This window comes from Polyangiaceae bacterium, from assembly GCA_016715885.1.
GTDB lineage: Bacteria > Myxococcota_A > Polyangia > Polyangiales > Polyangiaceae > Polyangium.
This window is the reverse complement of the sequence record JADJXL010000002.1, coordinates 288356-403698: the sequence shown is the minus strand read 5'-3', so window position 1 is coordinate 403698 and position 115343 is coordinate 288356. Positions and strand designations below refer to the sequence as shown.

General features: G+C 60.1%; 109 protein-coding genes (2 of these 109 running past the window's edge). 46 read left to right on the top strand and 63 right to left on the bottom strand.

Annotated features, from left to right (window positions below):
* Positions 1-1842, top strand: partial view of a bifunctional salicylyl-CoA 5-hydroxylase/oxidoreductase gene (locus IPM54_05195; protein ID MBK9259213.1) — the 3' portion only. The gene continues 393 nt to the left of window position 1, outside the view; the window shows 1842 of its 2235 coding nt (coding positions 394-2235); its start codon lies beyond the left edge, outside the window; its stop codon occupies positions 1840-1842.
* 177 nt (positions 1843-2019) lie between these two features.
* Here IPM54_05195 and IPM54_05190 read toward each other — a convergent pair whose 3' ends face one another.
* Positions 2020-2553 carry a peptidyl-prolyl cis-trans isomerase gene (locus tag IPM54_05190; GenBank protein MBK9259212.1) on the bottom strand — a complete coding sequence of 178 codons (534 nt, stop codon included), beginning with the start codon at positions 2551-2553 and terminating at the stop codon, positions 2020-2022.
* Positions 2554-2681: 128 nt separating this feature from the next.
* Between IPM54_05190 and IPM54_05185 the strand changes: the two genes are divergently transcribed.
* The gene (locus IPM54_05185) at positions 2682-3632 is read left to right on the top strand and encodes an aldo/keto reductase (protein ID MBK9259211.1); all 951 of its coding nucleotides are present in this window, start codon (positions 2682-2684) and stop codon (positions 3630-3632) included.
* A 4-nt stretch (positions 3633-3636) separates the two neighbouring features.
* Here IPM54_05185 and IPM54_05180 read toward each other — a convergent pair whose 3' ends face one another.
* From IPM54_05180 to IPM54_05135, 10 genes are all read right to left on the bottom strand, one after another.
* The gene (locus IPM54_05180) at positions 3637-4956 is read right to left on the bottom strand and encodes a DUF58 domain-containing protein (GenBank protein ID MBK9259210.1); all 1320 of its coding nucleotides are present in this window, start codon (positions 4954-4956) and stop codon (positions 3637-3639) included.
* A gap of 8 nt (positions 4957-4964) precedes the next feature.
* Complete coding sequence (locus tag IPM54_05175; GenBank protein MBK9259209.1) at positions 4965-5930, bottom strand: MoxR family ATPase; 966 nt, start codon at positions 5928-5930, stop codon at positions 4965-4967.
* A complete protein-coding gene (locus IPM54_05170; GenBank protein MBK9259208.1) occupies positions 5927-8173 on the bottom strand; it encodes a DUF4129 domain-containing protein in 2247 nt (748 codons plus the stop codon). The genes IPM54_05175 and IPM54_05170 overlap by 4 nt, the downstream gene beginning before the upstream one ends.
* A complete protein-coding gene (locus IPM54_05165; GenBank protein MBK9259207.1) occupies positions 8170-8970 on the bottom strand; it encodes a hypothetical protein in 801 nt (266 codons plus the stop codon). Before IPM54_05165 ends, IPM54_05170 begins: the two co-directional genes overlap by 4 nt.
* Positions 8967-9935, bottom strand: coding sequence for a stage II sporulation protein M (locus tag IPM54_05160; GenBank protein MBK9259206.1), 969 nt, complete (start codon positions 9933-9935; stop codon positions 8967-8969). The genes IPM54_05165 and IPM54_05160 overlap by 4 nt, the downstream gene beginning before the upstream one ends.
* Positions 9932-10708 (bottom strand): RDD family protein, encoded by a 777-nt coding sequence (locus tag IPM54_05155; protein MBK9259205.1) that lies wholly within the window; start codon positions 10706-10708, stop codon positions 9932-9934. Before IPM54_05155 ends, IPM54_05160 begins: the two co-directional genes overlap by 4 nt.
* Positions 10709-10771: 63 nt before the next feature.
* Positions 10772-12223: an aldehyde dehydrogenase family protein gene (locus tag IPM54_05150; GenBank protein MBK9259204.1), complete on the bottom strand. Its 1452-nt coding sequence runs from the start codon at positions 12221-12223 to the stop codon at positions 10772-10774.
* A 99-nt stretch (positions 12224-12322) separates the two neighbouring features.
* Entirely contained in the window at positions 12323-12580 is a 258-nt protein-coding gene (locus IPM54_05145) for a hypothetical protein (GenBank protein MBK9259203.1), read from the bottom strand.
* Positions 12577-17088, bottom strand: coding sequence for a sigma 54-interacting transcriptional regulator (locus IPM54_05140; GenBank protein ID MBK9259202.1), 4512 nt, complete (start codon positions 17086-17088; stop codon positions 12577-12579). The genes IPM54_05145 and IPM54_05140 overlap by 4 nt, the downstream gene beginning before the upstream one ends.
* A 22-nt stretch (positions 17089-17110) precedes the next feature.
* Positions 17111-17971: a hypothetical protein gene (locus IPM54_05135; GenBank protein MBK9259201.1), complete on the bottom strand. Its 861-nt coding sequence runs from the start codon at positions 17969-17971 to the stop codon at positions 17111-17113.
* A gap of 165 nt (positions 17972-18136) precedes the next feature.
* On the opposite strand from IPM54_05135, the gene IPM54_05130 reads away from it, so the two are divergent.
* A complete protein-coding gene (locus tag IPM54_05130; GenBank protein ID MBK9259200.1) occupies positions 18137-18412 on the top strand; it encodes a hypothetical protein in 276 nt (91 codons plus the stop codon).
* 200 nt (positions 18413-18612) lie between these two features.
* Here the strand turns inward: IPM54_05130 and IPM54_05125 are convergent, their stop codons facing one another.
* The 8 genes from IPM54_05125 to dnaB form a co-directional block, all read right to left on the bottom strand.
* Positions 18613-19020, bottom strand: a complete 408-nt coding sequence (locus IPM54_05125; protein MBK9259199.1) for a hypothetical protein — start codon at positions 19018-19020, stop codon at positions 18613-18615.
* Between the two features lie 281 nt (positions 19021-19301).
* Positions 19302-21356 carry a serine protein kinase gene (locus IPM54_05120; protein MBK9259198.1) on the bottom strand — a complete coding sequence of 685 codons (2055 nt, stop codon included), beginning with the start codon at positions 21354-21356 and terminating at the stop codon, positions 19302-19304.
* 67 nt (positions 21357-21423) lie between these two features.
* Positions 21424-22611 (bottom strand): hypothetical protein, encoded by a 1188-nt coding sequence (locus IPM54_05115; GenBank protein ID MBK9259197.1) that lies wholly within the window; start codon positions 22609-22611, stop codon positions 21424-21426.
* A 36-nt stretch (positions 22612-22647) separates the two neighbouring features.
* Entirely contained in the window at positions 22648-23880 is a 1233-nt protein-coding gene (locus IPM54_05110) for a DUF882 domain-containing protein (protein ID MBK9259196.1), read from the bottom strand.
* Positions 23881-23923: 43 nt separating this feature from the next.
* Positions 23924-24913, bottom strand: coding sequence for a threonylcarbamoyl-AMP synthase (locus IPM54_05105; protein ID MBK9259195.1), 990 nt, complete (start codon positions 24911-24913; stop codon positions 23924-23926).
* A gap of 47 nt (positions 24914-24960) precedes the next feature.
* Positions 24961-25146 carry an addiction module protein gene (locus tag IPM54_05100; protein ID MBK9259194.1) on the bottom strand — a complete coding sequence of 62 codons (186 nt, stop codon included), beginning with the start codon at positions 25144-25146 and terminating at the stop codon, positions 24961-24963.
* Positions 25147-25226: 80 nt separating this feature from the next.
* Positions 25227-26423, bottom strand: coding sequence for a hypothetical protein (locus IPM54_05095; protein ID MBK9259193.1), 1197 nt, complete (start codon positions 26421-26423; stop codon positions 25227-25229).
* 44 nt (positions 26424-26467) lie between these two features.
* Complete coding sequence (gene dnaB, locus IPM54_05090) at positions 26468-27967, bottom strand: replicative DNA helicase (protein MBK9259192.1); 1500 nt, start codon at positions 27965-27967, stop codon at positions 26468-26470.
* A 62-nt stretch (positions 27968-28029) separates the two neighbouring features.
* Here dnaB and IPM54_05085 point away from each other — a divergent pair, with 62 nt between their 5' ends.
* Positions 28030-29037: a hypothetical protein gene (locus tag IPM54_05085; GenBank protein MBK9259191.1), complete on the top strand. Its 1008-nt coding sequence runs from the start codon at positions 28030-28032 to the stop codon at positions 29035-29037.
* Positions 29038-29049: 12 nt separating this feature from the next.
* Here IPM54_05085 and IPM54_05080 read toward each other — a convergent pair whose 3' ends face one another.
* The 6 genes from IPM54_05080 to IPM54_05055 all read right to left on the bottom strand — a co-directional run bounded on the left by IPM54_05080 (position 29050) and on the right by IPM54_05055 (position 33025).
* A complete protein-coding gene (locus IPM54_05080; protein ID MBK9259190.1) occupies positions 29050-29493 on the bottom strand; it encodes a 50S ribosomal protein L9 in 444 nt (147 codons plus the stop codon).
* Positions 29494-29518: 25 nt separating this feature from the next.
* Entirely contained in the window at positions 29519-29836 is a 318-nt protein-coding gene (locus IPM54_05075) for a 30S ribosomal protein S18 (GenBank protein ID MBK9259189.1), read from the bottom strand.
* Between the two features lie 2 nt (positions 29837-29838).
* A complete protein-coding gene (rpsF, locus tag IPM54_05070) occupies positions 29839-30378 on the bottom strand; it encodes a 30S ribosomal protein S6 (protein ID MBK9259188.1) in 540 nt (179 codons plus the stop codon).
* Positions 30379-30499: 121 nt separating this feature from the next.
* The gene (locus IPM54_05065; GenBank protein ID MBK9259187.1) at positions 30500-31180 is read right to left on the bottom strand and encodes an aminoacyl-tRNA hydrolase; all 681 of its coding nucleotides are present in this window, start codon (positions 31178-31180) and stop codon (positions 30500-30502) included.
* A gap of 57 nt (positions 31181-31237) precedes the next feature.
* On the bottom strand, positions 31238-31954 hold the full coding sequence (locus IPM54_05060) for a 50S ribosomal protein L25/general stress protein Ctc (protein MBK9259186.1): 717 nt from the start codon (positions 31952-31954) through the stop codon (positions 31238-31240).
* A gap of 126 nt (positions 31955-32080) precedes the next feature.
* The gene (locus IPM54_05055) at positions 32081-33025 is read right to left on the bottom strand and encodes a ribose-phosphate pyrophosphokinase (protein MBK9259185.1); all 945 of its coding nucleotides are present in this window, start codon (positions 33023-33025) and stop codon (positions 32081-32083) included.
* Between the two features lie 143 nt (positions 33026-33168).
* Here IPM54_05055 and IPM54_05050 point away from each other — a divergent pair, with 143 nt between their 5' ends.
* The 12 genes from IPM54_05050 (at position 33169) to IPM54_04995 (ending at position 45044) form a co-directional block, all read left to right on the top strand.
* Entirely contained in the window at positions 33169-34212 is a 1044-nt protein-coding gene (locus IPM54_05050) for a bifunctional riboflavin kinase/FMN adenylyltransferase (GenBank protein ID MBK9259184.1), read from the top strand.
* Between the two features lie 28 nt (positions 34213-34240).
* Positions 34241-35614 (top strand): 3-phosphoshikimate 1-carboxyvinyltransferase, encoded by a 1374-nt coding sequence (aroA, locus tag IPM54_05045; GenBank protein MBK9259183.1) that lies wholly within the window; start codon positions 34241-34243, stop codon positions 35612-35614.
* A 20-nt stretch (positions 35615-35634) separates the two neighbouring features.
* Positions 35635-36315 (top strand): (d)CMP kinase, encoded by a 681-nt coding sequence (locus IPM54_05040; GenBank protein MBK9259182.1) that lies wholly within the window; start codon positions 35635-35637, stop codon positions 36313-36315.
* On the top strand, positions 36287-37249 hold the full coding sequence (locus IPM54_05035; protein ID MBK9259181.1) for a hypothetical protein: 963 nt from the start codon (positions 36287-36289) through the stop codon (positions 37247-37249). Before IPM54_05040 ends, IPM54_05035 begins: the two co-directional genes overlap by 29 nt.
* 51 nt (positions 37250-37300) lie before the next feature.
* Complete coding sequence (locus tag IPM54_05030; protein MBK9259180.1) at positions 37301-37864, top strand: hypothetical protein; 564 nt, start codon at positions 37301-37303, stop codon at positions 37862-37864.
* A gap of 43 nt (positions 37865-37907) precedes the next feature.
* Positions 37908-39020 (top strand): hypothetical protein, encoded by a 1113-nt coding sequence (locus IPM54_05025; GenBank protein MBK9259179.1) that lies wholly within the window; start codon positions 37908-37910, stop codon positions 39018-39020.
* Between the two features lie 233 nt (positions 39021-39253).
* Positions 39254-41023, top strand: a complete 1770-nt coding sequence (locus IPM54_05020) for a 30S ribosomal protein S1 (protein MBK9259178.1) — start codon at positions 39254-39256, stop codon at positions 41021-41023.
* 103 nt (positions 41024-41126) lie between these two features.
* The gene (locus tag IPM54_05015; protein ID MBK9259177.1) at positions 41127-41516 is read left to right on the top strand and encodes a hypothetical protein; all 390 of its coding nucleotides are present in this window, start codon (positions 41127-41129) and stop codon (positions 41514-41516) included.
* Positions 41517-41555: 39 nt separating this feature from the next.
* Positions 41556-42098 (top strand): HIT domain-containing protein, encoded by a 543-nt coding sequence (locus IPM54_05010; GenBank protein ID MBK9259176.1) that lies wholly within the window; start codon positions 41556-41558, stop codon positions 42096-42098.
* 138 nt (positions 42099-42236) lie between these two features.
* Entirely contained in the window at positions 42237-43502 is a 1266-nt protein-coding gene (locus IPM54_05005; GenBank protein MBK9259175.1) for an AI-2E family transporter, read from the top strand.
* A 42-nt stretch (positions 43503-43544) separates the two neighbouring features.
* Positions 43545-44591, top strand: a complete 1047-nt coding sequence (locus IPM54_05000; GenBank protein ID MBK9259174.1) for a hypothetical protein — start codon at positions 43545-43547, stop codon at positions 44589-44591.
* A 24-nt stretch (positions 44592-44615) separates the two neighbouring features.
* Entirely contained in the window at positions 44616-45044 is a 429-nt protein-coding gene (locus tag IPM54_04995) for an HIT family protein (GenBank protein MBK9259173.1), read from the top strand.
* Positions 45045-45213: 169 nt separating this feature from the next.
* Here the strand turns inward: IPM54_04995 and IPM54_04990 are convergent, their stop codons facing one another.
* The 13 genes from IPM54_04990 to IPM54_04930 form a co-directional block, all read right to left on the bottom strand.
* Complete coding sequence (locus tag IPM54_04990; protein ID MBK9259172.1) at positions 45214-46248, bottom strand: AAA family ATPase; 1035 nt, start codon at positions 46246-46248, stop codon at positions 45214-45216.
* Between the two features lie 174 nt (positions 46249-46422).
* Complete coding sequence (locus IPM54_04985; GenBank protein MBK9259171.1) at positions 46423-47979, bottom strand: hypothetical protein; 1557 nt, start codon at positions 47977-47979, stop codon at positions 46423-46425.
* A complete protein-coding gene (locus IPM54_04980) occupies positions 47973-48119 on the bottom strand; it encodes a hypothetical protein (protein ID MBK9259170.1) in 147 nt (48 codons plus the stop codon). Before IPM54_04980 ends, IPM54_04985 begins: the two co-directional genes overlap by 7 nt.
* A gap of 78 nt (positions 48120-48197) precedes the next feature.
* Complete coding sequence (locus IPM54_04975; GenBank protein ID MBK9259169.1) at positions 48198-48836, bottom strand: Uma2 family endonuclease; 639 nt, start codon at positions 48834-48836, stop codon at positions 48198-48200.
* 89 nt (positions 48837-48925) lie between these two features.
* The gene (asnS, locus tag IPM54_04970) at positions 48926-50317 is read right to left on the bottom strand and encodes an asparagine--tRNA ligase (GenBank protein MBK9259168.1); all 1392 of its coding nucleotides are present in this window, start codon (positions 50315-50317) and stop codon (positions 48926-48928) included.
* 82 nt (positions 50318-50399) lie between these two features.
* A complete protein-coding gene (locus tag IPM54_04965; protein MBK9259167.1) occupies positions 50400-51680 on the bottom strand; it encodes a hypothetical protein in 1281 nt (426 codons plus the stop codon).
* Between the two features lie 7 nt (positions 51681-51687).
* Positions 51688-53430 carry a protein kinase gene (locus tag IPM54_04960; GenBank protein MBK9259166.1) on the bottom strand — a complete coding sequence of 581 codons (1743 nt, stop codon included), beginning with the start codon at positions 53428-53430 and terminating at the stop codon, positions 51688-51690.
* A 54-nt stretch (positions 53431-53484) separates the two neighbouring features.
* Positions 53485-54804 carry a hypothetical protein gene (locus IPM54_04955; protein MBK9259165.1) on the bottom strand — a complete coding sequence of 440 codons (1320 nt, stop codon included), beginning with the start codon at positions 54802-54804 and terminating at the stop codon, positions 53485-53487.
* The gene (locus IPM54_04950; protein ID MBK9259164.1) at positions 54801-56135 is read right to left on the bottom strand and encodes a hypothetical protein; all 1335 of its coding nucleotides are present in this window, start codon (positions 56133-56135) and stop codon (positions 54801-54803) included. Before IPM54_04950 ends, IPM54_04955 begins: the two co-directional genes overlap by 4 nt.
* Positions 56136-56200: 65 nt before the next feature.
* Entirely contained in the window at positions 56201-57853 is a 1653-nt protein-coding gene (locus IPM54_04945) for a DUF2254 domain-containing protein (GenBank protein ID MBK9259163.1), read from the bottom strand.
* A gap of 56 nt (positions 57854-57909) precedes the next feature.
* A complete protein-coding gene (locus IPM54_04940) occupies positions 57910-58764 on the bottom strand; it encodes a hypothetical protein (protein MBK9259162.1) in 855 nt (284 codons plus the stop codon).
* A 103-nt stretch (positions 58765-58867) separates the two neighbouring features.
* The gene (locus tag IPM54_04935) at positions 58868-59215 is read right to left on the bottom strand and encodes a hypothetical protein (GenBank protein MBK9259161.1); all 348 of its coding nucleotides are present in this window, start codon (positions 59213-59215) and stop codon (positions 58868-58870) included.
* Positions 59203-59502 (bottom strand): hypothetical protein, encoded by a 300-nt coding sequence (locus IPM54_04930; GenBank protein MBK9259160.1) that lies wholly within the window; start codon positions 59500-59502, stop codon positions 59203-59205. Before IPM54_04930 ends, IPM54_04935 begins: the two co-directional genes overlap by 13 nt.
* Positions 59503-59884: 382 nt before the next feature.
* Here IPM54_04930 and IPM54_04925 point away from each other — a divergent pair, with 382 nt between their 5' ends.
* From IPM54_04925 to IPM54_04915, 3 genes are all read left to right on the top strand, one after another.
* Positions 59885-60520 (top strand): tetratricopeptide repeat protein, encoded by a 636-nt coding sequence (locus IPM54_04925; GenBank protein ID MBK9259159.1) that lies wholly within the window; start codon positions 59885-59887, stop codon positions 60518-60520.
* A gap of 209 nt (positions 60521-60729) precedes the next feature.
* A complete protein-coding gene (locus tag IPM54_04920; GenBank protein MBK9259158.1) occupies positions 60730-62052 on the top strand; it encodes a thioredoxin family protein in 1323 nt (440 codons plus the stop codon).
* Between the two features lie 85 nt (positions 62053-62137).
* Entirely contained in the window at positions 62138-63067 is a 930-nt protein-coding gene (locus IPM54_04915; GenBank protein ID MBK9259157.1) for a hypothetical protein, read from the top strand.
* On the opposite strand, the gene IPM54_04910 is transcribed toward IPM54_04915, so the two are convergent.
* The 4 genes from IPM54_04910 to IPM54_04895 form a co-directional block, all read right to left on the bottom strand.
* The gene (locus IPM54_04910; GenBank protein ID MBK9259156.1) at positions 63062-64030 is read right to left on the bottom strand and encodes a hypothetical protein; all 969 of its coding nucleotides are present in this window, start codon (positions 64028-64030) and stop codon (positions 63062-63064) included. The two genes, IPM54_04915 and IPM54_04910, sit on opposite strands and share 6 nt — an antisense overlap.
* A 64-nt stretch (positions 64031-64094) precedes the next feature.
* Positions 64095-64736: a DUF4912 domain-containing protein gene (locus IPM54_04905; GenBank protein MBK9259155.1), complete on the bottom strand. Its 642-nt coding sequence runs from the start codon at positions 64734-64736 to the stop codon at positions 64095-64097.
* Positions 64737-64788: 52 nt separating this feature from the next.
* On the bottom strand, positions 64789-65589 hold the full coding sequence (locus tag IPM54_04900) for a tetratricopeptide repeat protein (GenBank protein MBK9259154.1): 801 nt from the start codon (positions 65587-65589) through the stop codon (positions 64789-64791).
* Between the two features lie 113 nt (positions 65590-65702).
* Positions 65703-66725, bottom strand: coding sequence for a D-alanine--D-alanine ligase (locus tag IPM54_04895; GenBank protein ID MBK9259153.1), 1023 nt, complete (start codon positions 66723-66725; stop codon positions 65703-65705).
* Between the two features lie 273 nt (positions 66726-66998).
* Between IPM54_04895 and IPM54_04890 the strand changes: the two genes are divergently transcribed.
* Positions 66999-68138: an FIST C-terminal domain-containing protein gene (locus IPM54_04890; GenBank protein ID MBK9259152.1), complete on the top strand. Its 1140-nt coding sequence runs from the start codon at positions 66999-67001 to the stop codon at positions 68136-68138.
* Here the strand turns inward: IPM54_04890 and IPM54_04885 are convergent.
* Positions 68135-70531 (bottom strand): protein kinase, encoded by a 2397-nt coding sequence (locus IPM54_04885; protein ID MBK9259151.1) that lies wholly within the window; start codon positions 70529-70531, stop codon positions 68135-68137. The two genes, IPM54_04890 and IPM54_04885, sit on opposite strands and share 4 nt — an antisense overlap.
* A gap of 193 nt (positions 70532-70724) precedes the next feature.
* Here IPM54_04885 and IPM54_04880 point away from each other — a divergent pair, with 193 nt between their 5' ends.
* Together IPM54_04880 and IPM54_04875 are read left to right on the top strand one after the other, a co-directional pair.
* Positions 70725-71726, top strand: coding sequence for an ATP-binding cassette domain-containing protein (locus tag IPM54_04880; protein MBK9259150.1), 1002 nt, complete (start codon positions 70725-70727; stop codon positions 71724-71726).
* Positions 71723-72508, top strand: a complete 786-nt coding sequence (locus IPM54_04875) for an ABC-2 family transporter protein (GenBank protein ID MBK9259149.1) — start codon at positions 71723-71725, stop codon at positions 72506-72508. Before IPM54_04880 ends, IPM54_04875 begins: the two co-directional genes overlap by 4 nt.
* A gap of 1 nt (position 72509) precedes the next feature.
* Here IPM54_04875 and IPM54_04870 read toward each other — a convergent pair whose 3' ends face one another.
* Positions 72510-72791 carry a hypothetical protein gene (locus IPM54_04870; GenBank protein MBK9259148.1) on the bottom strand — a complete coding sequence of 94 codons (282 nt, stop codon included), beginning with the start codon at positions 72789-72791 and terminating at the stop codon, positions 72510-72512.
* Here IPM54_04870 and IPM54_04865 point away from each other — a divergent pair.
* Positions 72784-73173 carry a hypothetical protein gene (locus IPM54_04865; protein MBK9259147.1) on the top strand — a complete coding sequence of 130 codons (390 nt, stop codon included), beginning with the start codon at positions 72784-72786 and terminating at the stop codon, positions 73171-73173. The two genes, IPM54_04870 and IPM54_04865, sit on opposite strands and share 8 nt — an antisense overlap.
* A gap of 163 nt (positions 73174-73336) precedes the next feature.
* Here the strand turns inward: IPM54_04865 and IPM54_04860 are convergent, their stop codons facing one another.
* The 5 genes from IPM54_04860 to IPM54_04840 form a co-directional block, all read right to left on the bottom strand.
* Positions 73337-74125, bottom strand: coding sequence for a hypothetical protein (locus tag IPM54_04860; protein ID MBK9259146.1), 789 nt, complete (start codon positions 74123-74125; stop codon positions 73337-73339).
* A 31-nt stretch (positions 74126-74156) separates the two neighbouring features.
* The gene (locus IPM54_04855; GenBank protein MBK9259145.1) at positions 74157-75203 is read right to left on the bottom strand and encodes a nicotinamidase; all 1047 of its coding nucleotides are present in this window, start codon (positions 75201-75203) and stop codon (positions 74157-74159) included.
* Positions 75204-75243: 40 nt separating this feature from the next.
* Entirely contained in the window at positions 75244-77136 is a 1893-nt protein-coding gene (locus IPM54_04850) for a hypothetical protein (GenBank protein MBK9259144.1), read from the bottom strand.
* 64 nt (positions 77137-77200) lie between these two features.
* On the bottom strand, positions 77201-78022 hold the full coding sequence (locus IPM54_04845) for a protein phosphatase 2C domain-containing protein (GenBank protein ID MBK9259143.1): 822 nt from the start codon (positions 78020-78022) through the stop codon (positions 77201-77203).
* A gap of 105 nt (positions 78023-78127) precedes the next feature.
* Positions 78128-78841, bottom strand: coding sequence for an NUDIX hydrolase (locus IPM54_04840; GenBank protein ID MBK9259142.1), 714 nt, complete (start codon positions 78839-78841; stop codon positions 78128-78130).
* 386 nt (positions 78842-79227) lie between these two features.
* On the opposite strand from IPM54_04840, the gene IPM54_04835 reads away from it, so the two are divergent.
* Entirely contained in the window at positions 79228-79794 is a 567-nt protein-coding gene (locus IPM54_04835; protein MBK9259141.1) for a sigma-70 family RNA polymerase sigma factor, read from the top strand.
* Positions 79795-79812: 18 nt separating this feature from the next.
* Here the strand turns inward: IPM54_04835 and IPM54_04830 are convergent, their stop codons facing one another.
* Positions 79813-80163, bottom strand: a complete 351-nt coding sequence (locus tag IPM54_04830) for a hypothetical protein (GenBank protein ID MBK9259140.1) — start codon at positions 80161-80163, stop codon at positions 79813-79815.
* 140 nt (positions 80164-80303) lie between these two features.
* Between IPM54_04830 and IPM54_04825 the strand changes: the two genes are divergently transcribed.
* Positions 80304-81302 (top strand): hypothetical protein, encoded by a 999-nt coding sequence (locus tag IPM54_04825; GenBank protein MBK9259139.1) that lies wholly within the window; start codon positions 80304-80306, stop codon positions 81300-81302.
* A 54-nt stretch (positions 81303-81356) separates the two neighbouring features.
* Here IPM54_04825 and IPM54_04820 read toward each other — a convergent pair whose 3' ends face one another.
* Positions 81357-81647: a hypothetical protein gene (locus IPM54_04820; GenBank protein MBK9259138.1), complete on the bottom strand. Its 291-nt coding sequence runs from the start codon at positions 81645-81647 to the stop codon at positions 81357-81359.
* Positions 81648-81789: 142 nt separating this feature from the next.
* Here IPM54_04820 and IPM54_04815 point away from each other — a divergent pair, with 142 nt between their 5' ends.
* From IPM54_04815 to IPM54_04765, 11 genes are all read left to right on the top strand, one after another.
* The gene (locus IPM54_04815; protein ID MBK9259137.1) at positions 81790-82977 is read left to right on the top strand and encodes a thiolase family protein; all 1188 of its coding nucleotides are present in this window, start codon (positions 81790-81792) and stop codon (positions 82975-82977) included.
* A complete protein-coding gene (locus tag IPM54_04810) occupies positions 82974-83831 on the top strand; it encodes an MBL fold metallo-hydrolase (GenBank protein MBK9259136.1) in 858 nt (285 codons plus the stop codon). The genes IPM54_04815 and IPM54_04810 overlap by 4 nt, the downstream gene beginning before the upstream one ends.
* A complete protein-coding gene (locus IPM54_04805) occupies positions 83828-84274 on the top strand; it encodes a hypothetical protein (GenBank protein MBK9259135.1) in 447 nt (148 codons plus the stop codon). The genes IPM54_04810 and IPM54_04805 overlap by 4 nt, the downstream gene beginning before the upstream one ends.
* Before the next feature lie 88 nt (positions 84275-84362).
* Entirely contained in the window at positions 84363-85817 is a 1455-nt protein-coding gene (locus IPM54_04800) for a YXWGXW repeat-containing protein (GenBank protein MBK9259134.1), read from the top strand.
* Positions 85814-86728 (top strand): hypothetical protein, encoded by a 915-nt coding sequence (locus tag IPM54_04795; protein ID MBK9259133.1) that lies wholly within the window; start codon positions 85814-85816, stop codon positions 86726-86728. The genes IPM54_04800 and IPM54_04795 overlap by 4 nt, the downstream gene beginning before the upstream one ends.
* Positions 86729-86788: 60 nt before the next feature.
* Entirely contained in the window at positions 86789-87967 is a 1179-nt protein-coding gene (locus tag IPM54_04790; GenBank protein MBK9259132.1) for a hypothetical protein, read from the top strand.
* The gene (locus IPM54_04785) at positions 87964-88701 is read left to right on the top strand and encodes a hypothetical protein (GenBank protein ID MBK9259131.1); all 738 of its coding nucleotides are present in this window, start codon (positions 87964-87966) and stop codon (positions 88699-88701) included. Before IPM54_04790 ends, IPM54_04785 begins: the two co-directional genes overlap by 4 nt.
* A gap of 10 nt (positions 88702-88711) precedes the next feature.
* Entirely contained in the window at positions 88712-89851 is a 1140-nt protein-coding gene (locus IPM54_04780; GenBank protein ID MBK9259130.1) for a DUF4185 domain-containing protein, read from the top strand.
* 47 nt (positions 89852-89898) lie between these two features.
* On the top strand, positions 89899-90750 hold the full coding sequence (locus tag IPM54_04775; GenBank protein ID MBK9259129.1) for a peptidyl-prolyl cis-trans isomerase: 852 nt from the start codon (positions 89899-89901) through the stop codon (positions 90748-90750).
* Positions 90750-91754 carry a HupE/UreJ family protein gene (locus IPM54_04770; GenBank protein MBK9259128.1) on the top strand — a complete coding sequence of 335 codons (1005 nt, stop codon included), beginning with the start codon at positions 90750-90752 and terminating at the stop codon, positions 91752-91754. The genes IPM54_04775 and IPM54_04770 overlap by 1 nt, the downstream gene beginning before the upstream one ends.
* Positions 91755-91769: 15 nt before the next feature.
* Positions 91770-93641, top strand: coding sequence for a DUF3604 domain-containing protein (locus tag IPM54_04765; GenBank protein MBK9259127.1), 1872 nt, complete (start codon positions 91770-91772; stop codon positions 93639-93641).
* A gap of 1 nt (position 93642) precedes the next feature.
* Here IPM54_04765 and IPM54_04760 read toward each other — a convergent pair whose 3' ends face one another.
* Positions 93643-94221 carry an SRPBCC family protein gene (locus IPM54_04760; GenBank protein ID MBK9259126.1) on the bottom strand — a complete coding sequence of 193 codons (579 nt, stop codon included), beginning with the start codon at positions 94219-94221 and terminating at the stop codon, positions 93643-93645.
* 139 nt (positions 94222-94360) lie between these two features.
* Between IPM54_04760 and IPM54_04755 the strand changes: the two genes are divergently transcribed.
* Positions 94361-95875 carry a metallophosphoesterase family protein gene (locus IPM54_04755; protein ID MBK9259125.1) on the top strand — a complete coding sequence of 505 codons (1515 nt, stop codon included), beginning with the start codon at positions 94361-94363 and terminating at the stop codon, positions 95873-95875.
* Positions 95876-96988: 1113 nt separating this feature from the next.
* Positions 96989-97249 (top strand): hypothetical protein, encoded by a 261-nt coding sequence (locus IPM54_04750; protein MBK9259124.1) that lies wholly within the window; start codon positions 96989-96991, stop codon positions 97247-97249.
* Positions 97250-97766: 517 nt separating this feature from the next.
* Here the strand turns inward: IPM54_04750 and IPM54_04745 are convergent.
* Both IPM54_04745 and IPM54_04740 read right to left on the bottom strand, forming a co-directional pair.
* On the bottom strand, positions 97767-100355 hold the full coding sequence (locus IPM54_04745; protein ID MBK9259123.1) for a hypothetical protein: 2589 nt from the start codon (positions 100353-100355) through the stop codon (positions 97767-97769).
* Positions 100352-100753 carry a hypothetical protein gene (locus tag IPM54_04740; GenBank protein MBK9259122.1) on the bottom strand — a complete coding sequence of 134 codons (402 nt, stop codon included), beginning with the start codon at positions 100751-100753 and terminating at the stop codon, positions 100352-100354. The genes IPM54_04745 and IPM54_04740 overlap by 4 nt, the downstream gene beginning before the upstream one ends.
* A gap of 216 nt (positions 100754-100969) precedes the next feature.
* Here IPM54_04740 and IPM54_04735 point away from each other — a divergent pair, with 216 nt between their 5' ends.
* Positions 100970-101692 carry a hypothetical protein gene (locus tag IPM54_04735; GenBank protein MBK9259121.1) on the top strand — a complete coding sequence of 241 codons (723 nt, stop codon included), beginning with the start codon at positions 100970-100972 and terminating at the stop codon, positions 101690-101692.
* Positions 101693-102023: 331 nt separating this feature from the next.
* The gene (locus tag IPM54_04730) at positions 102024-102926 is read left to right on the top strand and encodes a hypothetical protein (protein MBK9259120.1); all 903 of its coding nucleotides are present in this window, start codon (positions 102024-102026) and stop codon (positions 102924-102926) included.
* Between the two features lie 12 nt (positions 102927-102938).
* Here the strand turns inward: IPM54_04730 and IPM54_04725 are convergent, their stop codons facing one another.
* Both IPM54_04725 and IPM54_04720 read right to left on the bottom strand, forming a co-directional pair.
* A complete protein-coding gene (locus tag IPM54_04725) occupies positions 102939-103247 on the bottom strand; it encodes a type II toxin-antitoxin system RelE/ParE family toxin (GenBank protein MBK9259119.1) in 309 nt (102 codons plus the stop codon).
* Positions 103248-103251: 4 nt separating this feature from the next.
* Entirely contained in the window at positions 103252-103479 is a 228-nt protein-coding gene (locus IPM54_04720) for a hypothetical protein (protein MBK9259118.1), read from the bottom strand.
* Between the two features lie 271 nt (positions 103480-103750).
* On the opposite strand from IPM54_04720, the gene dnaJ reads away from it, so the two are divergent.
* From dnaJ to IPM54_04695, 5 genes are all read left to right on the top strand, one after another.
* On the top strand, positions 103751-104869 hold the full coding sequence (dnaJ, locus tag IPM54_04715) for a molecular chaperone DnaJ (protein MBK9259117.1): 1119 nt from the start codon (positions 103751-103753) through the stop codon (positions 104867-104869).
* Between the two features lie 60 nt (positions 104870-104929).
* Complete coding sequence (locus tag IPM54_04710; GenBank protein MBK9259116.1) at positions 104930-105757, top strand: kinase/pyrophosphorylase; 828 nt, start codon at positions 104930-104932, stop codon at positions 105755-105757.
* Between the two features lie 253 nt (positions 105758-106010).
* Positions 106011-107681, top strand: a complete 1671-nt coding sequence (locus IPM54_04705) for an IgGFc-binding protein (protein ID MBK9259115.1) — start codon at positions 106011-106013, stop codon at positions 107679-107681.
* 27 nt (positions 107682-107708) lie between these two features.
* Positions 107709-108251: a hypothetical protein gene (locus IPM54_04700; protein ID MBK9259114.1), complete on the top strand. Its 543-nt coding sequence runs from the start codon at positions 107709-107711 to the stop codon at positions 108249-108251.
* Positions 108252-108386: 135 nt separating this feature from the next.
* The gene (locus tag IPM54_04695; protein ID MBK9259113.1) at positions 108387-108779 is read left to right on the top strand and encodes a hypothetical protein; all 393 of its coding nucleotides are present in this window, start codon (positions 108387-108389) and stop codon (positions 108777-108779) included.
* 6 nt (positions 108780-108785) lie between these two features.
* Here IPM54_04695 and IPM54_04690 read toward each other — a convergent pair whose 3' ends face one another.
* From IPM54_04690 to IPM54_04675, 4 genes are read right to left on the bottom strand one after another with little or no spacing between them, the layout of a single operon-like run.
* Positions 108786-110342 carry an FMN-binding glutamate synthase family protein gene (locus IPM54_04690; protein ID MBK9259112.1) on the bottom strand — a complete coding sequence of 519 codons (1557 nt, stop codon included), beginning with the start codon at positions 110340-110342 and terminating at the stop codon, positions 108786-108788.
* A 48-nt stretch (positions 110343-110390) separates the two neighbouring features.
* Positions 110391-110984 (bottom strand): hypothetical protein, encoded by a 594-nt coding sequence (locus IPM54_04685; protein MBK9259111.1) that lies wholly within the window; start codon positions 110982-110984, stop codon positions 110391-110393.
* Positions 110981-111544, bottom strand: a complete 564-nt coding sequence (locus tag IPM54_04680; GenBank protein ID MBK9259110.1) for a hypothetical protein — start codon at positions 111542-111544, stop codon at positions 110981-110983. The genes IPM54_04685 and IPM54_04680 overlap by 4 nt, the downstream gene beginning before the upstream one ends.
* Positions 111545-111575: 31 nt before the next feature.
* Positions 111576-112361 carry an ABC-2 family transporter protein gene (locus IPM54_04675; GenBank protein MBK9259109.1) on the bottom strand — a complete coding sequence of 262 codons (786 nt, stop codon included), beginning with the start codon at positions 112359-112361 and terminating at the stop codon, positions 111576-111578.
* A gap of 209 nt (positions 112362-112570) precedes the next feature.
* Here IPM54_04675 and IPM54_04670 point away from each other — a divergent pair, with 209 nt between their 5' ends.
* Positions 112571-114136, top strand: coding sequence for a hypothetical protein (locus IPM54_04670; protein MBK9259108.1), 1566 nt, complete (start codon positions 112571-112573; stop codon positions 114134-114136).
* A 13-nt stretch (positions 114137-114149) separates the two neighbouring features.
* On the opposite strand, the gene IPM54_04665 is transcribed toward IPM54_04670, so the two are convergent.
* From IPM54_04665 to IPM54_04655, 3 genes are all read right to left on the bottom strand, one after another.
* On the bottom strand, positions 114150-114512 hold the full coding sequence (locus tag IPM54_04665) for an STAS/SEC14 domain-containing protein (GenBank protein MBK9259107.1): 363 nt from the start codon (positions 114510-114512) through the stop codon (positions 114150-114152).
* Entirely contained in the window at positions 114512-115126 is a 615-nt protein-coding gene (locus IPM54_04660) for an STAS domain-containing protein (protein MBK9259106.1), read from the bottom strand. The genes IPM54_04665 and IPM54_04660 overlap by 1 nt, the downstream gene beginning before the upstream one ends.
* A 98-nt stretch (positions 115127-115224) precedes the next feature.
* A protein-coding gene (locus tag IPM54_04655) for a cadherin-like beta sandwich domain-containing protein (GenBank protein ID MBK9259105.1) crosses the window boundary here: on the bottom strand, positions 115225-115343 show its final stretch. The gene runs 2146 nt beyond the window's last position; only the last 119 of its 2265 coding nucleotides appear in the window; the start codon falls outside the window, past its right edge; the stop codon is at positions 115225-115227.

The following is a 115343-nucleotide window of genomic DNA, read 5'->3' as shown; positions in this document are numbered from 1 at the left end:
GATGGAGTGAACAGCACCGTACGCGAACGCTATCAGGAACACTTCGGTCCGCGCATCGATTGGCGTCCCAACCGTTTCGTTTGGCTTGGCACGACGTTTCCTTTCGATGCATTCACGTTTTACTTCGATGCAAACGAGCACGGGCTCTTTCGCGTGCACGCCTATCGCTACCAAGAAGATCGGTCGACGTTCATCGTGGAATGTCGCGAAGATACGTGGCAACGCGCAGGACTCGACAAAGCGACGGAAGACGAAACCGTTGCATATTGCGAGAAATTGTTCGCGCATAGACTCGCAGGGCATCGTCTCTTGAAAAACCGCAGCGTGTGGCGGAGTTTTCCCACGATTCGCTGTGATCACTTCTTTTTCGACAATGTCGTCTTGATGGGAGATGCCGTGCACACGGCTCATTTCTCGATTGGATCGGGAACGAAGCTGGCCATGGAGGACGCCATCAGCCTCGCCGATGCGCTCGACCAGCACCCGCGCATTGCCGACGCGCTCGCTGCGTACGAGGCGGATCGTAGGTCCAAGGTGGAAGCATTGCAGCGCGCCGCGCAAGTGAGCCTCGAATGGTTCGAAAACACCGAGCGGTACATGGACCTCGAACCACTGCAATTCGAATTCAGCATGCTGACGCGCAGTTTGCGCGTCACGCACGAAAACCTCAAATTGCGCGATCCAGCGCTCGCGGAGAGCGTGAATGCGTGGGTCGCTCGAAAGGCGCAAGAGCAAACGGGAATCCCTGTGAATCCGGCGACACCCCCAATGTTCACGCCGTACAAGCTTGGAAATCTGCTGCTCGACAATCGTATCGTGGTATCTCCGATGAGCCAATATTCGTCGGAAGATGGCGCGCCGAACGATTGGCATTTGGTGCACATTGGTAGCCGAGCCATGGGAGGCGCCGGGCTCGTCATTGTAGAAATGACGAATGTGTCGGCAGATGGGCGCATTACGCCGGGATGCGCGGGGCTTTATCGGGAAAGTCACGTGGCGGGATGGCGACGCATCACGGATTTCGTGCATCAGTCATCGACGGCGAAAATAGGGGTTCAGCTCGGACATGCCGGGCGAAAAGGGTCCACGAAGCGACTTTGGGAAGGGATGGATGAGCCGCTCGACGAAGGCGGGTGGCCGCTGGTTTCAGCATCGGCAATTCCCTACTTGCCGCACAGTCCGGTGCCTCGAGAAATGGACCGCAGCGACATGGATCGTGTGAAAGCGGATTTCGTACGCGCCACGAGAATGGCCGACGACGCGGGCTTCGACATGATCGAATTGCATTGCGCGCACGGGTATTTGCTCGCGTCGTTCCTGTCTCCCCTAACGAACCGCCGCAAAGATGAATATGGTGGCACGATTTCAGCCCGCATGCGTTATCCGCTCGAGGTATTCGATGCGGTGCGTGCGGCGTGGCCCAAGGAAAAACCCGTGAGCGTCCGCATTTCGGCTAACGATTGGACACCCGACGGCATAACATTGGAAGACGTGATTGCCATGTCCATCATGTTTCGCGAGCATAGCGCGGATATCATCGACGTTTCGACGGGACAAACAGACCCTACGAGCAAGCCCGTGTATGGTCGCCTCTATCAAACACCTTTCAGCGAGCTCGTGCGCATCGAGGCGAAGGTTCCGACGATGACCGTTGGCAACATCCAAAGTTATGGTGACGTGAACAGCATCATTGCGGCGGGTCGAGCTGACTTGTGTGCGCTCGCGCGAACGCATTTGTACGATCCGTATTGGACGAGGCACGCGGCCGCGGAACAGGGGTATGCGATGCGCTGGCCGAACCAATACGTTTCGGTTACGCGCTTCGTTCCAAGAATGAAGTGATGCCCTACACGTTGGATTGAATGCTCATCGCATCGGGAATTGAGGGCGCAGTTCGAATTTTTCCGGCGCGTGCGGGGGGGCCCCGCTGTTTGAGCCCGCGAAGCGGGCGAGTTCGGGGTCCCGCGCGCGCCGGAAAAAATTCGAACTGCGACCGGGTTTTCGTACCCTCGACTGGGCCTACTCCGTCCGCAGAATGAGGTGGAACCCGAATTCCGTTTCCACGATGTCGCTCATCTGATTCACGGACAATTCAAAGGCCGCGTCCGCAAAAGGTTTGGCCAAGTCCTTTCGTTCGACGCTGCCAATCGAGCCTTCGCGTGACGCCGCTCCTGCTTCCTCGCTGTATTCCTTGACGGCATCCACGAATTCGGCGCCGCCAGCGAGCTTGTTGCGGGCTTCCAGCGCGCGCATGCACGCTTCCTCACGCGTGCGAGTGATCGATTCATCGGCGTTTTTTGCGCCCGCGTACTTGATGAGAATGTGTTTGACGGTTACTTTAGGGGGTTCGCCGCTGAACTTGGCACGTTTGGCGTTGGCCGTCGCGAAACACTGCGCCACCTGGTCCGGATCGAGCCCAGCGGGCTTGGATTCGGCAACGGGAGCGACCTCGGCAGGTTTCTCCGGAGCTTTCTCGACCGGTTTCACGGGAGTTTGGGCGCCACCGCATCCGACGAGCACGGATGCGGCCACGAAAACGGCTGCAGATGCCATGGTCTTGTTCATGCGCGCATGATACACGGGCGCGGGAACGGGTGTCACGCAAAAACACGGCGCCACAAGCCGTTGTCTTGACGCGAGCATCGGACTATAGCACCAGGCAAACGACACAGGAGCGGCTCATGAAGGTACATCGATTCTCGAATGGCGATACCATGGCGATGTTGGGGCTCGGCACGTGGAAATCTGCCCCCGGTGAAGTGTATACGGCCGTAAAAGAAGCCATTCGAATGGGTTATCGACATATCGATTGCGCCGCCATTTACGGCAACGAACACGAGGTCGGCCGAGCGCTCGCGGAATGTATTTCCGACGGCACGGTAAAACGCGAGGAGCTCTGGATCACGTCCAAGTTGTGGAACGACAAACACGCCCAGGAAGACGTCGTTCCCGCCCTGCAGAAAACGCTCTCGGATCTGCGCCTCGATTACTTGGATTTGTATCTCGTACACTGGCCCGTCGCCCTGAAAAAAGGCGTAACCTTTCCGCGTTCGGGTCAAGACTTGTTGTCGCCCGATGCAGCGCCGCTATCAGCCACGTGGAAAGGTATGGAGGATGCAGTGGCGAAAAAATTGTGCCGGCATATTGGTGTATCGAACTTCGGCATACGAAAACTTCTCGACCTGAGCGCAACTGCAAAAATCAAACCGGAAGTAAATCAAATCGAATTGCACCCCTATTTGCCGCAGCGCGATCTCGTCGAAACGTGCGTAGCGCAAGGCGTGCACGTGACGGCGTATTCGCCGCTCGGATCGCCGGACCGTCCCGCAGGCTTGAAAAAAGCCGATGCACCCGTGCTGCTCGAAGACCCGATCATTACGGAAATCGCAAAAGAAAAAGGTATCACCCCGGCACAAGTTCTCTTGGCATGGGCGCTCGCTCGGAATACGTCGGTCATCCCAAAGTCGGTCAATCCGGAACGAATGCGGCAAAACCTCACCGCCGCGAATATCACGCTGACCGATGAAGACCTTTTGCGCATTGCGGGCATCGATCGGAGCGAACGCTACGTCGCAGCAAGCTTCTGGACGATGCCCGGAAGTCCGTATACGGAAGCAGACGTCTGGGGGTGAAACCTCAAAGAAGATGCCTCGCTTTGATCTCCAAGTATCGATTGATGAGCGAAGGCGTCAAGTCAGCCGGAGCCACATCCAGCACGAGCACGCCTTGGCGCTCCAACGATCGCACGAGTTTGTCTCGGAATGACAACATCTCGGCCGCCGCTCCACGCACATAAGGACTCGTCCCCGCAATCAACGCCGTGTCCGGTGACTTGCCCTGCGCCAGCGCATCCACGTCCACGTCTCGCAGCAAAACCAATACGGGCAAGTGCCGAGGAAGCATCGCGCGCATCACGCGCACCAGCTCGCCGGATGCAACCTCGTCGACGACCTGCGTAAAGAGCACCACGAGACACCGCTTCTTGACTCGAACGGACAACGCATCAAATGCCGCAGAATAGTTTGTCGGAGAAAACGTCGGCTCGAGGTGGTAACCCGATTGCACGACTTTCTGCGTCGCTCGCGCGCCACCCGTGAGCGGCGCATACGCCTTCACGTCCTCGGCAAACGCAATCATTCCTACCTTGTCGCCCGCGCGACCCGCCACGTGCGAAAGCATGAGCGTTGCATTGAGTGAATGATCAAATAGCGACAACCCCGCAAATTCCGCTGTCATCAAACGTCCGGTATCGAGCAAAAAGACGATGCTTTGGTCGCTTTCTAGCTGATATTCGCGCGCGATGAGCTTCTTTCGGCGCGCGGTCGCTTTCCAATCGACGCTGCGATATTCATCTTCCCGACGATATTCACGGAGCCTCTCGAATTCGCTCTCGCCACCTCGCCGCCGTGAGCTACGCACGCCCGCAGGATCGCGATCTTGCCGCGCGAGCAGCTCGTATTCACGCACTGCTTCGAGATCCGGGTATACCTTGACGGGCGTTGGTACGGAAATACGAAGCTGCCGGATCCAAAGTCCGAGTGGCGACGAATATCGAATAAAACAATCACCAAGGACATGCGCCCCGCGACGAGACGGAATGACACGCGCCTTGCTAGACGTCGATCCACGCGCGGTCAGGTCCACTTCGAGCGGCAAATCATCGCTCGCGGCCGTGGGAAAAAGGTCATCCTGGAGCCGCACCCGAAGCTTTCGCCGCGCGTAGGAACGAAGATCGTACGTGATGATGTTCGTCCGGCCAATCGATAGAACGCTGGGGGCACGCCGTACGAGCGTCACCAAGGGACGTCGCGCGAGGAGCGCATCGACGAGCGCCAAGAGCAGAATGGCCCCATCCGTGATGAACATCGGAACGAGCAGCGTTCGGTCCACGAGCGTCAAAAACGACAGGACGAGAGGACCGACGAAAAGCAGGACGAGGGCGCGCGAAGGAATCATGATGAACGTCAGGCCGCCGTCTTGGGGACTTTGGCTTCGCGCAAAATGTCTTCCACGCAATCATCGGCGGTCGTGCCTTCGATTTCCGCATCGGCATGCAATATGAGGCGATGGCGCAACACCGCCTGGGCAAACATTTTGACGTCGTCGGGAATGACGAACGAACGACCTTCCGTGGCAGCGCGAGCACGAGCGACCGCGAGCAATCCAATGGATCCGCGCGGCGACGCCCCGAGATAGACGGCTCGATGAGCGCGCGTTCGCCCCACGATTTCCGTGATGTAATCGAGTATTCCGTCATCGACGCGCACGCTTGTTATGGCCGAACGCATGGCGAGGATATCGTCCGCCGAAGCAATACGAGCAATGTTCGCCAAGTCGAGCCGGCCTGCTTGAAAACCGTCGACGTGGTGGCGCAATATTTGTTTTTCGACGGGGGGCGCAGGATGCCGAACGTGAAGTTTGACCAGGAACCTATCGAGCTGCGCCTCGGGGAGCGGATACGTACCTTGTGATTCGACGGGGTTTTGCGTAGCAATGACGAAAAACGGCTGAGGTAACGAGCGCGTGGTCCCGTCGGTCGTGACGGTGAGGTCTTGCATGGCTTCGAGCAGCGCGGATTGCGTCTTTGCGGGAGCACGATTGATTTCGTCCGCGAGGAGCAATTGCGTAAAAATGGGACCCTCGTGAAAAACGAATCGATCCTCCTTTTGATTGAACATGTTCCCGCCCGTCACGTCGCTCGGCATGAGGTCCGGCGTGAATTGAATGCGCCGGAAGCTCGCGCCGAACACATGCGCAAGCGTGCGGACGAGCAGGGTTTTTCCGAGGCCCGGAACGCCTTCGATGAGCACGTGGCCGCCAGCGAGAATGGCAACGAGCGTGCCGTCGATGATGTCGTCCTGCCCCAGAAGAATTTTGGAGGCTTCGCTTCGGATACTCGAAATGGTGTCGCGGAGTTGTTCGAGATTCATGATGATCGCTTCGTTTTCTTACTTTTATCGGATGAACGCGTGGAAGCATTGCGACGCTCGCGCGATGTCAGAGCAAGCCATTGGTCGAGCGCACGGAAAAGTGCAAAGTCTGCGGCAACTTGGTTCTTGTCTTTGCGCGGTGCGCGGGTGGGAGCTACTGCGGAGCGTTGAGACACCGGGCCTGCTTCTTTTTGAGCGTCCGTGATGTCGATGAGCACCGTCATCACTTCGCCCGTGGATTTGCCCATGCGTGTGGCCAAAGCTTCGGCGAGCCCGGACAAACCCCTTCGCCCTTCGCGCGGGAGGCGCTCGCGAAGGCGTTCGATCGCCCATTGCGCGTAGGAGCCGAGCACGTGCCTCGACGCACCCGCACGCGCATATGCGAGCCCGAGCGCGCGTATGTGATCGACGAATGCGCGCCTACGTTCGACCGTGGGATCACGCAGCGTCCCGAATGCGCGTCCTTGCCAAAGGAACGCCAAACCAAGCAGCAGGAAAAGCTGCAATAGAATGGGCCACAAGTTTGCTCGTGCGATGGATTCAATGGGCGTGTCCGCGCCGAGCGAGGTTTGGCCGTCGAGAACGTGAACGTTGCGATGAAGGGCACCGAAGAAGGAAAGGACAAATGCGGCATTGTCGGCGAATGGCAACGCGACGTTCATGAACCACCGATCGTCGGCAAAGACGAAAACGCGACCGTCCCCGACCGCTCGATGCGCCGCATAACAGAGGTCGTCTCGCGTGAGGAACAATTCGCTCTCGGTGCATTTCAACAGCGCGCCTGGAGGCACTTCGATTTCAATTTCACCAAACTCCGATACATAACGAATTGAAGGACGAACCGCGTCACGGCCCGTATGGTCCAACTCAATCGATGCTCCCGTCCAGTCGGGAAAATCTTGCCCACCGGCAAAAACGAGATGCCCACCAGACGTAACCCATTCGCGCAGCCGCCGCTCGCCGATGTCGTCAATGTCGAATCCAGGCAGGAGCACCAATGTCGAAATGCCCGGATCGGGCAGTTTTTCGAGCGGTTGGATGTGCTGGCGCATATCGACGCCCACCGTCTCGACCAAGCTTGCAATGGCGTGAATGCCCGAAGGCGAGCTGTCACCCCGAAAAGCGGTGATACCAAATTCGTCGACATCATCGGCATCGTCGAGCCCAATGCGACCGCAAGAAATGGTCCCAGACACGGCAACGATGAAGAAAACGATACCGAGCGCTTTGGTGACGAGCGGAACGACGCGATCATGAATGCGTGAAAACAGATCGGCCGTGGGCGACTTCGCTCCGAAGTGCACGCTTTCGACATCGGTCAAAATGGCGCGAACGTCGGGCGCGATTTCGGATCGCTCGCGACGCACGTCGCGCAGATAGTCGCCATTGGTGCGCGAAGGTTGAATGTGAATGATGCCATCCCCATCGAGCCGCCGCAAAAGGGCCGCATAAAGATCATCGATGGCTTGGGCAAACGCTCCGCGCTGAGCCGCAGCGCGAGCGCGGGCCAAGAGCCGGTTCACGTCGGTTTCGATGATGCCCCGAGCAGCCTGATTGGCATTCGTTTGCGCGGTGGGCGCGGGTTCGTCCGGAAGAACATCATCGGGTGGCGCATCGGAATCGTCGAGAACGTTCTTGACGATCATACGCACGATGAATGCGACGAATCCGGCAAGCAGCACGAAGAACAAAATGCGCGCAAACCCGCTCGCAGCCGCAGAAACTTCGGGGTCGGGCTTGGGAGGCGGCGGAGGAGGTGACGGTTTGTCGGCGGCGTCCGGCTTCGGCGTTTCCCCGGGCGACATTTTGGATGCATTGTCGTCGTTACCGGCTTTGTTCGAATCTGAAGTCGGTTTGTCCGACTTGCCGGGCGTCGAGCTCTTGTCGTCGCCTTGGCCATCTCCACCGCCTTTGACTTTGCGAACGCTAATACGGTCATCACTGCCGGATCTGCGCCCCGTGGGAGCACGTGCGCCGCGTTCGAGCTTTGTTTCAATGGGCGTCCCACCTTGGCTTTCGATTTCGGTGGGCAGCTTTTGACACGCTTTGGCAAAAGCCGGACAGATGCTCGCTTCATCCGTGGCGAATGCGCAAAAATCTCGTTCACTTTCGATGAGCGGATAATCTTCTTCGTGACAAAAGCGATAACGCGACTCCGCAAGCACGTCTGCCGTGGTTTGCACGTCCTCCGCATCCGCAGGAGTCGCACGGAACGCCGAAAGCAGCAGGAGAACTCGGATCATGCCGCCTTCCTTTCTCCTTCGGCGCGAGCACGAATGGCGTGAAAACGAAGCTGAATGTCCCACCCGTCAGCACGCGTGCGCGTATCGATATAATATAGAAACCTCACCGTTGCCACAAGAGGCACGGCCAGGAAAAACCCGGCGAGCGACGCAGGTGATCCGCCGTCTTGGAACAACCATCCGAATGGACGACCAAGCTGAAGGAGATCCTTGATGATACCGTCACACAAAAATTCTGCAATGATGACGCTGCCCACACGAATGGCACCGAGAAGGATGAGCACGAGAAACGCCGACCCAGCGCCTCGATTTTCAACCAATCGATGACTGCGCTCGTACGCACGATTGCCCGAAAGTCCTTCGAGCAAACACGCTTCATCGAGGAGCAAGAGACGCACGGCGACGAATGGAAGCAAGATCAACAAAGTGATGAGGCCGATGATGCCACCGACGAAACGAATGACGAGCGACCATAATAGCGCCCCAAGTCGTTTCCGCATCAATGCAAATACGGGCCGTGGACCGAGCGTCGGGGAAAACATGAGCTGACTTATCGCAATGCTGTACACAGCCTCGACGAACGGCTCGACGAGAATCGCAACGAGCCACACTTGCGCCCAGGAAAAGTCCCATACGTAATGGAGCGACAAACAGAGGGCGTAGGCAGGCAGCAGCGTAAAAAGCGACAACCGGGCGTACAGGCCGAATGCGAGCGAAAAACAGAGGCGAAACGCAAGATCCGCAACTTCTGAAATGCTACGAGGCCGGAGCACGACCGCAGAATCACCGAGATTCATGCGCGCCTCCGGAAAGCACGTCGACCAGCGAATGCAAGATACGCCGTGACGAGAAGCGAAAACACGACAGACGCAGCCCACTTCACGGGCGCAGGAGCTGCCGATGGCGACCAAAATCCTTCGACGCCCGCTGCAATGAGCAGCATGAAGGCTGCGCCAGCGATGAGACGCACGAGATCAGGGGCGGCATGTCGTAACGACCCAATGCGCGTGCGCCCGTTCGTGACGACGAGAGAATGCCCCATTCGCAAACCCGCCGCACCGGCAATCACAATGGCCGTGAGCTCGAAGGGACCATGCCCGCACATGAACGTGCCGATGTTGTGGCCAAAGCCGCTCGCCGTGACCCATCCGGCCACGACACCGATGTGCAAACCATTGTAAATCAAAAAGAAAACGCTGCCGAGTCCAAACAAAATCCCCGTTGCAAAACAGCGAAAAGCAATACCAACGTTATTGTACACATAAAACCCGGCCATCGAAGCATCGACGCCTTCGTTCCGGCCTGCGTCGAAGCCGCCGGAATACATGTCGGCCATTTGATCGAGCGTGCTGCGAGGGAGGATTTCGGATGCAGCGTGGGGAACGAAGAGCGCGGCGAATACACCGATTGCACACGGAATGAGAAATAGGGCCGATGCTGCGGCGAAAAACCATATATTTTGGCGGAAAGCCACCGGAAAATCGCGTGTGAGCAGTGACAAAAGCGCAGGCGCGCGGAATGGCTCCGCTCCGTACAGGGCACTATGTGCGCGGCTCGCGAGGCTATCGAGATACGCGACGAGGTCGGGTGTGGCGCGGGCTCGGCAAAGAATGAGGTCATTCGACAATGCTCGGTAAAGCGACGCTGCACGAGAAATGGTCGGCCCGTCGAGCTCGCCAAATGATACGCCTCGCGAAAGGATTCCTTCGAGCTCGCGCCAATCGGCGCAACGAGCGGCGACGATTTCGTCTTGGCTTTTCACGTGGGCCTCCGTGACGCCCCACGTGCACGGGCGTAAAGCAACGTCAAAAAGCGACTCGCATCATTGACGCGCAACCCCATCCGGCGAGCAAATACCGGGGCGACCATGCCCGCAAGCTCGTCCTCACGCGCGGCGCCAATCTTGTCCTTGCGCCGCAAGAAATGCTCGAGTGCATCGAGCTCCTCGCCCGAGAGCGGCAATCGCTGCGGCAGGTTTGCAAGTTCTTTTGCGGTCGGCGGCGGTTCGATACGAATGGTGGAAGCCACGGTTCGACGCTCTTCGACGACGACCATGGTGCCCGCGACGAGATCCCCGAGGCGACGAAATCGCGTGTCACGCGCCATCGAAAGCAGGCCGAGCGCATAACCCCACGGGAGGAAATCGGCAGCTCGAAGGAGGTTTCGCAGAAAGCTGTCGCCGACGCGCAATGGATGGCCGTGAACGGATACGACGCGCAAATCGAGCGCGCGTTTGCCCGGCGTCGAACCATTCCAGGCGATTTCCCAAAACGTGTAATAACACCATTCGAGGACGAAAAGAACGACCAGAATGACGCCCGTCGAAACGCCAGAAACCGCATCGCCAATGGCAAGACCTCCGATGGACGCCGTCACGGCAAGCACCAAAAGAATGCCAGCGCGAATGAGCGCGTCGAGCAGGTACGCGACCGCGCGCGCCGTTGGGCCCGCAATGGGAACGTGAAAACAAACATGCTCGGGCGTCTCGATCTCGGCCGTCGTGTCGATAGGAGCAGAACGAATTGTGGGCTCGATGCGGGGCGACACTCGCGTCTCCGGACGGTATGCAATGAGGATGCGTACGTTACGTCAAAGCATTTAGCCGCGAAAGGAAATCACCGTTTTTCGTTCACTGTACTCTTCCATCGCATAACGCAGCCCCTCGCGACCGAGTCCCGAGTCTTTGACACCGCCGTAGGGCGCATGATCGGCGCGATACGTCGGGATTTCGTTGATCAAAATGCCACCGACATCCAGATCCTCGATGACTTGCCGAGAAACTCGAATGCTGTCCGTAAAAACGCCGGCCTGGAGGCCATAACGAGAACGATTGACGGCGGCGATGGCACCTCCGATATCCCGGTAACTGAAAAGATTGAGCACCGGGCCAAACACTTCTTCGCGTACGATATTGGACGATTCAGGCGGGCGAGAAAGGACCGTGGGCGCGATGAGATTGCCTTCACGACGACCGGGAATGACGACTTCCGCACCCCCTTTTTGCGCATCGTCGATCCATGATGCGACGCGATCGGCCGCGCGACCGTCGATGAGAGGTCCGACGATGACGGCCTCGTCGCGGGGATCTCCAACGACGAGCCGCGAAATCTCGCTGGCGAGCAAGGTGCGAAATGCAGACTCGACGCTTTCTTCGACCCATACATTTTGTACCGAAATGCATATTTGCCCTGCGTAAGCAAATGCGCCGAATGCCACGCGAGCGGCGGCGCGCGCAAGGTCCGCGTCGGAATGGACGATGACGGCCGCGTTGCCGCCCAATTCCAGCGCCACTCGTTTCCCGCGAGCGGCCGCTTGGAGTGACCAACCCACGGTCGCGCTGCCCGTGAATGTCAACACGGCAATGCGCAGATCCTTGACGGCACGCGCAGTGACTTCATTCGGCGCCGTGAGCGTTTGGAGCGCTGCCAAAGGAATCGATTCGCGTGAATCAGAGACTTCTTTTGCTGCGGATTCGAATACTTCGGCGAGCAAGCGTGCCGGTCCTGGCGTTTGTGGCGCGGACTTGACGATGACGGGCGCCCCAACGGCGAGCGCTGGAGCGACTTTGTGCGCAACGAGATTGAGTGGAAAATTGAATGGCGTGATGGCAAGCACGGGACCGCGCGGAACGAAAAAGCTCTGCGCTGCATCGTACGCGCGTCCGGAGGCTTCCACGTCGATGGGAATCCATTCACCGCCGTAACGTTTGGCTTCTTCGGCGCCCGTCGTGAAAGTATGAATGGCCCGCGTTACTTCCAGATCCGCTAGTCGTGAGGGTTTACCCGCTTCATCGACGATCGAAAGGACAAACGCATTACGGCGCTCGGCAATTTTTTGCGAGATGGCCGCCAAGAGGCGGCTGCGAAGATGACGACTGCTGCGGCGAAAACTCACTTGCGCCGCTTTGGCCGCAGCGATCGCCCGATCCATCAGAGGATCATCGGCCTCTTCGGCGACGGCAATGATCCGTCCCCCGTAGGGAGACTTGATCGTATGCGTGCGGGTACCCACTCGCCACTCGCCATCAATCCAGAGCATATGCCGCGTCATACGGTCCTCCCGAATAGCAATACCAGTCGCCCGTGGGCGAGTCCAGCGTGAAGTTGATGGCCTCGACACAGCGGTCTCATGCAAACATCCCCCTGCCCTTCAGCGCTTCTTCGCTTTTTTCTTGGGCTGGCCGGATGCACGCGGCGGAGGCTCTTTGGTGTACGCGACGAGCACGGCTTTTCCGTTCCGATATTCCGGCGCGATTCGGATGAAACCGCTATTTTTGGCGAAACCCGCCAAGTCACCTCGATGCTCGCCCATGTAATCGCTGAACCGCTTCCACAAATTACGCGCATCGTCCGCGGGCAGTGCCACACCGTCGACGAGAGCAGCCAGGGCCGATTGTTCGGTGGTCATTGAATACCGTACTCCTTGAGACGCCGATAAAAGGTACGTCGCGGCAAACCGACGAGTTTCGCAGCTTTCACGCGGTTCCAGCTCGCCGTCTGAAGCGCCGCTAGAATGCGATCACGCTCGTCCGCCTTGTGCGCTTCGAGTGAAACGACTTTGCGTGCACTTTCCACGCCACTCGCAGAATCAACAGCGGACGCCGACCGGGCGACTGGCCGCGATTCCGTCAGCTCGAAATCGTCGACGTCGAGCTCGGGGCGATCGGACAAAACCCAGGCATTGAGAAGGATGTTCTCGAGCTGCCGGACATTGCCGGGATACCCATGGTTTCTGAGTTTTGTCAATGCCGCTCGCGATACGCTCCGCCGTTCGCGACCATAACGCGCAGCAAAAATCCCCAAAAAATGATCAATGAGCAGCGGAATGTCCTCGATTCGCTCGCGCAGCGGCGGCACATGCACCTTCACCACATCCAGCCGATAAAAAAGATCCTCGCGAAACGTCCCCGCCTCCACCATGGACCCCAAATCTCGATGGGTCGCCGCAATGACGCGAACGGATACCGGCTCTTCGCGCGTCCCTCCAACAGGACGAACTACTTTTTCCTGTAAAACCCGCAGGAGCCCCGCTTGCATCTTGGCCGGCATTTCGCCAATCTCGTCGAGCAAAATGGTGCCTCCGGTCGCCTCGCGAAAGAGCCCTCGGCGGTCCCGATCCGCCCCCGTGAATGCTCCACGCACGTGACCGAATAACTCGCTCTCCAAAAGATGTTCCGGTATCGCGCCGACGTTGATCCCCACGAACGGCTTTTTCCCTCGCGATCCGGCATTGTGAATGGCCCGAGCGACGACTTCCTTGCCCGTACCGCTCTCGCCCATGATCAGCACGGGAACGTCGGTGTCCTTGACGCGATCGATGAGCGCATACACGCGCCGCATGGCCTCGCTACGCCCTACGAGCCCTTCATAACCAAAATGCCCTTTGATGACGGCCCTTGCCGATCGCAAATCGCGACGCGTCGCTTCGAGCTGTTGCGTGCGGTGCCCCAAGAGCTCCTCGAGCTCGGCACGGGCCGCTTCGAGCTCTTGATTCGCTTTCTCCAATTCGACGCTCTTTTTCTCGAGCTCGCTGGCACGACGCGCGTTTTCCCCCACGAGACGCGCCGTTTCAATCGCAATCGCAACCTGCTCCGCAAGCGCGCTCAGCGTGGGCAGCTCTTGGGCAAACCCTGCCGCTGGACTGAGTCGCGTTTCGAGGTACAGGGCACCAATCACGCCTCCACTACGCGCTCGAATGGGCACGCACGCAATGGATTGAAGCATGAGCTGGTGCACGGAGACATAATCGGCCATGCGCGCATCGTCTCGCGCACTCACCGTCGCAATGGGTTCACCCGTTTGGACGACTCGCTCCGCAATGGACTGCGAAAAACGAGCGTGAGGGTCGTCTCCCTCGCGGCCCCGAAATGCATGCACCGAAAACGCAAGCACGGGCGCTTCACCCGAAGCGGTCGACGAAGATTCATCGACACCATAACCACTTTTCAGCAAAACGAATCCGCGCTCGGCCCCCAAGAGCGCAATGGCATGCTCGGTTGCTTTGTCGAGAAGCCTTGCCAAGTCGATTTCACCGGCAATCGCCCGGTTGATCTCGAGAATACGCGCCAATCGCTCTTCCGTCGGAATGTGCCGCGGAGCCGTGAACGTCGCAGAGCTGTGCCCACTCCCAAGCGTCGCCACGCCAAACGTGCCCACGGGCAAACACGCGCTTCGCAAACTGCGCCGACGAGGTTCGTCCCAAAAAACTTCGCGCAAATCCCGCGGAAGAAGCGTCGCAATTCCTTCGAGCACTTCGAGCGCCGCTTCACGATCGCGCCGCGCCAACATCGGTTTGCCCCCGTCCTCGTGAAGGTTCGCACGCGCATCGAGCACGCGCACGACAAAGTCCCGCTGCCCCGATGCTCGCGCCACTTCGAGCGCTTCGTCATACGCCGAAGCCGATGCTCGCTCGTCCCCACGCAGCGCAGCCACTCGCGCTCGCGCAAGCAAAAGCAGCGGCCGATGCGCCGATCCACCTCCTAGCGCCAACGCCGCCCGATCGATCTCCCCATCGAGCACGCGCGGATCGACACTACGCAGCGCCGCAGCGGAAAGCACCCGCTCGAGCCGCGCCTCCGCCGCATCGTCCAATCGACCAAGCGCTTCCCAAGCATCGGCACACGCCGCGCAAAGGCGCTCGGCTGTCGCATGGTTCCCGGACAAACTCGCGTGTTCAGCTTCGAGCGAAAGGAGCTGCGCTCGCAAATGAGGCCCCAAGTCCTCACGTTGCCGAACGAGTTCGTCAATCGAAACCCGGGCATGCACCAGACGTCCCAGGTACAGATCGAGGTTCGCCAGGTTCAACAGCGCTTGACGCAACGTCGCAACGCGCCCCGAACGTTGCCCCATGTCGACGGCGGCTTCGAGGTGCACGAGCGCTGCGGCAATGTCGCCGCGATTCTTCGCAATGCCCGCGAGATTCAGGCGTGTCGTGGCCACGCTGCCCGCATCGCCCGCCTTCTCGGCAGCTTCGAGCGCCTCTTCGTACGCGACCTTTGCCGCATCGAGCTGCGCGTCCCGCTGAAGCGCAAATGCAAGCGATCCCAACGCGACGGAAAGAATGCGAGGCTCCGCAAGCGTTCGCGCAAGACGCACACTGCGCCCGAGTGTGCGTTTTCCTTCGTCATGCCGAGCCGCGAAGCTCTGGGACAAACCCATCACGGCAAGCGCATCCGCAGCGATGGAAAGAAGCGCCCGAGCCTTGGCGCCATCGGGTTTGTCGAGGGGCGCATCATCATCGCTCGCAGCTCGAATTCCCGTTTGCTCGAGCGCCTCTTCAGCAAGCTTTTCTGCAGCCGCGTGATCTCCCGCGCGAAGAAACGCCCGCGAAGCGTGAAGGCAATACGCACTGGAGAGCTCGACGTCGTTCGCATCCAAAACTTCGTCGCGCACGCGATCGAGCTCGGCGATCGCTCGACGCGGTTCGCCTCGATTCGTGAATAGCCGTGCCCGGGCGATCGCGACGAGCGGCGATGAATCATCGGCGAGGTGTTCGAGCACTTCGGCGGCTTCTTCGAAGTGCCCACGATCGAGCAAGTCGACGACGCGTTCGCGATCCGTGCGACGATCACGATGCTCGGCCAAAATGCGATCGACATCCGCGACGCTCGCGACGGGTGCGCGTGCGATGGCATCGACGATTTGCCGAATCTTTCCGGGCAGATAGCCAGCTCGACGCGCCACGTGATCCGCAACGACGTCACCGATCGACGGAATCGCCCGCTGCACGAGCTCGCGCGCGACAGTTTCATCGAGGAGCGGCGCATCGAAGAGCTCGAAGGTTGGTCCGGGCAAACTCGCGAGGTGGGAAGGATCAAAGGTAACGATCAAGCGCGCACCGGCTTCGCGAAGCGCAGCAAGACGCTGGAGCCGAGACGTATCGAGCCTGTCTGCGTCGTCGACGAGCACGAACGGAGAAGCATCCTTCGCAAAGGCAGAAAGCTCGAGATCGAGAGCTCGTCCAGGGTCGGGCGCGAGTGAAGCTTCGATGAAACAAGCGGCCCGACCTTTGACGCCGAGCCACCATGCGAGCCGTCGAAGAAGCGTGGTTTTTCCAGATCCCGCAGCACCGGTGACGACGAGACCACCGCCTTCACGGAGCGCTTCGACACGCATATCGAGCGTGCTTGCGAGGGCATCGAGGCCGATGATGGGCCAAGCAAACACGCTGCGATCGAGGTCGTGCGAAGGAAGGCCGGCTGCGGCGCGAATGGCACTTGCAAGCTCGTCGGCGCTGGGAAATCGAGCGAGCGGGTCACGATCGGTCGCTCGGTGCACGACGTCTTCGAGCGCGTTTGCGACGGAGGGATCGAGCCTCGAGCGAACAGCAGCGAGGGTTTCACCAAGCGTAACCCCCAGGGCAAACACTTCGGCACGAACGGTGATCGCGTGACCCGCAAACAGCTCGGGAGCCGCGTAACGTGGCGTCAAACCAGTGGGACGCTCGCCGCCGTCACGCAGCGTTGCGGCGAGCCCGAGGTCGACGAGGGTCGCGTGACCGTCGGGCCCGACGATGATGTTGGCGGGCTTGAGGTCGCCATGAAGAAATGATGCGCGGTGCAGCCGCGTGAGTTGATCCGCGGTTTGCGCAATGGCCGATAAGCATCGAGACGGGTCAGCTTGGTCGGTCAAGCAATCCGCAAGGGATTCTCCGGGGACGAGCTCGCGAACGAGATAGGCCCTCGAGCTATCGGGCAGCCGTCCAAAACCGAGAATGCGCGGCACGCCGAGCCCCTCGAGGCCGGACATGGCAATGGCTTCGCGCACGAGCGCCAGCATTTCGGCTTCATTGGCGTCTGGGGCGAGGACCTTCAGAGCAACGTCAAAGCCCGTTGCGCGATCCTTTGCGGACCAAACTTCACCACCACCACCCTTGCCGAGTGCAGCAATGGGCTCGTATCGAGGCGGAAAGAGCAAGACGGAGCCTTGGGTGCGAGCGTCAGAGAATGTAGTCAATGCTTCCGCCGAAGTAGAAACCAGAGCTCAAAGCGAGTCCCGCGTCGACGCGGGCTTGAAGAAACCTGAGAGGCTTGTATCGAAAACTCACCTGCGGCAAAGCAATCCACGGAAACACGATCGGCTTCGCTCCGCCACCAATCCAGCTTGGTTCCGCATAATTGCCGAAATGCTCGTTGTCATTCGAGCAATAGGCCACATCGGGAACCCCGGAGGACGAGCAGCGCCCCCACTGCGAAGGGTCGGCTGGATCGGCGCCTGGCTCTAGCGGATAAGCCTGCGATCGATAAAGATCACCAATGACGCCGCCGATTCCGACGCCGCCGCCGATGAGCAGGGCAAAGCGACTCTTCTTGTCCAGCGGAATTTCGTAGAGGATCTCGGCCTTGCCGAAGATGACGCCCAGATCGCTGTTCACTTTTTCGTAACCAATGTCGGGCTCGTCCTTGCCTTTGAACATCAAGTCGCCGGTGGCGTAGTCCGCATACGAGAGTGAAAACACCAATTCAATGTGATCGCGTCGAGTGCCGAATTCGAGGCCTGCGATGGGCACATGAGACAATGCTCCGCCAGCGGCGAAGAGATTGAGCACGAACTGCGGAACGATGACGTGACGATAACGTGCGCCGATGTAGCGATACGCCTTGGTGGGGTCTTCCGTGGTGTTCCAAATGCTGTTTTCGGGTTCGGCCGCGTCTTTGCCTTTTTCACTGGACGTCTCGTCAGCAGTGGAATCCCCCTCTTTGGCATCGTCAGCGGGCCGAGCGAACGCGGCGGAAGCGAAGAACATCGTTGCCGTGATCGCCGGAAGGACGAAACGAGCAAGCAGCGGAGTTCGAAGCATGGAACGGTCCTCGAGCAAGTGAGTAGGAGTCGCGCGACGCCACAGGGTACACGAGCCGCGAATTCTTGGAAGCCCTTAGCGCCCCTGGTGTGGCGGCGGTGGGACCGACCTTCGGAGGCAAAAGCATGGATGACGGTGATTCGTCATGCTGCTAGGCTCGCGCGTATGTCCATCAAAGAACGCATCATGTCCGAAGGAATGAAGCTCGCCACGAATCCTCAAGTGGCAAAGCTGATGCAAGACGAGCGGTTCATGAAGCTCGTGATGCTGGCGATGAGCATGCCGGGGCGCGTGCAAACCTTTACTGCCGAACAAAAAGAGGCCGTGGCAAAGTCGTTTGGATTGGCGACGCAGGACGAAGTGCGGGATTTGCGGCGCATGGTCACGTCGCTCGAACAAAGCGTAGCCAGATTGCGTGCGAAATTGGACAATCAATCGTAGGGTTTGGCCCGTAAACCTCTCGAACACGCTTCACGGGCCATTCGGCATACCAATGATATGCCGGAGAGCCCAAAGCGCTCATTACACGATTTCGACGCGATGCGCCCATTACGCACTGCGTCCGAACGATCGCAGGGCAAAAGCCGTTCCATTGCTTTGACTGTACTTGCGATCCGTTCAGGTGGATTGCAGACGACTTCTCAGGGCTGCTCGTCGCTCACGGGACGAGTCGGCAACGCGAGCGGGCCTGTCGCCGATTCGGTTTCGACGGTTTTGGCGAGTTTGTCGCGAGCATCCTCGAGCTCGCGGCGTTGCGCAGGGAGGAGTGATCCAGGTCGTTTTTGCTCGACGTTGGCCGCAAAGTCGAGCCACTGGCTGGCGGCATCGTGATCGCCGAGCCTCATGAGGGACAAACCTCGATACAACCCGTAATTGGCTTGTTTCGCAGGCGGAAGCCGAGGCACCTCGGCTTCGTGATCGCCGAGGTTTTCTGCAGCTTCGAGATACCTTCCCTCCTGGTAGGCACGTTGCGCACTCCCGAGGTAGCTACCGCACCCGAGGGCAAACAGGCAGAAGGACCATGCTACGAGGGCGCCTATGCGACGCATGATCGGAGATATATCGCAAGACCGAGCGGTGAAAAACCTTTTAAATGAAAAATCGTGCGCGAAAATGGTTTTGCGGGAATTGCGAAATTGCGTGCGCACTCAGGAATTTGACGCGGCGTGTTTGATGGGGGTTGAATTAAAAGCTCGTCACTTATTGCGAATTGAGGGCTCAGCCCGAATGTTCCGGCGCTTGCGGGGGGGACCCACTGTCTGAGCCCGCGAAGCGGGCGAGTTTGGGGTCCCGCGAGTGCCGGAAAACGTCGGGCTGAGCCCGGGCACTGCTATTTCGCGTCGCCGCGAGCGTAAATGCTCGCCACGTAATCGAGCACGTCCCGCGCAGATACCTCGTTGTACCCAAAGTACTTGATCATGCGCGTCTTGATGATGTCGATCTTCTCCTGCGTCTCCTTGTCGATGACACTGGAAACGAGCGTCTGCAGCTTGATCGCATCCTTCTGATCCTCGAACAACTTCAGCTCGAGCGCCCGACGCAATCTGTCGTTCGTGTGCCACTCGAATCGCTTCCCATCCACCGCAAGCGCACCGATGTAATTCATGATTTCACGACGGAAATCGTCTTTGCGGTTTTCGGGAATCTCGATCTTCTCCTCGATGCTGCGCATGAGCCTCTCGTCCGGCTCCACATCCTCGCGCGTGAACCGATCCTTGACCTTCTCCTTCAACGTGTAGGCCTTGATCGAATCGATGTAGTTGGCCGCGAGCTTCTGAATGGCGTCTTCGTCCGCGCTGATCGCTCGCTGCACCTCGTTCTTCACGATTTCATCGTATTCGCGCTTGACCATGCCAATGCACTCCCCGAATCGCTTGCGCTGATCGTCATTGGTAATGAGCGAATGGTGACGCAACCCCTTCTCGAGCTCGGAAAGCACCATGAACGGATTGATCGTGCCTTCACCAACGTCATTGACGAGCGCGTTGGAAATCTTGTCCTGCACGTAGCGAGGACTGATGCCGTCCATACCCTCGCGATGCGCTTCCTTGCGAAGCTCCTTGACAGTGTCCTGCGTATAACCAGGAAGAACCTTGCCGTCGTAAAGCTTCATTTTCTGCACAATCGACAAATTGTGCTTCTTCGGGTCGTCGAGACGCGTCAGAACAGCCCACATCGCAGCCACTTCGAGCGTGTGCGGAGCGATGTGTTTGCCGCGAATCTTGTCCTTGTTGAAGTCCTTCTCGTAGATGCGAATCTCTTCGGAGACCTTCGTGATGTACGGGATGTCGATCTTGATCGTTCGATCCCGAAGCGCCTCCATGAACTCGTTGTTCAAAAGCTTCTTGTATTCAGCCTCGTTCGTGTGACCGATGATGACCTCGTCAATGTCGGTCTGCGCAAACTTCTTCGGCTTGATCTTGTGCTCCTGCGACGCACCCAGAAGGTCGTAGAGGAACGCGACGTCGAGCTTGAGCACCTCGATGAACTCGACGATGCCTCGATTCGCAATGTTGAATTCACCATCGAAGTTGAACGCACGCGGATCCGAGTCCGATCCGTACTCGGCAATCTTGCGGTAGTTGATGTCGCCCGTGAGCTCGGTCGAGTCCTGGTTCTTCTCGTCCTTGGGCTGGAACGTACCGATGCCGACGCGGTCTTTCTCGCTGAGCACGAGACGCCGCACGCGCACGTGCTGCATGACCTTGCTCCAGTCGCCGCCATATCGCTCCATGAGCCGGTTGAAAATGAAGCGGCACGCAGGATCGAGCTCGCCGTCGATGCGCACTTGGAACGTGGGGTTCGACAATTCGAGGTCGCGGATTGCGCGCTGACGCCACGAAGGCGGAATGAGGCGCAACGGTTCTTCGTGCATCGGGCAGCGGAAACGCGAACCTTCACCGCCGGCCATGCCGACATCATCGAGGTTCACCCAATCGAATGTGTAGAGAGCGCCATCGGATGTGGTCGAGTAGTGCTCGATGCCTTTTTTGATGAGCCGCGCGATGGTCGATTTCGACGAACCCACCGGCCCGTGGAGCAGAATGACGCGTTTTTCCGGACCGTACCCTTCCGCGGCAGCCTTGAGCACGTGCACGAGACGCATGAGCGGAATATCGAGCCCGTAGATGGCGTCTTGCGCGGCGTAAAACTCGTCTTTGAAGAAGTTGTACCGAATCAACTTCTTCTTGTTGTCGGTGTACTCTTCGGTGCCGTAGCGAATGATCATGTCATACGCGCGCTGAAACGCGTTGCGCGTCACCTGAGGCTGCTTGCGCACGACCCCCAAGTAATCCTCGAAGCTGCCTTCCCACGAGAGGTCGCGGTACAGGGCGTAGTCCTGCATCGCCGCGATCTTGCCAACCAAACTATTCGCGTCGCCCATCACCCGCTCCTCTGCCCTGGTGCTATCACCGGGCGCTCAACGACTCCTCCTGAGCTTACAACACAGATCAAGGTGAGGCGAATGTCGCGGCCCCATTTAAGAAGACTTGCCACACCGGCTTGGGCTGGCTGTCCGCAGTAAAAAGCCCGAGCGAACACGCGTAAGCCGCCCACGGGCCGTCCGCAGCTTGTCCCTCGAGCGCCGCACGCTGCGCACAACGCTCGGAAGCAAGATCATGGAGTCCCTCGACATTGACAAATGCGAAATAGGGCCGCCGCGGCCCGAGCGCCGTAAAGAAAGTTTCGAGAAACAGCGCCTGCTTCGCCTCCGAACCGCCCACGGCAGCAGACGACGGATACCCGAGCGCCTCGATGACGATGGGCTTGCCCATTGCCCGTTCGACGAGGACGTCCGCATCCGTCGCGACATTACTCGCCAAACCCGCCGCATCAGTTCCCAGGCCCGGTAGATACGAACAAGCCGCCACATCACTCGCTTCGAGCAGCACGGAAAATGATGAATCGGGCACACTCACGCCCGAAAACGAAAACCCAACGCCCACGCGCAAATTGGACGGAGCAAGCGGGTGCGCTCGGACATACGAAATGAGCTCGAGGACGAAAACCTCGAATGCTGGCCGCTCTTCCGGATGAGCCGCGAGAAATACGTCGACATCACGCCCAATGAGGAAATACGGAGCCGCACCACCAAGACGCGCGAGCACCTGATCGATGCGACCATACATTGCCTTGAATACAGCCGAATCATTCCACGATAAGCCCATGAGTGCCGGTTCGAGGCCCCGAGCCATTCCGTCGACGACGGCGAATACGAACGTTACAGCGACTCCGTTTTTCCCGTACGTACCCGCTTCGGTCTCGAGCTGTGACAATGCCGCATCCGAAAGCATTTCCGCTGGAGCTCGGCGGACGACGATACCTCGTGAACCAGCAGCAAGCGCGGTGAGGCGCGCGTCGATGACATCGCCAATCGCAGGCTTGCCGTCTCCACGAGGGTTTGGCGTGACGCCCACGAGAACCGGGGACAATCCGGCATCGCCGGCGTCCCAATCATTGGCATCGCCGTCCGACGCAGCATCCGAAGCTCCCGCATCGGGAAATCCTCCGTCGTTGTCGAATCCGCCCGGAGGAACGACGATTTCGATGAGACCGCGGTCATCGCAGGCGATCGGGACGAATGCGCCCAAAGCGAGCGGTAGGACAAACCAACGCCAAGAAGGACGGAGAAGTGGCACCCTCAGATGTTAGTGGATTTTTGGGACAAGCTCGAATCAAGGCGCCGCTGGCGCGGTGTCACACGATGGCAAGCTCACGCCGCCCGAAACGCAAGACAGCGGATCGCCATCCTCGGCTTGTCGTGAAGCGCGTTTGGGCCCCCAGATAAAACCGCCCTTCGCAAGCACTCCAGGCCACGCATCGACGTAACGCGGAGGTTCGCCAGGCCCAGATGCATCGATCCAAACGGCATGACCCGTTCCGGGACGACGCACGTCGACGTGAACGAACTTGCTGTTGGGGTAGAAGCCACAACCAACGTCATCGAGGGTACGGCAAAGCTCGAAAACCTTGGTGTTGGGTATGCCATGCACTTGAATGTCGACGGCTCGAGCGGCGGCGTGGAGGCTGTGATGGCTGGTGCCCGCAACGAGCGCTCCGGGGCGATAACCGCTGTACACGTACACGGCGCGCCAGGGAAACGCGTCTGCGATGCGCTGAAGGGCCCACAAGAGGCGCGGATGCGCAAGGCGAACATCGGCAATCCATTCACCGCGAGCCGCTGCTTCGGGATCGGGTTCGTCGGGCAGAAGGCCCTCGGGACGCGCAACTTGCGCCGGGCGCATGATGATGGAGAGTCGGTCGAGCGCCTCGGGGGCGACCGATCCGTCGCAACGCACGAGGTGAAACACGTCCTGTTCGCCGCTTCCGCGAACGAATCGCACGGGACGGCGACGACAACGCCAATCCACGACGGGCTTGGTGCGCGGCGCCCAAAGCGAGTCGTAACCGTTGGACCTCAAAGTGGTTCCGGTGGACGCGAGAAACGGCGCGGGGTCGCTCGTCTCGATCGCAGCCCATGCAAGCGGAACCTCGGGGACGATGCGCAGACTTTCCGAACGACCGCTCGAAAAGGGCCCGAACGACGGTTCACCGTCGAACGAGTAGCGAACATCCCAGGTTTCTTCCGTCGTGCTTTGATTTTCCGTCGACGTGGCTTCGGATGAATTTCGCGTGGGATGCCAATCGAGCGTCATCCAAGGTTCATCGTTCCATTTGCCAAACCGTCCGGAGACATAACGGCGAAATGGCCCCGGCCGCTCGATTTCGGCGTTGAGGAAAGACCGCAACAAATCGAGGCGCGGGACGGACGGGTCGTCGAGACGGAAGGTGTAGAGCTTCGGGGGTTGCTCGAGCAGGGTTGCCGTCGATGGACGTGCAGACAGGAAGACGAACGCGGCGCACGCGGCTGCAAACAGGATCGATGTGGAAACGGTCGAAGAACGCATGCGAATGTGAACGAGCCGATCTTGGCACAGCCAAGCAATCTCGTCACTCGGAACGAGTAGCTCGGAGCAGGCGATCACGGACGGCGAGCCATGCGGGCGTCTGGGGCGGTTCAGTCATGAGAATTTCGCTGCAACCGGCGTCGTCGAGGCGATGGAGCGTGGCGTAAAGGCCAGCGGCAAAACCATCCGGATCGTCGGGCAAAATCTCGACAGCCGGCAGGGCAAAATGTTCGGGCATGAACGAAATGGCGCCCACGGACAAACCGGACGAGCGACGACGGGAGAGCTCGTCGGGCAAAGCCGCTGGAGCAACGAGGATCAACTTGGCGCGAGGCGCGTAGTGACGCGAGGACGTGCCGGGTGCGGGCGCGGGTTTGTCGAGCGAAACGACGATCGTGCCGGGATCGACGATGTCGACACAGGATCGCAGCGCTTCGATGGAAATGGCGCCCGGGCGAAGCAAGACAGCGGGCGAACGCGTGACGTCGACGATGGTGGATTCGATGCCGCGAGCGCAAGGTCCTGCATCGAGGACGAGAGGAATGCGGCCGTCGAGCGACTTGACGACGTGCTCGGCCGTCGTTGGGGAGAGCGTGGTCGATCGGTTGGCGCTGGGTGCTGCAAGTGGAAGACGACACGCTTCGAGCAGCACGCGGGCTGCCGCGGATGCGGGCACTCGCACGGCGACGGTGTCGCCACCTGCGACGACGTCATCCGCAACGACACCTGCGCGTCGCTTCAGGACGAGGGTGAGCGGGCCGGGCCAAAAGGCGGCCGCGAGGCGTTCGGCTGCGGATGGGAAGCCGTCGGCGAGCTCGCGTGCGGAGGTCGCGTCAGCAACGTGCACGATGAGCGGGTTTGTCGCGGGACGTCCTTTCGCTTCGAAGATGCGGCGAACGGCGGCGGGGTCATCCGCGCGGGCACCAAGGCCGTAGACGGTTTCGGTGGGAAACGCGACGACGGAGCCCGCTCGAAGGAGCGCGACTGCGCGGGCGAGGGAGGCGGGCACGAGGGGGAGAACGCGGGTATGCACGAGAGGCGACAGTCGTCGACTGTACTCACGACACGCGAAAACGCACGTCAGCGAGCGACATCGTCATTCGGCACCAACTTCACGCGACCCGCAGCAATGTCTGCAACATCTTGCTCGAGCTCCGCGCGCTGCTCCGCCGTGAGGCGAGGTACGCGCGGTGCTCGATCGATCGCGTCGAGGATCGGGTCGTGCGTAAGTGCAGTGGGACGCGTAGGCAATCCAGGCGGGTTCATGATTCCTCAGCATTACCCTCTCGCAGCATCATTCGCCATTGTTTCTCGTAAGCCGAGCGCGACCGTCCAACCGCGCCGTATCAAGGAACCGGTGCCACGACAGCTTGGCTCGCCTCGAGCACCATCGTCACCTGCGTAATTTCGCCCGGACGAACCTCGACGGGAACCGCCTCGACCGCACGACGCCCCGCTCCATCGAATGCGAGATCGTACTTTCCCGCGGGTGCCTCAGCGGCCACCGACAAACCTTCCGGAGCCGAACCAATCGCCAAAAACCCTTCGATGGGGAAGCTCGGCGCATTCACACGCACTCGACCACCAACGGGCGGCGGTATCGCCGCACCATCCACCCCGACAAACCTCACGTCGACAGCTCCCGGCGCCTGCCCATCTCGCATGAGCGCGACCTCGGTCAGCACACCCAATGTGTCCCCGCGAGGCGCCACGACGAGCGCTCGATCACGACGCACCGGACGTCCCGCACTCACCGCAACGTCACGCGCATGTCGAACGAACATGGCTCCTTCGAGCGCATCGATCGCAACGCCCGAACGATCGTCCACGGGCATGATCGCGTACGCCACATCCGCACCAACAGCCGCGACGAACGGCGGCGTTTCACCTGACGGAACGGTCACCTGCGACGAACCCCAGGAAACGACATCGCCTATACGAGACAAACTCACTGGCTCGGCGCTCGGCGACGACACGAGCGTGGTCACGAGCAGCGAACGCGCTCCGGGAACGAGCGTGTATCGAGTTCGCGCATCGAAGGACTTTTGCGCAGCAACACGAACCTCGACCCACGCCGAACCATCACGCTCCTGACCAAACTCCGGCGCAGCAAGCGGAAGACAATCGGCACCATCGGCAATGCAAGCCGAGAGCGCTCCTAGTTCGTCTTGACCAACATGCGCATCGACGACATCGAGGATCGCCCCCGGTCTGGTACTCGATGGACCACCAAAGACGATCGCGATCTCGCCATTGGTGAGAAGCACATCGCCCACGGCTCCTTCCGCCCGAGGACCTTTCACGAGCTGCGATTCGCTGGCGATGCGAAGAGCGGTTGCGCGCTGAACGTCCGCGCCAGCCGGCACACACGAGCCCTGCTGCCCATCGGTGCCTCGACGGAATCGACACATCGCATCGAAGCGCGCGCTTGCTCCACCGAAAACGACGACGCCCCCGTTCTGCAAAGGCTCGGTGCACGCGCCCAGGACGACTGCAAGAGACGCGGCCACTGCAAAACCGCCAGCGGCGGAGACGATGTCCATCGGCATGGCCCTTCCGACGCGCGAGAGGTCGATCCCTTGGGAGTTTATTCGTCGTCGGCCATCTCGGGGTAATCCCCAGGGGCAAGGTTGTCGAACCGCGTATACGACGACGCGAACCGTACGAGGACTTTGCCAGTAGGACCGTTTCGCTGCTTGGCGATGATGATCTCGGCAATGCCTTTCTTATCGGTCTCCTGCGGGTTGTAGTACTCGTCGCGGTAGATGAACATGATCACGTCCGCGTCCTGCTCGATGGCACCGGACTCGCGCAAGTCGCTGAGCTGAGGACGCTTGTCCTTGGTATTGCGCGTCTCGACTGCACGGTTGAGCTGCGACAACGCAATGACCGGGACGCGCAGCTCTTTGGCAAGCTGCTTCAAACCGCGAGAAATCTCGCTGATCTCTTGCTCGCGGCTTTGCGCACCATCGCGCCCCTTCATGAGCTGCAGGTAGTCGATGATGATGAGCCCCACGCGACGCTCGGGTTGTCCCGGCGCAGTGGGTCGGTTGTATTCGGCCTGGATCCGCCGCGTCTTTGCACGCACTTCGAGAAGGCTGATGGCCGGCGTGTCATCGACCCAAATGGGAAGCGTCGACAAGTAGGACGCAGCTTCGGTCAGGCGGCGCCAATCGTCTGGCTGGAGAAACCCTTGGCGCAACTTGCCGACATCCACACGCCCTTCACTGCACACCATACGACTCGCAAGTTGCTCGCGCGGCATTTCGAGCGAGAAGACGCAGACGCCAAACCCCGGCTCTTGATGCTCGTATCCGTGACCGTCTTCATTCGGACCCGCAGCACGTACCGTGCGCGGCGATGCGACGTTCACCGCCATGTTGAGCACGAACGATGTTTTGCCCATGCCCGGACGCGCTGCGACGATCGTGAGGTCACCGTCGTGCAAGCCCGCCGTCTTCGAATCGAGCCGCTCGAAGCCCGTGGACACGCCCGTGATACGATCGCCGCGCTCGGCAGCCGCCGTGATCTGCTCGAAAACGGTCTTCAGAACTTGCGCAATCGGCTGAACACTCGTCGATTCAGCGGTGCGTGCGAGGTGATAAACCGCCTGCTCGGCACCATCGATGAACTCCTGCACCGTGCCGACGTCGCCATATCCTTCGGCGGCGATGCGCTGACATGCCCCGATGAGCTGACGAAGACGCCACTTCTCATGAACGACCTTCGCGTGAGCACCCACGTGCGCAACGGCAGGCGTCGCATCGACGAGCTGCGCGAGATAACTCGGCCCGCCGATGTGGTTGATCCACTCGCGACTGCGGAGCCACGAAGCAACCGTCGTGATGTCGACCGGCGTGCCTTCGGTGGCGAGCTGCACGGCCGCCTCGAAAATGCGCCGGTTCGCGTCGCTGTAGAAATGCTCGGGCTTGAGCAGCTCGAGGACGCGATCGAGCGCGTCGCGTTCGAGGAGGACGGCTGCGAGCACGGCAGCTTCGGCATCGAGGTCATGCGGCGGAACTCGGCCTGCGACCGGAACGGGCTCGTTCTGCTGAGAGTTTCGACCTCGGCGCCCTTGCGTCTGCATGTTCACTTCTTCACCGGATCACCCCAAGTCATCCCGAACTTTTCCACAAGGCAGGGCTCCAAATGGGAGACGCCCCGAAGGCAAAAACCTTCGAGGCGCCGGGATTGGCCGGACAAGATATCAGGCAATTGCCGCACGTACCACCTCGAACGATGGAGCTCGAAGCGAGCATGAGCGGACGAGACGCACAGAGCGAGATCATCTGCGTAGGCGAAACGCTGTGGGATCTACATGTGCCCGAAGGAACAGCTCTTTCGGAAGCAAACCATGTGCGGTTCGAACCGGGAGGAAGCGCGACGAACGTAGCGCGACATCTCGTGAAACTTGGAGTGCGCGCAGGCGTCGTTGGGGTCGTGGGCGATGATCCCCTTGGATTGGCACTCATCGAGCGGCTGTTACGCGAGGGCGTCGACGTGCGTCACATGCAGAAGATGTCAGCACGCACGGGGCTCGTGGTGTTGTCGAGCGCTCCGCCAGTTGCCGTCGGGTATCGAGCTGCGGAAGAGGAAGCCCAAGCGTTTCGGCAAGCGCTTCATGGATCGTTCGAAGCCCGCATCGTGCATTTTTCGAGCTTGCTACCGAATCGCACGGCGATTCATGCGCTCACGCGCGCAGCGCAGCGCGCACGAAAAGCGGGAAGCGTGGTGACGGTCGACGCGAATCTGCGCCCGCGACTATGGCGCGGTGACGCGGTGGCCAAGACAAACCATTACGAATTGCTCGAAGTAGCAGACATGGTGAAGGTGAGCGCCGATGATCTGAACGTGCTCGGAATGAATGATCCCGTCTCACTGCGAGACAGGTTGAAGCCGGATGCGATTTTGATCGTGACGAGCGGTGCAGGACCTACGCGCGCTTGGAGTCCGCGGGGCGAGGTGGAAGTAAGCGTCGTCAAGCTCGATGTGCCGACCGCGGTCGGCGCCGGGGATGCGTTTGTCGCGGGGTGTTTGTCCGTGATGCTCGACGTGCATCCACGCCTGTGGGCGACGCTTTCGGAACTGGAAGGGATCATCGCGCGTGGAAACGCAATCGCGCGGTCCTCTCTCGAAGACCGCGCGATGCGCAGCTAACGATGTGCGTAATCAGGCCTTGGCGGCGACCGTGACTTCGACGTTCGCGGTCACGCTGGTGGCGAGGCGAATCGGCACTTGGTAGGTGCCGAGCGCCTTGATCGTTTCGACGCCAATGCGACGGCGATCGACGTTGAAGCCCTGTGCTGCGAGAGCCTCTTCGACGTCGCGCGACGTTACGGAGCCGTACAATCGATCGCCTTCACCAACCGGCTTGTGGATGGTGATCTTGACGCCGGTGAGCTTCTGCGAGAGCTCTTCGGCGGCCTTCTTGGTCTTTGCGGCGCGAAGCTCGGCGACTCGCTTCTCGTGCTCGATACGCGCAACGTTCTCTGCCGTGGCGCCCACTGCGAGTCCACGGGGGATGAGAAAGTTGCGAGCGTAGCCGGGACGAACGCGAACGAGCTCGCCGCTCTTGCCGACGTTGGGAATTTCCTCGGTGAGGACGACGCGGATGTAGTTGGCCATGACGTCCCTCTCCTTATGCCGTGACGGTGAACGGGAGCAGCGCGATGTTGCGCGCGCGCTTGATGGCAAGCGTGACTTTGCGCTGATGCAAAGCGCAGTTGCCACTGATGCGACGCGGAACGACCTTGCCTCGCTCCGAGATGAAGTACTTGAGCGCCTGCGGATCTTTGTAGTCGATCACGAGCGCCTTATCGGCGCAGTAACGACAAACCCGCTTGCGGCCCGTGCGACGACGACCAGGGGCGTCGGCGTTGAGATCAGGAGTTCGCGCGAAATCGCGATCATCCATTTCGATGTTGCGGTTGCTGCCGGAGTCCATTCGCGAAGTCATCGTCACGCTCCCTCGTCCTCGTCGCCACCCATGTCTGCGTCCGCATCGAGATCGTCGAGCTCACCGGACAGCGGCGCTTCGGACGTGCGCTCCTGACGGCGCTCGGGCTCGATGAGGCCAAGCTGACGCTCACGCGATTCGTCGCGCTCTTCTTCGAGCGGCGGCAGCTCGACACGCTCGAACTTCACGTCATCGGCCGCAATCTCCATCGTCGCGACTTCGACGTCGTTACGAACGAGAACGGTTTGGTACTTGATGACGCCGTCGAGCAGGCGCAGGTTGCGCTCGACCTCGGACACGACGCGTCCGGTGCCGAGGTACTTCAGGTAGACGTACACGCCGCGACGGTGCTTGCGGATGTCGTACGACAAGCGGCGGCGACCCCAGGTTTCAACCTTCGTCAAGCGGCCGTTCTCACGACCGATGACCTCGGACAAACGCGTTCCGACACGGTCTGCTGTGTCGGCATCGATGTCCGGCTTCATGATGTAGATCGTTTCGTATTCTCTGGCGCGATTCGGCGCCGTAACCAGTCGGCTCATACGGATCCCCTTGGACGATGGCCCCGAAAGCGATTGCCTCGGAGCGAGGACACGCAGCGCGGGTGTTTTTCAGGACCGACCGCACTGCGTTCGCGAAAGAAGCGCGAGCTCGAAGTTCCCATCAAGGCTTCTTGCTCTCGCCCGTCACCGAGATGGTTTGTCCCGGCGACGCTACAGGCTCGGAGGCCGCTGCCCCTTCACCTTGATCTTTCGCTTGTTTTTTCCCGGTTTTTGGCCGGGCATTACGAACGTTCATCGCGGCAGCTACGCCGCGAGCGGCGACTTCTAGCACAGTTTCCGCCGCAAGCTTCAAGATGTCTGGCAAGTTCGCACGTTCGACCGCGTCGAACGATGACAAGACGTAATCGGCCACTTCGCCTTGAAAACCTGGAGGCGGCCTACCAATGCCAACCCGCAGCCGAATGAAGTCTCCCGTACCTACGTGAGCGACGATCGATCGCAGGCCGTTGTGTCCAGCATGTCCGCCACCGACCTTCAACCGAACCTGGCCAAACGGCAGGTCGAGCTCGTCGTGGACGACGATGAGGTTTGTCGGAGCGATCTTGTGAAACGCGAGCGCAGGTTGCACGCTGCGCCCCGACTGGTTCATGTACGTCTGGGGCTCGAGCAGCATGGCTTGTTCGTCGCCGAGCGTGGCGCGAGCGACGAGACCGGAAAACTTTTCACGGAAGCTGTCGGCACGAACGCGTGAGGCAAGGTCTTCGACGACCATGAAGCCGACGTTGTGCCTGTGCGAAGCGTAGGCTTTGCCTGGATTGCCGAGGCCGACGACGAGAAACATGCGGGAAATAGCGGTGGGCGAACAGCGAGCCGGGCCCGCTGTTCATTCGAGGTCGAACTACTTCTTTGCGGCAGGCTTCGCAGCCGGGGCAGCCTTGGCGGCAGCAGCAGGTGCCGCAGCCTTGCCAGCAGCCGGTGCAGCACCCTTGGCCGCAGCAGCCGGAGCAGCACCCGCGGCAGCCGGAGCGCCAGGAGCACCCGCGGCAGCTTCTTCGGCCTTCTCGGGAACGGCGATGACGATGACCGTTTGCTCCTCGGGCAAACGCACCTTCACGCCTTCGGGCAATTGGATCTGACCCGCCTTGATGGTGTCGCCGAGATCGAGCTCGGTGACGTCGATGTCGACGATGACGGGAATCTTTTCAGGCAAGCAGCGGATCGGCAGGTTGCGGAAGATCTGCTGCAAGATGCCACCCGTAACCGTGCCCTTCGCTTTGCCGGTGCAGCGCACGGGCACTTCGACGTCGACCGGTTGATCCAGTTTGACCTGCAAGAAATCTGCGTGGAGCAGATCGCGCGAGATCGGGTGATAGTCGAAGTCGCGCACCATGACGGTGTAGCTCTGCGAATCGTTGACGGACAGCTCGATCACGGAGTTTTTCCCGTGCGGTGACTTGAGCACCTGGAGCAGTTCTTTGGGAGCAACGGCGACGGTGAAAGCGGCAAGGCCTTTGCCGTAACAAACCGCGGGGATCTGTCCGGTGCGGCGGAGCCGGTTCGACGGGCTTTTTCCGCTGTCGGGACGAGGGGTGGCGCTGAGCTTGATGATTTCCATCATGGGACGACTCTCCGAAATCCGAGACGCGGCGCTATAGCAGAGTTTGGAGGAAGTGGGGCACTCTTCCGTGCGAGCGCTGCATTTGGGCGGCTTTTCACGTGTGCAGCCGCGAAGGTTATTGGGTTAGACGAATAGCGAGCTCACCGAGTCCGAGTGGTGAATTCTGCGGATCGCCTCGGCGAGTAGACGAGCCACGCTGATGACCTTGAACTTCCCCGACGCCCGGGCTTCCTCGGACAGCGGGATGGAATTGGAAACGATCACCTCGGTCAGCGGTGATTCTTTGATGCGCGACACCGCCGGTCCGGACAGAACGGGGTGCGTCGCGCAAGCCGCCACGCTCTTGGCGCCGGCCTTCGCAAGCGCGTTGGCCGCGTTTACGAGCGTGCCGGCAGTATCGATGATGTCGTCGAGCAGCAAGCATTTGCGCCCCTCGACCTCACCGATGATGTTCATCACTTCGCTTTCGTTTGCGCGTTCGCGACGTTTGTCGATGATGGCGAGCGTGCCACCGAGGCGTTTGGAAAACGCCCGAGCACGTTCGACGCCACCAGCGTCAGGCGAAACGATGACGACGTCGTGCCCGTAGTGTTCGCGTAGGTGCTGCTCGAGCAGCGCGGGCATGGCGAACAAGTGATCGAAGGGAATGTTGAAAAACCCTTGGATCTGACCTGCATGCAGGTCGATCGCGACCACGCGGTCGACGCCGGCTGCTTGCAGCAGGTCAGCGACGAGCTTGGCCGTGATCGGCGTACGCGGCGCGACCTTGCGATCTTGCCGAGCGTACCCGTAATACGGAATCACGGCGGTGATGGATCCTGCCGACGCACGTCGGAGCGCATCCACCATGATGAGCAGCTCCATGACGCTGTCATTCACCGGCGAACACGTCGACTGAACGACGTAGGTATCCACGCCGCGGACATTTTCCTGGATCACGCAAAACGTCTCGCCATCGGAAAAGCGGGACACACGACACTTGCCAAAGGGCTGTTCCAGCACCTGGCAGATCTCTTGCGTAAGTGCGGAACTCGCGTTCCCCGAAAAGATGCTCACCCTCTTGAACACCGGAGCAGCCTCCCTTGCCGGGGTATGAACGGCGGCGCGGAAGTACCAGTCAGAACCTAGACCGTCAAGGATCAATCGATTCGAAGTGCAGTTCGGAAGCCTTGAGCTTTGCGCTCGACGGCCGTGTTGATTAGGTACGCGCTGTGGATCGTTTCTTGGACGCACGAGAAAAACCAGGCAGCCTCGTCGCGATTGGCAACTTCGACGGAGTCCATCGTGGACATCGCGCCGTGCTCGCCGAAGCTGCCGACATCGCTCGTGCGCGCGGGCTCGAGCCCATCGTGCTCACGTTCGATCCACATCCAGCCGAAGTGCTCGGTCGCAAAGCACCACCACTGCTCACTTCACTCGAACGCAAGAAGCAACTTTGCCAGCGCGCGATGTCGGGAGGTCGCGTGGTGGTCGTATCGTTCGATCGCACGTTCGCCGCGCAAACGCCGCGCGAATTCGCCGAACGCGTGATCGTTCCACTTGGGACACGCGTGGTGATGGTGGGGAAAAATTTTCGCTTCGGAGCCAATCGCGCAGGCGACTTCGACGAGCTTTCGAGACTTGGCAACGAGCTCGGATTCGAAACGCGTTCGCACGCGCTCGTCGGTGACGACGCGGGATCCTGGTCGTCGTCGCGCGTGCGAAACGAGATCGCCCAGGGCCATTTGGAAGAGGCGTGTCGCATCCTCGGACGCTGGCATTCGCTGTCCGGCACGGTCGTACACGGCGACAAACGCGGCCGCACGATCGGTTTTCCCACCGCCAACATCGTCGACATCCGTGAAGCCTTGCCGCCGTTCGGAGTGATGGCGGTCGTCGTGGACGTGGCCTCACCCCCTGGCCCCCTCTCCACAAGTGGAGAGGGGGAAAATGCCTCACCCCCTGGCCCCCTCTCCACTGACGTGGAGAGGGGGAATGCGTGGCGGATGCTCGGACGAGGCGTTGCGAACCTTGGGCTTCGTCCAACGGTGGATTCGTCTGCGACGCAGCCACGGCTCGAAGTGCATCTGTTCGACTTCGAAGGAAATCTCTACGGACGACGACTGCGCGTGCATCTCGTGCAACACCTTCGTCCGGAAAAACGTTTCACCGGAATCGATATGCTCCGAGCACAAATCATCGAGGACTCGAAGCGAGCTCGCGCCGTGCTTGCAGACGTCCGCCCCGATCCGAACGCACGAGGCGCGTGGGCATGAACCAACGCATTCTGCTAGAGCGATTTGCGTGACAGATCTCGTTGTCTTCCCTTACGAACGTCCGCTTGCGGGCAGCGTGCCCGTACCTGGTGACAAGAGCATCGCGCATCGCTCCATTTTGCTTGCCGGCTTGGCGAGCGGGCGAAGCGAAGTCAAAGGCGGCGCTCTCGGTGCCGACAATCTCTCGACGCTCGCCGCGCTCGAAGCGATGGGCGTCGCCGTGGAAAAACCGAGCGGTGCCCCGGATACGCTCGTCATCTCCGGCGTGGGGCTCGATGGGCTACGCGCGCCGACAGGCCCCATCGACTGCGGCAATTCGGGCACGACGATGCGCCTTTTGTCCGGCGTGCTCGTCGCTCAAAGGTTTGCCTCGACGCTCGTTGGCGACGAATCGCTGACGCGAAGGCCGATGGAGCGCGTCGCGCGTCCGCTGCGTCAACGAGGCGGTAGGATCGAAGGTCGAATCGATACCAAGCGCGTCGGAGAAATCACGGCGCCGCTCCAGATTGGACCGCTGCCCAAGCCGGCGGTCTTGGCCGCTCTGGAATACGAAATGCCCGTCGCGAGCGCTCAAGTGAAAAGCGCGATCCTGCTTTCGGGTCTGTGGGCGGATGGCCCGACGTACGTGCGCGAGCCTCATGTTTCGCGAGATCACACCGAGCGACTTCTCATCGCGCTCGGGGTCCCCATTCAAACGATCGGCCCGATGATCGAGCTCGATGGTCCATCGTTCTCGGGCAAACTGCCTGCGTTCTCCATCACGGTTCCAGGCGATCCTTCATCGGCCGCGTTTCTTCTCGCAGCGGCGCTCCTTATCCCGAATAGTCAGGTCACCGTACGACGTGTCGGGACAAACCCGACTCGCACGGGTCTCTACGAAGTGTTGCGCGACATGGGTGCATCGCTCGCCTTCGAACCTCGTGGCGAAGAAATGGGTGAGCCGGTTGCGGACGTGCATGCTTGGGGCTCCAACCTTTCGGGCGGACGGCTCGGAGGCGAACTGGTGGCGCGGGCGATCGACGAAGTGCCCATTCTGTGCGCGCTGGCTGCACGCGCGAAAGGCATCACGACGATCGAAGATGCATCCGAGCTGCGTGTGAAAGAGAGCGACCGCATCGCGACGATGGCGCGCGTGCTCCGAGCTTTCGGCGTCGTCTGCGAAGAGCGACCCGATGGGCTCGTGATCGAAGGCTGCCCGGACAAACCTTTGCGCGCGGCAGACGTGTCGAGCGAGGGCGACCACCGCATTGCAATGGCTTCGGCGGTGCTCGGCTTGTGCGCGGATGGGCCCTCGCGCGTGCGAGAAGCAGACAACATCGCAACGAGTTTTCCGCGGTTCGTGGGTACGCTACGGGCGTTGGGTGCGCGCGTGGACGTGGAGCAAGCGAGAGGTGCAACGTGAGTGGCGATGGGCGCCGTAAAATACGCGTGGCGATCGATGGTCCGGCCGGCGCCGGTAAAAGCACGGTGGCGCGCGCGCTCGCCGAACGTCTTGGCTATCTGCTGCTCGATACGGGCGCGCTTTACCGAACGGTAGCGCTCGCAGCGCAACGCGCGTCGATCCCGTGGGAGGATGCTCCACGCATGGGATCGCTCGCCGAGGATCTCGTGGCGCGCCATCGTTTGGTCATCGAACGCGCCGAGAGCGTCGGAATGCGCATTCGCCTCGACGGGGACGACGTTTCGTCGGCGATTCGTGCTCCCGACGTGAGCGTGGGCGCGAGCCGAGTTTCGTCGATTCCAGCGGTGCGAGCTGCGCTGCTCGACATGCAACGTCGTGAAGGCACCGAAGGCGGCGTGGTGCTCGAAGGACGCGACATCGGTACGGTCGTTTTCCCCGACGCAGAGGCAAAGTTTTTCCTGACCGCATCTGCAGAAATTCGCGCCAAGCGCCGGTATGAAGAGCTCGTCGCTCGAGGCAAGGCCGAGTCGTACGAATCGACGCTCGCGGACGTCGAGAGCCGAGACAAAGCAGATACGGAACGTGCTGTCGCACCGCTCAAGCAAGCCGACGACGCCATCGTGGTAGATTCGAGCAATCGCGACGTGAAGGACGTCGTCGAGGAGATGGCTCGTGTCGTCGAAGCGCGGCAGCGCGTGTGAGCTCGATGAAGAAGTGACGCGACAACTTGGTCGGCGCGCGCTTCTTGGCGTCTTGGGGCTCGCGCTGGCGAACGTCGCGTGTGGATCGAGCACAAGCGCGGCCAATTCCCCACGAGCGCCGAGCAAAAAGCAGCGGTTCGACGCGATCGAGCTCTTTCCAGCCGACCTCGATGTCGTCGTGCGCGTGGATCTGGCACGCATGCGAGCATCGCTGGGACCCGTGGCGGATGGTTTGTCGGCGCGCGTGGGCTCGGAAATGGACGCACGCGACGAGCTCGCAAGCCGCGCGATACAGCGTGCACGTGTTGCGTGGATCGGTACGCGCATCGCGGACATCGAAACGGGTGATCGGGTGATGGTCATCGAGGGAGACGTCGAAGACCTGCGTCCGGATCCGAGCTTGTTCGAGGTGCTGGATCCGCCGCTCTCCGATGCGATCAAGACCTTCGAACGACGCGGGCCACTCGCGCGCGATGCAACGGCTCGAATTCATTTGCTTGGAGGTCGAACGATGGTGTTCGTCTCCGGTGTCGAAGTGGATGGTGTCGAGCGAGTGCTCTTGCGAGGAGCGGATCCGGGGCGGCGCGATCCACCGGCGGAAGGCCTCCTCAGTGCGGACCTGCGAGGCAGGCGATTGCCTGTGGGGCTCGAGCGAAAATTTCCATCGATTGGTGCGATCGTGCGCGGCGTGAAGCGTGCGCGCGCGAGCGTGACGATGGTCGACGAAGGCCTACGAGCGGACGTGGAAGTGGTAGCGGCATCCGATGCAGCCGGCTCGAAGCTGGAAGGGTTTTTGACGGCGCTGCGCGAAGGTGGACAAGGCAGTCGGTATGCAGCGCTTTTCGATGGCATGCGTGTCGAACGCCTCGAGCAAGCGGTGCGCGTGACGTGGCTCGTACCGCTGGAGATGCTGCGCGTCGTGGTGGAGAGCTAACGCGCGAACATTGCTTTGCTCGACGTTTGCAAAGTAGCATCCGTCGCGAACATGAATGTCCTGCGCAGCACGGAACCGAACGCGGCGCAGAGATGCATCCGTGTTTCACTCTCGATCACTCCACTACGTGGCACCGATGAAGATCTTGCCGGACTGCTGGGAAATTTGTTTTTCGACTTCCTTCAGTTGATGGGGGTGTCGCGACAAATCAGCTCGAAGGTCAATGTGCAAATCATCGAGCTGACGACCCATTTGCTAGAGCATTCCGTCCTTTTTCCTGGGGCGTTGAAGCTCGACTTCGCGATGACGGGAGACGAAGTGACCGTCGACGTCTCGGATCCCATGGCATCCGAGCGTGATGACGTCGCGACCAGGCAGTTTCACTTGGTCTCGAGCGCCGAGGATCCCAAGCGGCTGCTTGCCGATATGGTGCTCGAGCGTCGCATCGATCGTGCCAAGGGGGGTTTGGGATTGATGCGCCTGACGGAGGAATCGAAGATGCGTCTTTCGAGGAACTACAAGAAGCGCCGCGGCGGCGGCTCGGGCAGTGATGGTGGCGAAGGGTCGTCCGCGCCTGCGTTGGTTTTGGCGCTGCCGCTGAAGCGTTCCAAATAGATGCGCGTGCACTCGACGCGGCGATTGCATACGCTGCGTTTCGATGGCCGACACGCTGGTCGACCCCGTAGAACCGGTTCCTCCCACCGAACGCGATCCCCATCCGGCTCCGGCTGCCGATCCGCCGCCTGCTGATCAGCCGCCACCAGCCGATCCGCCGCCGCGACCTTCGCGCTCGCGCGTTCTTTTCGTGGCCGCTTTTGCAGTCGCGTTCGCGGGAGCAGTGGCCGCATTGGCGCTGTGGTTCTTGGTTTTTCGTTACAAACCAACGGCGCTTGCGCACGTGCCGGCGGGCAGCAACGTCGTCGTGCGCATCGAAGCGGCCGACATCGTTCTTTTTGGTCCCGTACGAAATCACTTCCTGCCGCTCCTAATCGAAGACAAACCGCAAGGACCGGCATTGAACAAGGTGCCGTTGGTCGAACGTCTTCACGAACGTACGGGGGTACGGCTGCCTTTGGATGTGCGAGAAATCCTCGTCGCAACGATGGATGGCACGAGCTTCGTCGCACTTTTCGGCGGACAAATCGCGCGTGGAAAGTTTGTCGCAGGCCTTGCAGACGTGGCTCGAGAAGAAGGTTGGGCAGGCTTTCACCTCGATGGCGAAGTCCTCGTTGGACCTCGCGTAGCAGTGGGTCAAGCAGACGATGGAACGATCATCGTCGGGACCGACAAAGCGATCGTAGAGAATGCGCTGCCTGCGACGGATGAAGGAGCGAAGCTGGGTTTGCCCGCCAAAGGAGCGGTCACGTTCGTCGTTGCAAAACCCGCTTGGGAAACGCTTTCGACCGCTGGGAAGCTCGTCCCTCGAGCAGGAGCGTTCAGTGGGGTTCGTCGCGGAACAGGATCGTTCATTCTCGGAAGTTCCCCGGAAATCGTGCTGCGCCTCGAGCCGAACGAAGGCGCCGATTCGGCGGCGATCGAGCAAGGAGCTACGGCGCTGCTGTCGAATCTTCGGCTGCTCACATTGCTCGTGCCCGATCGAACGGGCGAAAAAGAGGCGCTCAGGCAAGCCGTGGTGGCCCGTGAAGGGGCGCAGGTCGTGATTCGAGCGCCCTGGCCATACGAAGGGCTTGATCGTGGAGCTGCGCTTTTGGCCGCGCAATTGCGTGGAAACGACGCTCCCCAGCCGACGCTTCCCGCTTCCTCGCCATGATCCGTCGCGAATGGATCGTCAATGATCCATGCCGAGGAGCCGCAAGAAGCCTTGGAAGCGGCGCTATCGACAGCGTTGACAACACTCGGGCCACGGACTAGAGGGACCGCTCTCCCGGTGCCGGGTCTATGCCCGACGTGTGCCCGAGGTCGGCTCGATGTGAGCTGCACGCATACGCGGAAGCGATGGCTTGCACAGGGAAATCCAAGGGAAGGAAGGTTTTAACAGACCACATGGGAAGTAACGCGAACGTGGAGACGGTAGGATCAGACATCGGAGAGAGCTTCGCTGCGCTTTTCGAACAGCGTGTCGAATCTGATTTCGCGCGCGAAGGCGAGATCATCGCGGGGACGGTCGTACAGGTCGGTCGTGACTCGGTGGTGGTCGACATCGGCGGTAAGAGCGAGGGTGTGATCCCGCTCCGAGAGTTCGCGGATGCCACGGGCCAAATCACGGTCAAGGCCGGTGACAAGGTAGATGTCTACATCGAGAGCCGCGAGAACGACGACGGCCTCGTCACCTTGTCCAAAGAGAAGGCCGACAAGATGAAGGTTTGGGATGAGATCTCGAACGCTTGTGAAGCGGACGAACTCATCGAGGGCACGATCAGTCAGCGCGTCAAGGGCGGTTTGTCCGTCACGATTCGCGGCGGCGTCAAGGCCTTCCTCCCTGGCTCCCAGGTGGACCTGCGCCCGATCCGAAACTTGGACAAACTGATCGGACAAACCTACAAGTTCAAGGTCATCAAGTTCAACAAGAAGCGCGGAAACATCGTGCTGTCCCGTCGCGTGCTGCTCGAACGCGAGCGCGACGAGATGAAGCAAAAGACGCTCGAAACCCTCACCGAGGGCATGACCGTCAAGGGCACGATCAAGAACATCACCGAGTACGGCGCCTTCGTCGATCTCGGCGGCATCGATGGCCTGCTCCACATCACCGACATGAGCTGGGGTCGCGTCAATCACCCCAACGAAGTCTTCAACGTCGGCGACGAAGTCACCGTCAAGGTGCTCAAGTACAACCCCGAGACCGAACGAGTTTCCTTGGGCCTCAAACAAACCCAAGAAGACCCGTGGAACCACGCCGAGGAAGCTTATCCGGCTGGTAAGAAGGTCCGCGGCAAGGTCATGTCGATCACGGACTACGGCGCGTTCGTCGAGCTCGAACCGGGCGTCGAAGGCCTCATTCACGTGAGCGAGATGAGCTGGACCAAGAAGGTCAAGCATCCGTCGAAGCTGCTCGACGTCAATCAAGACATCGAATGCCAGGTGCTCGAAGTCGACGCTCGTGCCAAGCGCATCAGCCTCGGCCTGAAGCAACTCGAGCCCGATCCGTGGATGCTCTTCACGGACAAGTACCACCCCGGCGACAAGATCGCGGGCAAGGTCCGATCACTCACGGACTACGGCGTCTTCGTCGGGATCGAAGAGGGCGTCGACGGCATGGTGCACAAGAGCGACCTCTCGTGGACGGCGCGTGTCAACAACCCGAGCGACCTCTATCACAAGGGGGACGACGTCGAAGCGATCATTCTCTCGATCAACCACGACGAGAAGAAGGTTTCGCTTGGCATCAAGCAGCTCTGGGATGATCCCTGGCCGACGATCCTCAGCGAGTTCGCTCCGGGCCGCGTGATCGAAGAAGCCGCGATCATCAGCATCGTCGACTACGGCATCTTCGTGCGCCTGCGCGAAGGCGTCGAAGCGCTGGTGAACACGGCGGACATCGTCGAAGCCGAAGGCACGAAGCTCAAGGTGGGCGATGTCATCCGCGTGGAGATCTCCTCGATCGACACGGTGGAGCGACGTCTCTTTGCGACGATGAAGAACGTCGGCGTGGAGAAGCCGCAACCGGCCGAACGTCCGCGCAAGCAAAAGGGCGGCACAACCGCAGCAGCTCCGGAAGAGGACAAGGCCGCACCGGGAACGGTCGGCGACCTCATTCGCGAGAAGCTCGCCGGCAAGCTCGACCTGAAGGGCAAGCAAGCCAAGGACCAAGAGTGATTGGTTCGATCACGGACGGTTTGTCCCGTCTGTGACGAGAGAGGGGCGCAGGAATCTGCGCCCCTTTTTCTTTGGCCCCGCCGACCCGCGCTACATTGCTTTCGTGAAACCCGCTCTCGTTGCCTCCGTCCTCCTTGCGTCGCTGGTCACTGCGCTTCCGGTCCGCGCTGATCCGCCTACAGAGCCGTGGTTTGGCGCCGATAAAGCCAAACACTTCACCATATCGGCGGCGCTTGCTGCGACGGGATACGGTTTGTCGGCGCTCGCCATCGATGGTCGGAAGAACCGCGTCGTGCTCGGTGCAACACTCGCCCTCGGTGCGGGTTATTCGAAGGAAGTGCTCGATGCGGTCGGGTTTGGCACGCCTTCGTGGAAGGACTTCGTTTGGGACGTGCTCGGCACGGGTGTCGGCGTTGGTGTTGCGTTCGCCCTGGATGCTGCTTTTTCGCCGTCTTCCGCATCGGCGTCTCGGACGGCCCCGGCGCCACGTTGATCGCTTCCTGTACCGAGCGATGCTAGCGTGACCATTTCGATGGGTCATCCGCTCTGGGCGCCGTGGCGCATGGAGTACCTCCTTGCGAAAAAGGGTGGTTCCTGCGTTTTTTGCAACGTCGATGCAGCCAATGCCGAAGAGTTACGCGCGCGTTACGTCGTGTGCGACACACCACGAGCGTTTGTCGTACTGAACCGTTACCCATTCACTGCCGCGCACTTGCTCGTCGTGCCGCACGCTCACGTGAGCGCGCTCGATGATTTGTCGATGGATGATTATCGCGCGCTTTTCGACCTCGTGCGCGAAGCCTCCGTGCGCCTGCGTGCTGCGGTTTGTCCCGACGGACTCAATGTGGGCATGAATCTTGGCGCCGCAGCGGGAGCAGGCATTGCCGAGCATCTGCACGCGCACATCGTTCCGCGCTGGAATGGCGATACGAACTTCTTGCCCGTGCTTGGGGACACGCGCGTCGTCCCTCAAGCGCTCGACGCGACGCTCGATCATTTGCGACCGTTCTTTTCTGATCTTCCGGCTGCGCGGCTGCCGCGCGCCGCGAGCACCACTTCGGAACCCGAGGGCTGATCTTTGCAACCCGAGCAAACGACGAACAAGTCCGTGGAACCTCAAAGCTCAGCGCCGGATCGCCCGACTGCGCGTCGCGTGTTTTTGACCGTCAGCGCCGTCGCAGTGGCCGCCGTATGCATTGCCGCACAAGCCGTGATGCTGCCGTTTGTCCTGGCACTCGTCGTCGCCTACGTCCTCACCCCCGCAGTTTTGCGTGTGGAGCGCCAACGGGTGCCCAGGTGGGCGGCCATCTTGCTGGTGTACGCGATGACGCTCGGCGCGATCGGCGGCTTCATTGGCATCATCGTTCCGCGCCTCATTTCCGAAGGACAGGCCCTCGTGGCCGAGTGGCCGAATCTGAACCGCAAGGTGCGCCACGAGTGGTTGCCGGCGATCGACACACGCATCGTTCGTTGGACGGGACAAACGCCTGCGCCAGTCGATCCCGATCCCAATGCACAGCAAGAGCTACACGGATCTCCTCTCGAGCCAAAGCCCGAGGAACAACCGCCGCCCATACGCATCGTCAAACGTGACGATGGCTCGTACGACGTCCACCTGAGCGACGACTTGCGACTGCACCAAGCCGAGGCGGGTACGTGGACGATCGTCAACTCGGAGCCTCGACGTTTGTCCTCGGCGACGATGCTTCGTCAGGCATTCGACAAGGCGGCCTCGTATCTCAAGCAGAATGCCACTGTCTTTCTGAAGATCGGTCAGCAGATCGCCAACGCGATCTCGCGCGGCATCTTCAACCTCTTCATGACCTTGATGCTCGCCGGGTACATCATGCTCACCCACGAGCGAATCATCAATTTTTTCCGCGAGTTATGGCGCCCGGTGGATCGACCCTCGTTCGACTTGTTCCTGCGGCGGCTCGATCGAGGTTTGTCCGGGGTCGTACGAGGCCAGCTCCTCATTTGCGCCGTCAACGGCGTCTTGTCCGCAATCGGCTTCTGGCTCTTCGACCTCAAGTACTGGCCGATCCTGTCGATCTTGGCGGCCGTGATGTCGCTGATTCCCATTTTCGGCTCGATCCTGAGCTCGATTCCAGCCGTCGCGATTGGTCTGACGCAGTCACCCGCGGTCGCGCTTGGCGTGCTTGCGTGGATCGTGGGCATCCATCAGCTCGAAGCGAACTTCCTGAACCCGAAGATCATTGGTGACGCGGCCAAGATTCATCCGGTGCTCGTGGTGTTTTCGCTGCTCGTCGGGGAACACTTCTTTCAAATCACCGGAGCACTTTTTGCGGTTCCGTGCATGTCGATCATCCAAACCATCTTCCTGCACTTCCGCCAATCGACGCTGGGGCTTTCCGATCCCATGGCAACGATTCCGCCTGTCACGCCAACTACCCCGCCGGACGCAGGCTCCACGCCCTCGAGCGCTCCTCGAACCGGAGAAACGAGCGCAACGGCCTAGATTCGGGTGTTTTGTACTGTCGCGTGATATGAAGCCGTCGCCTTGAAGACGAGCGACAAACCCAAGAACAATTCGACCGACAAGCCGAAGAAAGTAGATACGCCGAAAGGCGCCTCTGCAGCGGACAAACCGAAGGCGACAGCGGACAAACCGAAGGCGTCGAACAAGCCCGGCGCGCGGGCCAAAGACGCCCGCGAGGCGCTCATGGCATCGGCTCGGGAAAAGCAAACTGCAGCACCCGATCCGCTCGCAGCGCTCGAACCGAAGAAGCTCGCCGTGCGCATCGGCATACCGCTCGCGATCGTGTGGGTCATCGCGCTGGTGCTGAATGGTTGGATCCCCAAAGTCGTGGCGCTCGTCATCACGCTCGGTGTCGCGGCGCTCATGGCGTGGGTCTTCCGTTATGCGAAAAAGTCGCGAGCCGTCGCGAACCTCGTGAAGACCGCGGACACGCCGGAAGCGCGCAAGGATGCGCTCCAGAAGCTCGAGAGCGAGTTTGGCAAGGATGATCCAGCGGCGGTTTTTGCGCGTGCGCAGCTCGAAATGTCCGAGGATCCGCGCAAGGCGCTCGCGACGCTCGAGACCATCAAGCTCGAAAAGGTGATGCCTCCGGTGGCGGACGAGGCGCGAGCGCAGCGGGCGATGATTCATCTGATCTTTGGCGAGACGGAAGCGGCCAAGGAGCTCGTGGACAGGGTGGATTTGGGGCGGCACAAGGATGCCAAGGGGCGAGCGTTGATTGCGGCGATCGTGGGCGAGGCGTGGGCTCGAGCAGGGCAAGCGAAGAAGGCTGTGGAGCTGCTCGAAACGCTCGACGTGAACGACGAGACGTTTGCGGACATCAAGCCGCAGTTATTGCGTTCGCGTGCGTTTGCGTATGCGTGGACGAACGACACGAAGAAAATGAAAACGACGCTGCGGACGCTTTCGGGGATGAACGTGCAATACCTGGCGTCGTTCATTACGAAGAAAAAGAATCCGGCAGGGGTATCGCCAAAGGGCGTGCACCCGCTGCTCGAAAAAGAAGCGTACGAGATGTTCATGAAATCGGGGATGGCGCAGCGAAAAGTCGAATATCGTCGGGGCTAGTCACCAGCGCCTTCGGGAGGGGACGTGAAAACAGATTGCGCGTTTTGCCAGATAGTGCGGGGCGAACTGTCGGCGCACGTCGTTCTCGACGAACCTCACGTCATTGCGTTTCTCGACCGTAGTCCCATTTTTCACGGTCATTGCCTGGTGGTCCCGCGCGACCATGTGCGCACGTTGCCGGACTTGCCAGGCGACATGATTCTGCCGCTGTTTTCGGCGGCGCAGCGGATTGCAGCTGCGGTTGAAGTGGCGCTCTTGGCAGAAGGTACGTTCGTCGCAATGAACAACAAGATCAGCCAAAGCGTGCCGCATTTGCACGTGCATGTCGTTCCGCGGCGTAAAAAAGACGGATTGCGCGGCTTTTTCTGGCCGCGCGTTGCTTACAAGTCGGACGAGGACATGCAGCTCGTGACGACGGCGATTCGCAAAGAGCTCGCGAATCGCGCAGAGTGAGGCCAAATTCGGGGGGTATGGGGGGCGGAGCAGTCGGCTCGTCTTTTGGGCGTAGCCCAAAAGACTCAAAGAGCCGCCTGCGAGCCCCCCATCGTAAACTAGCCTCGCGCAGCGCGCGTCCTACGCGCGCGAAGCGAGCGTACAGATCTTGGCCTGGCATCGAGTGGATTCATCCAAGCGCCTTATCCAAGGCTGCGCGCATGGCGCTTTCGTCTCGAGTCGCAATTCGTTCGGCCGTCAATTTGCCGTTGTCCAGTCCGAGGCCCAAAATGTTCAAATCGCTTTGTGCCCACGCGGGTGCATGCGCGCGCAGCGCTTCGATGAATGCGATGCAATGGGTGCTCGCAATGACTTGCACACCTCGATCGACCGCGGTCCAAATGAGTTGCGCCAGAAGAGCAATCGTTCGCGGACTTTGGTGTGTTTCGGGCTCTTCGATGAGAATGAGACCGTGCGGCGTGATGGCCAATTCGAGCGCAATGCGGACGAGGCAAGGGATGCCATCGCCGAGGGCCATGAGCGGCACATTGCCTCGATCGTGGACGACGTAGACGACCGGAGCGGCTTTGTCGGTCAAAATGGTGATGTCTCGAATGCGATCGCCGAACACTGCGCGCAGCACGCTGACGGCCTGATCCAAACGACCACGTTCCATCGCTGCGACGACCAATGCATCGAGCGGCTGATTGCTACCGTGGGGAATATCGATGAGCTTCGTATCCCACCGGGCGACGCGTTCTTCGGAGAGTTTGCACTGGTACGAGTTATCGGCGAGGAAACCGACCAATGCCGCATGGGCGCCCGAAGGTGAATCGACGTCCACCATGATACTGCCGCTCGCGGGCACGGAAGGCCGCTGCGCCGATAGGTCATGGGCCAAGTCCGCATCGATCGTGTCGTTGAACGTAAGCTTCGTCGATCGCCGTTCGAGCTGTCCGCCACGTTGTCGCGCGACTTCAATGAGCGTGCCCGGTTCTGCTTGTCGCGGCACGAGCCAACGAGCGCCATTCCATACGTCCGGGCGCCGCTGTACGGCGCGACCGACGTCATCTCCGGGATCATTGCCAGCACCAATGAGGAGCGCATCGAGCACCGTCGATTTTCCGCATCCATTCGGTCCCACGAGAGCCACGAGCGGGCTCAGATCGGTCAGGCGCCCTTGCTCGACACCTCGCAGTCCTGCAATGGACACTTCATGAATCATCTACGGAAGCTCCTCGTGGTTCGTGCCGGCTTCCCTGCGGAAGCGTCGATATCGAGGTGTACTCGTACCGAAAGCACGAGCCTTGGTCAAGAAACCTGCACGCTCGAGACCTGCAATCGACTTGTAATGCAGATCCAATCGCGCGAGAAGTTCTCCTTCCAATGAAAGCGCTCGTCATTCCACGACGATCGTCCCAGCCCCTCCATCCAGGACGATCATCTGTCCCGTCGTAATCGCCGCCGTTGCATTGGGTACTCCAACGACCGCTGGAATGCCATATTCGCGCGCCACGACAGCTCCGTGTGACATGCTTCCACCCATTTCCATGACCAGCCCCGCGGCCGTCAAAAACAGCGGCGTCCATCCAGGATCGGTGGAGGGTGCGACCAAAATTTCGCCAGGATCGATTTTCGCTCCAACGGGATCGAGCACCACACGCGCCTTGCCTTTGACGATACCCGACGATGCCGGCGTACCCGACAAACCGTTTGCCCTCAAATCACTGGCCAAACTCACTTCGGGCTCCGTGCCATCCGAAAGAAGCACGCGTGGAACGTGCTTGCGGCCCATTTCTCGATCTCTCCGGAGACGGCGTTCCGCAATGACAGCCTGCATGTTTTTCCCGCCGACCACCGCTCGTAATTCGGGGATGTCCAAGAAAAACACATCGTCGGCAGTTTGAAGTTTGCCCTCGTTCACGAGCCCCTTGCCCGCTTCGAGCAACAGCTCACGAGCATGCGCCACCATGCGTACCATGCCAAACTTCGGCACTTCCCGAGCACCCAAGAGGCGCCTCACTCGATTGACCGCAAATGCCCCCACCTTTCCCTGCACGAGCCCACGTTCACGAGCTCGCTTGGCAAGCTCGGCGGCCATCTTTTCCGCTTCCTCGGCGCCGCGAGCAAACGCTGCATCCGGCGCCAATGCATCGTCACCCAATGCCAAATAATTCGCCAAGCTGCCCAGAATATGCGTGGGATCGTCACGCCAGCGCGCGACACCCATATCGATTTCCGCAACGCCACGCGCCCCCCACTGCTCCAAAAAAGCATCGAGCTCACGCTGAAGAACACCTGGAAGCGCCTGTTCTCGATAACGCTTTGCCAGCTCCGCAGGCGGTTCGCCCATGAGCGCATTTCGCGACGCTTCGTCGATACCTACTCGGCGCGACAAGTGCCACAATTCGAGATCCATTTCGGTCGTGGGATTGTTCGGAAGTGAACGAAGCAGCGTATGGACGTCCTCTTCGGTGATTGAATCCCCAAGCGCGCGGCGCATGAGGAGCATCGATACGAGCGCTCCGGCAAGACTCGGAAGCGCCGTGGTGACGAATTTCCCCGCGCCTTGTCGCAACATGCGCTCCACGGCGTCGACGTATGCGGATGGCGAAGAGCCTTCTGGGACTTGCGAGAGTGCAATGGCTTCGTCGACTTTGCTCATGATTCGAGAAGGCACGGCTTCGGGATTGGCGAGCGCCTTTGCAAGCGTCACGGGCGCACGCGTCCGAGCGAATCCCCGCAAAACTGCTTTTCCAATTTTCAAAATGGGCGTGTGAACCTCGCCAAAACGTTCATCGGATGCGAGTGTCTTCATCACTTGCCCCGTGCGTGCTTCCATCCGCGACGCGGCGAATTGGAATAATTTGCGGCCGAGCGGATTGCGAAACACGCCGGTGATGTCCAGGAAAAGGCGCTCTCCGCCAATGGCCCAAAGCGGCGCGCCATTCAGCACGTCATCGTCGAGAAGGCCAATTGGGTCCGCGACGTTGCCACTCGTGGATCGATGCCTCGGTCCGCTCGATAAGCGACCGCTCGCTCATTGAATAGCGATGCCCAGCAGCGCCGAATCGAATCGAGTAGGAGACGAGCGATCGAGGGACGCGAGGGGCAGGACGGATGGGGAGGCTGTCATGGGCGTAGGAGGGACGGTCCTACGGCACGAGCGGGGCGTCAATCGGAAGTGGAGGGTTCGACTTTGGATTCTTCTTCGGAGCGTTTCGGTTCATCGCGAAAAAGACGCCCAACCTGAAGTGGCATCACCTCGAATGGCTCGGGAGAAACGATTTCACCCGGCTCTGCGACGAGAATCTCGAGATAGCCCTCGGATGTCCAGCGATAAATATGAAATAATTGATTCGCAGGATCGACAATCCAATAATATGGGATTTCATGTCGATGGTATACTCGTTTCTTTTTCACAAGGTCATTGCCGCGATTCGTAGAAAGAATCTCACAGACCCAGTCCGGCCGAATTCGAACAGGAGTGTCTTCCGGAAACTCAGGAACACGGGAACGCCGCCAGCCTGTAACATCCGGTCGTAGAGTATTTTGGGCGTCGAAATAAACTTCGACTTCCGTGACAATCCACCAACCACCAGGAGCATCGCCAGCAGGAGGTTGATCGAAAGGATCGACAAACGCCGCAATCCGGCGCTGGGCACGTCCGTGTCGTGGAGAAGCGGCCTCTTTCGGGCAAAGCATCCCTTCGATCAGCTCGTGCCTTCGCTCCTCCTCAGGGATGGCCAGAAGGTCGTCGAGCGTCGCACGCGCAACCTGCGGTTCTTTGGGTTTGCGGGCTGGCACGTTCATGCCGAGAAGATACAACACACCACCGGCGGTGGCGAGACTTTTTTGGAAGCGCCGAGCCTACTCAGGTAGGGGTTCGGCATTCTCGCATTTCAAAAATCGCAATGCCCCGGCGTGCGCGGGAACGGAATCACGTCGCGGATGTTCCCCATTCCGGTGCAAAGCAACACGAGCCGTTCGAAGCCGAGCCCGAATCCGGCGTGCGGCGCCGTGCCGTATTTGCGCAAGTCCACGTAAAACGCATAATCCTCCTCGCGGAGTCCCACTTCCTTCATGCGCTGCAGCAGCACGTCGTGGCGCTCTTCGCGCTGACTTCCGCCAATGATTTCGCCTACTTGTGGCACCAGCACGTCCATGTTGCGCACGGTTTTCCCGTCGTCGTTGAGGCGCATGTAAAACGCGGTGAACGCCTTCGGGTAATCCGTCAGAATGACCGGCCGCTTGAAATGCACTTCGGTCAAGTATCGCTCGTGCTCGGTCTGCAATCCCACGCCCCATTCGACGGGATATTCGAATGTTTGCCCCGATTGCTTCAGAATCTCGACGGCTTCCGTATACGTCGCTCGCGCAAAAGGTCCCGCCACGATCGCTTCGAGGTTCGACTTCAATCCTTTTTGTACGAATTGGTCGAGCATGTTCAGGTCCTCGGCATTGCTTTGCAATACCGCCCCGATCACGTGCTTCAAAAACGCTTCGGCAATGGCGGCATTGTGATCGAGATCCGCAAACGCCATTTCCGGCTCGATCATCCAAAATTCGGCAAGATGCCGCGTCGTATTCGAGTTTTCAGCTCGAAACGTGGGACCGAACGTGTAAATGTTCCCGAGAGCCATTGCATAAATTTCACCCTCGAGCTGCCCGCTCACGGTCAAATTCGTGCGTCGACCAAAAAAGTCCTTCGAATAATCGACGGCGCCTTCGGGAGTCTTCGGAACCTTGTCCAAGTCGAGCGTCGTGACCTGAAACATTTCGCCCGCACCTTCGCAATCGAGCGACGTGATGATGGGCGTTTGCACGTAGAAAAACCCGCGCGAGCGGAAGAAGTCGTGCACGGCCATCGCGAGCGTGTGACGAATGCGTGTAACCGCGCCAAACGAATTCGTACGCGGACGCAAATGCGCAATCGTGCGCAAAAAGTCGAAACTGTGCCGCTTCTTCTGCAGCGGAAAGTCTTCCGGGGCAAACCCATACACGTGAACCGACTCAGCCTTGATCTCGACCGCCTGCTCCTTGCCCGGACTCGCAACCACGACCCCCTCGACCCGCACGCTCGAACCAGTGCCGAGCTGCTTGACGTCTTTGTCGTAGTTGGAAAGCGAAGCATCCGCGACGACCTGGAGATTCTTCAAACACGAACCGTCGTTGATCTCCAAAAATGAAAAATTGCCCTTGGAATCGCGGCGCGTGCGAACCCAGCCGCACACGACGACGCGATCACCAACCGGCGCCTTGTCGAAAATCTCCTTCACGCGGTGAATCTGCATGGATGACTCCGAAGATGAGATGAGAAATGAGGCGCGCGTGCACACGACGCGCCCCGCATAGGTAACATGTCCCGACGTACGTTCAAAATCTTCCGGACAAACCCACGGTACCCAGGCCAATTTGTGGCTCGATCGTCGTCCACACGTGGGCTTCCTTCTTCGCCGGTGCCGAGGATCGACCAGACGGCAAGAGCCATAGCGTAATCGCCAAGGCGCCAACGACACCACCGCCAATCGCGAGGCCCGCACCTACATTCGAAAACAGACGCCGCTCGTCGTCGCGCGCCTTGATGTCCGCATACGACGTTGCCGGCAAACTCGTCCCAAGTTCGCGGTTCTTCGCTAAATCTTCGATCTCCGCCTTGCGCGATGCGGCCGTGCCGAGAAGCACTCCGCCCACGGAACCGAGCACCACGGCCGAGCCCGTTGCAATCCACGCAAGCGTGCGCCCGCCGCCTTTTTGAGGCGATAGCGCCACCCTCGCAATGCTCCCGCGCTCGACCTCGACCTTGGTGCTTGCCGAAGCCTCGCCGACTTCCATCGACACTTCATGCTTGCCCGGTTCGACCGCAACGCGGCCGGAATCATCGGGTTCGACGGGTTTGTCATCCACGAACACGCGTGCCGCTGATGGGACATCGCCGAAGGACACGAGCGCCTCGCGCTTGGGGACGGCAACCGTTTGCTTGCCCGAAGTGACGAGCAAGTCACCGAACTTGTCTTGCGCGACGAGGGAGATCTCGAGGGTCGCACCCGGACGAATGAAGGACGGATCCAGCGTTCCCCGGAGAGGGCCCTCGGGCGAAGGAGCCAAGGGCAGGTCGAACGAGCCTTCGAGCGCGCTCGAACGCACGCGCGCTACGACGCGAAGCCAAGTCGGAGCTTTTTCGACATCGGCCGACAGACGCACCGGCTGCCATGCAACTTCGGGAGCGGCGACGGAAATGTCACCGAGTTTCACGCCTGCTTTGTCGATACGCTCCTTGCGCACGCGCTCGGCTGCGGCGCGACAAACCGCTCGCACTTTGGGCGATTGATCGCGCGCAACTTCGGGATCGTAGCCCGCTGCAACGACCGCTTTTGCGCAGGCTTGTTGCCCACCAGCCTCGCCCTTCGTCACGAGCGCTGCGGTGGCTTCGAGCAGGCCTGCTTCGACGGCGAGCGTTGGGGGGAGGTCGCTTTTGGGAAGGGTCGAAAGCGTGCGGAGCGCATCGGCAAATGCGCCGTTTTCCGTTTGCTCACGAGCCTTTGCAACGATGCTCGAGAGATCCTGCCCCCACGCCGGCGACGCACTCGGCCCGACAATCACCGCGGACAGGACGACGGACCGGACGAACAAGTTGCTACACCAACGATTGGCCATGACAAACTCACTCGGTTTTGCGCAAGTCGAAACGAATCGACGCCGGCTTGCCAGGCTTGATCGTAACGGACGAACTGCGCGACGCGCCTAGTTCGGAATTTCGCACGGTAACGCTGTGCGGCCCCGGAGGAAGCGTGATCGGCGCAAGCGGCGTCGTGCCTACGCCTCGTCCATCGACGGTCACGTCTCCCCATGGAACCACGGAGACGACGAGCGTTCCTGGTTCGTTCGATTCCTCGACGGCCGGCGCCGGAGCAGGCGCTGGGGCCGGCGCCGGACTGTGTCTCCGGGTCGTCGTCGTCTTTCCTGCCTGCGGCAACGATGCTTGCGCCACTTCGCCACTCGAGGACGCAGCAGGCTCGGCCGATACGTCGCTCGTAGGTGCGACCGCGATCGCCTGCACGGGCGTGCTTTGTGCGGTGGTCGGAGCGGTCGACGAAGCGCTCGTGGGTGCGGGGTTGTCTCCCGGCGATCGGGACATGAGCAGGAACGCAAGGCCGCCACCGAGCACCGTGAAAGCGGTGAGCGCGATGATGGTGAGCGTCGATGAGCGACGATTTTCACCGGTATTTGCCGTGCCTTGCGCATCCGCGAAGCTGCCAACGCCGGTGACGCTGCGGCCAACCTGCGATGGATTCGACGCAGGCCCGACGCTGGACCCGACGGAGCTGCGCGACCCCGATGTGTTGACGGACGCTCGTCCCGCCGAGAGCGGTTCGGACAAACTCGCTCCGGGGTTCGTCGCGAGAGGGCCAGCTCCTGTGCCGAGCTGTACGTTCCATGCGGGAGGACGGTCGGTTTGCGGAGCTTGCGCGGCTGCAGCGGCGATCTGCTCGAGGCGCGCTTTGAGCTCGCTCTGCGCTTCTCGTTCGGCGCCGGGACCGCATTCGCGAAGCGCTTCGTCGAGCATCGTCACGAGCTCGCCGGCATCCGAAACGCGACGTTGTGGATCGATTTCGGTTGCGCGATCGATCGCGTACGCGAGCAAGCGTGGAGCGTTGGGAATGAGCTCGTGCACGCGCGGTACGGGCTCGACCGAAATCATCATGAGCAGTTGTGTCTGCGTTTCGGCCTTGCGCAGGCGACGCCCGAGGATGCCTTCGAAGAGCGTGATGCCGAGGGCGAAGATGTCGGCGCGGCCGTCGAACTTTTCGCCTCGGGCTTGTTCGGGCGGCATGTACGGGAGTTTGCCCTTGAACACGCCCGTCTCCGTGCGTTCGCCACCCATGCCCGAGATGCGCGCAACGCCGAAGTCCGTGAGACGCACGCGACCGTCACGCGAGACGAGGATGTTGGAGGGCGTGACATCGCGATGGACGACGCCACAGTTGCGGCCGTAGTCGTCACACATGGTGTGCACAGCCTCGAGCGCCTTGGCGACTTCACGACCGATGTACGCAACGGCGGCAGGAGATGCCGCGCCGGTGCGTCTGTACAAACGATCGAGCGCTGCGCCGTCGACGAAATCGAGCACGAGGTACAGGCCGCCTTCGGCGTTACCGAGCTCGACGAGACGAACGATGTTGGGATGATCGAGCTTGGCGATGACTTGCGCTTCCGCAACGAACGACTCGGTAGCGATGTCCCCGAGCTCTCCGGTACCGAGCAAGCGTTTGACCGCGACGCGACGTCGGAAGTTACGCGGGCCCTCTTCTTCGGCGAGCCACACTTCACCCATCGCGCCTTTGCCGAGCATGCGGATGAAGCGGTACTTGCCTGCAAAAAGCTGCGCCTGCGGATCGAACGTCATTCCATCCCTCCCCGGCGCACATCGAGCTTTGAGCGTAGCTTCATCACGTCGATCCTAAGGCTCCGGCAAGATCGCCATACGAATCGAACCGGTTTCGGCATCCGTTTCGAGCCACCCGACGAAGAGGTTGCCGCCTACGACGAGCGCTCGAACGGCCTCGAGAAGACGGGTCGAAAACCGAGGAATCGTGTGTACGAGGGTGGCTTTGCCGTTTGCCTCGTCGACAACGTACACGAAAATGTTTGGGCTGAAAGCATCTGCCCCGGGCGTCGCCACGATCGCCGGAGCACCTTCTCGTGCAACCCACGCTGGTCGAGGTACGTCGCGAATCGTAGGCAATTTATTACTGCCGACGGCAGATTCCTGGGCTTGCCCGCCCGGATCGACGGAGACTTTGCGCAGCTCTGCATCACCGGTGACGGGAGACGAAGCGAGTTTTTCCCCGGTGCGTTCGGAAGGCTTGATGTAGAGCAGGGACGAACCATCGGTTGCAACGGGAAGCGCCAAACGGCTGAGCGGCGCTTCCGTTTCTGCACCTGCATCGAGCACGTACAGAGCGCTTGGGCGTTCGTCGTCCAAAACCCACCACGAGCCCGTGCCGAAACGAAACGCATCGAAAACCCCGACCGCGACGGAGAGCCCATCACGTACGGGGTGATAGGTGGCATCGGGCGCTTTCAAGGTGCCGTCACGCTGCATGGAAAAGATCGCGAGATCCGCGACGGTCGACGTCATGGTCGTGCGGGATCGGACGTATCCAACATCCACCGAATCGCCGCGATCGAGCAGCTTGGGCAAGCTCACGGCACCGTAACCGACGGTATCGAGGCGCTGTTCCATGGTCCACGCAGCCTCGAATGCAGGCGCCGAGCTCTCGTTGCCCTCGGGCGGCAAGTCGACGCGATACGTGATGAGCCGCGGGTCGACCGAAGGATCATCCGCCAGCGACGGCGCACTGATGGCGACGAGCACGCGATTGCCGTCGACGGGGAGCACATCGAAATACGGTTCGAGCGAATCGGCTTCCGCGACAAACCGACTCACGAGGTCCATGCGCTGGCTGACGGCGCCACTGGTCGACACGCGCGCTCCGACGAAGGTTTGTCCCTCCTCGGAATACGCGTAGGACTGCCAGGCGACGAGGACACTTTGGGACTGCGGCACCATGCGCATGTCGACGCCGCGGATCGAACCAACGTGCGCGACCGTGATCGGGACGGGCGTGCCCGGCAGAGCGCACACGCCGTTGATGCAATCGTAGCCTTCGGGGCACGCGCCATCAGCGGAGCAGAGGGCAGGCATGTCGCCGAAGGATGGTTCGCCGCATCCAACAACGAAAACGAGCGATGCAGCGGCGAAAGCGCGCAAGTTCACGGAAGCCTCCGCGGGAAGGTCGATATGCGGCGCGGAGCCATCGATTTGTTCACGAGCGGTGTTGCACCCGTCTGAACGAACGGTGTCGCGGCGGCCCATAGATCCATGCTGCCGTCGTGGTATTCGACCCACGCGACGTACGCCTTGTCATCGCGGACAAACGCGCGCGCCGTGTACACCGGGTCAGTGCTTTGCCGCGGCACGCTCGCCACGATCCGGAGAGGTTCCGTGGGCGATCGCCATGCAACGTCGATCGTGGGCAGCGCGGTATCTTTCGACACGGGCGCTACGAGCACACCGCCATTGAATGGAACGCCAATGAAAGGTGATGCCGTGTCGGGCAGGCGGAACATGTCCACCGTCTCGCTACCGTTTGTCCTGTCCTTCAGCACGTACGCCGCATCGTACGTGCCTTTGACTTCGTCGTAGTTGCTGCGACGGATGAAAAACTCGTGGTTTTTCCAAACAAACAAGGGTTCGTCCGGGGTCTCGACGAACGTGGCCACGGGACTCATCGGGTCGATGGTGGCGAGCGCATAGTTTTCGAACCCGGTGCGCACCGTCAGCCACCCGTCGTCGGCTCGGAAAAGCTGGCAATCGCCGGACAGCGGCGGAATCGGATTCATGAGCTCGCCGAGCTTGGCCGTCGCGGTGAACGTGTTGTTCCACAACGACCCTTGCCGCTCGACGCGGAGCACGCGCGTCTCGCCGCCGCCCGAAGGCACGGTCCACGCTATGTGCATGATGGATCCGTCGATGACTGCGCTGACGTAAGGTGGCTCCACGCCGCCGAGATAGAGCGTGCTGGCCGTGAAGAGTTTCTCGATGGCAGCCGTGGTTCCACTCGCCACTTCGCGCTCGACGCCGAACAGGTCGAGCGTCATCTGGTCGCCGTCGATGTTGGGAAAGCGCAGCGTCACGATGCCGTAACGGCCATCGGGAAGCAGCACGACGGATGACGAGACGGCTGGGCCATCCTGCTGCGCAAGAATGAGGCGCGGCGGGTCGACGGTGCCATCGGACGCGACGTGAACTTCGTAGATGCCCTTGCGTCCTTGCGTGAAGTTGTCGTTGACGAGAAGCGTTGCGCCATCGCCGGTCGACGCGAACCAGAAGACTTCAGCCGGATTGATCCACGTCGCTCGCGTGGCATGCGTCGCGTCGAGCTTCACTCCATCGCGCACGCAGACGGAAACGCGACACGAATAGCCTTCGGGGCAAAGCCCTTCGCTGCCGCAAGCGAACGGAGTATCAGCGAACGAGGTATCGCTGAAGTCCAGCGAGCATCCGGCGGCGATGAGGGATGCAGCAATGATGAAGGAGCGGGCCAAGTGCCCGAGCATATCGCCAGTCTACTCCCGACCGCGGATTTTCGGGCGCGAAATGCAATGCGGCGTCAGCGGTTTGGCATGCTGGGCGGCGGCAAAGACATGCGGTCGGGCGTGATGCGCGGCGGTTCGGGATTCAGCGACACGGCGCTGCGAACATCGAGCCCTGGAAACCAATCGAAGAATTGGTGCAAACAGGCTCGCCGATCCGGTTCGATGTACTCGAACACGACACCTCGTTCATTGACTTCCCAAAATTCGTTGCTCGTCACACCAAGCATCTCTTGCTTGATGGATCGCAGCCGATCGCGGCGCTCGTCACGCATGTCGCGATGAATGAGCTGCGCAAGCTCCGTCTCGCCTTTGTACAAGTAATACGTTGCGAGTTTCACTTGAGCTTTGCGGACGCCTCGCAGTGATTGCTCCTGCTGGTCCGTTTCGGTTTCCTTGTCGACTTCGAGGAAAACACGAAGGAGCGCGTCACGAGCATCGGCGCCGAGATCGTAGGCGAGCTCGTTGAGCGTGCAGAGGTCGAACGCGATGGTTTCCGTGATGAAGGCAAGCTTCATCGTTTGCGCCGTTTGCGCGTAGTACTTGAAATGATTCGCAACGCGAATGGCTTCTTCGCCAAAGCCGTGTTTGAGGATTTCCTCGGCCAAGTAGCGGTACTGGTTCAAGCAATTGTATGCGGCCGGAATGTCGCGGGCGTTGAGCGCGCGGCGCATGTACGTGTTGAAAAACTTGATGACGGCTGCAAGCGCCGCTTTGTCGTTCGAGACGAGGGCTGCCTTGCCGATGTAGCGAGTGTCGATCGCGATGCGGTTGATGATGTCCGGCATCTGCGTGATCGCCTCGCGAAACACCATGAGAAATTGCCGGAGGGCCTTGTATTCGAGCCAGGTGCGATCGTTCGAGATCCGACCGAGCGCGACTTCGTTCATGCTGACGAAGTCAGGGTCCTGGAGCAGCCGGCCGCGAATGGAAAACCAGCGCTCGTCGATTTCACCCTTGTGCGGCATGTACGCAACGACGAGCTCGCTGATCGAATCGACGGTGTAGGACGCGATGCCCTTGTCCTTTTGCTGAATGGCGTTGAGGGCGATGTCGGCGAGCTGTTCGAGCGCAGAAAGCGCCTTCATGCGGCGCTCGTCGACCTCTTCCTCGGATTCGCTGCGCGACCGATGCAGAGCGTCTTCCACGCCAGCGGCGCGAATACGCATGACGATCTTGTCGGGCTCGAGGAAGTCGAACACGTACGCGAAGTACGGAGCCATCATGAGCAGGTTCAGCGTGAGCAGCGCGAGAACCGTGATGACGCCGTAGCGCGGCACGAACGAAGCATCAGCGCTCTCGACGGAACGGATGGCGTAGTTGACCCAGAGCGAATAGATGGCCGAGACGATGAAGACACTGATGACGGCGCGATTCGTTCCGTCTCGGAAAAACATCTCCGTGATGCGGGGCGTGTACCGCGTCGCTGCGAGCTGCACGATGATGGACGCGACGGTGATGACGATGCCGAGGATCGCGGCGATGACTTCGCCGGTGCCGCCCATGATGCGGCTGGCATCATCGGCGGACATGACGCCGAAGAAATCCGTCACGGCGCGCTGCGGTGCACCTGCCAAGTCGATTAGCCGGAATGCCGCGAACGCCACACCGCTGATCGCGAGGGGATAGAGCCAAAGGCCCTTCGAAACGGAAGGAGAGGGCTTGGTCACGAGCCTCTTGGCCAGGATACGCGAAGCGATCGCAAGGATGAAAGCCTTACGATGGCTCAGGCGCCGTCTTCGTTTTCCAGATCTTCGGCGAGGTAACTGAGAATGACCTCGTCGAGCGATTTCTCACTGATGAGGTCTTCGCCAAAAATCGACACGTTTTGCGCTGGGCGGCTCGACGCGAAGATCGCTGGGGAGCGCGCCTGTGAATATCGGTTGGCGGCCGCGGTCGACGGCGCTGCGTTCGCAAGCGTGCGATAGACACCCGCCGTGAAAAGCGCACCACCTTGCTTCACGGCAGAAGGTGGTGGCGAAAGATCTTGCAGTGCTGAGCCGACGTTGGGCTCTGCCGCTACGACGGCTTGCTCGAGGCCGCGGAAGTCGAGCTCGATCCCATCGCTCTTCGCAACGCCGATTTCAGGCGCCACAGGACGCACGCCGGACGAAACGGGCGGCGCTTTTGCCGATGCTGGCAAAACCGGGACTGCAACCGTTGGCGGGGCGACGGACGGTGGCGCTGGTACGATGCCAGAGACGGGAGCCGCAACCGACGCCGGTGGCGCAGCGGCGGCCGCAGCCTGGGCCGCCTGGGCCGCCTGAGCCGCAGCTGCAGCCGCTTGAGCCGCCGCGTCTTTCTCCTCGAAAATGTGATCGAATTGCCCATCGCGCAAAGCGACGAACATCGCTTTGTGCTGGTCCTTCATGAGCTGATGGACGATGTCCCGCAGGTTGGCCTCGTTGAGGTGCTCTGCGTACGACGTCTTCAGCGTCTTCAGGATGCGCCCGCCATCCGCGAACAAGTGCGTGATGACGTGCGGATGGCGGACCCCGGAGTCCTCCGTCTGCACATGGAAAACGCGTCCCTTGTGCTTGACGTTGTTGTTGAAGCCGAGAAGCGGAGAGATGACTTTCACGGCAATGGGTACGCGCCTCGAAGGGGAGCGCCAACCCTACCACAGCGATTCGGGCCGATGCCAAAAATGATGCGCGCCCAAGGCCGCTGCATCCGTCGCTGCTTCACGGCAGGCACCGCTCGAATTCGTCGGCGTTTGGCGCGCGCATCGCACAGTCGGCCTCTTCACGCGTGAGGTGCGTGGGGCAGCGAGCAAACGCTTGATCTTCGGCCGCGATCGCTCGAGCTTGCGCCTTGCGCCCTACGAGCTCCGCTGCGGTCGGCTTGGGATTGTGCGCATGCACGACGTGCTCGACGTATCGCTCGAGCATCGCATCACAATCTTCACGCGTTGGGTGTTCGGCCAAGGTTCGTCGAACCGAACGCACGCCGAGGATGCCCAAAAGAACGCCGACGATGACAAGCGTGGTCACGACTTCGGCGCGCGAGGCTCGCTCGATCAGTCGAGGCACCGATCCACCTGGTCCGCCGTCGTTGCCAAACGAACACACTGCATGGCCTTGTCGGTAACCCTTCTGCCGATGCACTTGGCCAAGAGCTGCTCACCTTGCGCCGCGCGCACGGCCTCGGTTCGCTTCTGTACTTCGGCTGGATCGGTGACGTTTTGCGCCTTGAGCTCGATCTCCGCGCTCTTGTCGAGGATCGCGTCGCAATCGGCTTTCGTGGCCGGCCGGCCGCAACCAAAGAGGCCGAGCACGACAGCGGTGGTTCCGAGTGCCGGCCCCCACGCGCCCATCATGCGAAAACCTCGAACGTCTCGGGTCATTTGACCGAGACATTGCCCCGCCGCAGCCCCGAACGCAACAGCGACCAGACGCTCGGCGGGCGAATCCGAGCCACGGGCGAATTGTTGACGTGCGGTGCCCGAGGCACACTGCTATTCTCAGTGGGTGCGCAAAGCGAAGGATGACGAGGGTTCCTTCGCTCCCGGAGGGGCCAGGCAACCCAAAACAGGACGACGGCCACCGCGTGATGCGCCGGCGGATTCGGCTGCTGCTCCCGCACAACGACGCTCGCGCGCGCCCACACCTCGGCCCAAAGCCGTCGTGCCCGAAGAGATGCTCCAGCGCGCCATGGCCGCGCCAACCCCACGTTCTCGAGCGATCTGGGCACGTAAAGGCCTGAGCACTCGGTCGAAGCTCGATCCCACCACGCAGGCGATGCTCCTGCGCCAGCTCTACCTCGCGCACTACGAAGAAGAACGCTTCGAACAAGCGATCCTCGCATCCGAACAAGCTCTGGTGCTCGATGTGCTTCCCGACGTGGCCCATCAAGACGCAGCACGTGCAAAACAGGCGCAAGGGGACATCGAGGGCGCAGCCACGCATTTGCGCCTCGCAGCTCGATCGAGCCCACCGAATCGCAAGGCGTTCCATTGGTGGACCCTTGGAAGCTTGTATTATTTGGACAAACGCTACATCGATGCAATCGCGGCGCTTTCCCGCGCGGCGCGCTGGGGAACCACGGACAAACCGCTGTACCAAGGTCATTTGGCGCTGGCGCAGCTAGCGAGCGGACAAACCGTCCCCAACATCGACCGCATCATCACGCGTCTCGCCGATGTGCCGGCGGGTGGTGGTTACGGGCGGTTCGTGCTGGGGCTTTTGGCCATCCACGCCGGTCGGCACGAGGAAGCGAAGAAGTATCTTCGCAGCTTCATCGATCGGAGCACCTCGGGTCGGCGCGCGATGGCCATCTCGCTTCGCGGCGAAATCGAAGCTGCTCGGATGGCGCTCGATGAAATTACCCCGCCCTGACGAAGTTCCTGGGGTCCCTACTTTACGCAACATGAGCCGAACGTCTTTCCGTTTGGTAGGATGAGACTGTGCGAACCGTCCACTGCCGTGATCTCGAAGTTCCCGAGCGCACTCGCTTTGCGCCAGGACAAACCTCCGCCAACGTAGCTCGTTTCGAGCCGCGCTCTTCTGCTACGCCACTTCTCGTCGGCATCCTCGTTTGCGTGCTCATGCTGCTGTCGCCCGCTGTTGCGTCGGCGGCAGAAGACACGCGAGATCTGTTCACGAAGCTGCGCGAAGACTACGGGCTGCTCGGAGGTGCCGTCGGTGCATTCATCGGCGGTCTGCTCACGTGCGCCACGCCGTGCGTGTATCCGATGATCGCCATCACGGTGAGCATCTTCGGCGCCAAGCAAGCTCAAAGCAGGCGGCAAGCGGTGCTTTTGTCGCTGTCGTTCGTCATGGGCATCGCGGTGCTGTTCACGACGCTGCTCGTGGGCGCGGCGCTCACGGGAAGCTTGTTCGGAGCCGCGCTGCAAAAGTGGTGGGTCAACGCGGGCATCGCGCTCGTGATGGCGGCGATGGCCGCATCGATGTTCGGCGCTTTCGAGCTGACGTTGCCGGAAGGCTTGATGCAGCGCCTCTCGGGCGTCGGCGGCGTCGGCTACGGCGGCGCGTTTGCCTTGGGCCTCGTCAGCAGCTTGATCGCTGCGCCCTGCACGGGACCGGTTCTCACGGGCGTGCTGCTCTGGATCGGCAAGACCCAAAGCGTAGTGCTCGGAGCGCTCGTCGGCCTGATGTATTCGCTCGGCCTCGGGCTTCCGTTCTTCCTCGTCGGTGCGTTCGCCGTGGGTTTGCCCAAGGGCGGCAAGTGGATGGTCGGCGTCAAGTCGTTCTTCGGCACCGTGCTGCTCGTGTGCGCCTTGTACTTCCTGCGTTACGCCATTCCGGCCATGACCAAAGTGGCACGCCATGACACGATGTTCATGGTCGCCGGCGCAGGCGCGATTCTCTTCGGCATCATCATCGGCGCCATCCACCTCGACTGGAGCGACGAAGGACCGCTCGTCAAAGTCCGCAAAGCGCTCGGCATCCTGGCCGCCACGGCAGGCGGCTACGTGCTGTGGGTGAGCATCGAGCTGCCCCCGGAAATGCCCGTCGTCCCCGTCGCCGAAGCAGCAACGAATGGCAACACGCCCGCCAAGCAGCTCTTGACCTGGGAACACTCTGAAAAGGAAGCCCTCGAAAAGGCGCAGCGCGAGAAGCGTCCCTTCATGGTCGACTTCACCGCCGATTGGTGCGGAGCTTGCAAAGAGTTCACCAAGCACACCTTCTCGGATCCTCGCGTCATGGAGAAAGCCGGCAACTTCGTCGCGGTGAAGTTCGACGCGACAAACGACGAAGATCCCCAGGTGGAACAAGTCAAGAAGAAGTACAACGTGGTAGGGCTTCCGACGGTGGTCATCTACGATTCGACAGGGAAAGAGCGAACGCGTTTCACCGAGTTCGTCCCTGCGGACAAATTCTTGAAGGCCATCGAAGGCATCAACTGAGAGAGTGTTCATCGGGCGCAGCAGCCTGATGAACACTCTCTGAAGATGCGCCTTGCCACCTCGCCAACCCCGCGAGGAGTCACGCATGCGTATCGCCTTCCGCCTCTTGTCTCTCGTCATCACCTCCCTCTTGATCGTTCTCACCGGTTGCTCCGGCCCTGACAAACCCGGCACGGGCGAAGTCATCGTCGGCGTCACGAGCTCCCTTCGCGTCGGCGTCGATCTGCTCGAGCTCCACATCGTGCAGAAGGTCAACGGCGAAGTGCGATCGGACAAGGTGCTGCGGTCGGATGGGGCTTCCCCGTTCACCTTGCCGCTCGAGCTTCCGTTTTCGAACCTGCCCGAAGGAGACGACGTCGAAGTCGAAATCGATGCGGTTGGTCCGAACGACTTGCCGCTGTTCACGAGGCGCGCGGCGACGACCGTGCTTGGCGATCGAAAACTGCTTCTGCGCGTGGATCTATCGAGCGCGTGTATCGGTCTTTCGGCGCCGACGTGCAGCGACACGCAAACGTGTACAGGCGGCGTTTGCGGGCCGGTCTACGTGCATCCAGCGCTCATCGAAGACTACTGGGCGGGCTGGACGAAAGGACAAACCGACATCTGCAAACCAAACGACGGACCACCTACGGTGCTCGTTGGCAAAGGCATGTCGGACTATCTGCCCGTGGACGACTACGAAGTCGCGCAGCTCGAAGCAGGCCCGCAGGGAGGACACCACATCTGGATTGCGCTGCGAATGAAGAATTTGCGGCAGTCGGGGAGCATCACCGCATTGAAGGGCTACATCAAAGAGCTCGACACCGACGCGAATCCCTTCACCGTGATCTTCACGTTCGACCCTGACGAAGGCGGGTACTGCAAGCTCTATGGATTGCGCTTTCAGCTCGATGGAGCCGTGAAGGTCGATCAGCTTCTCGGAAAAACCGTCAAGGTGACCGCGACCGTCAAAGACAAAGACGGCGACGTGGGCGTGGGTGAAAAGTGGGTGAAGTTGTCGAACGACATCCTATGAGCCACTCGCACGCGACGCTTTCCATCGCGAAAACCATCCACCCGTCAGCACGTCGAGCGTCACTTCCGCTTCGATCACAGACAGCGCCGCCTTCATCTGCGCGTCGGGATCCGCGACGGGATCATCCCTCGTCCGAACCGCTCGCTGCCACGAGAACAACGTCTCCAGCACACGCTCGCGCAGCTTTTTCCCAGCTTCCAGGCGATCTTCTCGCAGCCGTTCGAGCGTCACTTCTTCGTCCGCAAACACCAGTTTGTCGAGCTTGAACGTCGCGCGCGCCTCGAGCCACAAGCTCGCTTTCACCGTCGCCGTCACACGATCCGGGTCGTACTCCGTTGGAGACAGCACCTGCGCATCGTCGAGCTGACGCGTCACGCGAAAGCGCAGCTCAGGCAGAAGCCCCGACGTGCGAGCTCGCGAGGCCAGCCGCTCGACCCGCGACGTCGCCTGTTCGAGCCGCGCATGCTCGAGCGCCGCAGCAATGGCAGCTCGCGCCACGTTGGGCGTCACCACGAGGGGCACAGGCGATGCATCTGCGTCGCGCGCTTCTGCACGCGGCAATGGTGCGTCCGGAAGCACGGCAACCGGCACATCGACTGGAGTTGCGGCAGGTGCAGGTGCGGGGGTTGGTCGTTCCGCAACGAATCGTGAACGATCACGCGCGCGCCCAATCCGTTCGAGTGGAATGCCCAAGAGGGCCATCGCAGCGAAATCTCGCTTGCCATCGTCCGTTTGGACAAACGTGGCCTGAATGGCTACCCAGAGCGATCCAGTCGACACGGGCTCGCCCCACAATTCATGCGCCGGTTCGGGATCGACCGGGCCGAGCGACATCACCCACGGAGGCTCGTCATCAGGCTCCGTTTCGGCAAACGCGGGTGCGGATGCACTTAGCGCGCCAATGGCAAGACAAACGGTGAAGGGGGAAAGGACGAACGCACGAGAACGATTTCGTTGGCTCATGCTGCTACATCGTTTCGGGCGAGGAACGAGTTTCCTGTCCGGCGACGATTTTTTGAAAAAACTTTTAGCGCTGTCGTTGTTCGCCGGGACGCACCAATTCACTCGCGCCGCCAAGCATCGATCGAGGCGCGCGGTCTTGCTCATTTGCCGGCAAACCTCGCTGACCAAGGTCGAACGTGGGCCACCTTTCGCCAAGCTGTTCTCGTTCCATGGATGGAGGCACGGGCGGCAGTTGCGCCTCCTTTACCAAAGACGTCAGGTCGAAGCCCGGAATGACCGGTACTTCCAAGGTTTGTCCTGGCGGAACCATGAGAGGCATGCCTTCCGGCGTCCACCGAACGACGGTCGAAGCCACGGCAAATGCAGGCTCTTTGCGAGGCATCGCCACGGGATCACCAATCGCAAACGGAGCAAAGTCGCCGTGCTCGAGCCATCCCACGGCGATGCGAACATTCGATCCAGGCCGCACGCTGCGCACGTAGGCATCGCCATAGAGGGCATCGATCGGTAGATCACGTTGCTCGACGATCGGGCCATCCCAGCTCGGTGTGACCGCAACGATGCGCACGACCATGGTCCCTTCGGAACGGCGTGCATGCGCCCGAGCCAGCACGATCGGACGAACTTCCCAGTAGAGGTACACGGTGGTGGGCTCTACGGCGATGCCCACGATCTCGTCGACGTTGTACCTTTCGGGAAGCGGCAACTCCTCGATGCTCGGTCGTTCGTACGAATCAACATGATCGGATGTTTGGTCCTCAAACGAACGCGCGGCAGCCGGCTCCTCCTCGGGAGACGCTTCGATTTTTCTCCGCTGGTTCTTCGACCGGCGCTTCCTGCTGATCGACTTCGCGAGCGGCACTGGGTTCTTCCGGCGCCGACTGAACAGGAGGCATTTTGTCGGTATCCGGCGCGGCGCTCGAAGGCGCTGCAGCAGCTTCGGGCTCAACTGTTGCGGGTGCAGATTCCGCAGCAGGCGACGGAGCTTCGACCGCTTCCGGCGCTTCGGCGAAAGCCACGGGCGGAGCAGGCTCGTTCGCAACCGCTTCTTTCGTTTCGACGGTCGTCTTCGCTTCGATCGGAGCTGAAACGTCGTCTCGTTTCGAAGGCGCCTCGGGCCGCTTCTTTGCGGTGTTCTGCGTATCGAGACGCTGGCGCAGCGAACGTGCATCCGCATGTTCGGGCTCGCGCGCGAGGATCTCGTCGAGGACATGCAGCGCTTTGTCGAGGTGTCCCTGAGCTGCGTAGATTTCGGCGAGCGTCATCGTTGCAAGGGGCGGCGGTGCAACGGGCCAAGGCTTCGAAGACGGCGCATTACGGAGTGCTTTTGCAACATCGGGCAAATGCAGACCGCGCTCGATGACGCTCGCGAGCAGGCTGCGCGCCCGCCCAAGCCACCCGCGCGATCGCGCCTTTTCCCGCTCGCTCGACGCCGTGCGAGAAATGATTTCATCGATGAGCTCGGGAACCGTGAGGGAACGCGGGCGAACGATGCCAAGCTCACTGGCCAGCGCAACCAGTTCCTCCCGCGTCAAACCATCGAGCTTGTGCCGATCCATGCGGCGCGCAACCTAGCACGAACCTCGGGCGACGATAGGCAATGGCACGGCAAACCGATATCGACGGCCCAGTGTAATGGAGATTGCGACGATTCTGTGAGAGGTCGCGACTTTCAGCCGACGGACTTCAACATGGGCGCGGGAGCAACGACGTTCGTTTGGCGATAGGCACTGGCCATGAGCGCGTCGACCCTGGGACGGCGGCGAGCGGATTGATAGAGGCGTCCGCCATCGAGCATCGATTCGCACAACGCCCCGAAATCATAACCTTTTTGAGCTGCGGCACGGGCAAACAGCCCATCGGGCGAAAGCACCGGCTGCGTATTGACCTCGAGAACATATTCGTTTTCGCCAGCCGTTACGAGCACATCGACGCATACGGCGCCTCGGCAGCCAAGTGCGCGAGCAGCCCTTTCGGCGAGATTGACGACGCCACGCTCACGTTGCGGCGATAGCGTGAAAGGTGCGCAATCATTACGATTTTCCATATCGAATCGAGCCACTGGAGGCGTCACCTGAACCGCGCCGAGGACCTCGCCATCGAGTATGGCGACATTGAATTCGAGTCCCGTGACGAACCGCTCGACGAGCGCCACGTCATCGAAGTCGAACGCCATTTCGAGGGCATTTTGCAGCTCTTCGATGTTCGTTACGCGGGAAATGCCGTGACTGGCCCCTTCACCACGCGGCTTGACGATGACGGGATACCCAAAGGAGCCATGCAAATCGGCGATGTCTGAAAGGTCATCGTCGACGGTGACGGTGTAATACGGAGGCGTCGGCACATTGTGGAGGCGAAACATTTCTTTGGCCTTGAGCTTGTCCATGGCGAGAGCGCTCGCGAGGACACTCGAGCCGGTGTACGGGATGCGAGCAAGCTCGAGCAGCCCTTGGATGCAGCCGTCTTCGCCGAGCCTGCCGGACAAGGCGAGAAACGCGACGTCGATACGCGCACGTTGAATCGAAGCCCAAAGCTCGGAGCCGAAACTCGCGCCAACCGAAAGCCTCACGACGTCATGGCCGCGCGCGCCGAGCGCATCCGCAACCGCGTGTCCAGCAGACAACGTCGCCTCCCGATCGGACGACGAGCCGCCCATGATCACGCCGACACGCCTTCGCACCGCTCGCCTCTTCATCACAGTTTACCTCCGCACATTTCGCGCTGGAACGGTTGACGCAAACCCTGAACCACGACGTTTGCCGCTGTTTTGCCCATGACCAGGGATCGACGCTGCGGGATTCGGCCCGCGGCCCGCGTCCGTTCGACCACAATGATTCGAACGTTCGACCCGGTATCAGACAAATCTCGAACGGGACAAGAAAACGGCAAACTCGACCCGGACCAACCCGAAAGAGCGTCCCCGAATCCCCTTCCCCGCTTCGTCTCGGGTACACTCGTCTCACCCGCCATGGCCGCCAGGAGCTTCTGCACGAGCACCACATCGAGCGAATCGGTCGCACGCGCACTGCGCGAGACGCGAGCTGCAGTGCCATCGCCTTCGGCGGGTATCGTCTTCGTGGCGGGCGGAGCTGCGCACGTGCGCAACGTGGCCGAGCAAGTTCGAAGTACATGGCAGGGTGTGCCCACGGTCATCGTTCCGGGAGCAGGCGTGCTTCATGAACGCGCGGAGATCGAAGGAACCGCCGCCACAGCAGGTCTGCTTTGGAAGCAAGGAAAGGCCGTTCCCTTCGCCGTCGGTGAACCGGCGGATGATGCAGAAGCCTTGGGCGAGAACATCGGACGAGCCTTCGGGCCGAAAGCCACGACGGCCCTCGTTTTCCACCACGCCGAAGCTTTCGACCCCGAGACGCTCGAAGGTATCGCGAAGACGAGCCCCACGACGCACGTGTTCGGCGCAGGCACGGTAAGCCGCGCGGGGATGATCATCACGAGCGACGGGAACCTCATCGAAGCACCCGCCGTCGGATTGGCTTTGAGCGGTATGGCTCGTCCCATCACGGCCACATCGAGTGCATGCCGTGTCATTTCCAGTTTCGAGCCCATCGAAGAGATCGCCGGGGGCCTCGTGCTCCGCGTTGGCAATCAACACGCCCTCGATGCGTTGTCTCGATGTTCCGTCGACAAGTCACCGGACCAAGACCCGCCTCCCGTCGTCTTCGCCGCCCTTGCGGATCCGAACGAGACGACGACCGATGGCCGCGTTCGATATTTCATCCGCCCGATTCGCGGCATCGACACGACGCGACGTGGAATCATGATTGGCGATGACGCGCGGATAGGAATGAAGATGGGCTTCGCGCTGCGCGATGCGACCACGGCGCGCACCGAGCTCGACACGACGGCGCGGTTTGTCGCTCAAAACTTGCTTGGTTCGGCGCCGAGCTTCGGCATTTACCTGACGTGCGCCGGACGTGGTCAGAACTTCTACGGAACGCCCGACGTCGAAGTGCGCATCTTGCGGCAACGTTTCGGCGATCTGCCCATGGCGGGGATGCATTCGGCGTTCGAGATCAGCCCGCGGGACAATGGCTCGCCGCGCTTCGAGCTGTACACGAGCGTGCTCGCACTGTTTCGGACGTTGAGTTAGCGCCCGCGGTACGCGTCAACGACGGCTTGCGCGCGCGACGCGACGATCGCGCGTGCCTGGACAAACTCGGGCAACGTTCGGTGAGAATCGAACAAGGGGCAATGATCGAACCACATGAGGTCTTGCAGATTGTTTTCTGCGGAAAGGCGCATGCTGCCCAGCATCCGCGACACGTCTCCGGCAAACGCGGCTCTTTCCGCGTCGAGTTGCAAGAAGTATGCGGTGCGCCGCCATCCGGCGCTTTGTCCGAAGGCCATCTCGCGCAAGTAGTCATTGCTGCCGCGTGTATGCCTTTCGCGGAACGAGTCGATGATCGCCTGCACGAGCGGCGAGCGGTTTTCCATGGCGTCCATGGCTGCGATTGCTCGCTCGATCGTCGCTTCGTCACGATGCCACAAGGCGAAACGAAGCAGGTGCATCCAGTAGGAAAACTCCCCGTCTATCGGCCTCGACTTATCCAGAAGCTGGTACGCGCGTTCCCACATGCCTCGTGTACAGGCGACTCGTGCAAGCATACGGGCCGCAGCGGGCAGCGCGGGATCGAGGCCCAGCGCGGTTTCGAGCGATCTTGCGGCATCGTCGAGCGGGCCGGACTCGAGGAGAATCATGCCGAGCACCCAATGCGATTCGGCATTCGATGGTGAACGGCTGATGGCCTGTCGCAACGCCCGCACGGCACCAGGCATGTCGCCAAGCTGCATGAGCGCATGGCCCATCGCGAGGTGTGCCTCGGGCAGGTGCGGCGCCGCAGCAAGTGCTTTCTCCGCAGCCGCCTTTGCAGTCACCGCGTGGTCGCCGTTGTAAAAGGACAACCTCGCGAGCGCGCTCGCGTACCCCGATAGAATCGTCGAATCCTCCGGCGCGCGTTGAAGTGCCTGTTCGAGCAGTCCTACCGCGACCTGCACACTCGGTTGCCAGAACTTGCGATATTCGGCGCGCGCTCGCAGGTACAGCTCGACCGCCGCTGGATCCGTCGGTGCTTGTCGCGCGGGCGATGTCATGTCGACCGTAAGTGCCTCGGCGATCGCTTTGGCGACTTCGTCGTTGACGACGAACAGGTCTTTCTCCGGACGATCGAAGCGCTTGGCCCAAAGCTGAAAACCATCGGCCACACTGAGCACGCGCGCGGTGATGCGCAGCCCCGCAGGCGTGCGCCGCACGCTTCCTTCGACGACGACTTGCACGCCAAGCTCACGACCGATGTCACGTGGATCTTGATCGACGCCTTTGAAGCGCATCACGACGCCACGCGGACGGAGCTTCAAGCCTGCAGTCATCGACAACGTATCGATGAGATCGTCGGTGAGCCCTTCCGCAAGGTACTCGTCATCGGGCGGACCATTGTTGCGAAACGGCAGCACCGCGACGGTCTTTTCTTTGGATGCCGCGGCTTCCGGAATTGCAGCAACCACCGCCGTGTTTGTCATTGGCGTCGCCGACAAACTCGTCATCGATGCGACCGAAAGTGAGCTTGAAGCAGGCTGTGCGCTCACCATCGTCACGTTGGCCAGCGCGGCTGCCACTTCTTCCGCCGACGCGAATCGCTCGGCACGATCGCGCGCCATACACCGCTTGACGAGCTCACCACACGACACGGGCAAACCCGGCCGCTTGACGCACGGATCAGGCGGCGGCTGAACGAGCCTTGCTGCAGCAATCGCCACGATCGAATCCCCTCGCCACGGCTGCACGCCCGTCAAGAGCTCGTACAGCATCGCGCCGAAAGCATAAATGTCGGCCCGCGCGTCGATATCCGCGAGCCCCTGTACTTGCTCGGGCGACATGTACGCAGGTGTGCCAATGGCAGCGCCTACCTGCGTGCGCGATGCATCCTCGACATGAGCACGCGCAATGCCGAAGTCCATGATCACGACACGCCCGTCCTTGGCCATCATCACGTTCTCGGGCTTGAGATCACGGTGCACGACACCTGCTGCATGCGCCGCCGATAGCCCTGCACAAATCGCCGTCGCGATGTCGACCACCTGCGGCACGGGCATCGCGCCTTGGCGCGCAACCATCGCGCTCAGCGTCTCGCCCTCGATGTACTCCATCGTCAAGTACTTCGCGGAGCCGTGTTCTCCGATATCGAACACGCGTGCGACGTTCTTGTGCGTGACTCGCCGTGCAAGTTTCACTTCGCGACGAAAACGTTCCAGCATCCCGAGCTCTTCGACAAACTCGGGCAGAAGCATTTTGAGCGCGATGACTTCGTCGAGCTCCTCGTCACGAGCGCGATACACGGTGCCCATGCCGCCCGCACCGAGCAGCCCAAGGAGCGTGTAGCGTCCCCCGATGCGATCACTCGGAGCACTCGAAACGAGCAGCCCCGTTGGAGCTTCACTGAGCGGCACAGAAGAGGTCGATGTTGCCTTGTTGTCCGCGACCGTCATGAAAAAGCACGCATCCTACGTCACGAGCGAAACGCTGCGACAACCCCGTCCTTGGACGAGCGTCTTCAGCGTATAGCATCAAGCGACCAGTTCCCAATACGCGTAAATCGGGGGATGGGGGCGAAGCGAGCGTACAGCTCACGACCCGGAATCAAGCCGATAGCACGAGCAAGTGCTAGCCTGTCCACGCCCTATGAGCACCGCGGTTAGCGTTCGCGCTCTCACGAAGATCTACCAAGTTCACGAGCGACCAGCGGGGCTCGTCGCTGCACTTCGATCGGTATTGCGGCGCCAAACCAAAGCCGTCGTTGCGGTCTCCGATTTGTCCTTTTCCATCGAGCAGGGAGAGCGCGTCGGGTTTCTCGGACCCAATGGAGCGGGAAAAACCACGACGCTGAAAATACTTTCGGGCCTCTTGCATCCCACGAGCGGCGAAGTTTCCGTTGCGCATGATGTGCCGCAGCGGCGTCATCCGGATTTTTTGCGTTCCATCACGCTCGTGATGGGGCAAAAGCAGCAGCTCATTTGGGACTTGCCGCCCATCGAAACGTTCGATCAAAACCGAGCCATCTACGGCATCGCGAAAAGCGCCTATGCGGAAACACTCGGCGAGCTAGACAAAATGCTCGAAATCGGCTCGCTCGCGAACAAACCCACGCGCCAATTGTCCCTGGGCGAACGAATGAAATGCGAGCTTGCCGCGGCGTTGCTTCACCGGCCGTCCATTTTGTTCCTGGACGAACCCACCATCGGCCTCGACGTATCCATGCAGCTCGTCGTCCGCGACTTCATTCGCTCGTACAATGAAAAACGCGGCGCCACGGTTTTATTGACGTCCCACGACATGGACGACGTCGCAAGTTTGTGCCCGCGGGTCATCATCATCGATCACGGTAAATTGAAATACGATGGCAGCTTGGAAAAACTCGTGAAGACGGTACGCCAAGACAAACGTATCGTGCTGACGTTCACGGATCCGCCCGATCGTGAAACGCTCGAAAAAATTGGCACAGTCATCGATTTCGCCCCAGGTCGAGCCGTTCTGGGCGTGCCTCAAACGGATCTGCGTGAAGCCATGAGCCATCTTCTTGCGCTCGTCGGCATTCATGACCTCACGGTCGAAGATCCCCCGCTCGAAGAGGTCATGCGGGACCTTTTTGCGCAAAACAAAGAACGGAGCGATCTTCCGTCATGAGCGTCCTGCGTGCGTATCCGACGCTGCTTCGAGTTGGTTTTGCCGCGGCGCTCGCCTACCGTGCAGAAATGATCATTTGGATGCTGACGACGACGATGCCGCTCGTCAGCCTCGCCATTTGGTCTGCCGTATCGCGTGAAAATCCCGTTGGACGTTTTGGTCCGACGGAGTTCACCGGGTACTTTTTGGCCGCCCTGGTCGTTCGCCAAATCACGGGTTCTTGGCTGATTTGGGAATTGAATTATGAAATTCGCCAAGGAACCCTATCCCAGCGCCTTTTGAAACCCATTCATCCGTTATGGGTGTACAGCGCATCGAACCTTGCCGCATTGCCATTACGCGCCGGTCTTTGCATTCCGATCCTGGGCATTGCCGTCTTTTATGCGAATTTCACGCAAAATCCGACGCTCCTTGCAATCTTTCTCCTGTCCCTCGTCGGCGCCTGGTGCATCAATTTTTTCGCCATGACGCTCATCGGGTCGCTCGCGTTTTACCTGGAAAGTGCCACCGGCGTTTTCGAATTGTGGCTCGTCACGTTCATGGTGCTTTCGGGCTATGTCGTGCCGCTCGAATTGTTCCCCGGTTGGGCGCGCAGCGTCGCCCACGTATTACCATTTCGCTATACGCTGGGGTTTCCCGTCGAAGTCGTGACGGGACTCATGGATGTGCGTACTGCGGCAAGTCAGCTCGCAGTGCAATGGGCTTGGGCTCTGAGTATGGCCATTTTGGGGATATTGGCATTCCGCGCAGGTGTGCGCAGATTCGGCGCGTTTGGGGGATGATTCAGCACCCGCCAAGGCCATCGTAACAAACGCCGTATTGCGTTGCTCCGACGTACACGGGCGTCGCCAAGAATTCGCACGTTTCGAGGCCGCCGCAATCAGCAGCCGTCTTGCACCACCGCAAACAACACGGGCTTGCGAAAATGTCACCCGTGTCAATGCAATTGAAGGCCGCTTGGCAATCGGTGGGATCGAGGCACGCAGCGTAGTTACCGCCCGAACCTATCGGCCCTTCGCACGTCGGCATCCCATTCGGCTGCGGGAAACAATGCTCCGTGGACATACACACGAGACCCGGATTCAGTGGGTCACACGTACCGCCACCGCCCGAACTGCTCGATGAGCTCGAGCTACTCGACGAACTGGAACTGCTCGAGCTCGACGAGCTTGCACTACTCGATGAGCTCGAAGAGCTAGAACTGCTGGACGAGCTCGCACCCGACGAGCTCGATGCACTCGATGCACTCGAACTACTCGACGCACTCGACGAGGTAGACCCGGACGAACCGCCGTTCCCGGACGAACCTCCAGCCGCACCACCAACGCCCATTCCCGCAGAACCGCCGCCCGAACTACTCGAGCTGCCATTATCACCGCCCGACCATTCGCCTCCATCACCGTCGTTCGGATTCGCCCCCTCGAAGGTCGAACCTTCCGCGCAATGAAGCAAAAACAGCGACGTCAAGCCCAGAACGAGAGGAAGTGCGACGGTTTTCACGATTGACGATCGTACACCAGCCGGTGAGAACAAAGGGGAAAATTTCCTTTACGTGGCTCCAGTCACCACGGAATATTCTCTCCAGCGCGCACGATCGAACGGGGCGCCGATCATCCGAAGAAGCCGCCTGCCGAGGCGCGCGAGAATGCCCCTGCATGTTGGCTTGCGCGCACGGCCGACTGCGAAAACATACGAAATGCTCGACGAATTTCGCCGGATTCGCTTTTCGGCGTCAGTATCCATCGGTCGTCGATTCCCATTTCACGAAATACATCACGAAATGGCGTACTGCCGTCGTCGATACCCATGGCGGCCACGATATGCTGTTCGCTCGCGAGCATGTCGCGCACGATCGCGCGCACGTCGCTCGCTTTGTATTTGATGGACCCGCAATCGCCACCGTCGGTAATGATGAGCGTCACGCTTCGCACGGGCACTCCGCTTTGCGCGAATTCCTGTGCTTTGGCAATGACCGTCCCCAGCACCACCACGGTTTGGTCGAAGAGCGGCGTACCCAGCGTCGGATCGTAGTTTTTCGTGGTCATACGTTCTGCCATGCCGACTTGCCGATATGGGTACAGGACGAACCCATTCAAATACCTCGTATGCGCGAGGATCGAATCCTTCTGTTTCGACGCGGCCAGCGCATCGATGACGGCATTGTGTCCTTCACGCACGGCATCGGCATTTCCTGCGAATCGAATCGATCCGGAATCGTCCGGCATGATCGTGACGAGCACGACCTCCGAAGCGGCGACATCATCCACACCCACGCCGAGACCCGCTTGAATTTGCGCGCCCAAGTCGCTTGCAGCCAAGAGCGCCACGGCTTCCGGTGATAGCGTGCCTTCGTCTTCGGCCGCTTCGAAAAGCCGCCGGATATCGTTCGGATCGTTCATCTTGGTTCCGTTCGTCATGACAATCTCCTTTTCACCTGAGCCACGCGCTGATGGAGTCCGTGCTTTTCACCAAGTTCATGCCGGCCGCGGCGAATTTTGCGAGTGCCTTGTCGGCATCGGCAGTAAAGTCCGCGGCATAGCCACCTTTGCCATCGGGCACGGTCACGGCCGACATGCAATCAGTAAGCAAGTAGATCTTTTTCGCGAGCGCCGTATCGACGGATGCGATTTCCGCGAGAATGTCGTCAATCGAGCTTTTCACGCAATGGCTCGCCGCTTGTCCGGCAATGACGAGCGCATCGGCCGCGAGGAGCGTCTTCAAGAACAGCGTGTTGCGTTGTCCAAGCGGTTGTCCATCGAATCGCGTGAGCACTTCCGGCGCGAGCACCGAATAATTTTCCGTGAGAGGATTGCCTCCTTTCACCTCCACCCAGCTCTGCGCTCCCCGTACGTAGGAATGGAACAGCCGAGCTTCGTGGATGGCCCCGACGAGCGGATGGCCATCACTGCCGAGCAAACAATGCGCAGGCCACAAATACAGCGTGTACTTGCCGGCCTTTTCGAGCGATTCGCAATAATGACGAACTTGCTTGCAAAGCCACGTGTAGTTTCCTCCGCAAAGCCATTTTGCAACAGCCGGATTGGGCCTGACTTCGCCCGCATCCACGTCTTGCGTGGTAATCACCCGGTGCGGCCCGAGCGGCCCGCCTTCACGATCGACCCAGAACGATGGGAAAAAGATTTGGTGCGAAAAGTGCGTGTCCATCGTCGTCGTGATCGCGGTGAGCACATCGAGGTTTTTATAGATGAACTCGGCAATGCGCCGGCTATCGTCGATTGCGCCTCGACCACTGCGACCTGCCACGAAAAGCGCGCCTTCGGGATGACAAAAGTCCTTTTGCACGTCGATCAAGAGCAGATGTACGTTGGTTTTGTCCGAAGCTGCGGGCCGTATGCCCATCGATTTGCGCCAATCGTCGGCCGCGGTCGCGAGCACGGTTTCGTTCGGATGATATCCCCAACGCTCGGCGCTCTTGTGGTCATAAAAAACCGGGAGCGGAAGATCTTTGTGATTCATGATTGACTCCTCTTGTCTCGTTACGACTTCGATTGAAGTTTCAGCCCATTGCGAGCATCGTGATCTCGCACGAATCCACGACCCAAATTCCTTCGCGTCCGACCAGCAGTCGCGCTCCGGCTTGCACGAAAGGTTCCGTATCGGCAAACCGTTTGACCTCGGAAGGTCCACCCGGAAGAGCCTCGACCCGGACGATTCCCGTATCCGTCGCGGCAAAGAGCACGCCTCCGACGGCGCATTTGCCTGGGATGGTCCCCAGCCACGATCCATCGCCTGCATCGGCATCCGCTGTTCCGAGCACCGTGGCATCGGCATTCAGGACGATGACGCGATGAACGATGCGTCCCGCCACGGCGAACGCCAGGAAAAACCATATCTTGTCGTTGTCGATCGCCGCGTCGGCCTTGACAATTTGCCCATTCGGCCACGGCAATCGCACGGCATCGCGAATCCCACGTTTTTCAGTATCGAACGTAAATGCAACCGATACATTGCCAGCTCGGTAATATCCGAATCCCAGCCGCTCGCCGACCCAAATTCGAGTTTGTCCAGCTAGAACGTCCCCCCAAGGTTCAGCCGTTTCACTTCCCAAACCGGCAAGCGTCGGGCCATTTCGCCCAAAGGTTCTTCGCCAAAGCCGCCCACCTTGGACGTAGAATGCAAATCGTTCATTCACGCCAAATGCAGGTTCTCCAGCGCAAACATCAACGACAACGGTTTCGACGACGCGGGCTTGTTCGAGCACGACGACACGCGCGCCACGTCCCACGAACGTGGTTTTTCCTTGCGTCCACATTCGCGCAAGGCCATCGAGCGGTCCGCGCAAAATGATGGATCCATCCTCGCGCCGATACGCCGAATTTTCATGTACGACGTATTCGACCGACGTTCCCTTCCATGAAGCTGTCGTGATCGTTCCCGATGTCGAAAATTTGCGCGTCGCTTTCACGTACCCGCGCACCACCACGCATTCACGCGCGATGCCGTGATCACATTCGGGACAGCGCCCGCGGGCGTGCTCGAATCCGCACGCCGTGCAATTTGTAAAGCGAAGGCCCTCGAGCAAATGTAGCGGCAAGGGAGCTCGCACGTCGCGTTCGAAAATCAGCGAAAATGCATGCAGCAAATCATCCGGCAACACGCGATACGGGATCGCCGGTTTGGGATAACGCACTTCGGGATTGAATACGGTGACTCGCCGCAGCGGCCGCAAGCATTCTTGAATACGCTTCGATGGCTCTTTGGGACGGTAGACGCCACCATACGGACCGACGCACAGAAGCGCCGTCATCACCATCACGGCAAATGCATACCAATCCGAATCCGCAGAAAACGGATGCATCGGAATCGGCCGAGCTGCATTTGGATCGCAAATCAACGGATCGACGAATCGCTCGGTAAACACAGGGCACGGAAAATTTCCAAATTGAAAACTATCGGCGTCCACGATATGCGCTTCACTGCCACGCACGAGCACGTTCAGGTCATTGAAATCGCCCATGACGACGCCCGATGCGTGCACGGCAGCAACGGTGTTGCGCAAATCCACGAGCATCGCGACCGAGGCATTTCCTCCAAGCGTGCGTCGCCTGGTAGGTTCCGACAAACCGAGCAGCGATTCCGCGCCGTCCACGAGGCGCATGGTGTAACCGAGAATCGTCGTGTTTTTCTTGTCGCACGCGATGTCGATGGGAGACACGATTCGATCGGGCAGACCTTTCGGAAATGCTCGCATTTTGTCTTGCACGAGGAGCAATCGACCAGCGGCCGCTCGCTCTTCTTCGGGCAAACCTTTGACGTCCGGATGATCGGGGCCTTTCCATAGTTTGAGCGCCACACCACCGCCAATGTCAAAAATATCGGCTTCTCCACCTTTACCAATCGATGCCGCAGGGCTGATGCGCAATCGTTTGTCTCGCACGTACACGTCCATGACGCACCTCTCCCAATGCCGCAATGCAACGCAGCCCGCGAATGTCGTATTGTTCGCCTACGAATCAGCCTGCTTGCATTCGCTTACGCCGCACCACCAGCACCGTCGTATCGTCTTCCAAAAGCCCCGGTTCTTTCACGATGCGTTTGTCACTCCACAGGGGCCGAGTCACTTCGCGATTGACGAGCCACAAGGTTCGGCGAACCGCGTCTTCGTTACGAAAATACTTGTCGTCTTGCCAAAACGAATTCAATGGCTGAATGGCTCCAACGCGCCCTCCGGGCATGGGCGTCCCAGCAAGAGCTTCATAATCGGCAGCGCCATCCGTTCCGACGAGCGCCGAGTCGAAATCATGCAAACTGCATTCGCGATGAATCGAAAATGGCGGCCCTTCACGCACCAGGCCATAACCAAGATACGGGGGCGCGTTGAGCGGAAACGGACCAAGCTTCACGATTTCATCGCCCATCGCAAAAATACCATCGCCCACACCAAAAATGACTGCACCATCGGATGAAATCGCAATTCCTACAACCGTGAACAGAAAATATTCGGCCACGATGAGCGGCGCAGGTTCGCCCATCATCCGCAGCACGCCGCCAAATGCATCGAGCGTCCGCGTACGAATGCGTTCCCATGTCGACTCGTCGCGAATCGAATGCCCCGCTTCCATCTCCGCGAGCACCTGCTCGGAAATGATTCGCGCTCCCACGGCCGCACCGACTTCGCTACGCGCGCCGCTTCCACAGCCATCACAAACGACGCCGCAAAGCCCGAAAGGCGCCGCTCGCACAGCAAACGCATCCTGATTCGCCTTGCCCAAAGCCACATGCGTTCGTCCTACCACACTGCCCGCCGCAAACTCGAATCGTTCGTCGAGACGCATTGCCTCACCCCCTAACCCCCTCTCCCTATGAGGGAGAGGGGGAACAGGCCTCACCCCCCAGCCCCCTCTCCCTATGAGGGAGAGGGGGAGGAAGAAGCACGTCATTCAGATGAGATCGAAAACAAAACCTTCTTTTTCAAGCTTCCGATAAGCCTTTTCGTCGAAGCGAAAGAGCCGCGCTGCCCGATGCGCCACGTCCTGCTCCACTTCGTCCGTCTCGATGAGCAGCCCCGTCGCCAATACCTTTTTGCGAAAGTTACGCTTGTCGATTTCCCGATCGAGCACCTTTTCGTAGACTCGTTGAAGCTGCGTGAGCGTGAACTTCTTTGGCAATAGCTCGATCCCAATCGGTGTCTGCGTTACCTTCATGCGCAGTCTTGCAATTGCCATTTCCACGATTTCTTCGTGATCGAAGGCGAGCTTCGGCAAGTCATCCACGCCAAACCACGCCGCTTCACGCGCATCCGTGGCCGCTCGTACGGCATGATCCGACAACTTCACGAGCGCATAATGCGCGACCGAGACCACTCGCTCGCGCGGATCCCGGTCGATACCGCTAAATGCATGCAGCTGCTCGAGAACCGCTCGATCGATGCCGGCTTCCTCACGCAGCTCGCGCCGCGCCGCTTCATCGAGCGTTTCGTCCATCCTGACGAAACCGCCCGGCAACGCCCAACGCCCCAAAAAAGGCTCCATCCCGCGCTGAATGAGAAGCACCTTCAAGTCTTCGTCATCGAGACCAAACACGACGCAGTCCACCGCCAACGCAGGCCGCGCGTACCGGTACGTGAACGCGCCATCTCTCTCGTTCGTGTTCATGTTACACTAAGCTTAGTGTCGAACGAACACCATGTCAAGGGACTATTTTGGAGGTGGGTTTGGATCTAGGTCAGGACTTGGCCATCGATCGGATCCCGGGGGGGTATGGGGGGTGTCCGCGCCTCGCCGTGCTTTGGCGCAAGCCAAAGCACCGGGAGGCGAGCCGCGGACCCCCCCATCGTAAACTAGCCTCGCGAAGCGCGCGTCCCACGCGCGCGAAGCGAGCGTTCAAGTCATGGCCCGCTTTCAGACACGCCTCGGTTGCCAGTTTGACACGACCCCCTTTGGCCAAAAGCACACGGGGGTCTTTCCTTCTCGCGATTTCATTCCCAGAAAACGTTGGCACCGGCCTTGCCAAGACTCTCTCCCGAAGGAGGTCGCGTCCCATGCTCGCCGTTTCAGCCCTGTCCCCTCAGCCCTTCGCCCCGAACCCTTTTCACGTTTCGACGATCGATGAGCTGCGTAAGGCCCTCGTTTCGATGGCCCCCGAGCTCTATAACCGCGCGTTTCGCATGTCGCGCTCGAGCGTAACGGCTCAGGATCTGGTGCAGGATACCGTGGAGCGCGCGCTTCGTTTCGAGACGCAATACCGCCCCGGCACGAACGTCAAGGCGTGGGTTCACCAAATTCTTTTCAGCGTGTTCATCACCAAGTGCCGCCGAAACCGCCGTGAGCGCAAGGCGCTGGACGTGCTTGGCTCCGATCCGAATGCGTGGACGGCAGCTCCTGCCGTGTCCGAAGTAACCGGTCTGTCGCCTTCTACGCTCAAGGCCCTCGATGCCATTCCCAGCGTGTATCGCGATGTGGTGGTGATGGTGGACGTCGAAGAGATTTCGTACAAGGACGCCGCCGACAAGCTCGACGTGCCCGTGGGCACGGTGATGAGCCGATTGCATCGAGGCCGCCGCATGCTCGCCAAAGCCCTCGAAGACAGCCGCAACAAGGCCGATTGAGTCGATTGTCTCGACAAACTACGCGCCCCGTCGCCGATCGACTGCGAGCATCATCTGCACGGCATACGGGACCGACGTGACTCCAGCGATTTCCGCAAGCGCGTACGCGATGTGCGCCGCGCTCGCATGGTCCGGAATCCCAACACTCGCAACGCGATAACCTTCACGCGACACGTCCCTGAGCACCTCGACCTGCATCGACGATCTCGTGCGGTAGAGCGCGACGCGCAAACGTTTGGGGCGAAGCACATCGAGCGCTCGCATCGCGAATGCGATACGGTCGAACGTTTCGGCATCGTGGTGCTCGACACGCCGGCGAGGATCGGTCTGCTCGAACTGAGCGTCCCGGAGCGAGGTGTGCGTCCGCATCGGAGGAGGTTAGCGCAGCGAGGGCGAAATGGGAAACGGCACCACCCGTGCCTGTCGTGGCAGTTTCCTCGGTAACTTCCGGCCCAACCTGACGATTCTTGCTTCGCGTTGGCGAAGTCGATGGCGTACTCTCTGCGGTCATGTACAAAAAGAACCTACTACGCTCCGCTTCACTTGCTTTCGTTCTGGCTTCCGCCCTGGGCATCACGGGCTGTACGAGTGACCCCGTTGCCGTTTCGGACGAGGCGTTTGCCGATTCACTCGCGAAGGAGCTCATTGCGGCATGTCCGATGACGGGATTGGGCGATGCCTCTGCGCGCGAGGCATGTGCTGACAACTTGACCAAGCTCGACAGCTTGCGTGACGCGATGAACGAGCCCTTTTTCTGGGGATCTCAAAAACCGGGCACGAGCTACGATTATGCGCAGAGCCAGCGGACGGATTTCAATCCTCTGGTTTGGCGCCGGATGTACTTGTCGACGTACATGTTCACGGGTGAATACCGCGTGGAGAAAACGGCCGACTTTACGGTGCTTCACGTTGAACATCGTTTTCGCAACGAGCTCGACCTGGGCGACTATCCGTATCCATTTTGGCATGAAAAGGGCAAGTGGGATTCGTACCAAAAATCGGTCGAGCTCTTACTTTTCATCAAAAATGGCAAAATTCTGGGCGGGCTGCGTTCCGAGGAGCAGGACGCGGCGCGTCCCGTGGTCGATCACACGTGGGACGGGAATTGGCATTGGATGGATGCTGGTGGCGAAGCGGAACCTTACGTAACGCTATACAGTTTCTTGTTTTCTGCGGGCAATCCGCACGTGTCCAAATTGGACGACGCGTATCGGGCGCTCGAGGAAGAAATGCGGGCGCATCAATGCCAAACGTGCCACAGCCCGGACAATTCGATGAAAATGAATCCGCTCGAGTTGTTCAATTATCCGAATCAGGCGCTCTCGGCGCGGTACGACCTGATTACCGAGCTCGAGGACAATACGATGCCGCCGCCGAACAGTATGGGTTTGCCCGTGGGTATCATGGATACGGCACAGCGGGACAAACTGAAGGCGCTCGCCGAGACGTTTGCGAAGGCGGCGGACGATGCATTGAGTTACGAAGGGGAGACGTCGGTGAGACGGTGAACTGGATGGCGCGAGCGGGCGGTCACGCGCCGTCGTGGCAGCTCGCTCGCCGCGTCAGCAGGCGGCTGGATCGGCGAGCCATGCTGTAATTTCGGCAGGAGAGAATAGAGTGACGACATCATCGAGGCGTTCCTCACCGAACGCCTCGAGCCGACGCATGAGCACGTCGCGTTCGCCACTCGTGAGGGTTCGTCCGATGCGTCGTCCAAACAGGCGCGCGTATATTCGAATGCACGCTCGGTCTTCGCCTCGATCCTCGCCAAACTTGACCAAATCCTCGATGATGACCGGTTCCAGATGCGCTCGTTCCATGGCTGCCACCATCGCATCATACCGCTTGCGCATCGCGGCTGCAACCACGGCCATGTGCCGTTCTGCCCAACTTGCTCGCCGAGCGCCCCTTGCAAACGGTGCAACTCCGCGGTAATCGCATTGCCGGTAGATTCAACGCGCGCCCGGGATGGCGTGCCCTGCAGGAGAAGTTGCGATGACCTTGCCCGTTCCCGTCTACATCGTTGGCGCTGCACGCACCCCCATCGGCGCTTTCCTCGGTGCACTCTCGACGCTGCCCGCTCCACGCCTCGGCGCCGTTGCGATCGAAGCCGCGCTCGCTCGATCCAAAGTACCCGCGGACCGCGTCGGCGAAGTCTTCATGGGCAACGTGCTGAGCGCTGGCATTGGTCAAGCACCCGCACGGCAAGCGGCCATTTATGCGAACATTCCGAAGAGCGTCCCCGCGACGACCGTGGGCAAAGTCTGCGGCTCGGGCATGCAAGCCGTGGTGCTCGGCGCCAAGAGCATTGCGCTCGGAGATGCCGAGATCGTGGTCGCTGGCGGCATGGAATCCATGTCGAACGTGCCGTATTACTTGCCCCAAGCTCGCAGCGGTTATCGCATGGGCAATGGGCAGCTCGTCGACGGCATGATTCACGACGGCTTGTGGGATCCCTATGGCAATTTCCACATGGGCAATGCGGGCGAGCTGTGCGCGCGCAAGTTCGAGTTTTCACGCGAGGCACAGGACGAGTTTGCCAGGGAGAGTTTCCGCAGGGCCGTTGCAGCTCAAAAGGAAAACCTTTTCGATGCGGAAATCGTCGCCGTGAACGTGCCGCAAAAGAAAGGCGATGCGGTCGTGGTAAAACTGGACGAAGGTCCGCCCGCGGGCAAACCCGACAAGATCGGATCGCTGAAGCCTGCATTCCAGAAGGATGGAACGATCACCGCGGCAAACGCCTCGTCCATCAACGACGGTGCTGCGGCGCTGGTGCTCGCGAGTGAAAAAGCCGTGAAGGAGCTCGGTTTGGAGCCGCTCGGGCGTATCGTCGGTTATGGCGGAGCCGCGCAAGAGCCCGATTGGTTCACGACGGCGCCAGCGTATGCCATCGAAAATACGCTGTCGAAATTGGGCATGGCCAAAAACCAGATCGACATTTGGGAAATCAACGAAGCGTTTGCCGTGGTCACGATGGCCGTGAACAAGCTGTGCGAGCTCGATCCGGCGAAGGTGAACGTGCGCGGCGGGGCCGTGGCTCTCGGGCATCCGATTGGCGCAACGGGCGCGCGGCTGCTCACGACAATGGTGCATGCGATGAAGGATCGTGGCGACAAGCGAGGTCTTGCGACGCTCTGCATCGGCGGCGGCGAAGCTCTTGCCGTAGTCGTTGAGCGGCCGTGATTCGACCGCGACGAGTAGCACGTGGGGTGGAGCTGTTTCCGGCGCGAACGCCGACCTTGCCACCCGCAACGCACACCAACAGTTACGCCGTTGGTGATCGCGACGTGCTGCTCGTCGAACCAGCAACGCCTCATGAAGACGAACGGCGCGCGTGGCTCGAATGGGCCCGCGGAATCGAGTCGCAAGGCCGAAAAATCGCCGGCATTTTCATGACGCATCACCATGCAGACCATGTAGCAGGGGCATCGTTTTTCGCGACGAGCTTGAACGTGCCCCTGTTTGCCCATGCAGCCACCGCCAAACGTTTACCGGACATCGACATTACGAGCGTCATCGACGAATCGCATGTCTTCGATCTCGGCGGCCAAGTTCCCATGCGGCTACGCGTACTGCATACGCCCGGGCATGCACCGGGGCATTTGTGTTTATACGACGACGAGGCAAAAACCGTCATCGTCGGCGATATGGTGGCGAGTGTCGGAACCATCTTGGTCGACCCGCGCGATGGTGACATGCAGGCGTATTTGGCGCAGATCGACCGATTGGCAAACCTGTCCGCTCATGTCGCATTGCCTGCACACGGGGAACCCATCGACGAGCCCACGGCGCTTTTTCGGCATTACATCGCGCATCGGCTGGCTCGAGAAGAAAAGGTGATGGCAGCGGTTTCGGCGGCATCGACAGAAGGAGCGACCGTTGAAACGCTCGTGCCGGTGGCTTATGCAGACACGCCGCGCATGTTATGGCCCATTGCAGCATTGAGCCTCGAAGCGCATTTGATCAAGCTCATGCGAGAAGGCCGTGTGGAAGCGGTGGGCAGTGGTGCTTATCGGAGGAAGGATCTTCAAGGATGAATCGTTTTGCTTTTGCGCTTTTGTTCGCTACGTCGTGCGCAGGTTCGGTCACGCAGGATCCTCCACAAGACCCTGGCTCCATGCCGGATGCGTCGACGGATGCGCCTGAACCCGAGGACGCCGGGACGGATGCGGCGGCGCTCGTCGTGGGCCAAGCTTGTACGAGCGATGCGGAATGCGGCGGCGAATATCGGTGTCAATTGACCGCCCCCGGTGGTTATTGCTCGTTTTTTTGTTCAGGCGACGCAGATTGCCCCACTGGCTCGGTCTGTTCACCCCTGCCGAACTCGCGCGTGTCCGGAATCTGCATGAAATCGTGCTCGACGACGGCCGAATGTCGCCCCGGCTATACATGCGAAATCGTTCATCTTTTTCCAGGCGATCCCATGGCACCGTCGAGTCCTTCACCGGTATGCTGGGAAGCTCAAGACGCGGGACCTTGATTTCGGACGCTGCGTGTAAGACAATCCGAATGACTTCCGCGTGTCGTGTATGATTCGAAATTGCAGCTTGCTTTGAAGGCAGGACTTCGTGACGCAATTTGGCCCTGGGGTCGTGATCGCAATAGGATTGAGTTTTGTTTTGGGTTGCGGTCACGTCGAGCGCAAAATCATATTCGACAAAACCATCGACATTCCTGCGGGTCGCTTTTCCGGGCCGATCGAAATCGAAGTGCCTCGTCGTGCGGACCACAAGAACCGGGATTTCGAGATTGAAACGCGCCTTTCGGCAGCGTGTGGACCGCTTTTGCGACTTTCGTTTCCGGATGGGGAAGTTGCGACGCTGGGCGACGAGGACGAGGATTGGCAGAAGCTGCTCACACGAAGGGCTTTGGCGGGCAGCGCGGCGGATGGTCCAGCCGAACGAGCACCACGGCGAGGCGACGTTCCTGCGACACCGGGGCATTGGGAAGCGGTTCGAACCGAGAGTTGGCCGGGCCAATTGGTTTTTCTCGAACAACGCAAGGTACGTTGTGCAAAGGCGGCGACGTATGACTCGCTTTATTTGAATGCATTCGACGAAAGCGGGCGGATGACGTTTTGGGCCGATACGCCGCAAGAAATTGCGAATGCAAAAATCACGGTCAAAGTCTACGAATTGATCGACGTCAAAGCCGAGCTCGAAGCTGCCGCGAAGCTCGAAGCGGAAGCGAAGGCTCGAGCAGCGGGGAGCATTTCTGTCGGGGGCTCGGTGCGAGTTGGTGTCGACGTGAATCCAACGACGCCAGAGCCGCCGCCAAAGAAAGAATCGCCGCCGCCGGCGATAGATCCGGGAGCAACGTGGGTTCCGGGGCATTGGAAATGGACGCCTGGATCAGGAAAATGGGTATGGATCCCTGGGTATTGGAATCCGCCGAAGACCGTTCCGGGGCCGAAAACGGAGAATCCTGGTGATCCACCGACGGCGGGCTGCACGTGGGCGCCTGGGCATTGGGTGTGGGTACAAACGGATGGATCATGGGAATGGGTGCCTGGCCATTGGAATGCCCCGCCACCGCGCGTGGAGAATCCGGGGGCGCCGCCCGTGCCCGAATCGAAGTGGGTGCCGGGGTATTGGGTGAAAGTGAATGGGCGATTCGAATGGGTCGCCGGATATTGGGGCAAACCTTCGCCGCGTGCAGAAACGCCTCCGCCACCTCCGCATGCGGGCGCTCGATGGGTGGCGGGCGTGTGGATCAACGTGCAAGGAAAATGGGTGTGGTCGCCCGGATATTACGAGCGTAGCGGGCGACCGCCGCCTGCACCCAAAGCGGAAACGCCGCCGCCTTCACCCGCACCGGGTTCCGTGTGGCTGGGAGGTTTCTGGCGTTTTAGCGATGCGAAAAACGATTACGAATGGATTGCGGGGCATTGGGAAATTCCGCCCGGCGAGGGATACGTGTGGGTAGCGGATCCGCCGAATCCGGCGCTGGGTGTGCCCATCAGCGGACATTGGGAATTGCGCGTCAAGGTAAAGACCAATGGCACCATCAAGGTGCAACCATGAAAAATGGAACGATGCGTAGCATCCTATCGATTTGCCTGTTTGCGTCATTGCTCGGGACGACGGGTTGCGGGACAATGTTCGACCTCGCTTACGTGGTCGGCAGAAAACGATACGACCAAAGCAAAGAAGAACGTAAACCCACGGGCCAGATCAATACGGCCATCGAATACGAGAGTGCCTTTACGCCGGATGGACACATTCGTGTTTCCTGCGAAGAGCGCGAGCGCCGGATCGAACGAACATTTTACGTCAGCAAGGTGTATGAATATCGCGGCGGCTATACGCGAAGCACGTATCTTGCCGCGGCCGCGCTCTCTGCGGCTGCGGGCGGGCTCGTTGCGGGTATCGTTGCGCTTGGATGCAACTTACCGCCTCAACCGGGCGAGACGGACGCAAAACGCTGGAGCTGCATCAATGCGCTTTACGCTACGCCATTTGCAGCCGATTTGGGCTGGTCGCTCATTCGCGCAGCCACGGCAAAACCCCCGAAGCTCGTGGACAAACACAAGAACGAAGGACCACTCGCTTTCGGGGACGTGCCCACGCGTTCGGCTGCGGTGTCGTGTGATTCCATCGAACGCGTAGCGCTCGGCAGTGTCACCGGTGCATCCGATGTCGAATTGCTCAATGGCCGTGAGAGTGCCGCACCGCAACGATTGCGTGATGGTGCGATCCCCGTGGCGCTCGGCGAAGGTGGCACCATTCAACTGGCTACGCAGCCCGAGGTCGTGCAGGCGTGGGTGCGGAATCCGGCGCTCGAATTTTGGGTGGTGAATCGAGAAGGCAAGCCGCGTCCGTTGAAAATCGACCGATGTGGTGCATTGCGACCCGTTTTTCTGACGATCCCCCCTGCAGACCAATCGATGTTCTTGCAACAATGCCCACCGCCGAATGCGACGACGAGCCGGTGACTTCGTTGGTTGAAGCAAGGTCTGGATTTTCGATGGCTTTGTTGTGTATCATGGTCGTCGATGACGACGGCCAATGTGGCATCCGCACCTCCAAACAAGGGCGCTTCACCTCCGCTGCTCGAACGGCTCGGCGTGCTCTACTTCCGGCGCATGTCGGCGTCTTTGCCGAAAGTCGATGCGCAAGATGCCGTGTACGTGCTCAACGCCGAAGAACGCAGGACGCTCGCGAACATCGTGCGTGCTGCCGTTTTTCGCGCAGGCCTTGCCGGAGCGCTGAGCGCAGCGCTCGCAGCCGCGGCCGAGGTATACGCGGACAAGGTATTCGGCACGGAGCACACGAATCTCGATATCACCGTGCGCTATTGGGCCATCGTGGGTGGCGTTACGGTCGTTGCCGCGATCCTCGAAATTATTTTTCTGTATTGGGATTCGCTTCGCACGGTACATCGAATGGCACGAGCTGCCGGATTCGATCCTTTTGGTCATGACGCCACGGAAGAACAGAATGCAGTTGCGGCAGCATTGGCCCGCGCGGCGCTCGAATTGCCCAATCCGACGGAGAGCGCGTTCGGGGTGAATCCCCATCGCGAAGCGTCGAAGATCAAATTGCTTTTGGCGTCGCTGCTTTACAAGGTCAAAGTCAGCATCACGAATTTCGCCGTCAAGATACTCGTGCGGCGTATCGCGGGCCGCGCGCTCGTGCGCACGTGGCTACCGTTCGTCGCAGTTCCGGGCACGGCAGCGTGGAACGGCATCGTGTGTTATGTGGTTTTACGGGAAGCACGTATCCGCGTCATGGGGCCTTCAGCAGCTCACGAGCTCGTGACCGCCATTTTCGACCAAGGGATACCGCAGTCGCCCGAAGGTCGCGTAACGCTGGTGCGTGCCGTGGCGAGCTCCATCGTTCGCACCGAGGATCTTCATCCCAACCTGCAATCGGTGCTCATCGAGGTCATGCGTCGCGTCGAAGATCCTTTGCCAGAAGGAATCGACGATTCCCGAGCATTTCTCGAAAGCCTATCACGCCTTGACAAACCAGAACAAAGGATGGCATTGCAAGTGCTCGCAACTGCGGCCATCATCGACGGGCGTTTTTCGGGTACGGAAGCCAATCTCTTACGGGAAGCGCAAGCCGCGTGTGGATTGGCGCCGGATGTGCGACCGGTCGAGCGAATGCGAAAAGCGTTCATGCGAGGTGACGGATCGCTCGATGCGATCGTGCGGGAGCTTTTTTCATGACCGCGCAATCGCCGTACCGCACTGCCGATCCACTGGGCGCTGTCGTTTCCGAGCATTCCGTCGCCCGCGTGCAGCAGAGCATACGTGTCGTGCTGGGATTGTTTTGCTTGGTGGTTGCCATCGATTGCGTTTGGCTCGGCATATGGACACGATTTGGCGATGTGAACGTGACGGGGGCGATCGTGAGCGGCGTCATCGCGCTCGTTTTCTTTTGGCTTTCGTGGGACGCATTCTCCCAATACGCGCAGGCACGCAGGCAACGCGTCACGTGTCACGAACACGGCGTACGCATACGCGACAAACACCGCGATCACGACGTGCGATTCGATGACGTCACCTCGGTCGGTGGAATGCTCTGGGAACCGACAGGCGAAAAAGCGCCTGCAGGTACTGTGCTATGGATCGACGATGCCGAAGGAGCGCGCACCGTGCTGCCTTCGCCATTGAGCAATCCGCATGAATTCGGCGAATACGTTCGACGCATGACGTTCGACAAACGGCGCTTGGCAGCTCAGGCGCGCATAGCGAACGGCGACGAGACACGATTTGGCGCTTGCGCACTCGGGGCGCTGGTGCTCACCGTCAATGGGGAGGTCTTTTCGCGCGGTGAGATCGAAAAGGTAAACCTGTCCTCGCGGTGGCTCGCGATAAAACCTCGCAGTCACGCGCAGCGAATGGTTCCAACGGAACAGATTCCCGACCTCGATGTCATGTTGGCATTATTAGAAACATAAGGAGTATCTCATGAGTCAGAACACTTCGAGTGACGCCTTGATTTCCAAACGGCTTTGGTTGACATTTGGATTCATGTTCATCGCCGCCGGATGTTCGGATCCGGCAGAGGTGACGGTGCGGTCGTCGAAAGAAGTCTTCGTGCTCGAACAAAATTCGGTGATCACGGGGCGAGACGGAGGCCAGAGCGGCGTCCTTTTTGGCAAGTCGGTATGGGCTTATGGCGATACCGTGTTGGAATCGCCGGACGAGGCTGGGACGAATTGGCATCATAATTCGTTTTCGTTCACATCGGACTTCGACGCATCCGATGGAATCCAAGGTTTCAGCGAACCCGTCGATGCAGCCGGCGCGCCGCATTATCTGGTCCCACCCACGGCGGACGAAGAGGAATTCAACGTCGCGCACCGAGGTGACGATTGCGCGGAAAAGCCGTGCAATGCGCGTTTCGGAGCATGGCCGGGACGACCCATCTTCGACGAAACGAATAGCCGCGGCATCATCCCGTATGGTCTCATTTATGCCGAGCCTGGAGATTTCAATTTCCACGGAGTTGGATATGGGTTTGCCTTGTGGAACGATTTCAATGCGCCACCCGAAAGGCCCGTCGTTGCCAAAGGAACCCCGCATCCAACGCTCCTGTTTCGGGAAGACGAGCCGAATTACGGCATTTCGCCGGTCATCCGGGACGGCCAATTTTACGCATTTTCATGCGAAGGAGATGGCTTCATAAAGCCGTGCACGCTTGGACGCGTGCCGCTCGATCAACTGCAAGAGCGATCGGCGTGGACTTATTGGGATGGGGAAGCTTTCACGTCGGACGTGGATGACGCCGACGCGCTCTTCGATGGTGCGGACATCATGACGGTGCATTTCAACGAGCACCTCGGGCGCTGGACGGCTATCTATTCGGACCCGGGCACGAATGACGCGGTCATCCGCACGGCTCCTGAAATATGGGGACCGTATTCCGATACGGCAGTGCTTTTCACGGGCGATCGGAAGACGTCCGAAGGCTGGATTTACGACATGGCGGAGCACCCTGAATTTTCCGAGGAAAACGGGCGCGTTCTTTACGTGAGTTTTTCCAGGCCCACGGGCGAAGGCTGGTTCAATTCGGAAATCGCGGTCGCGCGGGTGGAATTGGAGTGATGGGCGCAAAAGCGGGCAGGTTTTTCCAAAGCGCCCTTCGGCACCGAATGACCCACTTTTTTCTGCTGGGCGGCTTGCTTTTTGCCATTGCGCCGGCGCCGAAGGAAACGCGCGCCATTCGTATCGAGCCGGAAGTGCTTGCTGCGCTTCACGCCGCCGAAGCACGAACGCTGGGGAAAACGTCTCTTTCGGCCGAAGAAAAGCAGCGCGTCGAAGCGCGCGCGATCGAAGACGAACTCCTTTACCGTGAAGCATTGCGATTGCGCATTGCAGAGGGCGACATCATCGTACGACAAAGGCTCGTCCAAAAATTGCTCGTACTTGCGGAAGACATCGACGGAGCCTCCGAACCGCTGACGGACAAAGCGCTCGAAGAATGTTTTGCTCAAACACGCGACCAGTGGACATTGCCCGCAACGATTCAATTCGTGCACGTCGTGGGGGCGTCGCAGGATGCCGCGTTGGCATTGCGAGAACGAGTCGCGGCGTATACGGCGGATCCTGCGCATGAGAACGAAGTGCCTCCGTTTGGGGAATCATTCGCGACGAATCGGCGCGTCACGGCGACCATCGAAGACGTGGCCCATGCCTTCGGACCCGACTTTGCCGCAGCCATCCAGAAGTTGCCTGCACGAACCTGGAGCGATCCCATCGCGTCGAAACACGGGTCGCATTTGGTGCGCGTCATCGAGTTCATCCCGGAAAAACCAGCCAAGATGCAGGACGTGCGGGGAAGACTCGCCGTGGAATGCCAATTGCGGAGGCGCGAAGACGCCGTGCGTCGTTACGTGAATCGGCTTTTTGGCGATTATGAAGTGTACGTCGGTGAAAACCGGGTGCGCGCGTTTTCACCAACCAGTCGCACCGCCCCACGCGGCGAAATGTCGGCAGAGGACTGATGCAGCGATTCGCCTTTGCCACTCTCGTCGCGCTCTGCCTCGTATGCTCGAGCGACGTATTCGCGCACGGCATGCGCACGGCTTACGTGGAAATCGTCGAACACGCGCCCGGACAGGCGATCCTGCGTTTTCGTACGACCGTCGATGTACGCGTGACGCCCCAGTTTCCGACGGGATGTGAATGGAAAAACGCCGGCGATGACGTGCCGCAAAGAGCCGTTCCCTCGACGAACGTGCTCGTGCAAAATGGTTCCACCTTCGTGCTACGTTGCCATGGTCCGCTCGCTGGGCGTGATGCGGGCGTGACTGGTCTTGGGACCGAAATCAGTGAAGCCGTCGTGTGGGTATCGCAAATCGATGGGACGACTTCGACGCACCTTCTCACGCCTGCCGAGCCCATTTTTCGCATACCAGCGGCATCGCGAGCTCTTGCGAATTTCACCGAATACGTGCCGCTCGGCGTGAAGCACATCCTGGAAGGCGCGGATCATTTGTTATTTCTGCTGCTCCTCGTGCTGCTCTTGCGCCGTCCGAAGAGCGTGCTCATCGCGGAAACGGCGTTTACCGTGTCGCACGGTTTGTCCTTCAGCGCTGCAGCGCTCGGGTGGATTCACGTGTCGAAAGAAGCCACGGAAGCGTGCATTGCAATGAGTCTACTGCTTCTGGCGCTCGACGTGGAGCGCAAAGACAAGGCGCCACCGTCGCCAAACGCCGCGGCCGCCTTGGCGCTCGTATTTGGTTTGGTGCATGGCCTGGGGTTTGCTGGAGGTATGGCGGAGCTGGGCATGCCATCGCAGAACATTGGATGGGCGCTGCTTGGATTTGGCGTTGGCGTCGAAGTGGGCCAAATCATGTTTTTGGCCGTGGCGCTCGTGCTCTCACATTTCTTGTTTCGCAGCCGTTTTTCTCTTCAATCCACGATCGTTTTGACATACCTTGCGGGAGGACTTGCCGCGTACTGGCTGCTCGACCGAGTGCGAGGTGTCCTTGTTGCGGGTCATTGATTGCCGAGGATTGACATGTACGAAGGACGCACGGTGTTGGTTTCGGGGCTTGCGGCGGCGCTCGTTTCGATCGTGGCAGCCGGTTGTGGCTCGCGAGGTTCACAGGCGCCCGAGGGAGGTGCTGCATTTTTGGCCGACCCGGATCCGGATCCGGGGCCGCCCGTGGATACCGGTGCGGCGTGTCCGGATGCAAACCCTTTGAAAAATGTCTACTTTGGCGAACTTCACACGCACACGTCGTATTCACTGGATGCGTATGCCACAGGCACGCGCGCGGATCCGAGCGTTGCGTATGCATTCGCCCGCGGTGCCGAAGTTCCAGTGGCGCCAGGATCGCCGAATCCTGGTGGTAAGACGAAGATCGACCGGCCGCTCGATTTCATGGCCGTCACCGATCATAGCGAATTTTTGGGCCCGATAGGTATTTGCACGTTGGACCCGAAAGCGGATGGCTACGATGCACCGTATTGCCAAGCCATTCGCAACACGGGAAGCACGGCGGCAACGGTGGTGACATACGGGACGCTGTTCCGGCTGATTCCGAAGGATCCGTCGGATCCGATTCTCTGCAATGGCACGGACGCCCGCAGCGAACGTTGCCGTCAGCAGGCGCGTACGCTCTGGAAACGGACGCAAGAAGCCGCCAATGCAGCATACGAGCGCTGTCGCTTCACGACCTTCAAGGCGTACGAATGGAGCGGTCAATCGGGTATGGCCAACATGCATCGAAATGTGATTTTCGTGGGTGACAAGGTGCCCGAGACGCCATTCGACTACATTCGGTATCCTTCGGCCATCGAGCTCTGGCAAGCGCTGTCGCGTGAATGCAAGTCATCCGAAGGTTGTGATGCGATTACCATCCCGCACAATTCGAATGCAAGCACCGGGCAGATGTGGGACACCGCAAACGATCCGCGGACGCGCAAATTCATGAAGCGTTACCAGGTGCTCGTGGAATTCTTCCAGCACAAGGGCAACAGCGAATGTTTACCCAATCAGGCGCTCGGAGATCCGGGGTGTGCATTCGAGGTGGTCCCTGGTTCGGCGCTTTCCGAAATGCTGGGTCTGCCGCAAATGCCGGGCAACAGCGAAGAAAAGAATGCAACGGGTTACGTACGAAATGGGCTCGCGCGAGGGCTCGCTTTCACCGCGCAAAAGCAGCCGAATCCCATGCAGTTTGGTTTCATCGGTTCGACGGATACGCATAACGCCACGCCGGGTAACGTGAAAGAATCCGCGTGGCCTGGCCATACCGGAGGCACCGATAGCAAACCCGAAGCTCGGCTTGCGTCACCGAATTTCAATCCGGGAGGCATTGCTGCCGTATGGGCCGAGCAAAACACACGCGAATCGATATTCGCCGCCATGAAACGGCGCGAGACGTATGCAACGAGCGGCCCGCGAATGGTGGTGCGGCTTTACGCGGCAAGTGGCGTGACGGACGACGAAGCAGCAAAGAAGCTGTGTGACGATTCGATGTTCCCCAAAGCCCTCGTGGACGCAGGCAGCGTGCCGATGGGCGGCATTTTGACATCAAAGGAAAAACCGTATCTCTTCGTGCATGCCATGAAGGACGAAACACCGCTCGAACGTGTCGAAATCGTCAAACTGACGACGGATGCGTCAGGAAAAGCGTCCGTGGTCATCGAAAAGATCGCGATTCCGGAAGATTCAGGCAATCGAGCGTGCGTGTACTGGTCGGACAAATCGTTCGACCCCGCGAAGCCGACGCTGTATTATGCTCGGGTGCTGGAGCAGCCCACGTGGCGCTGGTCGCATTACGACTGCGAGAAAGCGCCGAGCGTCGAAGGGTGCAAAGAAGGCGGCAAACTGAACGTGAAGGTTCAGGAGCGAGCTTGGACGTCGCCGATCTTTTTGGAGTTGTGAGCTAATTCTTCGCGGCGGCGGGAACGGCTTCGGGAGCCTGCGCAGGTGCGGCTTCGGCGATCTTCTTCATGTCGGCCAAACCTTTTTCGAAGTCCTTGCCGATCATCTGGTCCATATCCATGACGAGGCACATTGCCTTGCCCATGAAATCGTTCGTCCCGTCCATGAACCAGGTCACCTTGGTATCCTTGCCGGCAGGCTCGAGCTTGAACCCGTTTTGCGCAGTCGACGCGAAGGGCTTGATGAATTCGAGCTTGATGTCGACTCGTTTGTTCGGGTCGACAGCCGTAAGCGTCATCTTGCCCTCGCCAACGTCGTCGTTTCCGGTCCAGGCATAAGTCGCCCCGACGGTGCCTTGGGTGCCGTCGAACGTAGTTTTCATGTTGGGGTCGAGCTTCGACCATGGTGACCATGCATCCCACTTTTTGAAATCCGCCACTTGGGCAAACACCGCATCGGGCGACGCCGAAATGGTAGCCGAACGCTCCACGTGATACGTGGATGGACGCGTCGCGATGACGATCAAGAGCACGACCACGAGCGCGGCAGCGCCGATACCAATCTTCTTCCACTTGGACATGGATACCTCCCTCGAACGTCGGCGTTTTACCGGACCGTTTTTCCGAGGGCAAACAAAAAAGTCACCCGAACAGACGATTTTCACTATTCCCCTCCCCACCTCTTCGCGATATCCTCACGCCCGTTCACGAGGTGCCTTCATGAAACGGCTTCTGATTCGCGGCTCTGCAAACACCTACAAACTCGCTTGCGCTGGCCTCTTGGTCCTCACCGCCGTTGCCGCTGCCGCCGTCGGCTGCGCCGACGACACGTCCCAAGCCAAACCGCCTCCTGGACCTGCGCTCATCGAAAAGTTTCAACCCGAAGGGTGCGGCTTCGAAGTCGCTACGCGGGCCGAGTACATCGAGTTTCAAAAAGGAACGCCCGTCGTCTCCGCCGCGCCCGACATTCGTCGCGTTCGCATCGGACTCGGCGGCAACGTCGACGTGGGCGCCACAGGCCGTGCCGATCCGTCGACGTCCGCTGGTTTTGCTTGGCAAACCGACATCGAAACGCTCGCCAGCGACATCACGTGGGGCAAAACGCCGGATCCGTCCACCTGGCCCGCGGAAAACCGCCGCACCGGCATCACGTTCGTCTCGCCGGAAGGCCTGATTTCACCCCAAGGCGACGATCGCATCCACGAAGCCTACCTGTGCGGACTCGACCCCGCGACCACGTATTATTATCGCGTCGGAGGAGGACCCGCGGGCAAAGAAGTGTGGAGCGACGTGTATTCGTTCACCACGACGCCCAAAGATCCGAATGCCGAAGTCATTTTGGGCATCAGCGGCGATTCTCGCGGCCAAGACAACGAAGCTTGGCGCCTCATTCAACGACGCATGATGAAAGCCGGCGTCACGGCGCAAATCTTCAGCGGCGACATGATCAACTTCGCAACGGATCAAGCCGAATGGCACAAATGGCTCGATCTTTCGTGGAAAGATTCCGATGGCACGCTGTCGTCACTCGGCCAAATCCTCATGCTGCCCACGCACGGCAATCACGAAAACCACGCCGTCCACTTCTATTCGAACCTGGTGCTGCCCCAGGACGCCAAGTTTCCCAAATACAGCGAGCTTTTCTATTCGGTCGACGTCGGCCCCGTGCATATCGTCATCCTCGACGACTTCTGGGTGACCTCGCCCAATGGCGACACCGAATACGCTCCCCTCTTGAAAGCATGGCTCGAAAAAGACCTCGAAGCCGCAAATGCCAATCGCACCAATGTCCCGTGGATCATCGTTTCGCACCATCACGCTGAATTTTCGTCATCGAGCCACGGCGAAGATTCGGACGTTTTGCGCGGTCGTGAATTTTTCGTGCCAATCTGGGACAAGTACCACGTCGACTTGCTCGCCCTGGGACACGATCACAATTACGAACGCACGAAGCCGCTGTCCGGACCACTCGCTCCCGGAACGCTCGAGCCCGTTGTGCAACCCACGCCCGACAAAGGCACCATTTACATGGTTTGCGCAGGCGCTGGAGCCGATGCGTATGGCAATGGCACGAGCGCCTGGACGGATGCCAGCCGAACGTACGATGGCACGAGCGTCTTCGGCTTTTATTCGTTCGTCAAGGCAAACAAGACGACGCTCTCCATCGAATCGCACGAGCTGACCGCGGATGCGAGCGACCCCGTCATCGACACGTACACGATTACCAAGATGTAACCGTTCGCCAATACGGCCGGATGTACTGAAGCAATTGCCGCCCGGCCGCTTTCACGCGCCTCCCTGGCACGCGATTCGCTCCGATCGGCTGCCATGCGCCCCCTCCGGGTCATGACCTACAACATCCACGGAGGACGTGGGGGGCCGCATATCTCGCGCCTGGTGATATCGGGGTTCGTCCGGACATCGTTGCGGCAAGAGGTCGTGCCCAACTGGATCAGCCCAGCTCCGCTCGTCGCTTTGGCGGACCATCCGGCACCAGCGCACGCTTACTCGCCTGCCGATACTCGACACCTACCAGTTCTGCCTACCGTGGACCGGATCCGACCGGTTTTCCGAACCTCGCTGTGCACTCGTGACACGCTGAAGGCCCCGGGTCAAACGCCTTGTCGGTACGCCAGGACGAACGCGGCCCGAGCTTATCCGCCCGCCGGTGACGCGATTGCCGCGCAAACGATGATCTGCCGCTTCACTGCCGCTTCCGCTGTTGCGCCCTATGCGCCCCAGCTGGCCGCATTTCCCGTGATGCCGCTCACCATCCTGTTTCGTGGCCCTCCCGTCGGGCTTTCGCACTAGAGGCGTGCGACAAGCATCGGATCACTTGCCTGTGGGCCCCCTACCTGCGCGTGCTGCGCCTGCTTCGGCCGCTCATCATGGTCGCATACTACAAGGCGGTCTACGACGTGTGTGGCAAAGCGATCCATTTGTGGCGGGTGGCAATTCAAAACAGTGTCGCGTTGCTTCCGGCCCACGCCTGCGATCGCGCCCTCTGTTGTGTCAGGTCTACATACTCGCGTGGGACTCATCTCCTGTATTCGCATTCGAGCGCATTCCATTACAAAAACTTCTGTTCAAGCTGCGTGGGCACGAGCGCATTCATTTCAAAATGGACAACATGCCCCGGGGCGGCATCATCAAAAGCTCATCGTGGTCATCGCCTGCTTCTGGGCGCTGGAGCGTCGCTGGGATGATCGCCGCCCAGTCGCCTCGTCATAATCGTTGGTTCTCCTTCGACCCTTTCAACGTTCAAGCCTACGTGACGGGCGATGCGGTCGACGTTTTGCGCGGCTGGTTTTGCGAGCGCTGGCAGCGCGCAACCGCGGAGCCGCTCGAATGCCATTCGTCGCGCCGTATTCAATTCCGATCACGCCGACGCTCGAAGTGGACGCGCCTCAGGTCGGACTGGCGCGCACGCTGCCACGTATCGAGGATCCAAAAGCGGTCCACGAGCTGTACCATTTGCACCTGCGAGCCATCGAGCAAGCTGAGCGTTTGATTTATATAGAAAATCAATATCTTTCGTCCGATGAAATTGGCAATGCGCTGATCCGACGTATGGACCGCCCTATGCCTTGTGTTGCCCGAGAAGGGTAAAGAATGGATCTCGATCTCTACCAGCATCGGATTCTGCGATTAACCGAGCAGCGCGCCGCCCGCTCGGTTCCAAGGCAAAAAAGCCGGCAAGGGCTGCTCGGTGTTCATTCACGCGAAGGTGCTCGCCATTGATGATCGGTTCCTGCTCGTCAGCTCGGCGAATACGTCGAATCGGAGTATGGGCTTCGACACGGAGCTTGGTCTTGCATGGGAGGCACCGGCACCGACCGCGTCAGTGCGCGCGGCCCGGATCGAACTCTTGCGCGAGCATTGTGGTTTGTCCGTGGTGGAGGCCGCCTGCTCGCGCGTAGGGGAGCCGCGCCGCTCGCAGAGCAGCACCGGCTGCGCATTCACAGGCGCAATGCGGACGAAAAACCCGGCTTTCTGCTGTCCAAATGGATTCCCGACGAAACACCTCGTCCAACCCCTCGTTTCAGGAGCTTGCCCGCGCTCACAGGTTCGTGCGCGACCCAGGTTGTGCGCGGGTGCGGACAAGGTATGGGCGATGATGAGTTCGTCAACCCGTTCGCCGCAAAGCTTGCGTATACAGCGAGACGATACGGGCACGTCCACGTCGACCCAGTCCATAACCCAAACCATGTCGTACCACCTCTTGCAGGTACGCATCGTCTTCGGGGCGATCGGGTCGAATGAGCAAGCCGAGGGTTTCGAGGAATGCGACTTCGGCGGACGTAAGACTCAGGTCGGCGGGGATGAATGGAACGACGCGAAGCTCGGGGGAAACGCGGCGCAGCTTGTCGAACACGGGGCGCAACCCTGGAATTTCGCTTTCCAACTCGTCCACTTTCTTCGCTGACACTTCCGGAATGGCCTTCCTCATTGCAGCGGGCGCGAGCGGCAAGTCCGGCTTGGCATGTTGCTGTGCGGCTGCCCGGAGAAATCGAACCAAGTCGCGCGCTTGAACCACGGCATTGAAATCGCTCAAGGCTGCCAAAACCCATTTCCAAGTCTTGGCATCTTTGTCGCCCCCCATTTTTTCGTTCCAGAAGCCGTAGAGTACGGATACCAAATCCTCCATGCGCGCTTCGTTGATGGCGATGTTTTGAATGGGCGGCCAATGCGCAGATTGCAGCAGCCAACCCACGAGACGAATGGCCTCGGTGGGCGACCAGCGAAGGGACGTGTCTGCATTGCGCGCCTCGAATTGGCCGAAGTTCTGGGTAATGACGGCCGCAGCCAAATCGCGACGCAGAAATGTAACCAATCCCAAGGGACATTCCGGCTGTTCTCGCAACCGATTGGGAATGTCCTGCAACAATGCGCGCAACAGACGTCGTTTGCTTTCGGGCATGGGCGAATCTGGATCGATTTGAAAAAAACGTTCCAGCCCATCGGTCACCAGAATGACACGTTCGAATCGTTCACGAATTTGATTCACCAACGTCAGCACATCGGACGGAGGCTCTTGGGGCAATGCGAGTCGCGCGCGGATGACGTTCACCCACACGGCGACCGGGTCGATGGACTCGTCGGCCTTCTCCAAATGCGACAATGCGTCGATGGGGGAGATACCCTCGATGCCCAATTCCCGCTCCTTGCGGCGTATTTTTTCCGTCCATGCATCGCCGAGATCCTCAGATTGTAGCAGGGGAAGAATGGGAACTGGTGGCAGGGGGCTTCCATCCCGAACACGTTGTGCAAACGTGGACCAATCTCCTGCGAGCACCATTTGACCCCAGGCAAAGGTTTTTCCTGCTCCCTTTGCTCCCAAGACGACGCGATTCGGCAATTGATTGGGCGCCATCGTAACCAGCGCCCGCAATGCCGGAATGCTCAACAACCCCGGCTCGGCATTCAATTCCGCGTATTCCATGCGCTCGGTCAGCCGAATGAATTCATCGATGCTGAAGGGCATGGTGGGCACGACGGGAGCCACTATTTGATGAACCAACCGCGTGGCAAGAGCGGAGCCCACGTCCTTGCCCAACCTCGTGCCGGGTATGCGTATGCCCAGCAGATCTTCGATTGCACCGCCGCCCAATAGCTCCTGAGCAAAGTCGGCGGCCAATACTTCGATGTTTGCATCCGCTTGGCTCAGCGTTTCCGCGCTGGCCGGCATGGGCTCCACCAGAGATTCGAGCAACCGAGTGCGCGTATGCGTCAACGCATGTTCGCCTGCGTCGCCCGGCGGAACCATGGAGACGACCACCGTCGTACGCGCTACGCCGCGCTCGCGCGCAGCGTCCAGGGCCACGAGCGTGCCTTCGACGGATTGCGAGTCACATGTCGTCACCGCAAATGATTCGATACGCGGATCAAGAAACAGAGGGGAGGCGAATTCGCTGATTCCCGCGCGCGCATCGACGAGAACCACGTTCACGTCCAATGCCACGGCGAGCGCGTGAAGAGCATCGCCGACGACGAACGCGCGGCCATGGCGCCGCACGACCTGCTCCGGTATCACGGGAGGCTCGAGCAAGTCGTGCGAATTGCGCATGGCTGGCAAAAAGAAGAATTCGCGCTGGCCCACGTCGGGCAGGTCGAGCGTCACGGGCCAAGTGCGCACGAGCGAGGCAACCAAAGGAATTGCTTCGACACGCCAGTCATCAGCATCGTGAATCAAGGCCAACGTATCGAGAAACGATGGGCGCTCGACTTCGGATCGGCGCAGCATCCACGTCAACCCCGGAGCCTCGACGTCCGCATCCACCACGAGCACACGCGACGGAGGACGACGTTGCAGCAGAGCCGCCAACGTGGCCAAAAGCGTCGTCGTCCTACCGACACCGCCTTTGTAAGAATGGTATGAAGCAATCGTGCGGTCGTCGGGAAACGGCGGCAAATCGATAATCCCTTGCCCTTTCCACAAGGGACGAGTCACGACAGGCCAAATTTCATCTGGCGAAGCGTAATGAACCGGGAGTATGCGGTCGGTGCCTGGCACGCTTTGGAGTTTTACGAGAGAACCAAGAGGATCCCATGCCCCGCCGAGCAAGTGAGACAATACGGTCGGGACCCCTTGTCGCGCATCATCCGCGACATAAATGCGGATTTCATGCGGATTGCTCACGACATCCACCCAAGGAGCTGCTTTGGCGTTTTGCAGGCGGCGCGCCACGTCTCGGTGCGTGAGGAATAAATTCATGACTGGTTCTCCGCAGCCCAATTCAGGACGGATTGAAGGCTATGCAATAGCTGATCACGGTCTTGCCGAGTCAGTCGTCCGCCATAGCGAAAAAGCGAATGAAGGTTTTCCGGTGCGATATACGTTCCCGATGGCGTCTCAGCGGTATATCCCCTTATCTCGGGCGCTCCAAGCTTCGCAGCCAAACGATCGATGGCATGCCCAAACCGTGCATCCTCGGGAATGCGGGACGTATGGTGAAGTTTTTCCCGACTCATGAGGCAATGATTAAGACAACATTCGACCGCGTACAGCAGCAGAAGCAGGTGGTCATCGTGCGCGGGATTTTTTCGCCCTAGCTCTTCATGACGTTTCCAAGCTCCTTCCAAACTCTTCTTGTCAACATCGATGCGGCTCACTCCGGCCTCCACGCACCATGAAAACGCGCAACGTCGCCGCTGAGACGAGTATGGTCGCACCATGTTGCGCGCCGACCGTACACAGCGTCGCAGGGAAGTGTCAAGCTCATGCGGCTCCGACGCGCTTCGCTACCGACCTCCACCCCCAAGTGTCGAGTCGACCAGCGCCGACAGAAACGTTGACACCCCTCACGCATCCATGCCAACATCGCTCACATGAACTACAGCATTGTCACGATTCGTCGTGGATTGCGCAATCTCTTCGTCGAACGCACGGATGCGCTCAATGCGAGCAAGGCCGGCGCGTATTACAAAGAAGACCTGCACGAGGCGCGCATATCCATCGATGCCATCCCAGAAGCCATTACGTCGCCCCCGTACAAGATCGAGCTTCGTACGACCGACGAACGCCACGATCGCCTCGGTCGCGTCATGTACTTCGTCACCGAGGCATGTTTTCACGATCCCGATGCATCGCTCGAAATGGTCGCTGCTGCGCGACAAATTCGAGAAGCCTTCATTCCGTCACTCGATGAGTTGACCGGTTCGTACGCGACCGAAGCGGAACGCGCAATGAAGCGCAAACCACTGCTCCAATCCCTCGGCGAACCATTGAAAATGTTCGTGCTCCCGTGGGACCCGAACCGAACGCTCTTGGATGTCGCCACGTCCTTTTTGACCGAAGCCGAGAAGCTCGAAGGATTGCTCGACGAACGAGCCGACGTGCCCAAAGCCGCTCGCGCCCAAGCGCTCGTCTTGCGAACGAAAACGATGGGGCTACTCAATCGTTTCCGCAAAGACCTGAAAAAAGAAATCGAACGCGACGCGAACCTGCCCCGAGACCTCGAACAACGCGTCTTCGGTTTCTTCGATACGCTTCACAACATGGAAATGGCCGGCAAATCCAATGAATCGGCCGGCGAAAACAAACCTCAATAATACCTAGTCATTCAAACAGCATCGGCGAATGTGTCGAAGACGTCGCCGCGTGCTTTCGAATGGACCCGCCTGCGCCTCGAAGCCGTGGCCCGGTGATTCGAATGTGACCGATGGCAAGGATTGAAGGCGTCGCCGCGTGCTCGCACAAGGACCGGCTACGTGTCGGAGACGAAAGCAAGCGCTGCCGATGGGACCAAACCACGGCTCGAAGACGTAGGCAGGTGCTCGCGAGAGGACCGGGCACTGTAGCGAAGACGTAGCTGGATGCGTTCAGAGGGACTCGAGCCGTCCCGTCATCGACAGGTCCGCGGTCACGCACTAGATCCGCTTGATGACCGTAACAAAACCTTCGAATGCAAAGTATCTCTCGCTTCTCGGTGCGCTCGCGAGCTTGGCCCTTGGCTGCGGCGATGGATCAGGGACCACGGACGCGGGCAACGTGCAGATCTTCGTCGAAGCCGAAGATACGATTCCCAACGGTTTGTCCGCGGGCATGGGCGAAGAGAACATCCTCGATGGATGGAACGTCAAGTACAGCCGCTTCGTCATCGCCATCGGCAACTTCCGTGCATCTCGATCGGATGCCACGGACAAACTCACCGCACCCGGCGTCTACGTGCTCGATCTGATGAACGTTCCTGCTGGAGGTTACATCGTGCACACGTGGAACGGTGTGGAAGCGACACGATGGGATCGCTTCGGGTTTGACCTTCCAAACGCGGGCGCGGATGCGAAGGCGCTCGAGCCGACGACCGATGCGGACAAGGCGTTGCTCGTGGACAACAAGGCATCGGTGTACATCGAGGGCGAGATTGACAATGGGACGACGAAGAAGACGTTCAAGTGGGCACTACCCGCGGGGACGTCGTTCGACGATTGCGCCGATGAAAACGGGCTGGCGGGGTTTGCCGTTCCGGCGGGCGGGTCGGTCGCCATCAAGCCGACGATTCACGGTGATCACTGGTTTTTCAACAGCGTGACGGCGGGCGTCGAGCTGACCGAGCGGTATGCGCAGTACATCGCCGACAGCGACCTCGACATGGACGGCGAAACGACGATTGCCGAGCTTCAAGCGGTCAAGGATGCTGATCTTGCGAAGGCGTTTCCGGCCGACAAGTACAACCTTTCCGGTGTGGTCATCGAGAGCGCCTACGACTACGTGCTCGCGCAGGCTCGGACGCTGGGCGACTTTCAGGGCGAGGGGGAATGCCCGACGCGCGGGGAGCTGCCGTGATGAGAAGCGTCATCAAAGCGGCGGGCCGTATTCGCGGGACGTGTGCCATACGGCAAGAATGGTGACGAGCCGCTGCGTCTCGTTGACGACGTAGTAGACGTGGTGGCGCGTGCGGAGCAAGAGGAGCCGTCGGACGTTGGGATATTTCGACAAGCGGTAGCGGGAACCCGCGTTGGGAATCCGAAGGAGCAGATGCCTTGCGCCAGCAAGCTCCTCGCGAAAGAGATTCGGACGTTGCGGCCGATTCGCCTTCCACCACCGGGAGATTTCGCGCACCTGCTCCCGCGCCATCTCGGTGACGATGACACGATAACGCGGCACCCTGTCAAATCTCCGCGAGGACCTCGTCGAAGGACACCACGCGACCCGCCTCCATTTCGGCCATGGAGGCTCGGAGGAAGTCATCGAGACGCAAACGCTCTTGGTCCTCCAGCGCATCGTCCATCTCGACGATGACAGCAAGCTCGACCTCAGTGTCATCAGGGAGATCGAGTTGTGTGTCCACCTCGAGCCGCCCACCCCGCACCCGACCACGTACTGTCGCTAGGTCCATGTATGAATGTTATCACGTGGGAGCGGGGTTGGCAGCGTGTTTTCGAGCTTGTCCGATAACGTAGAATTGTCGCGGCAAACCTCGCTCGACGCGGCCACGTACTCTTTTCCGGTGTGGTGATCGAGAGCGCCTACGACTACGTGCTCGCGCAGGCTCGGACGCTGGGCGACTTTCAGGGCGAGGGGGAATGCCCGACGCGCGGGGAGCTGCCGTGACGAGAAGCGTCATCTGAGGCTGGGAAACGGGCCGCAACAGTGCTATCTGGGGCTTCGTGCGCGATCCCTACGACGTTCTCGGTGTTGGCCGAACGGCAACACAGGACGAGATCAAGAGCGCGTTCCGCAAGCTTGCGGGGCAGCATCATCCGGACAAAAACCCCGGAGACGATGGCGCTCATCAGCGGTTCAAGGAAATCAACGCGGCTTATCAAATCCTGAGTGATCCGCAAAAACGTGCGGCGTTCGACAGGTTTGGCCCGATGGGTGTCGGAGGCGCGGGAGGACAACCGTCGAACCCGTTCGCTGGCGGTTACGTCGACATCAACGACATCAACATCGACGGCATCTTCGGCGATCTGCTGGGAGCGCTCGGCATCAAGGTGGGCGACCGCGGCAACCTGCAGAAGGAAATCCGCATCAGCTTCGAAGAAGCCGCGTTCGGCTGCACGAAAGAGCTGACGTACGATCGCGTCGAACCGTGCGGCGATTGCGTAGGAACGGGCGCAGCCAAAGGTTCCAAGACCGATCGTTGCGACATGTGCATGGGTCGCGGACGCATCCGTGTGCAACAAGGCATGTTCCCGATCGCCATCGAAAAGCCTTGCACGCGTTGCCGAGGCACCGGACGCATCGTCACGGATCCTTGCAACACGTGTCATGGTGCGGGTCTCGTCACGAAGAAGAAGACCATCGAAATCACGATTCCCGCAGGCATCGAAAACGGTGCAACACGGCTCGTCGAACGAGGGGGCAACTGCACGCGTCCCGATCGTGGACCGGGGGATCTGGAGCTTACGATTCGCGTCGCTCCGCACGAGTTTTTCCGACGCGCGGGTGACGACGTCGTTTGTACCATACCCATCTCGTTCCCCATCGCAGCGCTTGGTGGCGAGATCGAAATCAAGACGCTCGAGGGGAAAGGCAAGCTGCGCATCCCAGCGGGCACGCAGCCTGGAGCCGTGCTTCGCGTCAAGGGCAAGGGGATTCCACGACGCGTCGTCGGCGGTCGAGGTGATCAGCTCGTGGAGATCGGCATCGAGGTGCCGACCAAGGTAACGACGGAGCAACGCGAGCTCATCGAACGACTTGCGGAGACGCTGGGCGAAGCGCCGAGCGCGCCGGATGAGCACGAGCCGAGCTTCATGGACAAGCTGAAGAGCCTCTTCCAGTAGAGTCCGCGTGGGCATCCCGAATCAACCTCGATCCAAATGACTCGCCGCTCTAGTATGAGTGTGCCCATGATGAAGTTCATCGACGTGCTCAGCGACTCGACCGGAGAAACGGCCGAGAAGGTCGTGCGTGCAGCGCTGCTGCAGTTTCCGCAACCGGGCGTGCAGATTCGCCTGCACACGCGCGTGCGCACGAAAGAGGTCGCGCGTCCGGTGCTCGAACGTGCAGCGAAAGAAAACGCGCTGCTCGTCTTCACCGTCGTCAGTCCCGAGCTGCGTGAGTTCATTCATTCGGCGACGGCCGAGCTGCGCATCGAAGCGATCGACGTCATCGGATCGCTCATCGGCAAGCTGAGTGCATTTCTGGATCGCGAACCGATCAACCTGCCGAGCGCGATGTTGCCGCTCAGCGACGAGTACTTCCGGCGCATCGAAGCGGTCGAGTTTGCGGTGAAGAGCGACGACGGCAAAGAGCCGCGGAACTTCCGTCGCGCAGACATCATTCTCGTGGGTGTGTCGCGCACGTCCAAGACGCCGCTTTCGACGCTTCTAGCGCAGCGAGGGCTGAAGGTAGCAAACCTGCCGCTCGTGCTCGGAGTGCCTTTGCCGCACGAGATCGAAGAGGCGCCGAGTGATCGGATCGTGGCGCTGACAATCGGCCTCGACCAACTCTGCGAGATTCGGCAAGCGCGTCTGCGGCAGCTTGGGATGCCGCCCGAGACGAACTACGCGATGCGCGAGCACGTGCGGCAAGAGCTGGAGTTCGCGAACAACATTTTCCGAGCGCATCCTGAATGGCCGGTGGTCGATGTGACGGGGCGTGCGATCGAAGAGACGGCGGTCATCATTCTGGAGAGCATCAACGAGCGGAGCAAAGCCGCACACTCGTGAGGTTTTTCCCAGAGTTACTCCACGGGCTGCTGCGCGTTGCGAAGCGTCGGTCGGGCTTGCTCAGCGTACAAAGTACGCTTCCGCCGCCCTCCCTAGCTTCACGACGCTCGCGACGCCCGTGAAGCAACTCTGATCCGACTCAATTACTTTCGTCGTTTTCGCTGACTGGAACTTTGGCACGGCGCTTCATTCGTCCGCGCACGTGTGCTGGTGGCTTGTGTTCACGGGCATCGTGAACGGATAATCTGTCGACATGAACACTCGACTTTCGCGCACTGCACTGGTCGCTTTGGGTTTGGTCGCGGTAACTGCGTACCTGGGTGCGGCTTGCTCAGCGGGCGGCGGCAGAGTTACGTCTGGCGCAGGTGGCGACGGGGGCGATGGTCAAGGCCAAGGTGGATCCGGTGGGGATGGGGGGACGATTTTCCCCGTGGGCGCGGGTGGTGGAGGCAACGAAGGTCCTGGCGGGGATCCGACGACGTGCGCCGAGGCGGCGATGTATCGCACGTACATTGGTTGTGACTTTTGGCCGACGGTGGTCGCGAACAACGTGTGGTCGGTATTCGACTATGCGGTTGTCGTGGCAAACGCTGGCGATCAAGCTGCCGACGTGACGGTGACTCGAGGGGCCAACACGATTGCCACGGCGACCGTCGAACCAAACGACTTGGCAAAGATCTACTTGCCTTGGGTGCAGGCGCTGAAAGGTCCCGATGCGGACGCGTGTGGTTCGGCGACGCCGCTTTCTGCGACGGTGCGTGAGCCCGACGGCGCGTATCACCTCGTGAGCAGCCGGCCGGTGACGGTCTATCAGTTCAACGCGCTCGAGTACGCGGCGCAGGGCGGCCCGCCGGGCAAGAACTGGAGTTCGTGCCCTGCGCAGCAATGTTTCCTCGACTGTTTCTCTTACTCGAACGATGCGTCACTGCTATTGCCAAGCACGGCGATGACGGGCAACTATCGCATTACGTCGCAAGCTGGCTGGCCGGGAGCGGCCAACATTGGAGCTTATTTTGCAATTACCGGGACCGAGGATGCGACGAACGTGCAGGTCAAGGTTTCGGGCAAGGGTCAAATCTCGGCGGGAGGAGGCGTTCCGGCGACAGGACCGAATGGGCTGGCGACGTTTTCCGTGAACAGGGGCGAGGTCGTCGAGGTGGTATTCGATCCGAGCTCGGATCCGGCCGGTTCGTTGGTATACGCCGACAAACCCGTTCAAGTCATTTCGGGATTGCCGTGCACGCAAATGCCCATTGGAACGCAGGCGTGTGACCACATCGAGGAAACCGTACTCCCTGCGGAGACGCTCGGAAAGCGATACTTCGTCGTGCCACCGACATCTCCCAATGGCAACGTGGTGGGTCATGTCGTGCGCATTTATGGCAACGTCAATGGCACGCAATTGAGCTATCCGGGGGCCACGCCGCCGAATGCACCGCTCAGCGTCAATGCGGGCCAAGTCTTCGACCTCGGCGTCGTCTCGGCACCCTTCGAGATCGTCGGCACCAACGAATTTGCGGTCGCATCGTTCCAGCTCGGCGCGGCCCTGGTCGATCCCAACGCTCTCGAGCAAGCCAAGGGTGATCCGGCGCAAAGCAATGCCATCGCGGTGGAGCAATTTCGTATCAAATACGTATTCCTGGCACCGAGCGATTACGACGTCAGCTACGTGGACATCATCCAACCGATGGGGGCGAACATCGTGCTCGACGGAAACGCCGTGTCGCAGTCGCCTACGCCCATCAGCTCGAATTACGGCATCAATCGCGTCAAGCTCGGGCCTGGCGTCAATGGCGCACACGTGCTCACGTCGAGCGAGGCCGTGGGCATTCAGGTCGTCGGGTACGGGTCGTACACGAGCTATCAATATCCCGGTGGCATGAATCTGAAAACCATCGCCCCGCCCCCTCCGCCACCCAACTGATCCTTCCGCATCGAACACGCTCGCATCATGCTTACCGTTCCAATGCTTCTTCGTGCGCGCTTCAGGTTCGTCCTGGGCATACCCCTCATCATCGCAGGCATATTTGGCCCTTACGGTTGCAAGTCTTCGGGTTCGTCGCCGCCATCGGCGGACGGCGGATCCGGGGGCGAAGGCGGCTGTCCGCTTCGGCCTCCGGAACCTCAATTCGTGCTCGAAATACGTGCCGAGGACGGGCCGCTTCCCAAAGACACGCGGGTGTCGGCGGAATGGAGTGCAGCGGACGAGCCGGCGTTTGTCCTGTCCGATCCCGAGACATGGAAAACGCTGGACGATGGGGTCAATCTCGTCTGTCGCATCGATCGCACCAAACCGCCACCGGAAGACCTGTCGGTGCTCGTTTGCGAATTGTGGACGAGCGGCGCGGTGAATTTGCACGTGGAAGCGACTGGATATGTTTCCCACGAGGAAACGCTGAAACCAGTCATGAGCGAGCTTTGCGGCGATCCGATGCCCACGGATTTATCGATTATGCTTGTGCGGCCAGTGCCCGATGGCGGCACGGAGCCGTAACTCGAGACTGCGTCCGCAATGACGCAGTGTGGTAAGTCATATTAGGTCACACCTTCCACCAAACGCGCGTTTCTCCACATTGACAGCGTGCTCGGGACGTGGTCCATTAACGGGCGTCAGGAGGTCCGGATCGTCATGAAGAAGATGTTTGCTTTTGCTGCTTTAGCCGTTGCCACCGTCGCTGGAGCTGCATTCGCGGCCGAAGGTTATTCGCTTGCCGTTGCCGGTGGCAAGGGCAAGGTCAACGAGAAAATCACGTCGACCATCACCGTGACGGCAAAAGGTGACCATCACGTCAACAAGGAATACCCGCACAAAGTGCTGCTCACGGCCCCCGAAGGCGTAAAGGTCGACGCGAAGGTCATGGGCGTGGTCGCCTCCGAAACGACGCTCACGTTCACGGTCGTGTCGACGCACGCAGCCGCTGGTACGAAGCCCATTGGAGGCGAAGTCAAGTTCGCCACGTGCACGCCGTCGTCTTGCATCCCCGCCGTCGAAAAGGTCACGATCAACGCAACGGCGCAGTGACGAACATCAAGCAGCCGGCACGAGCAATCCGCTCTCCGTTTCCACGACCGGTTGCCCCGCCATGATTCTGCGAATCACTTCCTGATCCGTAGCCGACGGACGCCCCCAATTCGCTTCGTACTCGAAAATCGAACGTGCCGACCTGGCACGCAGGCGATCATCGATGATGTCCATGTTTTCGAGGGTGATCAGCGACGGGTGGGGCACTCCGCACGCGCGCGAGAGCTGCAAAATTTCCTTGCGCAGCGTCATGATGTAATTGGCCAATCGAGCCGCCTTGTCGGTCGGATCGAGGCCCCGCATGAGCCATTTGTTTTGCGTCGCGATGCCCGTCGGGCAATGTCCCGTATGGCACCTTTGCGCTTGAATGCAACCAATGGCCAGCATCGCTTCGCGCGCCACGTTGATCATGTCGCACCCGAGCCCAAATGCGAGCAGCGAAACTTGAGGAAAGCCGAGCCTCCCCGATCCAATGAAAGCAACGTCGTCCGTGAGCCCCGCTTCCGCAAAAATGCGATACACGCGGCTCATCGCAATCTTGAACGGAAGCGATACGTGATCGCTGAACACGAGCGGCGCGGCGCCCGTTCCCCCTTCGCCGCCGTCGATCGTGATGAAGTCCACGCCGCGATCGCCGCGCGCCATGAGCCGCGCCAGATCCTCCCAGAATTTGCTCTCGCCCACCGCGGACTTGATGCCTACCGGAAGCCCCGTTTCTTCGGCAATCTTTTCAACGAAATCGAGCAATTCGTCGGCCGAAGAAAAGGCCGTATGGCCGTTCGGGCTGATGCACGTTTGCCCTACGGGAATGCCGCGAATTTGCGCGATTTCCGGCGTGACCTTCGCGCCCGGAAGCACGCCTCCGAGCCCCGGCTTGGCCCCCTGGCTCAGCTTGATTTCAATCATGCGAATCGGCGCCGAAGCCACCGTTTCACGTAGCCGCTCCATGGAAAAACGCCCGCGTGCGTCGCGACAACCGAAGTAACCAGTACCAATTTGCCAAATGAGCTCCCCGCCGTTGCGATGATACGGTGAAACCCCACCCTCCCCCGTATTCTGCAGGCATCCGGCAATTTGAGCGCCGCGATTGATCGCTTCGACCGCCGGACCACTGAGCGACCCGTAACTCATTGCCGACGTATTGACGACCGACGGCGGCCGATATGCCTTCTTGCGCTTGCGTTTTGCGCCGATCACCTTGGCGCAAGGAACCTTGTACGTCGAATCATACCCAGGCTCACCGGCATGAAGCTCGGGAAGCGGGAATGCCGCGTGCTTGATGATCAAGTAATTCGGCGACAGCTCTAGGTCGTTGTCCGTACCGAACCCGAAATAATTGTTTTGCTTTTTCGCGGACGCGTACACCCACGTGCGTTGGTCACGACTGAACGGCCGTTCTTCGTCGTTGTTCGTGACGATGTATTGGCGCAGCTCGGGGCCAATCGTTTCGAGCCAGTATCTGAAATGCCCGATGACAGGAAAGTTGCGCAAGATCGCATGGCGCGTCTGCGTGACGTCGTAAATCACGACGGCGAGGAGCACGGCAATGGCAAGAAGAAAAATCCACACGGTTGTTTCCCTCGAATGCTCGAAAACGATCGCTCAGGCAGACTACCGCATCCGAGGCGCGCTTGTCGAGGGTCTCTTTCCGTCCGGCGTCTTTTCGATCTCCGATAGCGTTTTGTCGATCCAACGCTCGATCACCCGCGGAAACGGCCACATCCACCCATAATCCGGCCCAGTGAAACGGCGTACGATCTTCGCCCGCAAGTCGGGTGATCGCGCCGCATCGATGCCTTCGATTTCCGCGACGGCCCACAACGTCTCTTCGTACGCTTCCCATTCGAAACGAGCTCGAAACCAGGCAAGCCCCATCGGAAACGGTAAAACTCCATAAAGAAGCACCATACCGATCCAGCCATATCGCTCGAATTGCGACACGTGTACGGCTTCGTGTCGCAAGACTTCGATGGAGTACGCTGCGGGCCAGTCGTCGAAATCATCGGGAACGTAAATGGTGTGTCCAAGCGTCGTGACGTAATGCGATAGATACGTCCGTTGTCCGCCGAACGTCACGGCGAATAGAGCCATCCCCGCGGCGCGTTGATGCCAATATGCCGATTTTTTGACGACTTGAATGGGCTTCGGACGCTGCGCAAAGTCCCGCAGGAGTCGAGCGAGCGCTTCTTTCGCCGAATCACTCATCGTTTTCCCTCGCCCACGTCGATACGACCGAGCCGCCCAAGAAGGTCGGCGCGGTCATCCATCGCTTGTCCCACGAGCCGCCGGGCGGAATCTTCATCGAGCTTGTCGATGCCGCGTTTGACGAGCTCGTCGTGTTCGGGAGCAGAAAACGAAACGAGGTAATGAAAAACGCCCCGCGTCGACAGGGCGAGCGTCCCTTGCTTGGGCGCTACGCGAAGGAGTCGCCCGATGGCCGCTCCCAAATAACCACCCGCGGCACTCGCAAAACGTCCGCCTTTGTACGAAAGCGAAATGTGATGCTCGAATTCGCCTTTGTCACTCTTTGCAATGGTATAAAAGACGGCTACATCCGCGGACGTCATGAACGCGCTTCCGGCAGCAAAAGGATCTGCGGGCGGCGGCTTTCCCGCATATTCTACCGCGACGGGCAATGCACGATCGAGCCCGCCGGCGATTTCCATCAAATGTTCGGGCGCAAAGACGCGCGTATACCGAGGCATCCGCACGATCCATCGGTACACGAGGAAAACCAAGAGCGCGACGAACAGCCATTTCAACATGGTATTCTCAATTTTGTTGGGCCAGAACGAATCAGCTCGACGCAGATGTATAATGTCCGAGCGCCCGGGTCCACACGAATCGCGCAACACTCGAAAAAAGCACGGCGCCAACGAGCGTCCCGACGAAGAGGCCGGGCGTGAGCGTTCCCAGAAGCGCCTCGGCAGGGTATGTCGTCATGATTCCAACTGGAATGACGAAGGTGAACAAGATGCGCCAAACGCCTTTGAACACCGTCACGGGCCAGCGGGCAAAATCAAAGATCGAGGAAAACAGGTACGCCAGATTGTCGACCTTGACGACCCAAAACGCCGCCGAAATGACGAGAATCCAAATCGAATACAGCACGACCGTTGCAGCACCGAGCATCACCAGGGCCGCAAGGACGCCCCACGCGCTTGGCGCTCGCCCCATTCGAACGAAGGCCAGCGTGCCGAGCCCAATGCCCGCGAACACATCGACGACGCGAAACACGTCGAACTTGGTCGTCGATACGAGAAATTGCGCATCCGCAGGCTTCAGCAGCACGAAGTCGAACGTGCCCATTCGTATTTGATCGACCACCGTGAGCAGCGACGGATTGACCGCACCGTCCAGCACGGCTCGTAACATCGTGAATACCGCCACCACCACGAGCGCCGATTCGTACGTCCAGCCTTCGACGGGCGGGCGGTCGTGAAACGCCACGTAAAATGGCACGAGCCCGGTCGCCGTCCACAGAAGACTCAGCACCGCGCTCAGCACGAAATCCCAGCGATATTGCATCGCCATCGTGAGCGACTTGCGCAGCGCGAGCCCGAGCAGAAAGACGTACCGCATCGACCGAGGTTGCACCGTAGAACGACGAAGCGCTTGAAACAAGGGGGCTGCTCCAAAATGGAGCGCCCGATCCGCTTCGGAGCTGGCTCGCGCTTCGTTTGCGGCCGCCGCGCTCTGCATCGGCCCGCAATTCGTACACCCAATTACATGCAGCACCAAAATCGCAATTGGCCCGGATCATGCTGAAGCTCAAAACCGAGGTGAAGCCAATGACCGTGAATGAAGAGTATCGGACCAAGAAGTCGAATGGAAGTGCCAATGGTAGCTCATCGACGCACATGGCCATTGTCTTGCCGAAATCGGAATCCGATGGTCACAAGCTTCGATACAATGACGGATGGCGCGCGGGCAAACCGGCGGAAGACCCTGAAAAGACGAAGAAGTGGGGCTGGATTAGCGCGAGACCCAGCGAATTTCTCGTGCACATGCGCCGCGGCAAACTCATGCCGAGCTCGGGGCAAGGCGCGTCGTGCTTCAAGTGGCCCGGAGATTCGGTGGCGATCGTCCCGACGACCATTCAAAAGCTGCGTTTCACGGCCGATCAAGTCACGAACGAGAAGGTAGGCGTCGAAGTCACGGGGCTTGCGGTGTATCGCATTGCCGAACCGATGATCGCGTTCCGGATGCTGAATTTCTCATTTCCCGAGCGCGCACAGGAAAAACTCGAAGAAATGCTCGTCGAGATGTTCGTCGGCGCAGCACGACGCCTCGTCGCAAACTTGGCGGTCGAAGAATGCTTGGTCAGGCGGAAAGAAGGCATTGCGCAAGAATTGATGCGTGAAATTGCGCCCGTCGTTTCCGGCGCTGGAAGGCTCGAGGACGACACGGACAAAGGCTGGGGCGTCGTCATCGATACCATCGAGATTCAGGACGTGCGCGTTCTTTCTCCGACGGTATTCAGCAACATGCAGGCGCGATTTCGTCAAGAGCAGGAACAAAAAGCGCGAGAAGCGTCGCTTCAAACGGAGCGAGCCATCAAGCAGGTCGAAGCGGAGGCGAGCCGCACGATCGAATTGACGAAGCTGCACGCAGAATACGAAATCAAAACGCGGCGTCAAGAATCGAGCGAACAGGCGCGGCTTGGTGAAATCACGTCCGAAGCACGGGTGTCCGAAGCAAGGCTCGTGCAAGAACGAGCGAGCGAGGAGCGCAAGATCGCGGTCGAGCGCGAGATCAGATTGGCAAAACTCGCATCCGAGCTCGAATTGAAGCAACGCAAGCAAGCGGCAGAAGAACAAGCACGCATCGAAGAGCTGGCGGCGCAAGCGAAATTCAACGAGGCTCGGATCAATCACGAACGTCAGATGGCCGCAATTCGCATGCAGGCCGAAATCGAGCAAGCTCAGCTCATGGCAGAAGCCACCGCCGCGCGGCACGCAGCGAAACTCGCAGAAGCGACGCAGGAAATCGAGCTATTGCAACAACAAGCGGCCCTCGTGAGCGTGCGTCGCAGCATTGCGGAGGCGGAGCTTGCCATTACGGAAGTCGAAATGCGCAAAACGAGTTTGGCGCAGGAGCTCGAGCTTGCCAAGGCTCGCACGATGCGCGAGGTCGAAAATACGGTATCGCAGGAGGTCATTCAATTGACCGTAGCGCAGCAGCTCCCGCAACTCGCGGCCGCATTCCAGCAAAAGATGGGCGAAGTGCACATCACGTCCGTCGACGGAGCGAATCCGTTTGGCTACATTGCATCGGCGGTGGAAGGCGTCATGGGTCTGGCGCGATCAGCAGGTTTGACCGTGCCCTCAGGAAAAGAAAAGCCCGTCGAAAACTGATTGCCTCGACCACTTATTCGTCGAGCCACGCCATGGCCGACGGTTCATCGTCGAAACACTTCAATTCCGTGTTTCGCATGGACATTCTCATCATGAAGTTGATGGCTGCGCGCACGAGCTTGCTCGTCACGACCACGGACGTGCGCCGCGTATAGGGCGTGAATTCCTTCGTAAATATGCGGCGGCTCTCAGGCGAATACTCGGTCCCCGCCGCGACGTTGCAAAGCAAATCGCCTTTCGTCCCGATTCTCTTTGCAAGCTCCTTGGATTGCTCGAGCAGCCCGAGCGCATCCTGGCCGCTGACTTGGCCACTCACTTGGCACCGGACGACGTGCTTTCCGCCTTTGGTCTGGTCCTCTCGCGCGACGATCGGCATCAATCCCTCCTCTTCCTTTTCATTGGGACGCGTCTTGCCATTTGTTTGTCCTGAAATACCCACGCCAATGCGTCGGACAATCGGGCCATCGTGGGAATATCCACGCGCACATCCAATTCGACCATGGCTCGAGCCACGGCTGACGTGACGCCTGTAATGATGGTGCAGGCCCCGAGAAGCCCCACGGCACGTGCCGTCGCGACGAGCGCATTGACCATGCTGGCATCGGCGTCGGAAACTCCCGTTACGTCAAGAATGACGTGCGTCGCGCCGTCATGCGTGACGCGCCCCAGCAAAATTTCCGAAATGGCAGCCTGTCGCTCTTCGTCTATTTTTCCAATGAGCGGCAGTGCGATCACGCCCGGCCACACCGCGATGATGGGCGTCGACAACGCGCGCACGAGCGCGCGATCTCGTTCTGCCAACGTGAGCGATTGCTCTTCGATTTCGCGACGCTGCGCTTCGTTCTCGTTCTTCGACAAGACGAGCTCGTCGATGAGCATATTGACGGCCACTTCGACCTCGAGCAGCCCGTCATCACGCTCGGTCAGCGGCACTCGTACGTCGTACTCACCACGCGTCGCCGCCGCGATCCCTTCGCAGATGTTGCTCACTCGCTCCTCGAAGTTTTCGAGTTCGCGTTCAGTAGCCATCACTTTGGCATTGTGCCCAAGTGAGTGAAAGGCGTCAACATTTTATGAAGCACCTGCGGTCAGTGATACACGAACACGGCTCCGCTATCGGTCGCTGTGTTGTTGTATGGATTGGCGTTCATGCCAACACCGCTGCTATCGTCCAAATGTGATCCGCATATGAGCGTGCCTTCTGACA

Coding starts and splice junctions, on each gene's coding strand:
- IPM54_04805 (MBK9259135.1), top strand. CDS start 83,828: ATGAATCGTTTTGCTTTTGCGCTTTTGTTCGCTACGTCGTGCGCAGGT.
- IPM54_04665 (MBK9259107.1), bottom strand. CDS start 114,512: ATGCCGATCGTCGCGCGAGAGGACCAGACCAAAGGCGGAAAGCACGTC.
- IPM54_05165 (MBK9259207.1), bottom strand. CDS start 8,970: ATGAATCTCGGTGATTCTGCGGTCGTGCTCCGGCCTCGTAGCATTTCA.
- IPM54_04890 (MBK9259152.1), top strand. CDS start 66,999: ATGGCCGCCAGGAGCTTCTGCACGAGCACCACATCGAGCGAATCGGTC.
- IPM54_04745 (MBK9259123.1), bottom strand. CDS start 100,355: ATGAATTTATTCCTCACGCACCGAGACGTGGCGCGCCGCCTGCAAAAC.
- IPM54_05175 (MBK9259209.1), bottom strand. CDS start 5,930: ATGAATCTCGAACAACTCCGCGACACCATTTCGAGTATCCGAAGCGAA.
- IPM54_04785 (MBK9259131.1), top strand. CDS start 87,964: ATGACCGCGCAATCGCCGTACCGCACTGCCGATCCACTGGGCGCTGTC.
- IPM54_04705 (MBK9259115.1), top strand. CDS start 106,011: ATGAACACTCGACTTTCGCGCACTGCACTGGTCGCTTTGGGTTTGGTC.
- IPM54_04960 (MBK9259166.1), bottom strand. CDS start 53,430: ATGACGTTCGATCCGCAGGCGCAGCTTTTTGCAGGCAAGTACCGCTTC.
- IPM54_05125 (MBK9259199.1), bottom strand. CDS start 19,020: ATGCGTCGCATAGGCGCCCTCGTAGCATGGTCCTTCTGCCTGTTTGCC.
- IPM54_05095 (MBK9259193.1), bottom strand. CDS start 26,423: ATGGACATCGTCTCCGCCGCTGGCGGTTTTGCAGTGGCCGCGTCTCTT.
- IPM54_05005 (MBK9259175.1), top strand. CDS start 42,237: ATGCTGCCGTTTGTCCTGGCACTCGTCGTCGCCTACGTCCTCACCCCC.
- IPM54_05180 (MBK9259210.1), bottom strand. CDS start 4,956: ATGATTCCTTCGCGCGCCCTCGTCCTGCTTTTCGTCGGTCCTCTCGTC.
- IPM54_04900 (MBK9259154.1), bottom strand. CDS start 65,589: ATGGATCGGCACAAGCTCGATGGTTTGACGCGGGAGGAACTGGTTGCG.
- IPM54_05010 (MBK9259176.1), top strand. CDS start 41,556: ATGGGTCATCCGCTCTGGGCGCCGTGGCGCATGGAGTACCTCCTTGCG.
- IPM54_04860 (MBK9259146.1), bottom strand. CDS start 74,125: ATGAACGATCCGAACGATATCCGGCGGCTTTTCGAAGCGGCCGAAGAC.
- rpsF (MBK9259188.1), bottom strand. CDS start 30,378: ATGAGCCGACTGGTTACGGCGCCGAATCGCGCCAGAGAATACGAAACG.
- IPM54_04855 (MBK9259145.1), bottom strand. CDS start 75,203: ATGAATCACAAAGATCTTCCGCTCCCGGTTTTTTATGACCACAAGAGC.
- asnS (MBK9259168.1), bottom strand. CDS start 50,317: ATGCAGATTCACCGCGTGAAGGAGATTTTCGACAAGGCGCCGGTTGGT.
- IPM54_04780 (MBK9259130.1), top strand. CDS start 88,712: ATGAGTCAGAACACTTCGAGTGACGCCTTGATTTCCAAACGGCTTTGG.
- IPM54_05120 (MBK9259198.1), bottom strand. CDS start 21,356: ATGGGCGACGCGAATAGTTTGGTTGGCAAGATCGCGGCGATGCAGGAC.
- dnaB (MBK9259192.1), bottom strand. CDS start 27,967: ATGCAGACGCAAGGGCGCCGAGGTCGAAACTCTCAGCAGAACGAGCCC.
- IPM54_04755 (MBK9259125.1), top strand. CDS start 94,361: ATGAAACGGCTTCTGATTCGCGGCTCTGCAAACACCTACAAACTCGCT.
- IPM54_05170 (MBK9259208.1), bottom strand. CDS start 8,173: ATGATCCGAGTTCTCCTGCTGCTTTCGGCGTTCCGTGCGACTCCTGCG.
- IPM54_04930 (MBK9259160.1), bottom strand. CDS start 59,502: ATGATGGGCGCGTGGGGGCCGGCACTCGGAACCACCGCTGTCGTGCTC.
- IPM54_04965 (MBK9259167.1), bottom strand. CDS start 51,680: ATGGCCAATCGTTGGTGTAGCAACTTGTTCGTCCGGTCCGTCGTCCTG.
- IPM54_04990 (MBK9259172.1), bottom strand. CDS start 46,248: ATGATTCATGAAGTGTCCATTGCAGGACTGCGAGGTGTCGAGCAAGGG.
- IPM54_04835 (MBK9259141.1), top strand. CDS start 79,228: ATGCTCGCCGTTTCAGCCCTGTCCCCTCAGCCCTTCGCCCCGAACCCT.
- IPM54_04830 (MBK9259140.1), bottom strand. CDS start 80,163: ATGCGGACGCACACCTCGCTCCGGGACGCTCAGTTCGAGCAGACCGAT.
- IPM54_04685 (MBK9259111.1), bottom strand. CDS start 110,984: ATGAGTGATTCGGCGAAAGAAGCGCTCGCTCGACTCCTGCGGGACTTT.
- IPM54_04790 (MBK9259132.1), top strand. CDS start 86,789: ATGACGACGGCCAATGTGGCATCCGCACCTCCAAACAAGGGCGCTTCA.
- IPM54_05020 (MBK9259178.1), top strand. CDS start 39,254: ATGGGAAGTAACGCGAACGTGGAGACGGTAGGATCAGACATCGGAGAG.
- IPM54_05110 (MBK9259196.1), bottom strand. CDS start 23,880: ATGCGTTCTTCGACCGTTTCCACATCGATCCTGTTTGCAGCCGCGTGC.
- IPM54_04825 (MBK9259139.1), top strand. CDS start 80,304: ATGTACAAAAAGAACCTACTACGCTCCGCTTCACTTGCTTTCGTTCTG.
- IPM54_04700 (MBK9259114.1), top strand. CDS start 107,709: ATGCTTACCGTTCCAATGCTTCTTCGTGCGCGCTTCAGGTTCGTCCTG.
- IPM54_04735 (MBK9259121.1), top strand. CDS start 100,970: ATGAACTACAGCATTGTCACGATTCGTCGTGGATTGCGCAATCTCTTC.
- IPM54_05060 (MBK9259186.1), bottom strand. CDS start 31,954: ATGGAAATCATCAAGCTCAGCGCCACCCCTCGTCCCGACAGCGGAAAA.
- IPM54_05130 (MBK9259200.1), top strand. CDS start 18,137: ATGTCCATCAAAGAACGCATCATGTCCGAAGGAATGAAGCTCGCCACG.
- IPM54_05100 (MBK9259194.1), bottom strand. CDS start 25,146: ATGAACCCGCCTGGATTGCCTACGCGTCCCACTGCACTTACGCACGAC.
- IPM54_04815 (MBK9259137.1), top strand. CDS start 81,790: ATGACCTTGCCCGTTCCCGTCTACATCGTTGGCGCTGCACGCACCCCC.
- IPM54_04720 (MBK9259118.1), bottom strand. CDS start 103,479: ATGGACCTAGCGACAGTACGTGGTCGGGTGCGGGGTGGGCGGCTCGAG.
- IPM54_05150 (MBK9259204.1), bottom strand. CDS start 12,223: ATGACGCGGCATATGCTCTGGATTGATGGCGAGTGGCGAGTGGGTACC.
- IPM54_04840 (MBK9259142.1), bottom strand. CDS start 78,841: ATGAACACGAACGAGAGAGATGGCGCGTTCACGTACCGGTACGCGCGG.
- IPM54_05085 (MBK9259191.1), top strand. CDS start 28,030: ATGGGAGACGCCCCGAAGGCAAAAACCTTCGAGGCGCCGGGATTGGCC.
- IPM54_04910 (MBK9259156.1), bottom strand. CDS start 64,030: ATGAGCCAACGAAATCGTTCTCGTGCGTTCGTCCTTTCCCCCTTCACC.
- IPM54_05075 (MBK9259189.1), bottom strand. CDS start 29,836: ATGACTTCGCGAATGGACTCCGGCAGCAACCGCAACATCGAAATGGAT.
- IPM54_04795 (MBK9259133.1), top strand. CDS start 85,814: ATGAAAAATGGAACGATGCGTAGCATCCTATCGATTTGCCTGTTTGCG.
- IPM54_04920 (MBK9259158.1), top strand. CDS start 60,730: ATGCTGCTGTCGCCCGCTGTTGCGTCGGCGGCAGAAGACACGCGAGAT.
- IPM54_04915 (MBK9259157.1), top strand. CDS start 62,138: ATGCGTATCGCCTTCCGCCTCTTGTCTCTCGTCATCACCTCCCTCTTG.
- IPM54_04880 (MBK9259150.1), top strand. CDS start 70,725: ATGAGCACCGCGGTTAGCGTTCGCGCTCTCACGAAGATCTACCAAGTT.
- IPM54_04675 (MBK9259109.1), bottom strand. CDS start 112,361: ATGCGGTACGTCTTTCTGCTCGGGCTCGCGCTGCGCAAGTCGCTCACG.
- IPM54_04680 (MBK9259110.1), bottom strand. CDS start 111,544: ATGTTGAAATGGCTGTTCGTCGCGCTCTTGGTTTTCCTCGTGTACCGA.
- IPM54_05185 (MBK9259211.1), top strand. CDS start 2,682: ATGAAGGTACATCGATTCTCGAATGGCGATACCATGGCGATGTTGGGG.
- IPM54_04760 (MBK9259126.1), bottom strand. CDS start 94,221: ATGTCCAAGTGGAAGAAGATTGGTATCGGCGCTGCCGCGCTCGTGGTC.
- IPM54_04875 (MBK9259149.1), top strand. CDS start 71,723: ATGAGCGTCCTGCGTGCGTATCCGACGCTGCTTCGAGTTGGTTTTGCC.
- IPM54_04770 (MBK9259128.1), top strand. CDS start 90,750: ATGCAGCGATTCGCCTTTGCCACTCTCGTCGCGCTCTGCCTCGTATGC.
- IPM54_04695 (MBK9259113.1), top strand. CDS start 108,387: ATGAAGAAGATGTTTGCTTTTGCTGCTTTAGCCGTTGCCACCGTCGCT.
- IPM54_05145 (MBK9259203.1), bottom strand. CDS start 12,580: ATGACCACCGAACAATCGGCCCTGGCTGCTCTCGTCGACGGTGTGGCA.
- IPM54_04845 (MBK9259143.1), bottom strand. CDS start 78,022: ATGCGTCTCGACGAACGATTCGAGTTTGCGGCGGGCAGTGTGGTAGGA.
- IPM54_04670 (MBK9259108.1), top strand. CDS start 112,571: ATGACCGTGAATGAAGAGTATCGGACCAAGAAGTCGAATGGAAGTGCC.
- IPM54_05025 (MBK9259179.1), top strand. CDS start 37,908: ATGGCCGACACGCTGGTCGACCCCGTAGAACCGGTTCCTCCCACCGAA.
- IPM54_04870 (MBK9259148.1), bottom strand. CDS start 72,791: ATGTCCACGGAGCATTGTTTCCCGCAGCCGAATGGGATGCCGACGTGC.
- IPM54_04750 (MBK9259124.1), top strand. CDS start 96,989: ATGCCATTCGTCGCGCCGTATTCAATTCCGATCACGCCGACGCTCGAA.
- IPM54_05065 (MBK9259187.1), bottom strand. CDS start 31,180: ATGTTTCTCGTCGTCGGCCTCGGCAATCCAGGCAAAGCCTACGCTTCG.
- IPM54_05030 (MBK9259180.1), top strand. CDS start 37,301: ATGAATGTCCTGCGCAGCACGGAACCGAACGCGGCGCAGAGATGCATC.
- IPM54_04850 (MBK9259144.1), bottom strand. CDS start 77,136: ATGGACGTGTACGTGCGAGACAAACGATTGCGCATCAGCCCTGCGGCA.
- IPM54_05190 (MBK9259212.1), bottom strand. CDS start 2,553: ATGGCATCTGCAGCCGTTTTCGTGGCCGCATCCGTGCTCGTCGGATGC.
- IPM54_04765 (MBK9259127.1), top strand. CDS start 91,770: ATGTACGAAGGACGCACGGTGTTGGTTTCGGGGCTTGCGGCGGCGCTC.
- IPM54_04820 (MBK9259138.1), bottom strand. CDS start 81,647: ATGCGCAAGCGGTATGATGCGATGGTGGCAGCCATGGAACGAGCGCAT.
- IPM54_04885 (MBK9259151.1), bottom strand. CDS start 70,531: ATGACGGTCGCGGACAACAAGGCAACATCGACCTCTTCTGTGCCGCTC.
- IPM54_04775 (MBK9259129.1), top strand. CDS start 89,899: ATGACCCACTTTTTTCTGCTGGGCGGCTTGCTTTTTGCCATTGCGCCG.
- IPM54_04895 (MBK9259153.1), bottom strand. CDS start 66,725: ATGAAGAGGCGAGCGGTGCGAAGGCGTGTCGGCGTGATCATGGGCGGC.
- IPM54_05135 (MBK9259201.1), bottom strand. CDS start 17,971: ATGCTTCGAACTCCGCTGCTTGCTCGTTTCGTCCTTCCGGCGATCACG.
- IPM54_04975 (MBK9259169.1), bottom strand. CDS start 48,836: ATGAACGTGCCAGCCCGCAAACCCAAAGAACCGCAGGTTGCGCGTGCG.
- IPM54_04730 (MBK9259120.1), top strand. CDS start 102,024: ATGACCGTAACAAAACCTTCGAATGCAAAGTATCTCTCGCTTCTCGGT.